Source organism: Bradyrhizobium sp. AZCC 1721, assembly GCF_036924715.1.
Classification (GTDB): Bacteria; Pseudomonadota; Alphaproteobacteria; order Rhizobiales; family Xanthobacteraceae; genus Bradyrhizobium.
Genome location: NZ_JAZHSB010000001.1, coordinates 2,066,467 through 2,179,733 on the forward strand (window position 1 = coordinate 2,066,467; position 113,267 = coordinate 2,179,733).

General features: G+C 59.2%; 109 protein-coding genes and 2 pseudogenes (2 of these 111 only partly in view). 66 read left to right on the forward strand and 45 right to left on the reverse strand.

The window, feature by feature from the left end:
• Positions 1-1,973 carry the 5' portion of a xanthine dehydrogenase family protein molybdopterin-binding subunit gene (locus tag V1273_RS10015; protein WP_334409464.1) on the reverse strand. The gene continues 277 nt to the left of window position 1, outside the view, so the window shows 1,973 of its 2,250 coding nt (coding positions 1-1,973); the start codon lies at positions 1,971-1,973; its stop codon lies beyond the left edge, outside the window.
• 1 nt (position 1,974) lies between these two features.
• Positions 1,975-2,433, reverse strand: a complete 459-nt coding sequence (locus V1273_RS10020) for a (2Fe-2S)-binding protein (protein WP_334364340.1) — start codon at positions 2,431-2,433, stop codon at positions 1,975-1,977.
• Positions 2,434-2,667: 234 nt separating this feature from the next.
• Between V1273_RS10020 and V1273_RS10025 the strand changes: the two genes are divergently transcribed.
• The 4 genes from V1273_RS10025 to V1273_RS10040 all read left to right on the forward strand — a co-directional run bounded on the left by V1273_RS10025 (position 2,668) and on the right by V1273_RS10040 (position 6,815).
• Positions 2,668-4,008, forward strand: coding sequence for an SCP2 sterol-binding domain-containing protein (locus V1273_RS10025; protein WP_334409465.1), 1,341 nt, complete (start codon positions 2,668-2,670; stop codon positions 4,006-4,008).
• Positions 4,009-4,119: 111 nt separating this feature from the next.
• Positions 4,120-5,037, forward strand: a complete 918-nt coding sequence (locus tag V1273_RS10030) for an NmrA family NAD(P)-binding protein (protein WP_334409466.1) — start codon at positions 4,120-4,122, stop codon at positions 5,035-5,037.
• Positions 5,034-5,366: a hypothetical protein gene (locus V1273_RS10035; RefSeq protein WP_334409467.1), complete on the forward strand. Its 333-nt coding sequence runs from the start codon at positions 5,034-5,036 to the stop codon at positions 5,364-5,366. The genes V1273_RS10030 and V1273_RS10035 overlap by 4 nt, the downstream gene beginning before the upstream one ends.
• A 393-nt stretch (positions 5,367-5,759) precedes the next feature.
• The gene (locus V1273_RS10040; protein WP_334409469.1) at positions 5,760-6,815 is read left to right on the forward strand and encodes a LysR family transcriptional regulator; all 1,056 of its coding nucleotides are present in this window, start codon (positions 5,760-5,762) and stop codon (positions 6,813-6,815) included.
• 114 nt (positions 6,816-6,929) lie between these two features.
• Here V1273_RS10040 and V1273_RS10045 read toward each other — a convergent pair whose 3' ends face one another.
• The gene (locus V1273_RS10045) at positions 6,930-7,715 is read right to left on the reverse strand and encodes a TetR/AcrR family transcriptional regulator (protein WP_334409471.1); all 786 of its coding nucleotides are present in this window, start codon (positions 7,713-7,715) and stop codon (positions 6,930-6,932) included.
• Between the two features lie 33 nt (positions 7,716-7,748).
• Here V1273_RS10045 and V1273_RS10050 point away from each other — a divergent pair, with 33 nt between their 5' ends.
• The 9 genes from V1273_RS10050 (at position 7,749) to V1273_RS10090 (ending at position 18,287) form a co-directional block, all read left to right on the forward strand.
• The gene (locus V1273_RS10050) at positions 7,749-7,886 is read left to right on the forward strand and encodes a hypothetical protein (RefSeq protein ID WP_334409473.1); all 138 of its coding nucleotides are present in this window, start codon (positions 7,749-7,751) and stop codon (positions 7,884-7,886) included.
• Between the two features lie 234 nt (positions 7,887-8,120).
• Positions 8,121-8,912, forward strand: a complete 792-nt coding sequence (locus V1273_RS10055) for a crotonase/enoyl-CoA hydratase family protein (protein WP_334364334.1) — start codon at positions 8,121-8,123, stop codon at positions 8,910-8,912.
• 195 nt (positions 8,913-9,107) lie between these two features.
• On the forward strand, positions 9,108-10,004 hold the full coding sequence (locus tag V1273_RS10060) for an alpha/beta fold hydrolase (RefSeq protein ID WP_334409474.1): 897 nt from the start codon (positions 9,108-9,110) through the stop codon (positions 10,002-10,004).
• Between the two features lie 83 nt (positions 10,005-10,087).
• The gene (locus V1273_RS10065; protein ID WP_334409475.1) at positions 10,088-10,867 is read left to right on the forward strand and encodes an SDR family oxidoreductase; all 780 of its coding nucleotides are present in this window, start codon (positions 10,088-10,090) and stop codon (positions 10,865-10,867) included.
• Positions 10,868-11,042: 175 nt separating this feature from the next.
• Positions 11,043-13,121 carry a 3-hydroxyacyl-CoA dehydrogenase NAD-binding domain-containing protein gene (locus tag V1273_RS10070; protein WP_334409476.1) on the forward strand — a complete coding sequence of 693 codons (2,079 nt, stop codon included), beginning with the start codon at positions 11,043-11,045 and terminating at the stop codon, positions 13,119-13,121.
• Between the two features lie 47 nt (positions 13,122-13,168).
• Positions 13,169-13,468, forward strand: a complete 300-nt coding sequence (locus V1273_RS10075) for a putative quinol monooxygenase (protein ID WP_334409477.1) — start codon at positions 13,169-13,171, stop codon at positions 13,466-13,468.
• Positions 13,469-13,835: 367 nt separating this feature from the next.
• Positions 13,836-15,038 (forward strand): ABC transporter substrate-binding protein, encoded by a 1,203-nt coding sequence (locus V1273_RS10080; RefSeq protein ID WP_334412188.1) that lies wholly within the window; start codon positions 13,836-13,838, stop codon positions 15,036-15,038.
• Between the two features lie 70 nt (positions 15,039-15,108).
• The gene (locus V1273_RS10085) at positions 15,109-16,308 is read left to right on the forward strand and encodes an ABC transporter substrate-binding protein (RefSeq protein ID WP_334409478.1); all 1,200 of its coding nucleotides are present in this window, start codon (positions 15,109-15,111) and stop codon (positions 16,306-16,308) included.
• Positions 16,309-16,484: 176 nt separating this feature from the next.
• Complete coding sequence (locus tag V1273_RS10090) at positions 16,485-18,287, forward strand: AMP-binding protein (protein WP_334409479.1); 1,803 nt, start codon at positions 16,485-16,487, stop codon at positions 18,285-18,287.
• Between the two features lie 124 nt (positions 18,288-18,411).
• Here the strand turns inward: V1273_RS10090 and V1273_RS10095 are convergent, their stop codons facing one another.
• Complete coding sequence (locus V1273_RS10095; protein WP_334364327.1) at positions 18,412-18,927, reverse strand: winged helix-turn-helix transcriptional regulator; 516 nt, start codon at positions 18,925-18,927, stop codon at positions 18,412-18,414.
• Between the two features lie 244 nt (positions 18,928-19,171).
• Here V1273_RS10095 and V1273_RS10100 point away from each other — a divergent pair, with 244 nt between their 5' ends.
• On the forward strand, positions 19,172-19,804 hold the full coding sequence (locus V1273_RS10100; RefSeq protein WP_334409480.1) for a 2-hydroxychromene-2-carboxylate isomerase: 633 nt from the start codon (positions 19,172-19,174) through the stop codon (positions 19,802-19,804).
• 95 nt (positions 19,805-19,899) lie between these two features.
• Positions 19,900-21,099, forward strand: coding sequence for a CaiB/BaiF CoA transferase family protein (locus V1273_RS10105; protein ID WP_334364325.1), 1,200 nt, complete (start codon positions 19,900-19,902; stop codon positions 21,097-21,099).
• Positions 21,100-21,128: 29 nt separating this feature from the next.
• Here the strand turns inward: V1273_RS10105 and V1273_RS10110 are convergent, their stop codons facing one another.
• Positions 21,129-21,806 carry a glutathione S-transferase family protein gene (locus V1273_RS10110; protein WP_334409481.1) on the reverse strand — a complete coding sequence of 226 codons (678 nt, stop codon included), beginning with the start codon at positions 21,804-21,806 and terminating at the stop codon, positions 21,129-21,131.
• Positions 21,806-22,549 carry an SDR family NAD(P)-dependent oxidoreductase gene (locus V1273_RS10115; RefSeq protein ID WP_334409482.1) on the reverse strand — a complete coding sequence of 248 codons (744 nt, stop codon included), beginning with the start codon at positions 22,547-22,549 and terminating at the stop codon, positions 21,806-21,808. Before V1273_RS10115 ends, V1273_RS10110 begins: the two co-directional genes overlap by 1 nt.
• Before the next feature lie 222 nt (positions 22,550-22,771).
• On the opposite strand from V1273_RS10115, the gene V1273_RS10120 reads away from it, so the two are divergent.
• The 12 genes from V1273_RS10120 (at position 22,772) to V1273_RS10175 (ending at position 35,219) form a co-directional block, all read left to right on the forward strand.
• Positions 22,772-24,361 carry a class I adenylate-forming enzyme family protein gene (locus V1273_RS10120; RefSeq protein WP_334409483.1) on the forward strand — a complete coding sequence of 530 codons (1,590 nt, stop codon included), beginning with the start codon at positions 22,772-22,774 and terminating at the stop codon, positions 24,359-24,361.
• 14 nt (positions 24,362-24,375) lie between these two features.
• Entirely contained in the window at positions 24,376-25,113 is a 738-nt protein-coding gene (locus V1273_RS10125) for an SDR family oxidoreductase (protein WP_334409484.1), read from the forward strand.
• Between the two features lie 14 nt (positions 25,114-25,127).
• Positions 25,128-26,309: an acyl-CoA dehydrogenase family protein gene (locus V1273_RS10130; protein ID WP_334409485.1), complete on the forward strand. Its 1,182-nt coding sequence runs from the start codon at positions 25,128-25,130 to the stop codon at positions 26,307-26,309.
• A 21-nt stretch (positions 26,310-26,330) separates the two neighbouring features.
• Positions 26,331-27,461: an acyl-CoA dehydrogenase family protein gene (locus V1273_RS10135; protein WP_334383266.1), complete on the forward strand. Its 1,131-nt coding sequence runs from the start codon at positions 26,331-26,333 to the stop codon at positions 27,459-27,461.
• Between the two features lie 51 nt (positions 27,462-27,512).
• The gene (locus tag V1273_RS10140) at positions 27,513-28,700 is read left to right on the forward strand and encodes an acetyl-CoA C-acyltransferase (RefSeq protein ID WP_334409486.1); all 1,188 of its coding nucleotides are present in this window, start codon (positions 27,513-27,515) and stop codon (positions 28,698-28,700) included.
• Positions 28,701-28,753: 53 nt separating this feature from the next.
• A complete protein-coding gene (locus tag V1273_RS10145; protein ID WP_334383264.1) occupies positions 28,754-29,758 on the forward strand; it encodes an NAD(P)H-dependent flavin oxidoreductase in 1,005 nt (334 codons plus the stop codon).
• 25 nt (positions 29,759-29,783) lie between these two features.
• Positions 29,784-30,611, forward strand: a complete 828-nt coding sequence (locus V1273_RS10150) for an enoyl-CoA hydratase-related protein (RefSeq protein ID WP_334409487.1) — start codon at positions 29,784-29,786, stop codon at positions 30,609-30,611.
• Between the two features lie 147 nt (positions 30,612-30,758).
• Positions 30,759-31,355: a TetR/AcrR family transcriptional regulator gene (locus V1273_RS10155; protein ID WP_334409488.1), complete on the forward strand. Its 597-nt coding sequence runs from the start codon at positions 30,759-30,761 to the stop codon at positions 31,353-31,355.
• An 81-nt stretch (positions 31,356-31,436) separates the two neighbouring features.
• Positions 31,437-32,426: a fumarylacetoacetate hydrolase family protein gene (locus V1273_RS10160; protein ID WP_334409489.1), complete on the forward strand. Its 990-nt coding sequence runs from the start codon at positions 31,437-31,439 to the stop codon at positions 32,424-32,426.
• A 97-nt stretch (positions 32,427-32,523) separates the two neighbouring features.
• On the forward strand, positions 32,524-33,321 hold the full coding sequence (locus tag V1273_RS10165) for an enoyl-CoA hydratase/isomerase family protein (RefSeq protein WP_334409490.1): 798 nt from the start codon (positions 32,524-32,526) through the stop codon (positions 33,319-33,321).
• 13 nt (positions 33,322-33,334) lie between these two features.
• A complete protein-coding gene (locus V1273_RS10170; RefSeq protein WP_334409491.1) occupies positions 33,335-34,588 on the forward strand; it encodes a CaiB/BaiF CoA transferase family protein in 1,254 nt (417 codons plus the stop codon).
• Between the two features lie 127 nt (positions 34,589-34,715).
• Positions 34,716-35,219, forward strand: a complete 504-nt coding sequence (locus V1273_RS10175) for a winged helix-turn-helix transcriptional regulator (RefSeq protein WP_334409492.1) — start codon at positions 34,716-34,718, stop codon at positions 35,217-35,219.
• On the opposite strand, the gene V1273_RS10180 is transcribed toward V1273_RS10175, so the two are convergent.
• The 3 genes from V1273_RS10180 to V1273_RS10190 are packed head-to-tail and all read right to left on the reverse strand — an operon-like array spanning position 35,199 to position 38,910.
• Positions 35,199-36,053, reverse strand: coding sequence for an FAD binding domain-containing protein (locus V1273_RS10180; protein WP_334409493.1), 855 nt, complete (start codon positions 36,051-36,053; stop codon positions 35,199-35,201). The two genes, V1273_RS10175 and V1273_RS10180, sit on opposite strands and share 21 nt — an antisense overlap.
• On the reverse strand, positions 36,050-38,422 hold the full coding sequence (locus V1273_RS10185) for a xanthine dehydrogenase family protein molybdopterin-binding subunit (RefSeq protein ID WP_334409494.1): 2,373 nt from the start codon (positions 38,420-38,422) through the stop codon (positions 36,050-36,052). Before V1273_RS10185 ends, V1273_RS10180 begins: the two co-directional genes overlap by 4 nt.
• Entirely contained in the window at positions 38,419-38,910 is a 492-nt protein-coding gene (locus V1273_RS10190) for a (2Fe-2S)-binding protein (RefSeq protein ID WP_334409495.1), read from the reverse strand. The genes V1273_RS10185 and V1273_RS10190 overlap by 4 nt, the downstream gene beginning before the upstream one ends.
• A gap of 171 nt (positions 38,911-39,081) precedes the next feature.
• Between V1273_RS10190 and V1273_RS10195 the strand changes: the two genes are divergently transcribed.
• Positions 39,082-39,576 (forward strand): winged helix-turn-helix transcriptional regulator, encoded by a 495-nt coding sequence (locus tag V1273_RS10195; RefSeq protein WP_334383251.1) that lies wholly within the window; start codon positions 39,082-39,084, stop codon positions 39,574-39,576.
• A 13-nt stretch (positions 39,577-39,589) separates the two neighbouring features.
• On the opposite strand, the gene V1273_RS10200 is transcribed toward V1273_RS10195, so the two are convergent.
• Positions 39,590-39,895: a hypothetical protein gene (locus V1273_RS10200; protein ID WP_334409496.1), complete on the reverse strand. Its 306-nt coding sequence runs from the start codon at positions 39,893-39,895 to the stop codon at positions 39,590-39,592.
• Positions 39,896-40,216: 321 nt separating this feature from the next.
• On the opposite strand from V1273_RS10200, the gene V1273_RS10205 reads away from it, so the two are divergent.
• The gene (locus V1273_RS10205) at positions 40,217-41,440 is read left to right on the forward strand and encodes an ABC transporter substrate-binding protein (RefSeq protein WP_334409497.1); all 1,224 of its coding nucleotides are present in this window, start codon (positions 40,217-40,219) and stop codon (positions 41,438-41,440) included.
• A gap of 286 nt (positions 41,441-41,726) precedes the next feature.
• On the opposite strand, the gene V1273_RS10210 is transcribed toward V1273_RS10205, so the two are convergent.
• Together V1273_RS10210 and V1273_RS10215 are read right to left on the reverse strand one after the other, a co-directional pair.
• On the reverse strand, positions 41,727-42,956 hold the full coding sequence (locus V1273_RS10210) for a multidrug effflux MFS transporter (RefSeq protein WP_334409498.1): 1,230 nt from the start codon (positions 42,954-42,956) through the stop codon (positions 41,727-41,729).
• Between the two features lie 86 nt (positions 42,957-43,042).
• Complete coding sequence (locus tag V1273_RS10215) at positions 43,043-44,239, reverse strand: acetyl-CoA C-acyltransferase (RefSeq protein WP_334409499.1); 1,197 nt, start codon at positions 44,237-44,239, stop codon at positions 43,043-43,045.
• A gap of 418 nt (positions 44,240-44,657) precedes the next feature.
• Between V1273_RS10215 and grxD the strand changes: the two genes are divergently transcribed.
• The 3 genes from grxD (at position 44,658) to V1273_RS10230 (ending at position 46,605) form a co-directional block, all read left to right on the forward strand.
• Complete coding sequence (gene grxD, locus V1273_RS10220) at positions 44,658-44,984, forward strand: Grx4 family monothiol glutaredoxin (protein ID WP_334383245.1); 327 nt, start codon at positions 44,658-44,660, stop codon at positions 44,982-44,984.
• A gap of 226 nt (positions 44,985-45,210) precedes the next feature.
• Positions 45,211-46,386, forward strand: a complete 1,176-nt coding sequence (locus tag V1273_RS10225) for a saccharopine dehydrogenase family protein (protein ID WP_442894074.1) — start codon at positions 45,211-45,213, stop codon at positions 46,384-46,386.
• A gap of 36 nt (positions 46,387-46,422) precedes the next feature.
• Positions 46,423-46,605 (forward strand): hypothetical protein, encoded by a 183-nt coding sequence (locus tag V1273_RS10230; protein ID WP_334409500.1) that lies wholly within the window; start codon positions 46,423-46,425, stop codon positions 46,603-46,605.
• A 17-nt stretch (positions 46,606-46,622) separates the two neighbouring features.
• Here the strand turns inward: V1273_RS10230 and V1273_RS10235 are convergent, their stop codons facing one another.
• From V1273_RS10235 to V1273_RS10245, 3 genes are all read right to left on the reverse strand, one after another.
• Complete coding sequence (locus tag V1273_RS10235; RefSeq protein WP_334409502.1) at positions 46,623-47,687, reverse strand: YeiH family protein; 1,065 nt, start codon at positions 47,685-47,687, stop codon at positions 46,623-46,625.
• Between the two features lie 169 nt (positions 47,688-47,856).
• Complete coding sequence (locus V1273_RS10240; RefSeq protein ID WP_334383241.1) at positions 47,857-48,558, reverse strand: SDR family NAD(P)-dependent oxidoreductase; 702 nt, start codon at positions 48,556-48,558, stop codon at positions 47,857-47,859.
• Positions 48,559-48,560: 2 nt separating this feature from the next.
• Positions 48,561-49,160, reverse strand: a complete 600-nt coding sequence (locus tag V1273_RS10245; RefSeq protein ID WP_334409503.1) for a 2-hydroxychromene-2-carboxylate isomerase — start codon at positions 49,158-49,160, stop codon at positions 48,561-48,563.
• Positions 49,161-49,522: 362 nt separating this feature from the next.
• On the opposite strand from V1273_RS10245, the gene V1273_RS10250 reads away from it, so the two are divergent.
• The 11 genes and pseudogenes from V1273_RS10250 (at position 49,523) to V1273_RS10295 (ending at position 60,524) form a co-directional block, all read left to right on the forward strand.
• Positions 49,523-50,230 carry a TetR/AcrR family transcriptional regulator gene (locus V1273_RS10250; RefSeq protein WP_334364298.1) on the forward strand — a complete coding sequence of 236 codons (708 nt, stop codon included), beginning with the start codon at positions 49,523-49,525 and terminating at the stop codon, positions 50,228-50,230.
• Positions 50,231-50,264: 34 nt separating this feature from the next.
• On the forward strand, positions 50,265-51,221 hold the full coding sequence (locus tag V1273_RS10255) for a 1,2-phenylacetyl-CoA epoxidase subunit PaaC (protein ID WP_334364297.1): 957 nt from the start codon (positions 50,265-50,267) through the stop codon (positions 51,219-51,221).
• Positions 51,218-51,529: a metal-sulfur cluster assembly factor gene (locus V1273_RS10260; RefSeq protein ID WP_334364296.1), complete on the forward strand. Its 312-nt coding sequence runs from the start codon at positions 51,218-51,220 to the stop codon at positions 51,527-51,529. The genes V1273_RS10255 and V1273_RS10260 overlap by 4 nt, the downstream gene beginning before the upstream one ends.
• Positions 51,530-51,543: 14 nt before the next feature.
• Positions 51,544-51,798, forward strand: coding sequence for a phenylacetic acid degradation b (locus V1273_RS10265; RefSeq protein WP_334364295.1), 255 nt, complete (start codon positions 51,544-51,546; stop codon positions 51,796-51,798).
• Positions 51,798-52,568 carry a Phenylacetic acid catabolic protein gene (locus V1273_RS10270; protein ID WP_334383237.1) on the forward strand — a complete coding sequence of 257 codons (771 nt, stop codon included), beginning with the start codon at positions 51,798-51,800 and terminating at the stop codon, positions 52,566-52,568. The genes V1273_RS10265 and V1273_RS10270 overlap by 1 nt, the downstream gene beginning before the upstream one ends.
• Positions 52,565-52,756: a PaaD-like zinc ribbon domain-containing protein gene (locus V1273_RS34010; protein ID WP_442894075.1), complete on the forward strand. Its 192-nt coding sequence runs from the start codon at positions 52,565-52,567 to the stop codon at positions 52,754-52,756. The genes V1273_RS10270 and V1273_RS34010 overlap by 4 nt, the downstream gene beginning before the upstream one ends.
• Positions 52,757-52,817: 61 nt before the next feature.
• A complete protein-coding gene (locus V1273_RS10275; protein ID WP_334409504.1) occupies positions 52,818-54,401 on the forward strand; it encodes a class I adenylate-forming enzyme family protein in 1,584 nt (527 codons plus the stop codon).
• 74 nt (positions 54,402-54,475) lie between these two features.
• Entirely contained in the window at positions 54,476-55,678 is a 1,203-nt protein-coding gene (locus V1273_RS10280) for an ABC transporter substrate-binding protein (protein ID WP_334409505.1), read from the forward strand.
• A gap of 394 nt (positions 55,679-56,072) precedes the next feature.
• Positions 56,073-57,281: an acetyl-CoA C-acetyltransferase gene (locus V1273_RS10285; RefSeq protein WP_334409506.1), complete on the forward strand. Its 1,209-nt coding sequence runs from the start codon at positions 56,073-56,075 to the stop codon at positions 57,279-57,281.
• A gap of 120 nt (positions 57,282-57,401) precedes the next feature.
• Positions 57,402-59,618 (forward strand): 3-hydroxyacyl-CoA dehydrogenase NAD-binding domain-containing protein, encoded by a 2,217-nt coding sequence (locus tag V1273_RS10290; RefSeq protein ID WP_334409507.1) that lies wholly within the window; start codon positions 57,402-57,404, stop codon positions 59,616-59,618.
• Positions 59,619-59,911: 293 nt separating this feature from the next.
• Positions 59,912-60,524, forward strand: a pseudogene (locus V1273_RS10295) (TetR/AcrR family transcriptional regulator).
• Positions 60,525-60,672: 148 nt separating this feature from the next.
• On the opposite strand, the gene V1273_RS10300 reads toward V1273_RS10295, so the two are convergent.
• Positions 60,673-61,695: a fumarylacetoacetate hydrolase family protein gene (locus V1273_RS10300; protein WP_334364289.1), complete on the reverse strand. Its 1,023-nt coding sequence runs from the start codon at positions 61,693-61,695 to the stop codon at positions 60,673-60,675.
• A 390-nt stretch (positions 61,696-62,085) separates the two neighbouring features.
• Between V1273_RS10300 and V1273_RS10305 the strand changes: the two genes are divergently transcribed.
• From V1273_RS10305 to V1273_RS10320, 4 genes are all read left to right on the forward strand, one after another.
• Positions 62,086-62,988: a LysR substrate-binding domain-containing protein gene (locus V1273_RS10305; protein ID WP_334409508.1), complete on the forward strand. Its 903-nt coding sequence runs from the start codon at positions 62,086-62,088 to the stop codon at positions 62,986-62,988.
• Positions 62,989-63,110: 122 nt separating this feature from the next.
• Positions 63,111-64,376 (forward strand): Rieske 2Fe-2S domain-containing protein, encoded by a 1,266-nt coding sequence (locus V1273_RS10310; protein WP_334409509.1) that lies wholly within the window; start codon positions 63,111-63,113, stop codon positions 64,374-64,376.
• 10 nt (positions 64,377-64,386) lie between these two features.
• Positions 64,387-64,893, forward strand: a complete 507-nt coding sequence (locus V1273_RS10315; protein WP_334409510.1) for an aromatic-ring-hydroxylating dioxygenase subunit beta — start codon at positions 64,387-64,389, stop codon at positions 64,891-64,893.
• Between the two features lie 155 nt (positions 64,894-65,048).
• On the forward strand, positions 65,049-66,020 hold the full coding sequence (locus V1273_RS10320) for a Bug family tripartite tricarboxylate transporter substrate binding protein (RefSeq protein WP_334409511.1): 972 nt from the start codon (positions 65,049-65,051) through the stop codon (positions 66,018-66,020).
• Positions 66,021-66,377: 357 nt separating this feature from the next.
• Here the strand turns inward: V1273_RS10320 and V1273_RS10325 are convergent, their stop codons facing one another.
• From V1273_RS10325 to V1273_RS10345, 5 genes are all read right to left on the reverse strand, one after another.
• A complete protein-coding gene (locus V1273_RS10325) occupies positions 66,378-67,523 on the reverse strand; it encodes a mandelate racemase/muconate lactonizing enzyme family protein (RefSeq protein WP_334383227.1) in 1,146 nt (381 codons plus the stop codon).
• A 33-nt stretch (positions 67,524-67,556) separates the two neighbouring features.
• On the reverse strand, positions 67,557-68,480 hold the full coding sequence (locus tag V1273_RS10330) for a tripartite tricarboxylate transporter substrate binding protein (protein WP_334409512.1): 924 nt from the start codon (positions 68,478-68,480) through the stop codon (positions 67,557-67,559).
• Between the two features lie 88 nt (positions 68,481-68,568).
• Entirely contained in the window at positions 68,569-69,846 is a 1,278-nt protein-coding gene (locus V1273_RS10335) for a lipase family protein (protein WP_334383224.1), read from the reverse strand.
• 99 nt (positions 69,847-69,945) lie between these two features.
• A complete protein-coding gene (locus tag V1273_RS10340) occupies positions 69,946-70,929 on the reverse strand; it encodes a Bug family tripartite tricarboxylate transporter substrate binding protein (RefSeq protein WP_334364281.1) in 984 nt (327 codons plus the stop codon).
• Entirely contained in the window at positions 70,895-71,611 is a 717-nt protein-coding gene (locus V1273_RS10345) for an HD domain-containing protein (RefSeq protein WP_334383222.1), read from the reverse strand. Before V1273_RS10345 ends, V1273_RS10340 begins: the two co-directional genes overlap by 35 nt.
• A gap of 94 nt (positions 71,612-71,705) precedes the next feature.
• Between V1273_RS10345 and V1273_RS10350 the strand changes: the two genes are divergently transcribed.
• From V1273_RS10350 to V1273_RS10360, 3 genes are all read left to right on the forward strand, one after another.
• On the forward strand, positions 71,706-72,602 hold the full coding sequence (locus V1273_RS10350; protein WP_334409513.1) for a LysR substrate-binding domain-containing protein: 897 nt from the start codon (positions 71,706-71,708) through the stop codon (positions 72,600-72,602).
• A 122-nt stretch (positions 72,603-72,724) separates the two neighbouring features.
• Positions 72,725-73,078: a YybH family protein gene (locus V1273_RS10355; RefSeq protein WP_334409514.1), complete on the forward strand. Its 354-nt coding sequence runs from the start codon at positions 72,725-72,727 to the stop codon at positions 73,076-73,078.
• Positions 73,079-73,422: 344 nt separating this feature from the next.
• Positions 73,423-73,650, forward strand: a complete 228-nt coding sequence (locus tag V1273_RS10360) for a hypothetical protein (RefSeq protein WP_334409516.1) — start codon at positions 73,423-73,425, stop codon at positions 73,648-73,650.
• A 94-nt stretch (positions 73,651-73,744) separates the two neighbouring features.
• Here the strand turns inward: V1273_RS10360 and V1273_RS10365 are convergent, their stop codons facing one another.
• The 11 genes from V1273_RS10365 to V1273_RS10415 form a co-directional block, all read right to left on the reverse strand.
• Positions 73,745-74,716, reverse strand: a complete 972-nt coding sequence (locus V1273_RS10365) for a tripartite tricarboxylate transporter substrate-binding protein (protein ID WP_334383218.1) — start codon at positions 74,714-74,716, stop codon at positions 73,745-73,747.
• A 51-nt stretch (positions 74,717-74,767) separates the two neighbouring features.
• Positions 74,768-75,484 (reverse strand): GntR family transcriptional regulator, encoded by a 717-nt coding sequence (locus tag V1273_RS10370; protein ID WP_334367594.1) that lies wholly within the window; start codon positions 75,482-75,484, stop codon positions 74,768-74,770.
• 80 nt (positions 75,485-75,564) lie between these two features.
• On the reverse strand, positions 75,565-76,356 hold the full coding sequence (locus V1273_RS10375) for an SDR family oxidoreductase (RefSeq protein ID WP_334383217.1): 792 nt from the start codon (positions 76,354-76,356) through the stop codon (positions 75,565-75,567).
• Entirely contained in the window at positions 76,353-76,736 is a 384-nt protein-coding gene (gene pcaC / locus V1273_RS10380; RefSeq protein WP_334383216.1) for a 4-carboxymuconolactone decarboxylase, read from the reverse strand. The genes V1273_RS10375 and pcaC overlap by 4 nt, the downstream gene beginning before the upstream one ends.
• A gap of 32 nt (positions 76,737-76,768) precedes the next feature.
• Positions 76,769-77,989, reverse strand: coding sequence for an ABC transporter substrate-binding protein (locus V1273_RS10385; RefSeq protein WP_334409517.1), 1,221 nt, complete (start codon positions 77,987-77,989; stop codon positions 76,769-76,771).
• 40 nt (positions 77,990-78,029) lie between these two features.
• Positions 78,030-79,289, reverse strand: coding sequence for an ABC transporter substrate-binding protein (locus V1273_RS10390; protein WP_334383214.1), 1,260 nt, complete (start codon positions 79,287-79,289; stop codon positions 78,030-78,032).
• 29 nt (positions 79,290-79,318) lie between these two features.
• Positions 79,319-80,026: an ABC transporter ATP-binding protein gene (locus tag V1273_RS10395; RefSeq protein WP_065727639.1), complete on the reverse strand. Its 708-nt coding sequence runs from the start codon at positions 80,024-80,026 to the stop codon at positions 79,319-79,321.
• Complete coding sequence (locus V1273_RS10400; protein WP_334383213.1) at positions 80,013-81,785, reverse strand: branched-chain amino acid ABC transporter ATP-binding protein/permease; 1,773 nt, start codon at positions 81,783-81,785, stop codon at positions 80,013-80,015. The genes V1273_RS10395 and V1273_RS10400 overlap by 14 nt, the downstream gene beginning before the upstream one ends.
• Positions 81,786-81,787: 2 nt before the next feature.
• Positions 81,788-82,726 carry a branched-chain amino acid ABC transporter permease gene (locus tag V1273_RS10405; protein ID WP_442893809.1) on the reverse strand — a complete coding sequence of 313 codons (939 nt, stop codon included), beginning with the start codon at positions 82,724-82,726 and terminating at the stop codon, positions 81,788-81,790.
• 114 nt (positions 82,727-82,840) lie between these two features.
• A complete protein-coding gene (locus V1273_RS10410; RefSeq protein ID WP_334383212.1) occupies positions 82,841-84,238 on the reverse strand; it encodes an MmgE/PrpD family protein in 1,398 nt (465 codons plus the stop codon).
• 32 nt (positions 84,239-84,270) lie between these two features.
• Positions 84,271-85,164, reverse strand: coding sequence for an NAD(P)-dependent oxidoreductase (locus V1273_RS10415; protein ID WP_334367602.1), 894 nt, complete (start codon positions 85,162-85,164; stop codon positions 84,271-84,273).
• 183 nt (positions 85,165-85,347) lie between these two features.
• On the opposite strand from V1273_RS10415, the gene V1273_RS10420 reads away from it, so the two are divergent.
• From V1273_RS10420 to V1273_RS10435, 4 genes are all read left to right on the forward strand, one after another.
• Complete coding sequence (locus tag V1273_RS10420) at positions 85,348-86,691, forward strand: MmgE/PrpD family protein (RefSeq protein WP_334409518.1); 1,344 nt, start codon at positions 85,348-85,350, stop codon at positions 86,689-86,691.
• A gap of 44 nt (positions 86,692-86,735) precedes the next feature.
• Positions 86,736-87,119 carry a carboxymuconolactone decarboxylase family protein gene (locus V1273_RS10425; RefSeq protein ID WP_171582870.1) on the forward strand — a complete coding sequence of 128 codons (384 nt, stop codon included), beginning with the start codon at positions 86,736-86,738 and terminating at the stop codon, positions 87,117-87,119.
• Positions 87,120-87,121: 2 nt separating this feature from the next.
• Positions 87,122-87,955: an N-acyl homoserine lactonase family protein gene (locus tag V1273_RS10430; protein ID WP_334367604.1), complete on the forward strand. Its 834-nt coding sequence runs from the start codon at positions 87,122-87,124 to the stop codon at positions 87,953-87,955.
• Positions 87,956-88,203: 248 nt separating this feature from the next.
• Entirely contained in the window at positions 88,204-88,401 is a 198-nt protein-coding gene (locus tag V1273_RS10435; RefSeq protein ID WP_065749664.1) for a hypothetical protein, read from the forward strand.
• A gap of 204 nt (positions 88,402-88,605) precedes the next feature.
• On the opposite strand, the gene V1273_RS10440 is transcribed toward V1273_RS10435, so the two are convergent.
• Positions 88,606-88,887 (reverse strand): hypothetical protein, encoded by a 282-nt coding sequence (locus V1273_RS10440; protein WP_334383209.1) that lies wholly within the window; start codon positions 88,885-88,887, stop codon positions 88,606-88,608.
• 96 nt (positions 88,888-88,983) lie between these two features.
• Here V1273_RS10440 and V1273_RS10445 point away from each other — a divergent pair.
• A pseudogene (locus V1273_RS10445) lies at positions 88,984-89,420 on the forward strand (nitric oxide reductase activation protein NorD); the annotation flags it as partial.
• 1,456 nt (positions 89,421-90,876) lie between these two features.
• Complete coding sequence (locus V1273_RS10450; RefSeq protein ID WP_334367606.1) at positions 90,877-91,185, forward strand: H-NS histone family protein; 309 nt, start codon at positions 90,877-90,879, stop codon at positions 91,183-91,185.
• On the opposite strand, the gene V1273_RS10455 is transcribed toward V1273_RS10450, so the two are convergent.
• The gene (locus tag V1273_RS10455) at positions 91,172-91,351 is read right to left on the reverse strand and encodes a hypothetical protein (protein WP_334409519.1); all 180 of its coding nucleotides are present in this window, start codon (positions 91,349-91,351) and stop codon (positions 91,172-91,174) included. The two genes, V1273_RS10450 and V1273_RS10455, sit on opposite strands and share 14 nt — an antisense overlap.
• A gap of 695 nt (positions 91,352-92,046) precedes the next feature.
• Between V1273_RS10455 and V1273_RS10460 the strand changes: the two genes are divergently transcribed.
• Entirely contained in the window at positions 92,047-92,220 is a 174-nt protein-coding gene (locus tag V1273_RS10460) for a hypothetical protein (RefSeq protein WP_334367608.1), read from the forward strand.
• A gap of 307 nt (positions 92,221-92,527) precedes the next feature.
• Here the strand turns inward: V1273_RS10460 and V1273_RS10465 are convergent, their stop codons facing one another.
• From V1273_RS10465 to rfbA, 3 genes are all read right to left on the reverse strand, one after another.
• Positions 92,528-92,722 (reverse strand): hypothetical protein, encoded by a 195-nt coding sequence (locus tag V1273_RS10465; RefSeq protein WP_334384347.1) that lies wholly within the window; start codon positions 92,720-92,722, stop codon positions 92,528-92,530.
• A 1,147-nt stretch (positions 92,723-93,869) separates the two neighbouring features.
• Positions 93,870-94,937 (reverse strand): dTDP-glucose 4,6-dehydratase, encoded by a 1,068-nt coding sequence (rfbB, locus tag V1273_RS10470; protein ID WP_334383188.1) that lies wholly within the window; start codon positions 94,935-94,937, stop codon positions 93,870-93,872.
• Positions 94,938-94,963: 26 nt separating this feature from the next.
• Positions 94,964-95,839: a glucose-1-phosphate thymidylyltransferase RfbA gene (rfbA, locus tag V1273_RS10475; RefSeq protein ID WP_334409521.1), complete on the reverse strand. Its 876-nt coding sequence runs from the start codon at positions 95,837-95,839 to the stop codon at positions 94,964-94,966.
• A gap of 126 nt (positions 95,840-95,965) precedes the next feature.
• Here rfbA and rfbC point away from each other — a divergent pair, with 126 nt between their 5' ends.
• Together rfbC and rfbD are read left to right on the forward strand one after the other, a co-directional pair.
• Entirely contained in the window at positions 95,966-96,520 is a 555-nt protein-coding gene (gene rfbC / locus V1273_RS10480) for a dTDP-4-dehydrorhamnose 3,5-epimerase (RefSeq protein ID WP_334367611.1), read from the forward strand.
• Positions 96,520-97,416, forward strand: a complete 897-nt coding sequence (gene rfbD, locus V1273_RS10485) for a dTDP-4-dehydrorhamnose reductase (RefSeq protein WP_334409522.1) — start codon at positions 96,520-96,522, stop codon at positions 97,414-97,416. The genes rfbC and rfbD overlap by 1 nt, the downstream gene beginning before the upstream one ends.
• A 96-nt stretch (positions 97,417-97,512) precedes the next feature.
• Here the strand turns inward: rfbD and V1273_RS10490 are convergent, their stop codons facing one another.
• Both V1273_RS10490 and V1273_RS10495 read right to left on the reverse strand, forming a co-directional pair.
• Positions 97,513-98,589 (reverse strand): nucleotidyltransferase family protein, encoded by a 1,077-nt coding sequence (locus V1273_RS10490; RefSeq protein WP_334409523.1) that lies wholly within the window; start codon positions 98,587-98,589, stop codon positions 97,513-97,515.
• Positions 98,576-99,715 carry a PqqD family peptide modification chaperone gene (locus V1273_RS10495; protein WP_334409525.1) on the reverse strand — a complete coding sequence of 380 codons (1,140 nt, stop codon included), beginning with the start codon at positions 99,713-99,715 and terminating at the stop codon, positions 98,576-98,578. The genes V1273_RS10490 and V1273_RS10495 overlap by 14 nt, the downstream gene beginning before the upstream one ends.
• Positions 99,716-99,853: 138 nt before the next feature.
• On the opposite strand from V1273_RS10495, the gene V1273_RS10500 reads away from it, so the two are divergent.
• A complete protein-coding gene (locus V1273_RS10500; RefSeq protein WP_334367615.1) occupies positions 99,854-100,099 on the forward strand; it encodes a hypothetical protein in 246 nt (81 codons plus the stop codon).
• A 457-nt stretch (positions 100,100-100,556) separates the two neighbouring features.
• On the opposite strand, the gene V1273_RS10505 is transcribed toward V1273_RS10500, so the two are convergent.
• A complete protein-coding gene (locus tag V1273_RS10505) occupies positions 100,557-100,856 on the reverse strand; it encodes a hypothetical protein (RefSeq protein WP_334409527.1) in 300 nt (99 codons plus the stop codon).
• Positions 100,857-102,473: 1,617 nt separating this feature from the next.
• Here V1273_RS10505 and V1273_RS10510 point away from each other — a divergent pair.
• The 5 genes from V1273_RS10510 (at position 102,474) to V1273_RS10530 (ending at position 105,381) form a co-directional block, all read left to right on the forward strand.
• Positions 102,474-102,905 (forward strand): NUDIX domain-containing protein, encoded by a 432-nt coding sequence (locus V1273_RS10510; RefSeq protein ID WP_334409528.1) that lies wholly within the window; start codon positions 102,474-102,476, stop codon positions 102,903-102,905.
• A 404-nt stretch (positions 102,906-103,309) separates the two neighbouring features.
• On the forward strand, positions 103,310-103,684 hold the full coding sequence (locus V1273_RS10515) for a hypothetical protein (protein ID WP_334367617.1): 375 nt from the start codon (positions 103,310-103,312) through the stop codon (positions 103,682-103,684).
• A 358-nt stretch (positions 103,685-104,042) separates the two neighbouring features.
• Positions 104,043-104,243: a hypothetical protein gene (locus V1273_RS10520; protein WP_334367618.1), complete on the forward strand. Its 201-nt coding sequence runs from the start codon at positions 104,043-104,045 to the stop codon at positions 104,241-104,243.
• 229 nt (positions 104,244-104,472) lie between these two features.
• A complete protein-coding gene (locus V1273_RS10525) occupies positions 104,473-104,865 on the forward strand; it encodes a hypothetical protein (protein ID WP_334367619.1) in 393 nt (130 codons plus the stop codon).
• 186 nt (positions 104,866-105,051) lie between these two features.
• Complete coding sequence (locus V1273_RS10530; protein ID WP_334367620.1) at positions 105,052-105,381, forward strand: hypothetical protein; 330 nt, start codon at positions 105,052-105,054, stop codon at positions 105,379-105,381.
• Positions 105,382-105,767: 386 nt separating this feature from the next.
• On the opposite strand, the gene V1273_RS10535 is transcribed toward V1273_RS10530, so the two are convergent.
• The 4 genes from V1273_RS10535 to V1273_RS10550 all read right to left on the reverse strand — a co-directional run bounded on the left by V1273_RS10535 (position 105,768) and on the right by V1273_RS10550 (position 110,497).
• A complete protein-coding gene (locus V1273_RS10535; protein ID WP_141686950.1) occupies positions 105,768-106,292 on the reverse strand; it encodes a DsrE family protein in 525 nt (174 codons plus the stop codon).
• A 26-nt stretch (positions 106,293-106,318) separates the two neighbouring features.
• Positions 106,319-106,801 carry a hypothetical protein gene (locus tag V1273_RS10540; RefSeq protein WP_334367622.1) on the reverse strand — a complete coding sequence of 161 codons (483 nt, stop codon included), beginning with the start codon at positions 106,799-106,801 and terminating at the stop codon, positions 106,319-106,321.
• Positions 106,802-106,941: 140 nt separating this feature from the next.
• Positions 106,942-107,928 (reverse strand): TAXI family TRAP transporter solute-binding subunit, encoded by a 987-nt coding sequence (locus V1273_RS10545; RefSeq protein ID WP_442894145.1) that lies wholly within the window; start codon positions 107,926-107,928, stop codon positions 106,942-106,944.
• 82 nt (positions 107,929-108,010) lie between these two features.
• Positions 108,011-110,497 carry a hypothetical protein gene (locus V1273_RS10550; protein ID WP_334409530.1) on the reverse strand — a complete coding sequence of 829 codons (2,487 nt, stop codon included), beginning with the start codon at positions 110,495-110,497 and terminating at the stop codon, positions 108,011-108,013.
• A gap of 497 nt (positions 110,498-110,994) precedes the next feature.
• Between V1273_RS10550 and V1273_RS10555 the strand changes: the two genes are divergently transcribed.
• The gene (locus V1273_RS10555) at positions 110,995-111,408 is read left to right on the forward strand and encodes a hypothetical protein (protein WP_334409531.1); all 414 of its coding nucleotides are present in this window, start codon (positions 110,995-110,997) and stop codon (positions 111,406-111,408) included.
• Between the two features lie 337 nt (positions 111,409-111,745).
• Here the strand turns inward: V1273_RS10555 and V1273_RS10560 are convergent, their stop codons facing one another.
• Positions 111,746-113,267 carry the 3' portion of a calcium-binding protein gene (locus V1273_RS10560; protein ID WP_334409533.1) on the reverse strand. 164 nt of this gene lie beyond the right edge of the window, so only the last 1,522 of its 1,686 coding nucleotides appear in the window; its start codon lies off the right edge, out of view; the stop codon is at positions 111,746-111,748.

Below are 113,267 nucleotides of genomic sequence, written 5' to 3' on the forward strand. Positions count from 1 at the left end.
TGGATTTGCGCCTCGAAATTGATCGGGTCGAGAACCCGCCCCACCTCGCAAACGGCGTATACCCTGTCGATTCTGATGCCTTGAGCCGTATCGCTCACTTCAACGACTTGGGCCATCGGTACGCCAAATGATAAGGTCAGGGCGACCCCACGAGCGCGCCTGCTGTCTATTCGCGGCCCTTTCCATTCAGAAATATCTCGCAAGGTCTCCAGGACCGCCTTCGAGGTCTTATGATTGCATAGACGAATAAGTTCCGACATCGGATCAGCGCCGGCGGCATGGATCAATTCGTCCAGGAAGGAAGCGTGATGAAACCCATTCGCCGAGGCTCCAACCGATCGCCAGGGGCTGACGGGCACCATTTCTTTCGCGCGGTAACCTGTCACCCGGTAGTTCGGTATTGCGAAAGGTTGATCCCAAACACCATTGACACTCGTAGTGTCGGGACCGGGAGGAACGGGCGCCTGCAGACGGTTAAACCAAGAGGCTCCCATCGATTGGCCCGCGATATCGATACTCATGCTCTCAACCTTGCCATCGCGAACCGTTCCCCTTGCGCGCGAGAGCTGGATCGGGCGCGGATAGTCGTGCGCCATGTTCTCTTCTCGGCTCCAAGTCATTTTGACCGGAACGCCTTCCATCGCAATCGCAAGCTCGATGGCCTGCAACGCATAGGTGTCGTCGAGTCGCGCTCCGAAGCTTCCGCCGATTGGCTGAGCGTGCACATGAACCTTGTCTTCCGGCAGTTGGGCCAGCTTCGCAGCATGCATCTGGAGAAATAGCGGGATCTGCGTTCCCGTCCAGATGTCGAGCCGTTCCTTCGTATAGAGCACAACCGCATTCATGGGCTCGAGGGGCGCGTGAGCCAGATATGGCGTTCGATACTCCGCCTCAATCGACTTGGATGCGCCGGCCAATGCCTTCTCGACGTCTCCGTCGTTGCGAAGTCGGCTGTCCTGCAGGTCTTTGGAGAACGAATTCTCCAATACCTTCCACATTCCAGCAGAGTTGGCCGGATAGGGAGGATCGTTCCATTCGATCTTGATCGCGGCCGCGGCCTGAAAGGCTCTCCACGTGTTATCGGCGATGACGCCTACACCGTCTTTGACCGGGACGATCTTTTTCACGCCCCTCATCTTTTCCGCGCCAGAAGCATCATATCGTTTGATCGTGCCTCCCATGCTGGGATTGGCACGCACGGTTGCGTACAGCATCCGGTCCAAACGAACATCAATCCCATACTGCTGTGTACCGGTAGACTTCGCAACGATATCGATCCTGCGCATGCTCTTGCCGATGTAACGCCACTCCTGTTCCGATCGGAGCGTGACATCAGTAATGGGCTCAAGCTGCGCTGCCTCGACGGCTAGTTCCGCGTAGGTAACGGACTTGCCATCGGGGAAGATGACCTGGCCGTCCTTGGTTTTCAGTTGCGATCTGGACACTCCCGATCTCCTGGCGGCCGCCTCCTTCAGAGTCTCGCGCGCAACCGCCCCCGCCACGCGAAGTTTATGATATCCATCGGGTACAGTGGAGGAACCACCGGTGATCTGCATACCTAGCAGACGGCTTAACACTTCGCCGCCACCACGCGCGCTCCGGGCCAAGAAGCCATCATCGATTGTAGCAAAGGGCAGGCTATCGTCCATGATCCGGCTGTTGAAGTATGCCGGACTGGGCGGACCAGGATCGATGCGAACCTTATGCGGATCCACATCGAGCTCTTCAGCAATGAGATGAGCTTGGATGGAATAGGAGCCTTGGCCTTTATCGGCCCGCGGAGTAATAAGCGTGACGCCCTTCGCATCGACGCGGACGTAGGGCGTGATCGCGGCTTCGCCCGGCGGGAGGCCTTTGAGCAACGGATTGAGAGGTTCCTTGCGCAAGTTGTAATAGCCGAACGCTACGCCACCGGCGATCGCAGCAGATCCGATCAGAAACGTGCGTCGTGCAATTTTTCCAAGCCGAGCCACGCTATTTCCCTTTCATCATCTGGGCTGCAGTTTTGACGGCGCTGTGGATGCGAGGATAAGTTCCGCATCGGCAAAGATTTCCGCTCATAGCGTCGGCAATATCGGTCTCAGACGGATCGGGGGTTCTCGACAGGAAGGCTGCTGCAGTCATCATTTGGCCGGACTGACAATAGCCGCACTGCGCAACTTGGTGCTCGATCCAAGCCTGCTGAACCACGTGTGGGTTTGCCGGCGTTCCGAGACCCTCGATCGTCGTGACGCTGCCGCGAACCTCGCCAGCACTGATCGAGCAGGAACGAACCGCCGCACCGTCGACATGCACGGTGCACGCACCGCAAAGCCCGGCGCCGCAGCCATACTTCGGTCCCGTAATGCCGAGTTCATCCCGAAGCACCCAAAGAAGCGGAATTTCCGGTTCGATGTCCAAGTCGTGCCGCTTGCCATTGACGGTCAATTGCATTGCGAATGCTCCAGCGATTGAGAAAACGACGATGGCGCCCGTCTGCTCTTCAGGAGCTCCCAACACTATTGGCAGAGTTGAGGTCCCGCGGACAACGCGCGGTCATTCCCTATGAGTCGTTCCTCGTCTATTACCAGACTTGACTAGTTTTTTGCAAGTGACTAAGTTTGTTCAGACATTTTGATTTGAGCGAGATCGGAGCCGATTTGGACCTGCTGATGAGGGAGCTGGTGTGTGGTCGATTTAGCGAGTCATCCAACCGTTGTAGCGCATCGAGCTGAGACAAAAGCGTCGCGGCCGCACACATTGGACGCCGATCGGCTCCGGTCATTGTGTTTGGAGGCTGGGGCGGACGACGTAGGCTTCGTCGAAGTCGATCGCGAAGATATCGCCGCGCACCGCGCAGATATCATCGGCGTGTTTCCCCGCACGAAGTCGATCATCAGCATTGTGTGCCGGATGAATCGCGAGAACATCCGAACTCCAATGCGGTCCATCGCAAACATCGAGTTTCACCACGTTGTTCACAAGACCGACGACGTCGTTCGAGAGATCGTCAGTAGGTTGGAGGCCATCGGCGTTCGAGCGATCAATGCGGCTGCCGTTGGTTTTCCCATGGAAATGGACCGCTTCGGCGCGGGCAAGCAATGGCTGGTATCGCACAAGCCGATTGCCGAAGCGGCCGGCCTTGGTAGGATGGGCATTCATCGCAACGTCATCCATCCTAGGTTCGGCAACTTTGTTCTTCTCGGGACCGTTTTGCTGGACGCTGAGATCAGTGCTTATTCGCGACCACTCGACTACAGCCCTTGTCTGGAATGCAAGCTGTGCGTTTCCGCCTGTCCCACCGGTGCGATCGCACCGGACGGGAATTTTGATTTCGCGGCCTGCTACACGCACAACTATCGCGAATTCGCAGGCGGTTTCACCGATTGGGTGAATGGGATCGCCGACAGTCGGGATTCGCGTGCCTATCGGGACAGGTTCACGCCGGCAGAAACGGCTTCAATGTGGCAAAGCCTTTCCTTTGGTGCGAACTACAAAGCCGCTTACTGTATGGCGGTGTGTCCTGCAGGCGAAGATGTGATTGGTCCCTATCTCGCCGACCGAAAGCAATACATGGAGGAGGTAGCCAAACCCCTAAGCGAAAAGGTTGAGACAGTCTATGTCGTCGCCGGATCGGACGCCGAAGCCTACGTGCCCCGCCGCTTCCCGCACAAGCCGATCAAGCGCGTCCGCAACGGACTCTCGAACATACGTTCGATTCTTGCCTTTCTGAGATCGCTTACATTAGTCTTTCAGCGAGGACGTTCTGCCGGCCTTAATGCGACGTTTCATTTCACGTTCGTGGGCCGCGAACCCGCGGAAGTGACCGTTGAAATCAGGAACAAGACGATAAAGGTCACCAACGGTCGTCAGGGTGCGGCGGATTTCGCCATGACAGCCGATAGTGACGCTTGGCTGAGCTTCCTGCGCAAAGAGGTGAAGTTGCCCTGGCTGCTGCTGCGCAGAAAGCTTCGCTTCCGCGGTTCACCGAGGCTCCTGCAGGCCTTCGGTCGATGTTTTCCGTCTTGATTTCTCGAATGTAGGCGGACCGCAGGTGGCCTGCCCCAATATTCGATCAGTGGCGCTGGGTTCGTCCCAGCGTGCCCAAGCACAGCTCGCGGGGCGTCCGAGGAGGAAAAGATGGAATCTCCGATCTTAATCACTGGTGCCGCAGGAACGGTTGGTCACGCCGTGTGCGAGCTACTGATCGGACGAGGATCCAAGGTGAGGGCGCTAGTGCGCAATGAGGATGTTCGGTCGGCCAAACTAGCCGAACGCGGTGTTGAGGTTGTCGTCGGGGATCTTCTCGATCTGCATGCGATGCATCGCGCCATTGAGGGTTGCGAGCGAATTTACTTCGGTATGACTGTGTCGGCTCAGTATCTCGAGGCGACCGTTAATGCCGCCGCCGTCGCGAAACATCACAACGTGAGTGCATTCGTGAACATCTCACAAATGACAGTCTCGCAAATGGGAATCAATTCGACCACAGACAGCCCACAGCAGAAGCTGCACTGGCTCGCGGAGCAGGCGCTGAATTGGTCTGGGGTGCCTGTCGTGCATGTCCGTCCGACCTCATTCCTGGATACCTTCTTCCTCAGGTTATCGGCGAATTCAATCCGCGAGCATCAGCAAATTCGACTGCCCTTCGGGAATGGAAAGACCTCGCCGATCGCCAGTGAAGATGTTGCGCGGGTGATCGCTGCGATCATCGAAGACCCGGCCCGGCACATCGGCAAGATATACGAACTGACTGGCCCGCGTTCCCAGGATATGAACGGGGTTGCTGAAGAGTTCTCCAAGGCTCTCGGACGTCCAATCACTTATGTGAACGTACCCTGGGAACCTTGGCGCAAGCAGCTGGAGGATAGCGGCAGGTTGTCTCCGCATGCGCTTGCCCATCTCGCAACAATGGCTCTTCTTAAACAGCAGAATCGATATAACCGCTTGACGTCGGATGTGGAGAAGGTCACTGGCACGCCGCCGCTCAGCGTTTACGACTTTGTCCTGCGCCACGCCAATGTGTATACGGCGGCAGACGAGGAATTCCTGCCATGAAGCGCGCCGCGTGGCTGACCCTGATCATGCTGACTACATCCGCACCGGCGCGTGATGATGGACGCTACGCCAATTCACCGTTGAAAGGATGGTTCGACCACAGCGAATTCGGGCCATGCTGCTCGGACGCGGATGGATACGTTGTTGCCGACGTCGATTGGGAATCACATCACGGGCACTATCGTGTGCGCATCGACCATGAGTGGGTGATGGTGCCTGACGGCGCCGTTGTCACTCAGCCGAACAAGATCGGGCGGACCATGGTGTGGAAGTATTATATCGACGGTCGCCCGCGGGTCCGCTGCTTCATGCCGGGCAGCATGATGTGACATGTAGCTCGGTCCGCGACTGGGCCGATCTTGTTGGCCGATACCCTTTCCCGTTGTGCCGGCCGGACAGCTGTGCCTCGCGATGAAAGAATTTCTCGAAGGCCCGCGCTTCTCCGTCGACACCAGCTTTGTCGCTGATCACGGTAACGGCGTTAAGAGCGCCGCCACCAGGCTACGCGATAGTGAGCGCCCCGTTCAGCCGCTTCGCTCAGCGAAATCCTCGATGTAGCCCACCGAACTCATGAAATTGGTCTTGACGTTTTGCATGATGAACAGCATTCTTATTCTGGATGATACGTGTCATGCAGAATGGCGCCGTGGTCCGGCAACTACGGTAACCAACATTGCCCATATGGCATGGAGCAGATGTGCGCTGCGTTCCAGGGAATGGCGATGACGGCCGAGGTTTTGACGGAATCTTCCGCAGACAACGCTTGCCTGAACCTCGAGGCGGCTACCGAACATGGAAGCCGTCAGAACCAGCAGTCGTCGCGGAGGGGACGCGTAGCGGAGGCAAACTGGGATCTCTTCCGATTATTCTCTTCCGTCGCGAGGTTCGGCAGTGTCAATCGCGCCGCTCGCGAATTGGGTATGAGCCAGCCGACGCTCAGTCGCCGGTTGAAGGAGCTGGAACGCCATATCGGAGCTCCGCTCTTCTTTCGAGTGTCCTCCGGTGTCAAGCTGACACAGGAAGGCGAACAACTCCGTCTGTCGGCGGCTGCTATCGTACGGTCGTTCGAGTTGTTTCAACGGGATCTGTCATCGCGTGCCGGCGACAGGTCCTTTTCCATCAAGATCTCTGCTACCGAAGGCCTGACCAAGCACTGGTTGTTGCCTCGCGTGAACAAGCTGCGCGCACTCAACGACAAGATCAGCCTCGAGATATTCTCCACTGTTCTCAAGCAAAATCTTGCCGCAAGCGACCTCGATTTTGTCATCCGGATGGGGCATCCGGGCGACAACGAGCTAGTAGGTCGGCGGGTAGCGACGGTAGCGTTCGGCTTGTTCGCATCCGAAGCATATCTGGCCGAGCATCCGGCGCCGCGATCCATTGCGGACCTCGACAAGCATGAAATTATCGGAAGTTCGGCTGACTTTGCCGGCCTTCAGGGCGAGCGTTCCGGACAAATGCTTCTTCTCACGCAGTTCAAGGCTGCGGGAGATGCCCGTGCCTCATTGAAAGTGTCGATAGCAAACCATCTTTCTGCCGCTACGGCGGGACTGGGGCTGGCATTCCTGGCGGTGCCGTTCGCTCTTGCAGAGGGATTGGTGCGTGTTCTCCCTCAGGAATCATCGTTAATGGATCTCTGGCTGTTGCGCCGGCGCGAGAGCGATCTGCGCAAGTTGACAGGGCAGGTCCGCCGGCTTCTCGAAACAGAGTTTGCAGCGTCTCGTGCATGGTTTCTGGGGCAGCAACGGCCTCGAAGGCCTTTGCAGCGCATTGCGTGACCGCATTAAGCTGTCCTTATCAGGAGCGTGCGCGATTCTCCACGCCACGGAACTCCGGCTGCGTTGAGCGCAATCAGCTCCTGTGCAAGGACCCGATGAATGGGCCAGCACCGGTTACGGGCGGGAAGAACGGCGTATTTCAGCGTAGTCGAGGATCGACCTTCGCGCTGCCAGCAAAATCTTCTTCGATGTTTCCTTTTCCCTCATCACGCGGGAAAGAGTCATCGAGCCAACGATCGTGCACATCACCGAAATTGCGAACTCGGTCGCGTCCTCGTCGCCGATAAGCATAGCGATGTTGTCGAGGGATTTTTCGAGATAGGCCGTCATGATGTCCCGCGTCCGCGAATCGGCGCGGGCGACGTCGCCGGCGAGAGCAGCAACGGCGCATCCGGATGCCGGATCATCGCGATGTGTCTTGCTAAGGTAGGCGTTTAGGAAAGACTTGAGCGTACGCGGCCCTTTGGCGCTCGCGGCGTTGATTGCCGATGCGTCGCCGTCAGCGAGAGCCCGATCGAGCGCTTGGGCGATCAGATCATCACGCGACTCGAAATGTCCGTAGAAGCCACCATGGGTTAGTCTCGCGGACTTCATGAGTTCGCTAATACTGATGCCCGCCAATCCTAGTTCCCTGAGCTGCAGGGCCGCCGCATCCAGGATCCGCTCCCGGCTTCTTGCCTTCTCCGCCTGTGAGTGTCCCACCTGTGTCGCTCCAGGAAATTGCAATTGACGATCTGGATGTCGGCCGCCAGACCTGAATTCTGGATGATGGCCTTCATTCAGGAGAATCTCGCGCGAGGATAAGCAGCCTTCGGGTGAATTTCCATATGTTTCCGCGCGATGGCCTTCGCCGGCTTGCCCGAGATCAAGTGGCAAATTCGTTTCGCGACGCCAGTGCATTCGGAAAGCCAGGGACGGGCGAGGTTCAAGCTGATGCAAGTGACCGCCCGCGGCACAAACGAATTCATGACAAAGTCGGAGGTCGTCGTCGAGATCGGGAGCTCCGACGAGCCTGGCCTTGTCGCGGAATGGCTTAGTGTTTCCTATCTCGCGGAGTGGGTCACCGCCTAGTGCCTCGATAGCTGTGCAGTCAATGCCTAACCTGTCTCAGTTGCTAGAGCTGTTCTTAATCAAGAGCGGGTCCGGATCAAGCGTCGGCATCTCCATCGTGAAATTCATTCCTGAATAAGGCAGGCACAAGAATGCTGTAGCCGGCGTCGAGCACAAATTGTCATGTGACCAGGTCGAGCGCGCCGCGGTGAGCCATTATCCCCTCAGGTGTCGAGCGCTGCGTGGAGGAAGCAAATGAGCGAGCAGAAGCCCGCGCTGGGTCGGATCCGCACTGAGGTTCACGGGCGGGTGCTGAAAATCATCATCGACAATCCAGCGAAGAAAAATTCGTTCACCCCTCAGATGATGGTGCAGATCTCCGATGCGATGACCTTGCTGGACCGCAATGACGATTATTGGGCCGGCGTGGTCTGCGCCGAGGGCAGCGACTTTACCTCCGGCCTCGACATGCCCAAATTCTTCGGCCCGAAGGCCGAAAGGATCGATATCCCGGCTGACAACATCGACGTGTTCGCCCTCAAGGGGCGTTGCCGCAAGCCGGTTATCACCGCGGTGCAGGGCATCGTCTACACCATCGGCATCGAAATGATGCTTGCCGGAGACATTGTCGTCGCTGCCTCAAATAGTCGATTCTGCCAGATGGAGTCGAAGAGGGGTATTGCGCCGCTCGGCGGTGCGCACTTCCGCTTTCTGACCCGGGCCGGTTGGGGGGATGCAATGTACCACCTGTTCCTGTGCGACGAGTTCGATGCTGCGCAGGCCCACAAGATCGGCCTCGTGCAGGAAGTGGTCGATCCGGGAAAGCAAATCGAGCGTGCGATGGAGCTGGCGCAAACCATTGCCAAGAACGCGCCGATCGGAATCCAGGTCACCAAAGAAGCTGCGTTGAAGTACATCGAGGCCGCTGAACGAGCTGCGATCGACTACATCCCCAAAATCAAGGACCGTGTCTTCAACAGTCAGGACATGATGGAAGGCATCCAGTCCTTCGTCGAACGCCGTGCCGCGGTCTTCGAGGGACGTTAGTCGCTTGCGCCGTGACCAGTTCGGCAAGGAAAAGGAGTCACTCATGGGCAGCACGCAAGGCGTCCGATCTTACGAAGATCGCACCGCTCGCGTTGGATTGGTCGCCACATTGCCGAGGCACTGAGCGCGCCAAAGGTGGTTTTGCCATCGCGGAATAGGTGCGTTCGAGCAGATGCGAAGGAGCGATGACTTGTCATGATTGCCGCCAGCGAGACCTTTGGTGGAACTTGGCCTTTCGAACCCTGCTTTTTTGAGGGAGCCGGCTTTCGGATGCATTACGTCGACGAGGGGACCGGCGATCCCATCGTTTGTTTGCATGGGGAGCCCACCTGGGGTTACCTCTATCGACGTTTCATCCCTCCGCTTTCCGCCACGCACAGAGTCGTCGTTCCTGACCACATGGGTTTCGGCAAGAGCGAAACTCCTCGGGGTCGAGAATATTCGCTGAGGACTCATGTCGACAACCTGACCAAGCTGATCGAAGCGCTCGATCTCAAGAACAATACGTTCGTTTTGCAGGATTGGGGTGGGCTGATCGGCTCAGCGTTCACGCTACGACATCCGCACCGCGTCAGGCGCCTGTTTCTCCTCAACACGTTGGCCGGCTATGGAAAGACCTCCGCGGGGTCGACGCCCTGGTTCCAGCTCATCCTGAAGCATCACAAAGCCGGCACGCTCGGGGAGGTGTTGGGGCACCTGGACGTGAATATCCTCAGCATCATGAAGACGCAGGGTTTGGAGAATTTGTCGGCGGTGGATTCCAATTGGCTTGCAGCCTTCGGCTCGGCCTTTCCGACGAAGGAGGACTGCGTCGGGGCAATTGAGTTTCCGCTCGACGCTTTGCTTGGTCGGATCATTCCATACCTCGAGGAGGGCGTTCCGCTTCTCCAAAAGCTGAAGTCGAAACCCGCGATGCTTGCGGTCGGCATGAAGGATCGAGCGATTGCGCCGGAGAACCAGATCTCTGATTTCAAAGCAATATGGCCTGACGCGCCGGTCATTAAGCTCCCGCATGCGGGACACTTTAGCCAGGAAGACGCACCGGACACCATCATTGCATTGATTGAGCTGTTCATCCAAAGCGCCAGGTGATTGTGCAAGCAAACCTGGCTGGTCTTGCGGGAACAGCGGTGCGTGTCCGGCTATGAAGAGGAACTCTATGAAAGGGATCGCTCATGGGCAGCGTGAAGAAGGCGTTCGATCTTACGGGAAAAATCGCGCTCGTAACGGGCGGCTCGCGTGGATTGGGCTTGCAGATCGCCGAGGCATTGGGCGAGCAAGGCGCCAAGGTGATTTTGTCGTCGCGGAAAGCCGCCGATCTCGAGCAGGCGTGTTCACATCTTTCAAAGCTCGGATATCAGGCGGACGCTATCGCGGCCGACAATTCCAAGGATGACGATATCATGCGGTTGGTCGACCAAGCCTTGGGCAAGTTTGGCAGGATCGATATTCTCTTGAACAATGCCGGCGCCACCTGGGGAGCTCCGACAGAGGATCATCCTGTCGAAGCATGGGACAAGGTGATGAATCTCAATATTCGTTCCCTGTTCGTGTTGAGCCAGCAGGTCGCGAAGCGGTCGATGATTCCGAACAAGTACGGGCGCGTCATCAACATGGCGTCGATTGCCGGATTGCGGGGTCACGTTGGCGAGCCGCAGATGATTGCCTACAACACGAGTAAGGGGGCGGTTGTCAATTTCACCCGCGCATTGGCGGGCAGTTGGGGTCAGTACGGCATTACGGTCAATGCGCTCGCTCCCGGTTTCTTCCCGTCCAAAATGACGGCCGGAACCATTAAGGCGGTTGGCCTCGAAAAGCTGACTGAGGGTGTTCCGCTGCGTTGCATCGGTGATGAAGACGATCTGAAGGGGGCGATCATCCTGTTCGCCAGCGACGCCGGCAAGCACATTACCGGTCAGATATTGGCAGTGGACGGCGGCATCATGGCTGTCTGACAGCTCGCCCACCGGCCCTTGCTGGCGCGCACTCAATTCAATGTTGAATAGCCGCTCGCCAGATGCGCTGTGGCCAGCACTGACCAAGCCGAACTACCAAGCTGCCAACCAGCCGGTGCCGCGCAAGCGGTTTGGGCGGATCCGAGCGCACCGCCCATCCTAAAGGAGATAGCCGATGACAAGCCCTGTTATTATCGAGAAACACGGCACTGTGGCCGTTCTTCTGGTCGACAACCCGCCAGTGAACGCACTCGGTTCGCTGGTGCGCCAAGGTCTGCGCGACGCCATGCGGGAGGTGCTGGACAATCCGCAGTATGCGGCCGTCGTGCTTGCCTGCGCCGGCCGCACGTTCATTAGCGGGGCCGACATTCGCGAGTTCGACCAGAAGATCGAGGGACCCAGTCTCGACGAAATCAATCGCCTGTTCGAGAACCGGTCCAAACCTGTCGTCGCCGCAATTCATGGCGTCGCGTTCGGCGGCGGGCTCGAAGTTGCGATGGGCTGCCATTTCCGTATTGCGGCGAGCGACGCCAAGCTCGGGCAACCGGAAGTCAAACTTGGATTGATCCCGGGTGGTGGCGGTACGCAACGTCTGCCGCGTGCCATCGGACCGGCGAGAGCTGTGCAAATGATCGTGACCGGCGATCCGATCGGCGCGGAAGAGGCGCTGCAGCTTGGGCTGGTCCACCAAATATTCGAAGGGGAACCAGTGGCGGCGGGTGTTGCCTTTGCGCAGAAAGTTCTGTCCGAACGCCGTCCCCTGCGTTCGCTGCGCGATGACGATTCCATGCTGCAAGCGGCGCGCGCTGACAGAAGCATCCTGACGAAGGCGGCGGCTGAAGCGATGAAGCGCAATCGCGGGCTCGAAGCCCCGGCGGCCTGCGTGGAAGCCGTTGCGTGGTGCCTGGACGTACCGTTCGATGAAGCGATCCGGCGGGAATGGACGCTGTTCACCCGGTTGAGAAGCGGCGATCAGTCTAAAGCACTGCGTCACGTGTTCTTCGCGGAACGCAGCAGCAACAAGATCGCTGGTCTCGAGGCCGGCACACGCCCGCGGAAAGTCAACTCGGTCGCGATCATCGGCGCAGGCACGATGGGTGGCGGCATCGCCATGTCCTTTGCCAACGCCGGCATCCCGGTGAAGCTGATCGAAATCGCAAAGGATGCGCTCGACCGTGGCCTTGGTACCATACGGAAAACCTACGAGGCGACCGCAGCACGCTCGGCGATGTCTTCGGACACCGTCGCCAAGCGCTTGGGACTGATAACCGGTGCCGTGGGCCTGGAGCACGCTGCGGAGGCCGACCTCGTCATCGAGGCGGCATTCGAGACCATGCAGATAAAGAAGGAGATCTTCTCCGAACTTGATACCGCTGCAAAGCCGGGGGCGATTCTCGCAACAAATACTTCCTTTCTCGACGTCAACGCGATTGCAGCGGTCACGAAGCGGCCCCAAGACGTACTCGGGATGCACTTCTTCAGCCCGGCGAATGTCATGAAGCTGTGCGAGATGGTGCGTGGCGAAAAGTCGTCGCCGGACGTGCTGGCCACGGCCGCTGCAGTCGCGCGGCGCATCGGGAAGATTCCCGTCGTCGTGGGCGTCTGCCACGGCTTTGTCGGCAATCGAATGCTCGTGGTCCGCCTGCTCCAGGCCCGCAAGATGTTGCTTGACGGGGCGCTGCCGCAGCAGGTTGACGCTGTCGCGACGCGGTTCGGAATGATGGGGCCTTTTGCCATGGGGGATATGGCAGGTCTCGATATCGGCTGGCGATCGCGCAAGGATAGTGGCGAGACATCTCCGATCGAGGATGCGTTGTGCGAAGCGGGAAGATTCGGTCAGAAGACCGGAGCGGGGTACTACCGGTACGATGCTGGATCCAGAACGCCGATTCCGGATGCCGACGTAGAGGCCTTGATCGTGGATACCAGTCGCAAGCTAGGCATCACGCGACGCCAGATCAGCGACGCCGAGATTCATGAACGACTGATCTACCCGATGATTAATGAGGGCGCACGAATTCTCGAGGAAGGGATCGCGGAGCGGGCGAGCGACATCGATCTGGTCTGGCTCTATGGATACGGCTGGCCGCCCCAGACCGGCGGTCCGATCTTTCTTGCGGACCAGATAGGCCTCCCCGTCGTGGCTGAGCGGTTGGCGTTTATGGCCGCACTGGACAAGGACGAAACACTGCGGCCGGTGCCGCTGTTACATCGCCTCGCTACCTCGGGCGGAACCTTCGCGGCTTTCAAGTAGATGAAGGAGGTGCGGGATCTCCGCGTCAAGAGAGGACTATAGACGAGATGGTCTACGTGATAGCAACGCTCACGGTGAAGCCAGAAATGAAGGCGGAGTTGTTTTCCGCCGCGAAGGATTGCATCGCCGCCACCCACAAGGAAGACGGATGTATTTCCTATGAGCTGTTCGAAAGTACCACCGATCCGAACAAGCTCGTGTTCGTCGAACAGTGGCAGTCGGCCGACTGCCTCCCTCTGCATTCCAAGAGCGACCACATGAGAGCATTTGGCCGCATGGCGGTGAAGTGCTTTGCAGCCCCTGTACAGGTCCAGATCATCACTCCCGAAAAGGTCGAGAAGCGGTAGCTCTATCGTCCTCAGACGGCCGCGGATAGCGGGTTCCATATAAGAACGATTTCAAGGCTGCACGGACTTCCCGTCCCCTTTGACGAGTCATTCAGTAACGACCCGGTCCACCCCCATGCCGATAGCAGCGTAAGCCGGTCGCGCTTCAAAGGTCAATTGGGATTCTTGCGCGAGCTCAACCGGAGACGCCAGTCTCCCTACTGGCTTGCTTCCGTACGGATACGCGGGACAATTCTTCTCGAAGCCGGCTTGACGAGTTCTAAAAAAGAACTGTAGATTAACGGAAAGACGGCTGAACAATGGCCGCGGTTTGCAGGATCGCGGGCCCCGCCGGGGCGCGCACTCCGCTGTTCACAGGGAGGACGCTATGCTCAAATTGTTCAAAGCTGCTTTCGCACTGATGCTTTTGGCGCTGGGATCATCCGCATTTGCCGCTGACGCGCCGGGGTTAACACAGACTGAGATCAAGATTGGCGGGGTCTTTCCTTTCAGCGGACCCGCTTCGTCGATCGGCTTGGTCGGCCGAGGGATTCTCGCTTATGTCCAGTCGATCAACGACCGCGGCGGCATCAACGGACGGAAGATCAATTACATTGCCTATGATGACGCCTACAGCCCGCCCAAGGCCGTAGAGCATGTTCGCAAGCTCGTCGAAAGCGATGAGGTTGCCTTCATCTTCAGCCAACTCGGCACGCCCGGTAATACGGCGGTGGCAAAATATCTGATGTCGAAGCGAGTGCCGGCTATCGGCATCGTCTCGGGGTCGAACAAGTTCACGAACGTGACGGACTTTCCGCTGACGACGACCAGCCTGGTCAGCTTCGACACGGAGGGAAAGATCTACGCCAAATTCCTGACCAAGACGCTGCCGAATGCGAAATATGCCATCCTCTATCAGAACGATGACCTCGGCAAAGATTACGTCAACGCTTTCAAGGCGAGTCTGAAGGGCGATTTCGACAAGAAAGTAACTGCCATCGCTTATGAAATCAGCGATCCGACAGTGGATTCTCAGGTCGTGAATTTGAAGAGCTCAGGCGCCGAAGCATTGCTGGTGGCGGGAACGCCAAAGTTTGCTGCGCAAGCAATCCGAAAGGCGGCCGAGATCGACTGGAAGCCAACAATCCTGCTGAACTACCCCTCCAGTTCGGTTGGCGCGACCCTTAAGCCGGCAGGCCTTGAAAGGTCGGTGGGGGTGATAGTCGGGACCATCCTGATGGATCCGACGGATGCGCAGTGGGATAGCACCGCAGGGATGAAGAATTATCGGGCATTCATCGACAGGTACATGCCGGGCGTCGATATCGCCGACGGCAATTACCTCTTCGGTTATACGCAGGCCATGCTGCTCGAACAGCTGATCAAGCAGTGCGGCAACGATCTGTCCCGCGAGAACATCATCAGGCAGGCGAAGAGCCTGAAGAATGTGGCGTTGCCGACACTGCTGCCCGGCGTCAGCGTCAATACGAGTGACAAGATCAACATGAACTACACGCAGATGAGGCTTCAGCGCTGGACCGGCACGCGCTGGGACCTTTTCAGCGAAGTACTCGATGCCTCCTCGGAGTGATGAGGGGCGACTAATGGCACGCGACAAAAGAGAACTCGTACCGGCAGGGGTACGGGTATGGAGAGATCAAATGTCGATGAAATGGAAGATTGTGGCGGCTTTGGCTTTGCTTTTGAGCGGCCCGGCATTCGCGGCCGAAGAGCCCGGAATTACAGCGACCGAGATCAAGATCGGCGGCGTTTTTCCCTTTAGCGGACCGGCGTCGTCGATCGGTCTCGTGGGCAGGGGAGTTATGGCCTATATCCAGTCGGTCAACGACCGCGGCGGCATCAACGGTCGCAAGATTAACTACATCGCATATGACGATGCATATAGCCCTCCTAAGGCGGTGGAGCATGTCCGCAAACTCGTTGAGAGCGACGAAGTGTCGTTCATGTTCGGCCAGCTCGGCACTCCCGGTATCTCCGCTACGGCTAAATACCTGAGGTCGAAAGGGGTGCCCAGCATCGCAATTATGAGCGGGTCATCCAAGTTCACGGATATTGCCAACTACCCGCTGACCACGACAGGTCTTGTCAGCTACGACACCGAAGGAAAGATCTACGCCAAATATTTGACGAGGGCATTGCCAAACGCAAAGTATGCCATCCTCTATCAGAACGACGACCTTGGCAAAGACTATGTCAACGCCTTCAGGGCGTTTCTCGGTAAGGATTTCGACCGAAAGGTCGTAACTGCGTCCTATGAGGTTACCGAACCGACGATTGATTCACAGGTGGTCAATCTGAAGAGCTCCGGTGCGGATGCCCTCGTGATCGCCGGCACGCCGAAGTTCGCCGCTCAGGCCATCCGGCAAGCCGCGGTGATCGGCTGGAAGGCGACCGTAATCCTCAATTTTCCATCCAGCTCGGTCGGAGGCACGCTCGCACCGGCCGGTCTCGACAAATCGGTCGGCGTGATCGTCGGCACGACCAACAAGGACATTCTGGATCCGGCATGGAAAGACGACCCGGGTATGCAGGCCTACAGGGCATTCTTTGACAAGTATTTGCCGGGCGCCGACATCACCAATGGCAGCTATCTGACCGGCTATCAGCAAGGCATCGTGCTCGAGCAGATTCTAAAACAATGCGGGAGCGACTTGTCCCGCAAGAATATTCTTGCGCAGGCCAAGAACCTGAAGGACTTCGTCATTCCAACTGCGCTGCCCGGCATCAAGGTCAACACCTCCAGCGCCGAGAACATGATCTGGACGCAGATGCGGTTGCAGCGATGGGCCGGCACGAGCTGGCAAGCCTTCGGGGAAGTACTGGACGCCAGGTCCGAGTGATCTGACCAGCGAAGCCACGAGTGCGGCAGTTCGATGCGAACTGCCCACCGTTCTGGCCCGAAGCTCGGTTGACGGATCACGCACCCAGGCGGTGGACCAGAGGCTATGGCCATCAGGGGGCAAGCGCGTGCAGTGCGCGCGATTGGCTCCACGCGTAATTAAGGAGATCAATCTCGATGTCGACGAAGGCACTGACGTTTGCGCCAAAAGAGGTTTCGATAGCGCGTCGAACCGACGGCACGCTCGTATTGAGCTCGCCTATTCAGTTGGGCGAGTGCGATTGGCGCATCACAGACTTCCTTCCGACCTGGGCAAATTCTGTTCCGGATCGAATTTTTCTCGCGCAGCGCAACGCGAGGGGAGGATGGGACGAGATTACCTATAGCGAGGCCTGGTTGCAGGTTCAGGCGGTCGGCCAAAGCCTGATCGATATGGGTGCAAAGCCGGCTGACAAGCTGGCGGTGCTTTCAGGAAACTCGATCGAGAACGCGGTGATCTCGTTCGCAGCGATGTCAATCGGGGTAATCCTGGCGCCAATATCGCCAAACTACACGCTGATGCCCGGCGGCCTGGCCCGCCTCAAGGACGTTGCGGAAGCGCTGCGTCCGAATTTCGTTTTCGTTCAGAGCGGACGCGACTATTCCGCCGGTCGGTCCATTGCCGAATTGGCAGCCGCGACCTGGATCAGCGTCGATGGCGCGCCGGACACGGTGCCTTTCCAGACTCTGACCGCCCGAAGCTTGAGCGACGGATTCGAGCGTGCATCAAGTGCGGTGTCTTGCGATGCCGTCGCAAAGATTCTCTTCACGTCCGGTTCGACCGGTTTCCCGAAAGGCGTGCTCAACACCCACCGCATGATGGCGAGCTCACTGCAAATGGGCAGCCTGCTGGTGTCTCCTCCGGATACGCCTGTCCAGGTCGAGTGGCTGCCATGGCACCACACAATGGGCAGCAACGTGATCCTTCATAGCATCCTCAAGAATGGCGGAACGCTCTACATCGACGACGGTCGGCCGCTGCCTCAGCTGTTCCACAAGACCATCGCCAACCTCAGGGAAATTTCCCCGACCGCCATGTTCAACGTGCCTGCCGGCTATAACCTGTTGTGTGATGCGATCGAGAACGACCGCGAGCTTGGCGCCAGCGTGTTCAAGCGGATGGATAGAATGAGCTATGCCGGGGCTGCAATTTCGGAAGGCACGCTCGAAAAGCTCTATCGATTGACGTCCTCGATCACCGGTCGGCGCATCCCGGTCATGTCGGGCTATGGCACCACCGAAACGGCCCCGACCATTAGTACGACCCATTGGGCCACCGACCAGCCGGGAGAGATTGGTCTTCCCGCGCCGGGTCTGCAATTGAAGCTGATCCCGGTTTCAGATACTTACGAGGCAAGGGTCAAGGGACCCAACGTTACCCCAGGTTATCTCGGAAGGCCGGATTTGACGGAAAAGGCCTTTGATGAGGAAGGCTTCTATCGCATCGGCGACACTGTTTCGTTTCTGGATCCCGCGAAGCCGGAGCTTGGGCTGCGTTTTACGGGCAGAATTTCCGAAAACTTCAAACTCGCGAACGGCACGTGGGTCTCGATCGGCAATGTACGCGCGGCAATCCTGGCAGCCACGCGCGGCGTATTGCTGGACATTGTCGTTGCCGGGGAAAATCGTGAAGCGTGCGCGCTGCTCTGCTGGTTGAATCCGACCGAGGCAGCGCGGATTTCGAAGAGTCCAGGCTCAGATTTGACCTGCGATGCCGATGTGGTCGAATTTTTGAAGGAACGTTTTTGGGAATATAATGAAACCGTTGGAAGCAGCGAAAGAATCTGTTCGTTCTCTCTGTTGAAGGAGCCGCCGTCAATGGCAGCAGGGGAAATCACCGACAAGGCCTACGTCAATCAACGTGCTGTGCTGAAGCATCGTTCTGAACAGGTCGAGCGCCTCTACTGCAACGAAACAAGTCGAGATGTGATGCGGGTCTAAATGCGAGTTCAGCCGTTCGCGACCTTGCCGCATGTCGTGTCCGCCAGATGGCGCCTGCGGATATTCCCAGGCTGCAAATTGCTAGAGCGAGGCCTACGACGTCATATCCCAGCTGCGCGCGACCTCAAGCAGCTGCTTTGCGGCGCGCTTTTGCCTTCGGGCTCTCTGGCGCCTTTACCGCTGGCGTGCTTCGGGCGCCGGGGCCGGGGTGGGTATGAACCTCCTTAGCCGAAAGCGGCTCGCCGCACTCAGAGCACACCATGACCGGATCGAAGTTCTTGCCGCATTTGCGGTGCTGGTGCAGCAACGGCCGCCCGCGTTCGTCGACCATGTGCGTGTCGCCCCAATGTACAATCGCCATCATGATCGGATAGAGATCGAGTCCCTTCTGGGTAAGGATGTATTCATGCCGCTTGGGCGACTCCTGATAGGGAATGCGGCGCAGGACACCAAGCCGGACCAGTTTCTTCAGCCGCTCCGCGAGCAAATGCCGTGTGATCCCAAGCGCGGACTGAAATCCTTCGAAGCGGCGGGTGCGAAGGAAGCATTCGCGCAGGATAAGAAGGGTCCAGCGGTCACCGATCACGCCGATGGTGCGGGCCATCGAACACGGCTCTTCTTCAAGGGCATCCCATCGCATTTTCCTGCTCTCCAGTCATCCGACGACCCGATTCCGCTCGAATCGTCCAGGGAACCTCAGCTTTACCTACCATTCTAGATAGGTACTCAGCTCCAAACAATCCCCTATTGGCGGTGCGCAAATCAGCAGAAAATCGTATGAGTTTGACAGTTCGTTTTTAGAACTGTAAAGATGGGTGGTAGCCGGAATTCGGCTATTGAACATCACACCTGATCATTCGATGCACGCTCCGGGAGAAGCCGACATGCCCCTGAAGGTAGAATTCCAGTTCGATTTCGGCAGCCCCAACGCATATCTGGCGGAAGTTGCCATTCCGGGAATCGAGCGGCGTACCGGCGTGAAGTTCGAGTATGTCCCGGTTTTGCTCGGCGGCATCTACAAGGCGACCGGCAACATGTCGCCGTTCGACTCGCTTCGCGGCATCAAGAACAAGCCGGAATACCAGGCGCTCGAGACCCAGCGGTTCATCCGGCGCCACAACATCACGAAATTCCGCCAGAATCCGTTCTTTCCGGTCAACACGCTGATGCTGATGCGCGGTGCCGTCGCCGCCCAATTTGAAGGCGTATTCGAGCCCTATTTCCGTGCCGCCTACCATCATATGTGGGAAGAGCCGAAGAAGATGGACGACCTCGAAATCTTCCGGAATGCGTTTGTTTCGTCGGGAATCGATATCGACAGGTTGATCGCCCGCGCACAACAGGATGACGTCAAGAAGAGGCTGATCGATCTGACCAACGACGCGGTCAGCCGGGGAGCATTTGGCTCGCCGACTTTCTTCGTTGGAAAGGAAATGTTCTTCGGCAAGGACCAGCTTCGTGACGTGGAGGAGTCCATTGTCGAACAGACCCGTCAGCCTGTTCCCAAGACGGCGTAGAACCGAGCCTCGAGGTCCGCGAATATCTTAATCCAGGGCCGGGCGATAAGCTAAGTTCGGCTTAGGCCCAGAATAACAAAGTACAGGGGAGTGCCATGCCTGGTCCGCTCAATGGTGTTCGTGTCCTCGACCTGACCGGCGTGGTGTCGGGCCCGTTCGCGACCATGTTTCTGGCGGACCAGGGCGCCGACGTGCTGAAGATCGAGCCGATCGGCGGCGATATTACGCGCCGCAGCCGGGCCACGATCGACAAGGACGGCGAGTTCTCCGCGCTGTTCATCTCTTCCAACCGCGGCAAGCGTTCGCTGTCGATCGACGTCAAGAGCACGGGTGGCCGTGAGGTGCTCACCAGGCTGGTCGCGCAGGCCGATGTGTTGGTGCAGAACTTCCGGCCCGGCACCATGGAGCGCCTCGGTCTAGGCGTGGAAGAATTGCGGCAGCGCCATCCGCGCCTGATCTACGTTTCGATCAGCGGCGTTGGTGATACCGGCCCGTATGTAAAGAAGCGCGTCTATGACCCGATCATTCAGGGCTTGTCGGGCTTCGCCGATATCCAGTCGCAGCCGATAACGAACCGTCCGCAAATGATCCGCACGATCGTATGCGACAAGACCACTGCAGTGTTCACTGCACAGGCGGTGGCGGCAGCGCTCTATGCCCGCGAGAAAACTGGGCAGGGCGATCATATCCAGGTCGCGATGCTGGATGCGATGATTTCCTACCTGTGGCCCGAAGGCATGATGCAGTATACGGTTGTGGGGGCCGAGGCCGCCGCAGCCGATCCCAACGATCGGCCGGATCTCGTGTTCAAAACCAGTGATGGCTACATCACCGCCGGCACGATTTCGGATTCCGAATGGCAGGGTTTCTGCCGGGCATCCGGCGATCCCGAGCTTGCCAACGATCCACGCTTTGCGACGCCATCGGCGCGTTCGGTCAACGCCACCGCGCGCATCAACAAGATGGCTGAGTATATCAGCCAGCATACCACCGCGGAATGGCTGGACCGGCTGGACGCCGCCGACGTGCCTTGTGCGCCGATCCTGCGGCGGAGCGAAATCATCCACAATGAGCAGGTGGTGGCGCGCGGTATCATCGCGGAATTCGATCAGCCGAAAGTCGGCCGAGTGCGGCAGCCGAAGCCCGCGGCTCGCTTCGAAATCAATGAGGCGGTAATTGGTGGACCGGCGCCCCGGGTCGGCGAGCACTCGCGCGAGGTGTTGCGCGAACTGGGTTATGACGACAGCGCCATCGAGAAGATGATCGCCGAACGTGCCGTGCGTGTGGCCGTCTAGGTCAGGCTATCGCGATCGGCGAAGGGTTCTCAGATCTTCGCCGCTGCCGGCGTGATCGGTGCCACCGGGACATTCGCCGCGACCGCTCGCTGATAGGCCTCCCGCTTCTGGATGCGTTCAAGGTAGGGTTGCGCATTGTCGCAAATACCGACGCCGTAAGCGATAGCCCAATCGAGGCACGTCGTAAGCAGGATGTCGGCGCTGGTGAACCGGTCACCCATCAGGAATGTCCGCCCGTCTGCCAGGGCGACCTCCACGTGTCGTAACTGTTGCCGGAAATACTCACCCGCCTGCGCGACGACGTCGGGCGCAATTCCATAGATATGTCCCAACGCATCCGCGCGATGGCGGCGCATGACGTAAAGGCTGGTGGAATCGAGTTCGGCCACGATAAAGAAGCACCATTCGAGCCATGCGGCGAACTCGCGCTGGGTTTCGGGAATCAGCGAACGTTCCGGCGTCGAATAGGTTCGCGACAGATAGGCGACAATCGCGGCGCTTTCACCGATGCAGAAGTCGCCGTCCTGCAGCAAGGGGATTTTCTGGCGGGGATTGAGCTTGGTGTATTCGGCCGTCTTGGTCTCGCCGGTCCGCGGCCCGATCGGCCTGACTCTGTAGGACAAGCCAAGCTCGTGCATGGCCCAGTGTGGACGGATGGTGCGGCTTGTCCCAACGCCCCACAGGGTTAGATCGGGTGTTGCGTTCATCACCATTTCTCCACGGACGGACGAAGATCGAGTTCGTGGGTCCAGCCGTCTCGGCTTTGCTGATGGGCGAACCAATAGGCCTCGGCGATGGAAGAGGTCTTCGTCAGGCTGTCCTGGGGAATCTCGCTTGCCTCGATTCCCTTCGCCGCTTTCATCCGCTGATGAATGGCTTCGCTATCCACGCCGGCGTCAATGATGAGATGGACCACGTGAATGTTCTTCGGTCCCAGCTCGCGCGCCATGGCTTGGGCGACCGCGCGAAGTCCGAACTTCGCCGATGAAAATGCCGCAAAGCCCTGGCCGCCACGGACACTGGCGGTCGCACCGGTAAAGAAGATGGTGCCGCGCCCACGTGGCAGCATGACGCGCGCGGCCTCGCGTCCGACCAGGAATCCGGCATAGCAGGCCAGTTCCCAGGCCTTGAAGAACAGCTTTTCCGTGGTCTCCGCGAGGGGCTTGTTGACATTCGATCCGGCATTGAAAAGGCAGACCTCGATCGGCCCGATATTGGTCTCGACGTCGGAAAAAAGCTTTTGAACTTCGGCTTCCTGACGAGCATCGACGCTGAAAGCGTGGATACGGTGACCCGCAGCGCTGAGTTCATCCACCAGTCCCTGGGATTTGGCTGCGTCACGCCGGCAGATACAAACCGTATAGCCGCCCTTGGCAAAACGTCGCGCGACGGCCGCACCGATCGCGTCGCCCGCGCCCACCAGTATTGCTACGCCGCGACTTTCCGCCATTCTCGCTTCCCCGTAAGTTCTTATTTGGGACTGATAGCTAACGCCAATCGGCTGAATTGTAAACGAACTTTCTGAACATCTTCAAAAATGGCAGCAACACTGCCTCTTCGCCGATTCGCACGGATCCGCGAAATAGCAATTGACGAGTTCTAAAAAAGAACGTTAAATCTGGATTGAGCTCGTGCGGCAAAAGGCGACGTTCGTTGTTCGGGGAGGTTGGTGGTGGCGGGTCCGTCAGGGGCGATCGATATCGATGAGATTGCTGCAGGGCTGCCTCGCCGCATCCACGAAGTCACGGCTGACCATGTCGCCGATGCCCCAGGCCGAATCGCCTTGATCGAAGACGGCTCCGCTTGGAGCTATCGTGAGCTGAATAGGCGAGTCACCGAGATTGCCGCCGTTCTTTCCTCGCTCGGGGTGCGAGCGGGCGATCGTATGGTTATTGTCAGCGAAAATTGCATTTCGCTGGCGGCCTTGCTGCTGGCGGCGAGCCGACTCGACGCCTGGGCGATCGTCGCCAGTCCACGATTATCGGCGCGCGAACTAGACCAGATTCGCGATCATAGCGGCGCTCGTCGAATGTTCTTTACGTCGAGCGTCTCGAAAGAAGCTGCTGCCCATGCGTTGCGCCTTGGAGCGGAGAACCGGCAGTTGGGACCTCTGCAGGAGATCGGCGTTGCGCCGCTCGACGAAGGTGCAACCGTCGAACCGGTGGAAGCCGATCCGTCAAAACAAGTCGCGGTTCTGATCTACACCTCGGGAACGACCGGAACGCCGAAGGGGGTGATGCTCTCCCACGATAACCTGCTGATCAGCGCCAAGGCCACCGCGCATTTCCGCAACATGGATCATAATGACAAGATCTATCTGGTGCTACCGATCTCGCATATCGTCGGCATCTCGCTCCTGACCATGACCTTAATGGTCGGCGGCACCGTGCGCTTGGCCAGCCGATACGATCCTGCCACGCTTGCCAAGGCACTGGTCGATGAAGGTATCACGATGCTTGATGGCGGGCCGGCCACCTATCAAGGCCTTCTCGAATACAAGAATGTCCCAGGTCTGAAGCAGGTTGACTGCGGCGTACTGCGTTTGATCGCCGTTTCTGGCTCATCCCTCGATCTCAATCTGAAAACTCGCGTAGAGAAGGAATTTGGTTTGCCTCTGCTGAACGGCTATGGGACCACCGAATGTTCGTTAGGGGTATCTGCCGTGCGCTTCGATGCGCCACGTTCCGATGATGCGGTCGGTGCGCTGCTGCCGGGAGTTGAAGCCCGCGTCAGAACGCTGGATGGTATACCGCTGTCAAAAGGCGAAGTTGGCGAGCTTCACGTGCGCGGACGCAACGTGATGCGCGGCTACTATCGTGCGCCAGACCTGACGGCGAAGGTGATGGATACCGAACGCTGGTTCAACACTGGCGATCTCGCGCGCTTCGAAGGCGATTGCCTCCACATTGTCGGCCGTAGCAAGGAAATGACCGGCGCGATCTCAGCCGAGATTGAGGCGATCCTCAATTCACATAAGGATGTGCAATCCGCCGTCGTTGGCCAAGCCCTCAACGGCAATGGGGAGATTGTCGCATTCGTGCAGCCGTTCCCAGGATCGCGCGTCAAGCCGACCGATCTGATGGATTCCATCAAACCTCGACTCGCCTCCTATATTCGGCCGCCGAAAATCATTGTCGTCGACATCCTACCGGGAAGCTCAACCGGCAAGATCCGCGAACATGAGCTCGCCCGCCGCTTTCGTTGCGACCAAGCTGCCGCCAAGCAGGCGGCGAAACTCCAACGACGAACTCACTTGACCTGACCGGGAGAAGACCTTTGCAAAAGAGAAACGCAACCGTGGCCGTGATCGGCGCCGGGGACTACATCGGCGGCGAGATCGCCAAAAAGTTTGCCTCAGAGGGCTTCACGGTGTTTGCCGGGCGCCGTAACGGGGCCAAACTTGAACCGCTCGTCGGGGAGATCGAGAAGGCCGGCGGCGAAATTCACGCACGCTCGCTCGACGCACGCAAGGAAGAGGAGATCATCTCCTTTCTCGGCGACGCCGACAAGCACGCGCCGCTCGAGGTCTGCATCTTCAACATCGGCGCCAACGTCAACTTTCCGATTCTGGAGACCACCGAGCGCGTGTTCCGCAAGGTATGGGAAATGGCCTGCTATTCTGGCTTCCTCGCCGGCCGCGAAGCAGCGCGACTGATGCTGCCCCGCGGCAAAGGCAATATCTTCTTCACTGGAGCGACGGCGAGTCTCCGTGGTGGATCCGGCTATGCCGCCTTTGCCAGTGCCAAGTTCGGCCTGCGAGCTGTCGCGCAGGCGGCGGCGCGTGAGTTGGGGCCCAAGAACATCCACGTCGCGCATCTCATCATTGATTCCGGCGTCGACACCGAGTGGGTGCGCCAGCGACGGATCGAGGCACTCGGTCCGAACGCGCTAGATAACCCCGATGCTTTGATGCCGCCATCATCAGTCGCGGAATCCTATTGGTTGCTCTATCAGCAGCCCAAGAGCGCCTGGACCTTCGAGCTGGAGATCCGTCCCTTCGGCGAGAAGTGGTAACGGGGCCTCGCACGATGGAGCTCGAACTTTCCAGCGAGGACGCAGCGTTTCGTGACGAGGTGCGCGCTTTCATTGCGGAGAACTATCCGCAGGAAATGCGCGTTCCAAATCCCGAGACCGATTTGACGAAGGAGCAGTCGCTGCTCTGGCACCGGATCCTCTACAAGAAGGGGTGGATTGCTCCGCTCTGGCCCAAGGAGTATGGCGGCCCAGGCTGGTCGATCACGCAGCGCTTCATCTTTGAACAGGAAACCTCACGCGCCGGGACGTTGCCGCCGCTCGCATTCAGCGTCACCATGGTCGGCCCGGTCATCTACACCTTCGGCAACGACGCGCAGAAGAAGAAGTTTCTGCCGCGGATTCTCTCGGGGGAGGATTGGTGGTGCCAGGGTTATTCGGAGCCGGGCTCCGGCTCAGACCTCGCCTCGGTCCGCACTAAGGCGGTACGCGACGGCGACCACTACATCGTCAACGGCCACAAGACATGGACGACGCTGGCCCAGCATGCCGACTGGATCTTCTGCCTGGTGCGGACCGATCCTTCGGCAAAGCCCCAGGCCGGCATCTCCTTTCTGTTGATCGACATGAAATCCCCCGGCGTCACCGTGCGGCCGATCATCACCATCGACGGTTCGCATGAAGTCAACGACGTGTTCCTTGAAGATGTACGAGTGCCGGCCGAGAATCTGATCGGCGAGGAAAACAAGGGCTGGACCTACGCGAAGTTTCTGCTCGGCAACGAGCGTACCAGCATGGCCGGGATCGGCCGGTCCACTCGGTATCTCGGCCGTCTGAAGCAGATCGTGAGAACTGAAGTTGGCGAGGACGATCCGGCGTTCGGGGAGTTCATCAGGGAGATCGCGCGCGTTGAGCTTGATGTGCTGGCGCTGGAGGCAACCGAACTGCGCATCGTCGCGCAGATGTCGCGCGGCATCGACCCGGGACCGGCCGCGTCGTTGTTCAAGATCAGGGGCACCGAGATATTCCAGCGCATCACCGATCTGACGCACCAGGCGATCGGCAATTACGGTCTGGCCATCCGTGAGCACCCGGTAAGCGCTAACCACTTCATGCCGGGACCCGACTATGGGCACACGGCGACTGAGAAGTATCTGAACTCCCGAAAGCTCAGCATTTACGGGGGATCGAATGAAATTCAGCGCAACATCATCGCGAAAGCGGTGCTGGGTCTCTGACTGCATCGCACGAGGCATCCGATGGACATTCAGTTGACGGAAGAACAGGAACTGCTCCGTTCCAGCATTCAACGCTTCCTGCGCGAGCAATACGATTTCGACGAGCGCCGCAAGATCGTCGCGACCGATGAAGGCTGGAGCCGCAGGCACTGGAAATCCTTTGCCGAACTGGGGCTCTGCGCCGCGCCGTTCCAGGAAAGCTCCGGCGGCCTTGGTGGCGGCTCGCTTGCGACGATGATCGTGATGCAGGAGTTCGGCCGCAACCTGGTCGTCGAGCCCTATTTTGAGACGGTTGTCCTCGCCGGTGGCCTGATCGAGGACGTCGGCTCGCCCGAGCAGCGCCAGGCGTTCCTGCCGAAGATCATGGAGGGCGAGGCGATCTGGGCCTTGGCGTGGGCGGAGGGACGGTCACGTTATGATTTCCACAACGTCACCACCACGGCACGCCGCCAAGGGGACAAGTTTGTTCTGAGCGGAACCAAAGCCGCGGTGGTCGGTGCGCCCTGGGCCGACAAGCTGATCGTTTCGGCGCGCACCTCGGGCCAGCAACGCGATCGCGACGGCGTCAGTCTGTTTGTCGTAGATCGCCATGCGGCCAATCTTCACCTGCAGAGCTTCAAGACCATCGACGGCCGGCGCGCCGCTGAACTCACGCTGATGAAAGTCGAGGTGCCGGCCAGCCAGATGCTGGGGAGCGAAGGCGAGGGCGTCGCTGCCCTGGAGGCGGCTCGCGATCGCGCCATCGCGGCCCTTTGCGCGGAAGCCGTCGGTGCCATGACGGAGCTGAATTCGGCGACGCTCGAATACAGCAAGACGCGCAAGCAGTTCGGGGTTGCGCTGGGAACGTTTCAGGTGCTGCAGCACCGCATGGTCGACATGTTCATCGCGCTTGAGGAATCGATTTCGCTCACTCAGCATTTGAATCTGACCCTGGCGTCGAAGGAACCGAACGGATCGAAACTGGCGTCCGGCGCCAAGACCAAGGTCGGCTACGCCGCACGCTTTGTCGCAGAGCAGGCCGTGCAACTGCACGGCGGCATGGGCATGAGCGACGAGTTGAACGTCGGCCACTACTTCAAGCGAATAAGCTCCATCAACGTCCAGTTCGGCGATCCCGCCTATCATCTGATGCGGTACGCGCAGCAGAGCTGAATCCCCTCCAACACAGCTAGTCGACTTCCGCACCCCGACCAGAGGTAAACAATGACCGAAGCCGTAATCGTCTCGACCGCTCGCACCCCAATTGGCAAGGCTTACAAGGGCGCCCTCAACAATACCGAAGGCGCGACGTTGCTGGGTCATGCCATTTCCGCTGCGTTGTCACGCGCTAACGTGGAGGGCTCCGAGGTCGAGGATGTCGTGATGGGTTGCGCCATGCAACAGGGCACCACGGGTATGAACATTGCGCGCAAGGCGCTGCTCCGGGCTGGACTTCCGGTCAGCGTGGCAGGAACAACCATCGACCGCCAGTGCGCGTCTGGCTTGCAGGCGATTGCTTTGGCTGCGCGCTCGGTCATCTTCGATGGCGTGGAGGTTGCCATCGGCGGCGGCGGTGAATCCATCAGCCTGGTCCAGAACAACCAGATGAACAATTTTCATGCCGTCGATCCTGAACTTCTCGCGATGAAGGGAGACGCCTACATCGCGATGCTGGATACTGCCGAGATCGTGGCGAAGCGCTACGACATCTCGCGCGAACGCCAGGACGAATATAGCCTCGAGAGCCAGCGCCGGACAGCGGCTGCCCAGCAGGGCGGCCGGTTCAGCGACGAACTCGCACCGATCAAGACGACCATGGCGGTGACTGACAAGGCGAGCGGCGCCGTGTCCTATCAGCAGGTGACGCTGTCGGCCGACGAGGGGCCGCGTCCCGATACCACGGCCGAGGGACTTGCCGGCGTCAAGCCGGCCAAGGGGCCGGGCTTCACTGTTACCGGCGGCAATGCCAGTCAGCTTTCGGACGGCGCCAGTGCCGCCGTCATCATGAGCGACAAGCTCGCGGCGCAGAAGGGTCTGAAGCCGCTCGGCGTCTTCCGTGGCTTTGTCAGCGCCGGGTGCGAACCGGACGAGATGGGCGTGGGTCCGGTCTATGCCGTGCCCCGGCTGCTCAAGCGCCACGGCCTCAAGGTAGATGATATCGATCTGTGGGAATTGAACGAGGCATTTGCGGTGCAGGTGATCTATTGCCGCGACAAGCTTGGGATCGATCCCGAAAAGCTCAACGTCAACGGGGGCTCGATTGCGGTTGGCCATCCCTACGGCATGACCGGCGCGCGGCTGACTGGCCACGCCTTGATCGAGGGTCGCCGGCGCAAGGCGAAATACGCCGTTGTTACGATGTGCGTCGGCGGCGGCATGGGCGCCGCAGGCCTCCTCGAAATTGTCCACTGACGACCAACAAACCGGCTAGACCAGAGATCTGTAAAAACACATCGGAGGCACGCGTGAAGACAGCAATTACCGAGATGTTCGGCATCGAACATCCGATCATCCAGGGTGGAATGCACTATGTCGGGTTTGCCGAGCTGGCGGCCGCAGTGTCGAACGCGGGCGGACTCGGAATCATCACCGGCCTGACGCAAAGGACGCCGGAACTGTTGGCCAAAGAAATCGCGCGCTGCCGCGACATGACCGACAAGCCGTTCGGCGTGAACCTGACCTTCCTGCCGAGTTTCACTGCGCCGCCTTATCCAGAGTACATCGCTGCGATCAAGGAAGGTGGCGTCAAGGCAGTGGAAACCGCGGGCCGCAGCCCCGAGCAATACATGCCGGCGCTGAAGGCGGCCGGCATCAAGGTGATCCATAAATGCACCTCGGTGCGGCATTCGCTCAAAGCCGAGAAGATCGGCTGCGACGCTGTCAGCGTTGATGGCTTCGAATGCGGCGGCCATCCCGGCGAGGACGACATCCCGAACATGATCCTGCTGCCGCGTGCGGCGGACGAGCTGAAGATTCCGTTTGTGGCGTCGGGCGGCATGGCCGACGCGCGGAGCCTCGTCGCGGCGCTGTCGATGGGGGCCGCCGGCATGAACATGGGCACCCGCTTCATCGCCACGAAGGAAGCGCCAGTCCACGACAATGTAAAGCAGGCCTTGGTCAAGGCGACCGAACTCGACACCGTGCTGGTCATGCGCGCGCTGCGCAATACGGAGCGTGTCTTGAAGAACAAGGGCGTCGACGAGCTGCTCGAGATCGAGCGCGAAAGGGGCGCAAGCCTGAAGATCGACGACATCCACGAGCAGGTGGCGGGCGTCTATCCGAGGATAATGATCGATGGCGACATGGACGCTGGCGCCTGGAGCTGCGGCATGGTCGTCGGACTCATCAACGACATTCCGACGGTGAAGGAGTTGATCGACCGTATCATGGCAGATGCCGAGCGGTTGATCAGGGAACGGCTTACGGGATTCCTCGACGCCGACAGCAAGGAAGCCTTAATGGTCGCCTGAAGCCTAGCAACGGGAACCAGGGCGGATGGCAGAAGATCGGATCGAGCTCGACACCGGCACAGGTGAGTTGCTGTGTGAAATCCGCCATCGCGTGGCGCTCATCACGCTGAACCGGCCCGAGGCCCGCAATGCCTTGTCCGACCAACTGACCCCTGCGCTGCGGCGCATGATAAGGCAGTGCGGCGATGATTCCGGCGTCGGCGCACTGCTCATCACGGGCGCTGGAGCCGCCTTTTGCGCCGGCGGCGACGTCAAGGGTATGGGGAGCAATTCTGCGAAGGCCGATACGCCGATCCATGAGTGGATCGCCGACTTGCGCATCAAGCAGCGCACCCTCACGGGTGCGTTGGTGGGACTGCGAAAGCCGACGCTCGCGGCGCTTCCCGGGCCTGCCGCGGGGGCAGGGCTTGCGCTCGCACTCGCCTGCGACATTCGAATCGCCGCTGAATCGGCTGTGATGACCACGGGATATGCCCGAATCGGGCTGACGGGGGACTACGGCATCGCCTGGCTGCTGACGCGGCTGGTGGGAACGTCCCGGGCACGCGAGTTGATGTTTCTGTCGGAGCGGATCGACGCACGCCGCTGCGAGACCCTGGGGCTCGTCAACCGGGTGGTGGCCGACGCCGAGCTTCGCGATGTTGCATTTGCGCTTGCAAGGTCCTTGGCCGAGGGCCCCTCGCAAGCATTCGCCGGCATGAAGGACAACCTTGACCATGCCTTGGCCACGGACCTTCTGGATTCGATGGACCAGGAAGCGGCATACATGGTCCGTTCTGCGCGCACGTCGGATCACAAGGAAGCGGTCCGCGCCTTCATCGAGAAGCGCAACCCCGTATTCGCCGGGAACTAGCGTGCGTTCAATCTGAAGGTCCGCATCGCTGACCGGCTTTTCCTAGTAGAGGCGCAGATCAAAAAGCCATTCTGAGGAATTCGGTTGTTATATATGATGATAATCATCTAATGTGGCTCTCTATCTTAGTTCATCCGGGAGCATGCGATGCGTTATCCGAAAGACCATGGGCAGCAGACCCGCAGGCGGATCGTCGAAAATGCTTCCTACGGCCTGCGTCAGAACGGCGCCGACGGCCTGAGTGTGGTCGACCTGATGAAGCTCGCTGACCTGACGCATGGCAGCTTCTACGCCTACTTCAAGTCACGTGACGCTTTGGTCGTTGAAGCGATCGCTTTGGCCATGGATCAAACCATCGCCCATTGGCTGGATCTCACGCAGGGATTGCCTCCCGAGAAAGGATACGACGCAGTCGTCGAGTCCTATCTGAGCCCTCGCCATCGCAATAATCCGGCTCGCGGTTGTGCGCTTCCGGCTTTAGCCGCGGATATCGGACGGTCAGGCCCGGAGGCGCGGCGTACCTTTGCAGGCAGGTTCGAGAAAATGATCGATGTCATCGCCCGTTTGATCCCGAGAGGATCGTCATCGGATGCGCGGCAGGCCGCAGCCGGCGCAATTGCGACCATGGTCGGCTCCATCGTGCTCGCGCGTGCGGCCGGCGACAGGCGGCTGTCTGACGCTCTTCTGGAGGCCGGTCGGCAGGCCTTGCGCAATCAGGACGCTAATGTCTTTCCGAGTCCATAAGCCTCCGGTGCCCATAACTTGCAAAATGCAAGTTATGATCTATGCTGCCGTCAATTGCTCATTTGGCTTGGGAGGTGCGCCTTGAAACTAGCTACCTATCGATCCGCAGGTCAAAATAGGCTCGCGCTCGTCCAAGCCGGCGGCCGCTTGTTGTTTGATCTCGCTGCCGCCTCGCAGCGGGCTGGTAAGCAAAATCCAGCATTCAACTCAATGCTTGACCTTGTGGATTATGGCGACGCCGCGCTGGACGAAGCATCCAACCTTTTCGACCGCTATAGGAAAGATCAGGACTTATGGTCTGCGGTTGCGGAATCCGAACTTCTTGCCCCGTTGCCGGAGCCGCGCCAGATGCGCGACGGCATGTCGTTCCCGGTGCATATCGTTCAAGGCCCGATCGGGCATCTCAAACTAAAGGCGCGGAAGGCAGGCGATACGGCTGAGCTCGCACGTCTGCAGGCTGCGCCGCTGCCCGAGCTGCCCGAGGTGTATCGCAAGCAACCAATCTACTACATTACCAACCGCTTTAGCGTGAAGGGCCCCAACACGACGGTCAAATGGCCGCGTTACAGCCAGGTCATGGACTACGAATTGGAATTCGGAATCGTCACCAAGAACAGGGGCGCGAACATTCCGGCAGCGAAGGCGCGCGACCACATATTCGGCTACACGATCTTCAACGATTTTTCCGCGCGCGATGCCCAGCGGGTGGAGATGGAAGGCCGATTGGGACCCGCCAAAGGCAAGAGCTTCGATGGCGGCAACGTGCTTGGGCCCTGGATCGTGACACCCGACGAAATCGGCGACCCCTACAACCTCAAGATGGAAGCCCGCGTCAACGGCGAGATTCGTTCGCAGGGCACGAGTGAAGGCATGCTGTTTTCGTTCGAGGAAATCATCGCCCACATCAGCCGGGATGAGACGTTGATGCCCGGTGAGTTCATCGGCTCCGGTACCGTGGGCAATGGCTGCGGCCTCGAACTTGGCTGGTATCTCGAGCACGGGGATAGCATCGAGCTCGAGGTCGAGAATATCGGCGTCTTGAAGAATCGGGTCGAGCGTCAAAATATCTAACGAAACTATGGCTTGCAAAATGCAAGCCGCGGTGTAGCCTGCATTTCGCAGATCAAACGATGCGGTCGCAAGAGCCGCCGGCAAACAGGAGGCAGCTTTGTCCGAGGATGCATTGGTGACGCGCGAGCAGCGCGGCAATATCTCCGTTTTGACCATGGTTTATCGGCCGCACAACCTGCTCGGCCCCAAGCTCCTCAACGCGATTGTGGATCAGGTGGGGGCAGCGCAGAAGGCAGGCAGCCGCGCCATCGTCATCCGTAGCGGACTGCGGCATTTCTCCGCCGGCGCCGATCTGGATATCTTCGAGAAGCGGGTAGAGGCAGGCAGCGGAGATCAGGCCGGTGAAAATCGGCAGCTGAACGGCGTCGAATTCCTGCGTTTCATGGAGCTGCTGCCAATCCCGCTAATCGCCAGTGTTCACGGCGTTTGCCTGGGTGGCGGTCTCGAGCTTGCGCTATCATGCGATTACATCATCGCGGCCTCTTCGGCGAAGATCGGCTCGGTCGAGGCGACGCTTGGGCTGCATCCCTTGCTGGGAGGAATCCAGCGTCAGGTGCAGCGGATTGGTGCCCAGCGCGCCAAGGAAATGTCGATGCTGGCGCGACGCTATGATGCGCCGACGCTGGAGAAGTGGGGATTGATCAATCTCACAGTTCCGGAAGAGTCGCTGGAGACGGCGACGATGGCAATCGCGGAGGAGTTTGCGCAGGGACCGACGGTGGCGCATGCCGCGACCAAGGAACTCGCGCATATCGCGGTCAACCAGGGCGTGGTGGCCGCCGACGAGGCGATGGCAAGAGTACAGGCGCCGATCTGGGCGTCGGAAGACCTCAAGACCGGTCTCACGTCATTCCGCAAGAACGGCCCGGGTCTTGCAAAGTTCGCGGGGCGCTAACATGAGTGGCCCCTTGAGTGGAATCCGTGTCGTCGATTTCTCCCGCGTGCTGGCTGGTCCGCTGTGCGCGCGGACGCTGCAGGATCTTGGCGCCGAGGTCATCAAGATCGAACCGCCAAGCCCCGACGTTTCCCGGTTTGCATTTCCATCGACCGACGGCATGTCGGGCTATTACGCCCAGCAAAATGCCGGAAAACGCAATGTCAGCATCAATCTCAATATGCCGGGCGCCTATGAGTTGGTGCTGAAACTCTGCGACACCGCCGATATCGTCGTCGAAAATTTCCGTGCCGGGACTCTGGCTTTCTTCGGCCTTGACTACGAAACACTGTCCAAACGCAACCCGCGCCTGATCTACGCGTCGATAACCGGCTATGGCCAGGGCGGTCCGTGGCGCAGCCGGATGGCGTATGCGCCAACGGTGCAGGCCGAGGCCGGCTTTACCGACAACAGCGTTCGTCACTATGGCAACACGCTGGCGGAGCCGCGTACCGACAGCCTGTCGCATGCAGACGTCTATGCCGGATTGCAGACCGTGATTGCGATTCTCGCAGCGCTCAACAGCCGCCAGAAGACAGGGCAGGGCCAGTATATCGACGTTGCAATGGCGGCGACGCTGCTCGCCGTCAATGAACGAGCGCATGTCGATCTCTCCGACGACGATATCGGGGCGGAGCCCGCGATACTAGGGGCCACCGATTGCCCATTTTTCACGGGACCGCAAGGCGAGCACTTCACGGTTGCGACCAGCATCATCGGCAGCCTGACCTTTCCGTCGTGGCTGCGCGCCATGCGCCGCGTCGATCTGATGGACGATCCCCGGTTCTCCACTGCTGCCGCGCGCCGCTTGAATTTCGGCGTGCTGCACCAGATCATCCAGTCCTGGATCCTGACCTTTCCGGATATGGCGACCCTCGACGCCCAGTTCGACGAGGCCAAGATCGCCATGGGCGAGATCCGTTCGATCAAGGAGCTCACGGCCTCGGAATGGAGCGATTACTGGGGCGCCGTGCAACACGTTCCTGACCGCAGCGGTGGCGAGTATCGACTGCCGGGTCGGCCGTGGCGCTTTTCGGCCGAAGAGTTGACACCGATCGGGGCACCCGCTTTCCAAGGCGAGCATAATTTCGCGGTCTTCAGCGAGCTCGGAGTCAGCGAGGCGGAATTAAAACGCTTAAGCGAAGCGGGCGTGCTTGTTTCGCATCGGCGTGCGCTGCAGCCCGAGATCGTTGCCAAGCCCGAAGCCGAGCCGGGGCAGGCCGCCTGATCAGCCAAACGCCGAAGGGCGCACTGGACATACACGAATCCCGCTCAATATGGTATGAGCTGAATTCGGAGTTGAAAGAGCTATGTCCAGTGTGAAGCGAAGCCGTCTTGCAAACAAGGAATGTTCCATGGCGCGCGCCATGGAAGTTGTCGGCGACCGCTGGTCCATCCTGATCCTGCGCGAGGCCTATTACGGCGTGAAGCGCTTCGACGAGTTCGAATACTATATCGGGATCGCTCCCAATATCTTGAGCACCCGGCTGAAGAAATTCGTTGATGCCGGCGTCATGACGCGGGTGCCGCTACCCGAACACGCCGGTCGATATGAGTACGTTCTGACCGAGAAGGGACGTGATTTCTTTCCGGCCTATCTCGCACTGAAGAAATGGGGCGACGACTGGCTGGCGGAGCCGGCCGGACCGCAGGTCGTGTTCCGCGACCGCGCCGCCGGGCGCCCGATCGAATATCCGGAATTGCGGACAACGAGCGGCAAGCCGTTGCGGCTTGAGGACGTAGAGGTCGTTGCTGGCGCAGGTGCTGTTCCGTTCAATCGCAAGCGATTTGGTGGCGATATCGCCGATCGTGCAGCGGCCGGTACGAAAGCTCCCGCCTCACGACGAAAGCGCAAGTAGCGCTCGCCTGATCTCGACCCGGATCAGATTCGCGCGGTAGTCCGCCGACGCGTAGCGGTCCGAGAGGCACTCTGTGGCCTCACTCAGCAATTTTGCCGCTTGGTCGATATTGTCCCGCGAAAGCGGCTTGCCGGTCAGGAAATCGGCAGCGTGCTGGCCGCCGAACGCATGATTCGCCGCACCGGTGACGCCGATGGAAATCTCGGCGACGACGTCGTCCTGCAGCCGTACTCCGACCGCGATTCCCACGACGGCAAAGCCGCTCGCGGGGTGCCGGATCTTTCGGTAGATGAAGCGCGTACCGGGCTTCGGCCGCGGGATATGGATGCTGGCGAGAATTTCGTCCGGTTCCAGGACGGTGGAAAAGATATCCACGAAGAAGTCCCGTGCCGCCACCCTTCTCAGGCCATTCGGGCCTGCGATCTCGACCTCTGCCTGCAACGCCACCACAACCGCCGGCCAGTCAGCCGCGGGATCGGCGTTCGCGAGCGAGCCGCCGATCGTGCCGCGGTTACGTACCTGGGGATCGGCAATGAGGCTGGCCGCCTGGCGAAAAACCGGCAGCTCCTTGTTCAGCGGCTCGGAAGCAAAGAGTTCGGTATGCGTCGTCAGTGCGCCGATCCTGATGCCGGTCTCGCTGATCTCGATTCCCTTGAGCTCGGCGAGGCCTCCAATATCGATCAGGAGCGCGGGCGATGCCAGCCGCAGCTTCAGCGCCGGCAGCAAGGTATGGCCACCGGCCAAAAGCTTCGTTCCGTCGGGATCGTCGCGCAACAGATCGATCGCCTGGGCGAGCGAAGACGCGCGGACATAATCGAAGGCTGTGGGGATCATTGGGAGGCTCCCGTGCGTGCCTTTTGTACCGCCGTCCAGATTCGGGGTGGCGTCAGCGGCATGTCGAGATGGGTGATACCGAACGGTGACAAGGCATCGAGCACGGCGTGAACCATGCAGGGTGGGGCGGCGATAGAGCCGCTCTCGCCGATACCCTTGACGCCGATCGGATTGGTCGGCGACGGCGTTTCCTGGAACAGCGATCGGATATTCGGCACATGCTCGGCGCGCGGAACGGCATAGTCGAGCAGCGAGCCGGTCAGAAGTTGCCCATTGTCGGGATCGTAGCTGACCTCTTCATAGAGCGCCTGCGCGATGCCCTGCACGACGCCGCCATGGATCTGGCCGGCCGCGAGGCGAGGGTTGATCAGCGTGCCGACGTCGTCGACGGCGACATAGTCGAGAATGTCGACGATCCCGGTCTCCGGATCGACTTCGACATAAGCGAGGTGGATGCCTGACGGCGAACCCATGCCGGTCGGATCATAAAACACCGTCTCATCCAGGCCCGGTGCGACGTCATCCGGCAGTTTGTGCCCGAGATAAGCCATGCGGGCCACCTTGGAGAAGGTAACCGGCGCAATATCGGTGCCGGGCACGCTGAACGCGCCCGCCGAATAGGAAACATCCTTCTCGTCCACTTCCAGCATGCCTGCTGCAATCTTCTTGGCCTTGGCCACAATGCGCTGCGACGACACGTGCACGCTGGATCCGCCGACAGCCATCGAACGGGAATTGAAGGTGCCGTGGCCGGCCTGCACCTGGCGGGTGTCGCCTTGCACGATGTCGATGTTTTCAATCGGAATCTGCAGCACGTCAGCGGCGATCTGCGACAACGACGTGATATGGCCTTGACCCTGGCTCATCGAGCCCGAATAGATCGTGGCCCGTCCGCTGGAATCGATGCTGACCCGTGCGCTTTCCCATCCGCCGCGGTCAAATCCGCCTGGGGCCAGCCGACGCGAAGGTGCCATGCCGCACATATGTGTATAGGCGGCGACGCCAATGCCGCGATAGATGCCGCTGCCGCGCAGGGCTTCGCATTCGCTGCGGCGTCCGTCATAGTCGAAAGCCGCGAGCGCCTTGTCGAGAAGTCCCTGATAGTTGCCGCTGTCATACATCACCCCCATGCTGCCGTAGGGCCGATAGGGAAATTCCGCCGGTTGAACGAAATTCTTCCGCCGCACCTCGACCTGGTCGAGTTTGAGATGGCGCGCCACCGCATCGATCGCGCGCTCGGCGATGTAAGCGCCCTCGGGCCGGCCATAACCGCGATAGGCATCAACCGGTACGGTATTGGTGACGACTACGCGAGAAATGGCTTCGTAATTGTCGATCTTGTAGGTGCCAGTGCCGAAATTGATGGTGTTTACCGTTGGACCGCCGCTCGCCATGTTGGAGAGATAGGCGCCGACATTGCCGAGCGTTGCCACCTTAAGGCCGAGGATGGTGCCATCGTTCTTGAAAGCGATTTCAATGTTCTCGGTATGAGCACGACCATGGCTGGTCGATTGATGACTTTCGGAGCGGCTTTCCCACCATTTGACCGGTGCGTTGAGTTCGCGCGCCAGATAGGGGCAGAGCAGGTCCTCCGGATACAGATGCATCTTGGCGCCGAAGCCGCCCCCGATATCAGGCGCAACCACCCGCAATTGATGCTCGGGAATGCCCACCGTCTCGGCGATCCAACGCCGGTGCATGTGGGGGACTTGGCTGCCGATATAGACTGTCAGTGTGCCGTCCGGCTCTGGCGAGGCAACGATCGCGCGCGTTTCCATGCAGGTCGGGATCAGTCGGTTGTTGACGACGCGTAGTCCGATGACCTGATCGGCTTCGCGGGTGGCTTGCTGGTAGTCGCCTCCGCGCACCTTATAGATCGTGGTGATGTTGCCGGGAACGTTGTCATGGAGTTGCGTCGCGTCTTCACGGATCGCGGCCTCTTCGTCGGTCACCGCGGGCAGCACCTCGTAATCGACCTCGATCAGACCGATCGCGTCGTAGGCTTCGGCCAGCGTTTCCGCCACCACCAGCGCCACGCACTCGCCGACAAAGCGAACGCGATCGGTCGCGAGAACGGGACGGAACGGCACCTTGCTGCCGGGGATGATCCAGTTCGGCACGATCGGGCCCATTTTGCCCTCGAGCACCTTGCCGGACAGGACGAGGCGAACACCCGGTGAGATTTTGGCGGCGGACAGGTCGACGCTTCTGACCTCGGCGTGGGCGTGCGGTGACCGCAGTAACGCCATATGCAGCATACCTGGCAACCTGACATCATCGACGTAGCGGCCCTTGCCGACGAGTAGTTTGAAATCCTCGCGTCGCCTGAGCGGCTGGCCGATATGGCGGATAGCGGTCGTGTCGTTCATGGCTGGTCGCCCTTCGATGCGAGACTTTCGACGGCGCGGACGATGTTGTGATAGCCGGTGCAGCGGCAGATGTTGCCGGCAAGGCCGTGGCGGATGTCGGCCTCGCTCGGATCGGGCTGATCCTTCAATAGCTGGCGCACGCTCATCACCATGCCCGGCGTGCAGAAGCCGCATTGCAGCGCGTGATGCTCGTGGAATGCCGCCTGAACAGGGCTGAGTTCGGCGCCTATGCCGGTCACGCCCTCGATCGTCGTGATCGACGCACCGTCTGCCATAACGGCCAGCACGGTGCAGGATTTTACCGCTTGTCCGTCGATCTCGACGGTACAGGCGCCGCACTGCGAAGTATCGCAGCCGACATGCGTGCCGGTGAGGCCAAGATCCTCCCTGATCAGATGGACCAGCAACCTTCGCGCCTCGACGACGACGGTCTTGCGCGTGCCGTTGATCTCCAGCGTCACGACGTGACGGTTGTCGGGCTCTGGCATGCATCCTCCTGATTGCGGCAGGTTTGGCCGTCCCCTTTTTCTTTACTCGTAGTTACTCTAATAATAAGAGTGACTGGCGGCAAGCGATTTTTTTGGAGCCGGAGACGAGTACTTGGATCCCACTGCCGATCCTATTACTCTGGTAATAAGAGTTGTTTGGAGTCGACGTGGATGCGCTCGAAGAGCTTTGAGGGAATGGCCTGCTCGATTGCCGGCGTGCTCGACGCGGTCGGTGACCGCTGGGCCATTCTGATCCTGCGCGATCTGTCGCTCGGGTTGAGCAAATACGAGGATCTGAGGAAGTCGACTGGCGTTACTCACGCCACGCTGTCCGACCGGCTCAAGCATTTAGAGCAAAACGAACTCATCGAACGGCGGCTGTATCAGAGCGGGCCCGATCGTTACGAGTACCTCCTTACCCGCAAGGGCAGGGAAGTCATCCTGGTCATCCAGGCGCTTGCCCAGGTGGGGGACAAGTGGGCGATCACGGGAAATGCCGGGCCGCCGCTCAAATTCATCAATAAGAACAGTGGCCGTCCGGTGAAGCTCGCGCTGGTCGATGACAAGTCGGGCGAATTGGTACGCTTACGGGACGTCCGGCCGCAGGCCGGCCCAGGCGCCGACGACCTGGTGAGGTGGCGACTGGCCAAGTTCGACCAAGGATGATTTCGGTTTGTCGCTAACCAGCGCCCGGCTTCAGCGCGTACAGGCCAAGAGCAGCCAGCGAAAAGATCGTCAACATCGCGCCTAGCGCAAACATGGCTTCATGCGACAGGGTAGCGGCCAACCATACGCCGGCCGCGGCGTTCATCATTTGCCAGAAACCGAGCAGCGCTGAAGCCGCGCCGGCTTTCTCGCCGAACGGAGAGAGCGCCTGCGCGGTGCCGAGCGGACTGACAATGGCCATACCAAAGAGGAACACGCACATCGCGCAGAGAAATGGCAGGAAAGTCGGGCTGAACAGCGAGACGAGCAAGATCGCCACGCTGCTCGTGGCCGTTGTCAACAAACCGGCGCGGATCGAGAGTTCGAGACCGTAGCAGAGGAGGTTCAGCTCCTCGCGTTGACGTTGGGCTGCCTTGTGCGGTCGTGGCACAACTTGTTCTTCTTGCGCTCTGACGCGCGCGCGCGGACTTCGCGAGCTTAGGCGGCAGTGCCGCTAATCACACGTGAATAGCGCTATCTCGATTTTTTGATCTAGCGCAGCGCGCGGGTTACGGTGACCATGTTGGAACTGACCTCCGTCACGAGCCACAAAATAAAAGGCCAGGCGAACATCGACATCTGCCCCTAGGGAGGGACACCAATGGACTATCGCCTCTTGAAGGCTGCGGGTTCGTTACTGGCCGCCAGTCTGCTCGGCGCAGCGACCGCGACCGGCGCGATCGCCCAGAAGGCTTATGACGCTGGCGCGAGCGATACCGAAATCAAAATCGGCAACATCATGCCATACAGCGGACCGGCGTCCGCCTACTCCGTGATCGGCAAGACGTTCTCCGCATATTTCAAAATGGTAAACGAACAGGGCGGCATCAACGGCCGCAAAGTCAACTTCATCAGCTACGACGACGGCTACAGTCCACCGAAAACCGTCGAGCAGACGCGCAAGCTCGTCGAGAACGACGAAGTGCTGTTGCTGTTTGGCATACTCGGAACGCCGGGCAACTCCGCGATCCACAAGTACGTCAACACGAAGAAGATCCCGCACCTCTTCCTCGCGACGGGCGCTTCGAAGTGGGTTGATCCGCAGAACTTTCCCTGGACGATTGCCTTCATTCCCAACTACCAGAACGAAGCCCGCATCTACGCGCAATACATCATGAAGAACCATCCGAACGCGAAGATCGGAGTTCTTTATCAGAACGATGACTTCGGCAAAGACTACCTCATCGGCTTGCGCGACGGTCTGGGGGCCAAGGCCTCGATGATCGTATCGGAGGCTCCATTCGAGGTGACCGCGCCGACGGTCGATTCCCAGATCGTTCAGATCAAATCCGCGAATGCCGATGTTCTGCTGACGATCGCAACGCCGAAATTTGCGGCGCAGAGCATCAGGAAGGTCGCCGAGGTGGGATGGAGACCCGTTCACATCGTTAGCAACGTTTCGTCGTCGGTGAACAGCGTGATGAAGCCGGCCGGCTTCGAAAACGCTCTGGGTGTGTTGAGTGCCGTTTATCTCAAAGACGCAAACGATCCGAAGTGGAAGAACGACCCCGGCATGAACGAGTGGTCGGGCTTCATGGACAAGTATTTTCCTGAGGGCGACAAAGGCGACGGCTTCACGGTGTACGGCTACGCCGTCGGAAAGACCATGGTCGAAGTACTCAAAAAGTGCGGCGACAATCTCACCCGCGAGAACGTGCTCAAGCAGGCGACCAGTCTCGATATCGAGGTCGGACCGTTACTTCCCGGCATCCGCCTTAAAAGCAGCCCGACCGACTACAACTTGATCAAACAGCTTCAGATGCAGCGATTCCAGGGTGGCAGCTGGGAACTGTTCGGGCCGCTCCTCAGCTCCGAACGCAGCTGACTCGCTCTTCTGTTCAGACAAAGAAGACCTATGCACCGCACAGGCCTTCCCTCTGCGGGCTCCTCGACCGGCTCCCTTCAACGCCGCACTCGCACGCTCTTGTTCAAGCGTTACGTCAGATGCGCCTTCAGGGCGGGCCATCCCGAAGGAAGGGGCAGAACAACAGCGTCCGCTACCCGACTCGAAGCTGATCAAGGTCGAATACGACCGCATCTTCCTTCCGAAGGCAGGCTGGGCACGCGTGCCGCTCCAGCCGCTCTGATGGCCGCTTGTTCCCTGTCCCGAGCTAGTCAAGATGCGGCTTCAGCGCGTACAGGCCAAGAGCAGCCAGCGAAAAGATCGTCAACACCGCGCCTAGCGCAAACATTGCTTCATGCGACAGGGTAGCGGCCAACCATACGCCGGCCGCGGCGTTCATCATTTGCCAGAAACCGAGCAGCGCTGAAGCCGCGCCGGCTTTCTCGCCGAACGGAGAGAGCGCCTGCGCGGTGCCGAGCGGACTGACTATGGCCATACCAAAGAGGAACACGCACATCGCGCAGAGAAATGGCAAGAAAGTCGGGCTGAACAGCGAGACGAGCAAGATCGCCACGCTGCCCGTGGCCGTTGTCAACAAACCGGCGCGGATCGAGAGTTCGAGCCCGTAGCGTGATGCAAATTTCGTCGCCATCATGCCGGCAACGAATACGATCAGGACGGTGCCGGCGAAGAACAGACCGAGCTGGATCGGGGTGAATTGAAGTGCTTCGATGAATAAGCGGGGAGCAGCCGAAAACGTCGAGAACAAGCCGCCTATGGTCAGGCTGACGGTTGCTGCGGGGACCGCGAAACGGCGATCGCCGATCAGACTGAGATAGGTTCTGGTGATGGCGACCGGATCGAGCGGAATTCGGATCGAGTTGTGGGTTTCGCCAAGCACGATGCCATGGGCAATGGCACCAATCACCGCAAAAATGGCGACGAGGGCGAACTCGGAGCGCCAACCAAAGATGTGATCGAGCGCGCCGCCAAGCAGCGGTGAGAAGCCAGGAGCGACCGACATCGCAATCATGATGAGCGCCATCGCGCGTGCCAGCGCCGCGCCACTGAACAAGTCGCGGGCGATGGCACGCGATAGTACCGATGTCGCGCAAGCGCCCGAAGCTTGCAAGACGCGGCCGATCAGAAGATTCGGCAGGTCGCTTGCCAAGCCGCACCAGACGCTGCCTGCGAAAAACACCGCAAAGCCGGCCAAAACTGGCCAGCGCCTCCCGTAGCGATCTGAAAGCGGTCCGACCAGGAGCTGACCGAATGCGAACGCCGCAAGATAAACTGTGATGGCGGACGTGACTGCCGCGCTCGTGACATTCAACGATGCCGCCATTTGTGGCAGCGACGGTAGCAGGATGTTGGTCGAGAGTGTTCCCATTGACGCCAGAGCGGCAAGTACGGCGATCTGCAAGGCGCCGGAAACGGGGGCGCGTGGCGGTGCAGTCGCGACCGCTTCGCTCTGGTCGGCCATGAGAACTTTCGTCACGTTGAGCTTCCAGCTTCTGGGTGCGCTACAAGACGTCGGGCGACACCACTCGTGCCGCTCGCCGAGTATGTTCCGCCTGGTCGCCCTCAGCGGACGAGGCGCTCGACCGCGACGGCGGTGGCCTCACCACCGCCGATGCAGAGCGCCGCCACGCCGCGCTTCAGATTTTGCGCTTCGAGCGCGTGCAGCAGCGTCACGATGAGGCGCGCGCCGGTGGCGCCGATCGGGTGGCCGAGCGCGCAGGCGCCGCCATTGACGTTGATCTTTTCGCGGGGAATGCTGAGATCCTTCTGCGCGGCCATTGCCACCACCGCAAAGGCTTCGTTGATCTCGAACAGGTCGACGTCGGAGACGGTCCAGCCGACCTTGTCGAGCAGCTTCCGGATCGCCGGGATCGGTGCCGTGGTGAACCATTGCGGCTCCTGGCTGTGGGTGGCGTGACCCTTGATTTCGGCGAGCACCGGCAGCCCGTCGCGATCGGCGAGCGAGCGCTTGGCCAGAACCAGCGCGGCGGCGCCGTCGGCATTCGCGGAAGAGGCGGCCGGCGTGATGGTGCCGTTACCGCGGAACGCGGGCTTCAATCCGGGAATCTTGGCCGGATCCACCTTGAGCGGATGCTCGTCATTGGCGATGACGCGCGGACCCGCCTTCTCGGACAATGTGATCGGCGCGATCTCGGCCCTGAACGCGCCGCCCTCGACCGCCTTGCGGGCGCGGGTCAAGGTCTCCATCGCGTAGGCGTCCTGGTCGTTGCGGGTGAACTGATAGGCCTCCGCGGTAGCCTCGCCGAAGTCGCCCATCGAGCGGCCGGTTTCGTAGGCGTCTTCCAGCCCGTCCATCAGCATGTGATCGATGATCCGGTTGTGCCCGGCGCGATAGCCGCCGCGCGCCTTGGCGAGCAGATAGGGGGCGTTGCTCATGCTCTCCATGCCGCCGGATATCACGATGCTGGCGGAGCCCGCATGAATGATGTCGTGAGCCAGCATAGTGGCCTTCATGCCGGAGCCGCAGACCTTGTTGATAGTGGTGGCGCCGGTGGCGTCAGGCAGTTTGGCGCCGCGTGCGGCCTGGCGCGCCGGCGCCTGACCCTGTCCGGCCGGCAGCACGTTGCCCATGAACACCTCATCGATCCGCTCCGGCGCAAGGTTCGCTCTCTCCAATGCGGCGCCGATCACATGCGAACCCAGCCTGTGAGCGCTGAAGGGGGACAGTTCGCCCATGAACCGGCCGAGCGGCGTGCGGGCGGCGGAAAGGATGACGACGGGATCGTTGGCAGCGGCCATGACGGGTTCTCCTGTTTGGTCGCGACTATTGTATGACGATAATCATCTATGGGACTGGAATGCAATGCAATGGTGATGGTTCCACCCAAGAAGGCGCCTTCCCGAGCTACAGCCAGCCTGAACTAACGCCAGTAAATTCCATTTTAGAATTGACAATTTTGGAAATTAATCGTTTGGTTGCGAATGAGAAATCTCCCCGAGGCAAGCGGTATCGCTACCGCTCAACTTGGACTTAGGCCAGCTGCAACGCAGCTGGCCCTTTTCATGAGAACGACAGAGCAGCGTATTGACAGTAAGCTGTTTCCGTCGGGAGAGATTGGGCTTGCGTAATTTTGTAAGTTCTAAAAATGTACTTTAATCTTGTTGGGTTGAGTGGTAAGTGAAGGTAAGCTCTCGCGATCAGATGGAGAGAAAGATTATGAGTGTTGCTGATTTCATCCGCAGCGAAGTGAATGCCAACGATGTTCTCCTATTCATGAAAGGCACGCCGGCCGCGCCGGCTTGCGGATTCTCGGCGCAGGTGGTCCGAATACTCGACCATCTCGGCGTACCCTTCAAAGCGCACGACATTTACGAGTCCGAAGAACTGCGGCAAGGCATCAAGGATTACTCGGATTGGCCGACCATCCCGCAGCTGTACGTGCGCGGCGAATTCGTGGGCGGCTGTGACATCGTGACGGAGATGTTCCGGTCAGGGGAATTGCAGCAGCTTCTTCTGAAACAGCCGGAAGCTATGCAATCCTGAGCGGCCGCTGTCGCCGCCACATCGAAATCCCCGCTGCCGTCTGCTCGCTGTAGATGATGAAGGGAGCTTGCATGGCTACAATCGATTTGTATTTCGATTTCCGCCGTCCCTACTCGTATCTCGCATCATTGGATACGAAATGCGCGGCGAGATGAAATGATAGATATCCAGGTTGGCGATCATCCTTCGGCAGCCCAGTCTTGCTTGTGACTGACGGGATCTAAACATGGTGCGTGATAGAGAGTGCGATCTGGTTGTGTTTGGCGCCAGCGGCTTCACCGGGCAGCTCGTGGCCGAGTATGTCGCCACGAAATACGGAAACAAAATCAAATGGGGAATGGCGGGCCGCGATCTCGACAAGCTCGCGGCCGTCCGCGACAGGGTGGGCGCGCCCGACAATATCTTGCTGATCAAGGCTGACTCAGACGATCGAACTTCCTTGCAGGCGTTGGTCCGGACGACGCGCGCCGTCATTTCGACAGTGGGTCCGTTCCAGCTTTACGGATCGGAACTGGTGGCGGCGTGCGCTCGTGCGGGTACGGACTATCTCGACTTGAGCGGCGAGACGGTCTGGATGAGGAACATGATCGACGCCCATGAGAACGACGCCCGATCGAGTGGGGCGCGCATCGTTTTCTCGTGCGGCTTCGATTCTGTGCCATTCGAGCTTGGTGTGTTCTTCCTGCAGAGCGCCGCGAAGAAAGCATGGGGTGAGGCGGCCGAGCACGTGAAAGGCCGTGTCCGCGTAATGAAAGGCACCTTCTCGGGCGGAACTGCGGCCAGTTCGCGGGCGACGATGGCCGCGGCGACGAGCAATCCGCAGGTGCTCGCCCAGCTCAAGGACCCGTTCTTGCTGACGCCCGGTTTCGCCGGCCCAAAGCAGCCGCATGGAATGAAGATTGAGTTCGACGAGGATCTCGGCGCCTGGGTGGCCCCCTTCATCATGTCGCCGATCAACACGCGCAACATCCATCGATCCAACGCGCTGATGGGGCATCCCTATGGGACCGGCTTCGTTTACGACGAGATGATCGTAGCAGGGCCCGGCAAGCAGGGCGAGGTTACGGCCGCCAGGATTTTGGAAGAAAACAGATCGTTTGGCGATGAAAGCAGTCCGAAGCCGGGCGAGGGGCCATCCAGGGCCGAGCGCGAGGCCGGTTCTTACGACATCCTGTTCATCGGGCGCAGCAAGGACCACGGCAGGATTTCCGTCGCGGTTCGCGGCGACAAGGACCCCGGCTATGCATCGACGTCGAAGATGATCACGGAATGCGCGATCTGTCTCTTGCAGGACGCGACTGACGTTGCTGCCGGCATTTGGACGCCTGGTGCGGCGATGGGCGAGAAGCTGATATCCCGGCTTGTTCGGAACGCCGGGCTCACCTTCAAAGTCGAGGGCTGAAACAGCTCGAGTTGCGGGTGATTTTTTAGCCAGAGAATGAAGCGTATGCCGGCCGGCGGAATCGGGGGTCTCATGGAATGTGGTCTGACGCTGCTGCTCGCTGCCGAACTCCTTCCCGATCTGAACGCCGATGAAGTAAAAGAAGGTCAGCTCCTCGCGCTGACGTTGGGGCTGCCTTGTGCAGTCGTCCTGCAAGTTGTTCTTTGGCTTGCGCTGTGACGCGTCGCCGGAAGTCCTCAATCGAGCAGCTTGATGCAGGCCAGGCTAAAGATGCCGATAAACAGGGAGGCAAGAGCAGCCAGGAGGGCAGGGCGAAAGCCTCTTCTTCGCAGTTTCGTCAAGTCGGTATGCATTCCCATTGCGGCAAGCGCGACCGTCAGCAGGAAGGTCGTCAGCCACATTAGATTCGATTTCAGTCCCACGGGGATGGTGACGATGCTGTTGATGCAGGTAGCGGCGATGAAGCCGAGGACAAACCAGGGTACCCCAGGCGCGCGCCTTGACGCTTCTGCCGCTTCTTGGCCCGTCCCGCCACGCGCATCTCTTCGGGACAGCAGATCGATCGCAAGCACCAGCGGGGCGAGCATCATGACGCGCGACAGTTTTGCGATCGTGCCCATCTCGCCCGCGACCTGCCCGTGTTGAAACGACGCTGCAACTACCTGGGCAATTTCGTGAACGGAAGAGCCGGTCCAAAGTCCGAACTCGCCGGCATTCAGATGCAGAAGCCCGGGCAGAAACGGAAAAAGGAACATGGCGATGGTCCCGAAGATGGTGACGCATGCAACAGCATAGGTCACGTCCTCTTCCTTTCCGCCCACAACAGCGTTCGCTGCGACCACCGCCGAGGCGCCGCACACAGAGGTTCCGGCGGCTATGAGCTTCGCGAGTTTTTCCTCCACGCGCAACAATCGTCCGGCGTGCACCGTGAAGACGAAGGTGGACGCCAGCGCTGCGGCCAGAATGACCACACCCATCGCACCCAACGTCGCGACCTCGGCAAAGGTGAGCTGAAGGCCGAGCAGGACGATGGCGAGCCGGAGTAATCGTCGCTGGCTGAACAGAATGCCGTCGTTCATCCAGCCCGGCTGACCCGCGACATTGGTGAGGGTCATCCCGATCAGCATTGCCAGCATCATCGGACTGATGACGGACAGGAGCGGTAAGGTTCGCAAGAAGCCAGCCAGGACTGCAATCAGGGAGGCGGCAATCAAGCCTGGCGCCAGAACGGCGATGCGATCGGCCCATAACTTGATGGCCGAAGATTTGATCGCCGGCTTCGCGCGGCTTCCCCAAATCATTCGTGCGCCTTGTGTCCAGCAAAAGCGGCCCCTGGGTGTCCCGCAAGAGCGGCCCCTGGTTTGGATGCAAGACGAAAATGTTGGAGAATCGGGGCCACCCGCCAGGATAGCGTGGCGGCCCGGTTGGCTTGGCTTGGGGCAGGTCGAGGATCCGATGATCCGGGCAACCTCACCACTTCTCCGCGTAGGGGCGAAGCTCGTAGTTGAAAGACCATGCCGACCGCGGTTGATGCGCGATGTGCCAGATTTCATCGGCAATCGTTGCCGGCTGAGCAAAAAACTCTTCCGGCTTGTCATGAAACATCTTGCGAGCCCATGGCACGTTGATGACTGCGTCGATCATCAGAAAGGCGACATGGACGCCCTTTGGGCCTAGATGTCGCGCCATCGATTCGGCAAGGATGCGTTCCGCTGCCTTCGTCGGCGCGAACGCGGCGTAGCTCTCGACTCCGCGATAGGCCGAGGTATTGCCTGTCGCGACGATGGCACCTTTTTGCGCCTTGATCATCGCAGGAGCGACCGCTTTGGCAAGATAAAGCAGCCCCATCGCGTTGACTTTGAAGTTCGTCTCAAGAGCCGCGGGATCCACTTCCAGGAAATTTCCAAACGTTCCGCCCACAGCATTGTGGATGGCGATCTCGGGCGCGCCGTGATCGCGAGTGATTTTGGCGACGGTTTCGCTGACCTGGTCCTCCTGCGTGACATCGCAGATATGGGCGGAGGCGTCCGGCAGCTCAGCTTGCAGCTTCGGAATGCGCTTCTCCGAGCGCGCCAGGAGAGCGACATGGTAGTCGCCGCGAGAGAAGCGGCGTGCGAGTGCGCTGCCCGTGCCGGGACCAACGCCGGTAATAATACAAACTGGCTTTGTCATGATCATGCCTGCGCCTTTGCTGCCGCTTCAACGAATGGGAGCCGATCGTTCCCGAAATAAATTTCCTCTCCAATCCGAAACGTAGGCGTACCGAACAGGCCGGCTTCTTCGGCTGCCTTGTTGCGGGCCTTGAGTTCATCGAAAATATCTTGCCGAGCCATCAGCTCAATGATGTCGTCCGCAGGAAGCTCGTTCTTCTTCAAAAAATCCTTGAGGATTTCGACGTCGCCAAGATCGAGCACCTGAGCGTAGAGGCCAGTGAACACCTTCGATACGAAATCGGCACCCACCCCGAGCTTGATCGCGGCGATGGCCCCGCGAAGCAGGAAGTTGAGGTCTATGTGCCGGAAGTTCTGGTTGGCCTCCCAACCGACGCCGTATTTTTTGACCCAACGTTGCAGATCGCTCTTCGCGTATTTCCTCTTCGACTTGCACTCGATCGTCGTCGGGGTGTTGCCGGTTGCCTTCATCAAATCCAACACGTTTATCGGCATGTAGACGATGGTGGCCTGCGTGTCTGCCGCCAGCTTCTTGAGCTGCGTCTGTGCGAGGTAGCTGTAGGGGCTACCGAAGTCGAAATAGAATTCAATCTGCCTAGTCATCTTTGGTCCTTTTTCGCTTTCCGATCGCTCGCGATCGCTCGATATCGTGTCGAAAGGCTTCCGAGCTGCGCTTTTACTTTCTTGTATCTAATTGGTTTCCAATACAAAAATCGGCTTCCCTCTTGACTCATAAGAAAGTTATTGACTGGTAAGTAAGTTAAATGTAGATGACTATCAATGTCAACTGATAGCCGCGTCGAACAAGACTTCGCTGGGCCATGAGCATGAGTATTTCAGCCGGATTGTCAGGGGTTGGCGACGCGAACCATGGCTCTGGAGAAAGGAGCGATTGTGCGTCTAGCGGTGCATTGGGATTGCACGAGGCTTTACCTTGCGAGTCGACTGATAATACTTTCGAGCGCATGAAAAAGCGCAAGAAGCGACTGACAAATTCTGAACATCGCGAGTTGAGCATGGCGGCAGTGTTGGCTGCTGCCGAATTTCTCTTCGTCACTCAGGGCTACACCGGCACAACGACCGAGAGAATCGGAGAGCTCGCTGGCCTGACCAAGGGTAGCGTGTATTTCTATTATGGCACCAAGGAGGGGGTTCTCCTTGAGTTGCTCAACCGGGTGCGGGCCAACGTTCTGATTCCCTACGTCCAGCTGTTGAGGGACGACAGCCGCTCTCCGGTCGAGCGCATGACGGGACTCCTGGAAAGGACTGGCAAGATCGCCCTTGAACATCCGGGCTCGATGCTGCTGCCGATCGTCGTCTCAATCGAGCTTGCCGGGACCGAATCCGAGGCGGCGCGCAGAGTAAGTGCTGGCTATAACCGCGTCGCAGAAGAAATCCGGAAGGTTCTGGAGCTTGGGCAGGCTTCCGGAGCGTTCCGCTCCGATTTGAGCAGTGCTGATATGGCCCGGCTCCTGATCGCGGCCGCCGACGGTATGATGCTTGAGTGCCTCCGCCAGAATCTCCGCGTTCACGTTCACCGTCTCACTCGTGCGCTGCAGGCGGTCGTGCTTTCCGGTCTCCAACACGCATCGGGGGCGCCACGAGACATTGATGTCGCGGACGGTCCCTCCGTTATCGATGTCTTGCGCGGTAATCTTCAGGACTACGAATAACCAGTCAGCAATTGTAACGACGGAGGTTTGCATCGTGGCTCAAGCAGCGTTAGCGCGTGAAATCACGGAAGAGGCAACTGAGATCGCCCTGCAGACCCGAGTTAAGGCTGGCGCCACGCTAGAAGATATCAGCGAGATGACGCCCCGCTATCGTGACGTGCTGGTCGCGACCATGGCGATCGCCGCCGATCTCGAAATCATGACGTTGCCTCTCGACTTCGATGCAATAGCGTTTGCACCCGGTATCAACGATCGAATTGCCATCGCGTCTGCACTGCAGGACGAGATGGGCCATGCCCAGGTTATGTTCCGGATGCTCGAGGATTTCGGCTTCGACTCCTATCACCAGGTGTTCGAGCGCGATCCCAAAAATTTCAAGACTTTCTTCCTGCTTGAGTTTGGCAACTTGAGTCCGATCGATGTGGGGCTAGGCCACCTTGTCGGCGATCAGGCGGGATATATCACGACGTGCGATCTCGAGGAAAATTGTTCGTTCGGTCCGTACAGCCGATCGCTGCGGAAGGTGAACTTCGAAGAAAACTTTCACGTCAAGCGCGGCGAGTACATGGTCCGCCACTACATGCAGCAGGGCCCCGAGATACGGAAGCGTGTCCAGGAACGCATGGATTTCTGGTTTCCCCTGGGTGCCGAGTGGTTCGGCGCCACGGACGATGTCAAGTCAAGGACCGACCAACTCCATTATAAGATACGCGGCAGCAGCAACGATCAGCTCAGGCAGATTTGGCTGCAACGCCTCGTTCCCTTCTGCGAGCAGGTTGGTTTGAAGGTGCCGGCTCACTTCGATAACGAAAAAGGCATTTACGTCCTCGATTATCAAATGCCGATCCTGCTGAATATGGAAACCATGAAGTGGGATTTTCGTACGGTAACGTGGCCCGAAAAGTTGGCGCAGTGGAAGAAGGGCGGCCCATTGAAGCTGCCGGGCCTGAGCCGGATGCAGACAGAGCTGTGGGGGCAAGACCTGTGGTGACTGAGCAGGCGGTCCGGGAGGCGCTCCTCGCGGTGAATGACCCGCATATACCGGTCAGCATCGAGAGTATGGGAATGTTGCGGGGAGTCACGATATCGGAAACCGGCGTGGTCGATGTCGAACTCGCAATTCCGTGCCTGGCCTGTCCTGGCGTCTCGATGTTGAAACAATCGGTTAAGGACGCCGTGGGCGGCCTGGAAGGGGTCAGCGAGGTCAACGTTCTCGAAGGCTGGCATCACGATTGGACCACTCAATCCATTGAGTCCAATGCACGACAGCTGATGCGCCGCTTTGGAATACAGGTTTAGTTAGAGGTGCGATGATGAAAAAGGTTATCGACAGACGATTGGAGTTGGGCGGAGACAAGCCCGAATTCTACGAGGTATTTGCGCGCCGAGATTCCGCAGAACCGCTCACTCATATCGGTTCGGTCGAAGCCCCCAACGAAGAACTGGCGGAGGCGCGCGCCTGGTTTGTCTACGACCACCATACCTGGCGGGAGATGTGCATCGTTCCGCTGTCGGCAATCGTTACGATTACCGAACGCGGCAGCAAATCAAAGGTGAAGGTGGTGTGATGGCCGACGTCAATTTAATCGGAAACCTCTCGGAAACCGACCGGTGCCTGCGGGACGAGTTGTATTGCATTGCAGATGCCAAACTGGTGCTCGCTGGCTGGTATATGTTGGTGTTGCAGAACGGCCGCTCCATCGCGGACTTCACCTCCATTTGCGCGATGATGCAGGGGCAGTATGGGCATGCCCGCGCGCTTTATCAGCATCTGGGTCGTTTCGGCGTCACGCGCGAGGAGGTGGAGTGGACGCGTGGTGCGAAGGACATTCGCTCGCCGAAGCTGCTCGATCGGCCGCCGCAGTCGTGGTCCGACTTTATCGCGGCGATATTCATGGCCGAGCAGGCCATTTCCACGCAACTGAGCGCCTACAGAACGATCCTGGCCGACAGAACCTTGGCACGTCTCGCTGACAAGATACTGAAGGAATCGCGCTTCCATCTCAGCTATTCCGTGGGTTGGATCAAGGCGCTACGCAAAGATCCGGCGTCCACGGTTGATGAAGACGCGCGTCGCCGCCTGGTCGATGCTTTGGATTGGTGGGGCGACGCGGACCAGCCTGATATAGTTTACTCGGGCGGCTATCGGGATAGGCCGGACTCAGACCTCCGCGATCGCTTCCTCGAAGCGGTCAGCGCAACCTTCGATGTTCCGGACGGAATTGCGAGCCCTGCAAAGTCGTGGCAGCGGTCCATCCGCCGCAATGGCAACCCGGGAATCCCGGAGAATCTGTTTGAGAAAATTCGTTTCAAGAATCGCGAACTGGCGCTTCCGTGAACCGGGGCGAGCCAAGCTTCGAGTTGCCGCTCGATGTTAGCAAGGTCATTTGCCCGCACTGTGAGAGTAGTGCGGTCGAGATCGAATCGCCATTCGGCGGCAGCGTTTCGGAAGTGTTGTTCCGATGCCTGAAATGCAAGTCATTCTTTCACTGGGTGAAGTGGCAGCCAGGGCGGCCACCTGAATGAAAGCTAAAAAATCCAAGAGCAGCAGGAGCTGCCATGAACCGAACAGACAGGGAGGGTCGTCGTGCTCGATCGAGCTATTTCCGTGTCCGACATTCTTCGCACGACGTCGCGTGCGTTGCCACAAAGGATCGCGATTGTCGATGAGGTCGGCTCCCTGAGCTATTTCGAATTTGACGCGACCGTGGATCGTCTTGCTGCCTGCCTGCAGAGGCGCGGAATCACAGCGGGCGACAGAGTGGCTTATTTGCTCTGGAATCAGCGCGAGCTACTTCTATCTTACTTCGCGATCGCGCGGCTCGGTGCGCTGACCGTTTCTCTGAATTTCCGTCTGACTCCCGAGGAACTGTCGTATCAGCTTGCAGCGGCGGAGTGCAAAGCGATCGTCGTCGACCGGGATCTCGCCGAGCTGGCATCGAAAGCGATTTCGATCTCCAACCTCTCGATCCTTCAAATCGTGGCCGGGGCAGAGGCTCGGCCTGGCCAGCTTGCTTTCACCGACGCGTTGCGTGGCGATGCTGATTACATCCTACAGTTCCCGACCGTTAGCGCCGACGCCGATAGCGGCATCTGGTTCACCTCGGGCACGACAGGTCGGCCAAAGGGTGCAGTGGTAAAGCATCGATCTGCGGTTGCCTCCGCGATGCTCTCCGCCATTACATGCGGCTTCCCCGAAGAAGTGAGATCGCTGGCGGTCGCTCCTCTCTTTCATCGCGGAGCGATGGAAAACTTTGCATTGCCGGTTGTCATGTGCGGTGGAACAAATTTTCTGTTCAAGAGGTTCGACGCGGCTCAAACCTTGGAGAACTTGGAGAAGTACAGGATCCAGCTCGCTTTCATCGTTCCCACGATGGCCTGGCAGCTTGTCCATGAGTCATCCGTCGAGAACAAGACCTTACCACACCTCACGCACTGGATCTCTGCTTCGGCGCCTCTGCCGCCGGTGCTTGCGGAACGCATCCAGGAACGATTCAAGCTGCCAAATGCGGTGACAAACGCCTACGGCATTACGGAGATGTTGTTCGTTTCAAAATGCCCGCCAGCGATGCTGACCAAGAAGCCCGGCACTGCCGGGCTGCCAGCGCCGGGTACGCAGATAGTCATTCATGATGAGAAGCGCGGGATTCTTCCGAATGGTGAAGTAGGGGAAATTCTTATCAGCGGACCGACGGGGTTCTCTCATTATTTGAATGATGAGCAGGCGACGCGCGAAGCGATCATCAGTTTGAACGGAACTGCCTGGTATCGAAGCGGTGACGTTGGCGTTATCGACACTGACGGATACCTTGCGATCAAGGACCGCAAGAAGGACATGATAATTTCCGGCGGCGAGAACATTTATTGCGCCGAGGTTGAGTTGGTATTGATCGACCATCCCTCGATCCGGGAAGTCGCGGTTGTCGGGGCCCCCGACGAAAAGTGGGGCGAGATTGTTGTTGCCGCGATCGTCACGGCTACGGATGCCGTCGTCGACCTTGATGAGATCGTAAAAAGCTGCTCCTCGCTGGCAAGCTACAAGCGGCCGCGTGAAGTCATCTGCCTCGAGACGCTGCCCCGCAACAGCTTCGGCAAGGTACGTAAAGATCTGGTTCGAGCGATGGTTCGCGAGCGGCTTGAGTTGTCGAGGCGGGCACTTCGCGCTTCCTAGTCAAGCTTGTCGGCCCGCATGCACCAGCGCGAGGTTTCAGAAGAAAGGTAGTTTCACTTCAGGGGAATGACGCCATGTTCAAAGTTGTCAAGCCTGCTTTCGCACTGATGCTGTTGGCGCTGGGGTCAACCGCGTATGCCGCTGATGCTCCGGGGGTGACGCCGTCTGAGATCAAGGTTGGGGGAGTCTTTCCTTTCAGCGGACCTGCCTCGCCGTACGGAGTCATCGGTCAAGCCATTCTTGCTTATGTCCAGTCGGTCAACGACCGCGGCGGAATAAACGGCCGGAAAATAAACTACATTGCCTACGACGATGCTTACAGTCCGCCCAAGACCGTGGAGCAGGTGCGCAAGCTCGTCGAAGGTGATGAGGTCGCCTTCATCTTTGGTCAGCTTGGTACCCCGGGCAACACGGCGGTGGCAAAGTATCTGATGTCGAAACGCGTGCCGACCATAGCTATCGCCAGCGGGTCGAACAAGTTCACGAATGTGGCGGATTTTCCGCTGACGACGACCAGCCTGATCAGTTTCGATACCGAGGGAAAGATCTACGCCAAATTCCTGACCAAGACGCTGCCAAATGCCAAGTATGCCATCCTCTATCAGAACGATGATCTCGGCAAAGATTACGTCAACGCCTTCAAGGCGATGCTTAAAGGCGATTTCGACAAGAAGGTCACCGCCATCTCCTATGAGATCAGCGATCCGACAGTGGATTCTCACATCGTGAACTTGAAGAGTTCAGGGGCCGAGGCCCTGCTGCTGGCGGGAACACCGAAATTCGCGGCGCAAGCCATTCGCAGGGCTGCCGAGATTGGCTGGAAGCCGGCGATCTTGCTGAACTACCCATCGTTCTCGGTTGGCGCGACCCTGAGGCCGGCAGGCCTTGAAAGGGCGACCGGGGTGATGGTCGGCACGAACATGATGGATCCGACCGACACGCAGTGGGCCAACACCGAGGGGATGAAGAGCTATCGGACCTTCATCGACAAGTACATGCCCGGCGTCGATATCGCCGACACCAATATCCTGTTCGGTTATACGCAAGCCATGCTGCTCGAACATCTGATCAAACAGTGCGGGAACGATCTCTCCCGCGAGAACATCATCAAGCAGGCGAAGAGCCTGAGGAATGTGGCACTGCCAACGCTGCTGCCTGGCGTCAGCATCAATACGAGCGACAAGATCAACATGAACTACACGCAAATGAGGCTACAGCGCTGGACCGGCACGCGTTGGGACCTTTTCAGCGCGGTGCTCGATGCCTCATCGGAGTGAGCAGGGACGGGAAGCCGGGTTTAGCCAACGGGTGCAATACAGTGGCGCCTCCTGGCACAACTGCGCGCCGAACATAGCCGAAATGCGCCAGCGCAAAACCAAAGCGTACCGCTGAACGCCGACTGGCATCAAACCAGCTGCATCGCTTGTCCAATTCTACTGGTGGATCTCTCAACTGAAATCGTTTCACGATAGACTTGTAAATTCATAGGCTCTAGACAAATGTAATTGATATGAACCGTATCGGGTTTGAAGCGCGTCCACTTGGAACTGATGAGCAACGAAGAGTCTACGTCGGCCGCATGCATCAAAGAAGTGGCGTGGGAAGAACCGGCTCACGTACCACGATATGGCTAATGCCGAATGTTCTGAGAGCGATCGAAGGAGAGACCAAATGGCTGATGCATTTATCTACGATCACGTGCGCACGCCGCGCGGGCGCGGCAAGGCCGACGGCTCGCTGCACGAAGTGACAGCGCTCGCGCTTGCGAGCGCGCCGCTGAAGGCGCTGAAAGAGCGCAACAACCTTGAAGCTAACGGCATCGACGATGTGGTGTTCGGCGTAGTCGATCCCGTTGGTGAGGCTGGTGGCGATATAACACGCTTTGCTGTCCTGAATGCCGGTTTCGATACGTCCGTACCCGGTATTCAGATCAATCGCTTCTGCGCATCTGGTCTCGATGCCGTGAATTTCGCCGCTGCGCAGGTCATGTCCGGGCAGCACGAACTCACCATCGGCGGGGGTGCGGAATCCATGAGCCGTGTCGGCATCTTGTCATCTGGTGCCGCGTGGCCGATGGATCCGTCCATGGCGGTACCGACTTATTCGATGCCGCAGGGCGTGGCGGCGGACTTGATCGCAACGAAGTATGGCTTTTCGCGCGAGGACGTCGACGCCTACGCCGTGCAGAGCCAGCAGCGCGCCGCCAAGGCCTGGGACGAAGGCCGCTTCAAGAATTCCGTGATTCCGGTGAAGGACATCAACGGCATCACCATTCTCGACAAGGACGAGCATATGCGTCCTTCGACAACGATGCAGTCGCTCGGGCAGTTGCAGCCATCGTTCGCTGCCATGGGCGCGATGGGTGGCTTCGATGCGGTGGCCGTGCAGTCACATCCTGAAATCGAGGCCGTGAACTACGTCCACCACGCCGGAAACTCGTCGGGCATTGTCGACGGGGCGAGCGCTGTTCTGGTCGGCAGTGCGAAAGCCGGAAAGAAGCGCGGCCTCAAGCCGCGTGCGAAGATCCGGGCTTTCGCCAACATCGGTTCCGAGCCTGCAATGATGCTGACAGGTCCGGTCGACGTCACAAGGAAAGTGCTGGAGCGTTCCGGCATGAAGCTCAAGGATATCGATCTATTCGAACTTAACGAGGCATTCGCCTCGGTGGTCCTGCGCTACATCCAGGCGTTCGAGATCGACAACGACAAGATCAACGTCAACGGCGGCGCGATCGCGATGGGCCATCCGCTCGGCGCGACCGGCGCGATGATCCTCGGCACCGTGCTCGACGAACTGGAGCGTACCGGCAAATCGACCGCCCTTGTCACGCTGTGCATCGGTGGCGGCATGGGCACTGCAACCATTATCGAACGGGTTTGAGTTGTAACGCACTCCGCAAGGGGAGGGGGACGCAAGCGAAAAATCTTATCATGCCATCCTTAGAGTGCCTCGCGAGCAGCGAGGTAATTGGGATGGACGGCGAGGAATTGGAACGATCACATGGCCTACGAGAACTTCAATGTTGAAACCGATGCCGACGGCATCGCACTGGTGACGTGGGATATCCCTGGCAAATCGATGAACGTTATCGATGAGACGTCTGGAGCCGAGCTTGCCGCCATCATCGAGCAGATGACGTCGGACGCCGCCGTCAAAGGTGTCGTCATCACATCGGGCAAGGACGCGTTCTGCGCGGGCGCGGATTTGACGATGCTCGAGCGCATGAATCGGACCTACGCGGAGATGCTGAGTTCGCAAGGCGAGGAAGTGGCGAACAAATATGTATTCGACGAGGCCCGCAAGCTGTCCCAATCGTTCCGGAACATCGAGGTGGGCGGCAAGCCGTGGGTTGCTGCGATCAACGGTACGGCGCTCGGCGGCGGTTTCGAGCTGACGCTTGCCTGTCACTACCGCATCGCGTCCGATAACCCGAAAACCCGTGTTGGCCTGCCTGAGGTCAAGGTTGGAATTTTCCCCGGCGGCGGCGGCACGCAGCGGCTGCCGCGCATGATGCCGACGATGGATGCTGTTCAGATGCTGTTCAAGGGTGAGGCCATCGATCTCAAGAAGGCCCAGGATCGGGGTATAATCGGCGAGGTGGTGCCGGCGGCGGATCTGATTCAGAGAGCTAAAGACTGGATCAAGGTCGGCGGCAAAGCGGTCGCGCCCTGGGATGAGAAGGGTTTCAAGCTGCCTGGCGGTCCGGTCTACTCGAAAGAGGGCGCACAGTTCTTCCAGCCGGCGGCCGCGATGCTGCGCCGCGAGACTTACGATAACTATCCGGGCGCGCGAGCTATCTTGCAATGCGTCTATGAAGGCCTGCAGTTGCCGATGGATACGGCGTTGCGCGTCGAGTCGCGCTACTTCTCGAAGATCCTGCGGTCGAACGAAGCGGCGGCGATGATCCGCTCTCTCTTCATGTCGATGCAGGAGCTCAACAAGGGCGCGCGCCGTCCGCCGAATGTGCCGCCTATCAAGGTCAAGAAGATCGCCGTCATCGGCGCGGGCTTCATGGGCGCGAGCGTCGGTTTCGTGTCGGCGCAAGCCGGCATTGACGTGGTGCTGATCGATCGCGACCAGGATGCCGCCGACAAGGGCAAGGGCCACTCCAAGGCTAACATCGATGCGGCGGTCTCCAAGGGCCGCATGAAACGGGCCGACGGTGAAGCGATCCTGTCGCGCATTACCGCCACCGCCGATTACAATGCGATTAGCGATTGCGACCTCGTGATCGAGGCAGTGTTCGAGGATCGCAAGGTCAAGGCAGAGACTTACGCTAAAGCGCAGCCGCTTTTGAAGGAAGGCGCGATCTTTGCGACCAACACCTCAACGCTGCCGATCAATTCGCTGGCCGAGGAGTGGAAGGATCAGTCGAAGTTCATCGGCATTCACTTTTTCTCGCCGGTCGAGAAGATGATGCTCTCAGAAATCATTGTCGGCAAGAACACCGGCGACGTGGCGCTGGCCACCGCGCTCGACTACGTCCGCCAGATCAAGAAAACGCCGATAGTCGTCAACGACTCGCGCGGCTTCTTCGCCAACCGCTGCGTGATGCTCTTCCTCTTCGAAGGTTACGAGATGCTGCTGGAAGGCGTGCCGCCAGCGATGATCGAGAACACCGCGAAGATGGCCGGCATGCCAGTCGGGCCGCTCTCGCTCAATGATGAAACCGCCCTCGATTTGGGGCTGAAGATTTTGAGGGCCACCGAAGCCGATATCGGTGCGCAGGCGATCAATCAGGATCATAACAAGCTGCTGGTCGAACTGGTGGAAAAGCGTGGACGTCTCGGCCGCAAGAACGGCAAGGGCTTTTATGATTATCCCGAGAAAGGCAAGGGGCAGAAGAAGCTATGGCCGGAGCTGACCACGCTGCAGCCGAAGCATCTCGATCCGGATACGCTCGACGTCGAGGAATTGAAGCAGCGGTTTCTCGTGGTTCAGGCGGTGGAAGCCGCGCGCACCGTGGAGGATGATGTCATCACCGATCCGCGGGAGGCCGATGTCGGCTCGATCCTCGGATTCGGCTTCCCGCCATTCACCGGCGGCACGCTGTCCTACATCGACTTTATGGGTACGAAGAAGTTCGTCGAACAGTGCCTGAAGCTGGAGAAGAAGTACGGTTCGCGGTTCACGCCACCGAAGCTCTTGATCGACATGGCCGCTAAGAACGAGACGTTTTACGGCCGCTTCCCGCCGAAGAAGGCGGCTGCGGCATAACGAGGCGTCCGCGACCTGACCTTTCCCCGCTTGCGGCCGGGCAACCGCGAAAACGGTTTTCCCTCCGGCGCCCGGTCCATGGAATTTCCATTCCATGGACTTGACCGAATCTACCTGTTGTCCCGCGTCGGCTCTGGGCCAGGCCGCAACGAGGACCATCAGCGGGTGCCCCGCAGCTCGGCCACGATCGCCGCTTCCGCCATCGCTATTTTCCTGAGATTAGTAAAGTACTAAATCAGAACTGATAGTCAGATTTCGGCAAAGGCTTTGATCTTATAGTTCTGGAGACGTGCATGAATCGTCCGGTCCGAACGGGAACTGAACCACACGAGGCGCGTGCGCGCATCCTGGAGGTGGCAGAGGAGCACTTTCGCCTCATCGGTTACCACAAGACGTCGATGGCCGACATCGCCTCTGAACTCGGCATGAGTCCGGCGAATGTCTACCGTTTCTTTCCCTCCAGGGATGCGATCAACGAGTCGATCTGCGGGCGTGTCTTGAACGAGGTTGCTGACATTGCCTTCGCGATCGCACGCACAACGTGCCGGCCATGGAGAAATTCGACCGGCTGCTGACCGCCGTTCACCGCCACAACAAGATGACGCTGGTCGAGGAAAAGCACATGCACGACCTCATTGTCGCCGCCATGCAGGAGAACTGGGCGATCATTCGGACGCACACCGAACGGATCGTGGCCATCTTCGAGACGATCATACGCGAGGGCATCGAAGCGGGCGAGTTCGAGGTCGAAGATGCCGCGAGAGCCGCGCGAGCGGTCAAGTCCGCGTCATGCCGTTCTTCCATCCGATTCTGATCGAGCACTGCGTTCAACACGGCGAAGATACCGAAGCAGGCCTGCGCGACCAGATTCGCTTTATCCTGAAAGCTCTCGGCAAGTCTGACTAAGCAGCCTATCGTCTTCAGGCCTGTGGTTCCGGACTGAGTCGATTGTTGATGCGCATGCATGAGGACTCGACGGAGGAACTGGAAATGCGAATTGATGGTGCGGCACCATGCAATTGCCTGGCTCTTTGCGTGCGCTGCGGTTTACGCTTCAAGCGAGATCGAAGGAGAGTGTCCCAAGTCCTTGAATCGTGCTTTCGATCCTATCGCCTGCCTTCAACCAAACCTGCTTCTCTTTGGGATACCCTATGATGCAGCCGGCTGGCGTGCCGGTGAAGATGATGTCGCCGGGTTCGAGAGCGAAGAGCCGCGACGTGTAGGCGATAACCTTCTGGGGATTGAAAATGAATTTGCTCGTATTGGACAATTGGCGTACCTCACCGTTCACGCGGGTCTCGAGATCTAAATTGTTGGGATCGATCTGGTCGGCGGAAACAAAATAGGGGCCAATCGGGGCGAAGCCGTCGAGCGTTTTGCCGAGCATCCACTGACCGCCAGCTTTCTCAAGCTGCAGATCTCTCGACGTAAAATCGTGACCGACAGCGTATCCTGCGACATAGGAGAGGGCTTCGTCGACAGAGACATTGCTTGCCCTTCGGCCCATCACCACCACCAGCTCGGTTTCGTAGTCGAACTTGTAGCAGACGTCGCGGGGATAAAGCTTGATCGTCGTCATATGCGGTGCGAGCGTATTGTTGTATTTGTTGAAGAGGATAGGTTCGGAAGGCAGTTTCTGACCCGTTTCCTCCACGTGTTCCCGGTAGTTCAGACCCAGGCAGATAATTTTTCCCGGATTGGTGAGTAGACGCCCGAATTTGATCTTCGACTCGTCTTTGAAGGCGCTTTTTGCCTCTGGCGACTTGAGGGCGGCTTCCACCAGAGCCTTTAGCTCCGCATTTCCGCCGTTAGTGAGGAGGTCCTCAAGAGTGAGAGGTGGCGAAAACCCGAGGAGCTTCGACGCGGCGGCCACGTCGAGCACGCCAGCCTGGGTCTTCACTCCAATGGTCTCTTGCCCATCCTCCTGGCGGATCGATAACACAGTGAGCTGGCGAGGTAGTTCGCCGCTCGCGCTACTGCGCGACTTCTTGTCCTGCGCGCCGTGCACCGTGACGTTAGTGGCGGCCAAGGCGGCCGCGGCAAGGCCGGCCTTCATCAGTTTCCGACGTGACTGCATGTTATTTCTCCTAAGGGGCGTGGTTGTTCGTGATGCGATTTGTAATTTCGGCGTCGGCCGTTTGGGGCCTCATAAATCCGCAGAAGCGAAGGATCGGCAGTAGTTGCCTTGCCGCCCGGAACAAGGTCGAGCCCGCCATTAGCCCTGGAATTCCCCCGTCATTTGTTTCCCTGCAGCCACCCTGTTGTTGACCCGAACTGCCGCCGCAATGGTCTAGAGTCATCATAGGACGGGAGGTCGGCGCGGCTCCAATAAGCCCGCCAAGAGAATAAATAAGATAGACTTATCACGATGCCCTGCGGCTAATTCGATTATGGGTTATTCAGCAACGAATGGGCATGGTCGGGTCGACGCTGCATCCGGGCGTCGAGGCTGCCATGGAGGCTGAGAATGGAATTGCGTCGCTTGAAGTACATGTCCGTTCTGGCGGAGGAATTGCACTTTGGAAAGGCCGCCGAGCGTCTCGGGATCGCGCAGCCGGCACTCACGCAGCAAATTCGGGCACTCGAGCGCGAACTCGGCGTCGAACTCTTCCACCGGACGAAAAGGTCGGTCAAACTCACGGTCGCTGGCCGGGTCACGCTGAACGAGGCGATCAGGACCCTTCAGCAAGCTGAAAAGACCGCGCTGGTGGCGCGTCAGGCAGGGCGCGGCGAACTAGGGCACATCGAAATTGGATATGTGGGTTCTGCCATCTTCACCGGTGTTTTATCGAAAGCAATTTCCCGGTTTCGCGAAGACAATCCTCTCGTGGAGTTTCGTCTGAACGAGATCGGGATTGTCCAGCAATTGGACGACGTCAGCAGTGGCCGGCTTGATCTCGGCATCCTGCGTCTTCCGGTGAAATCACTGCCGCCCGACATCGCGATCGTGTCGCTGCACCGTGAGCCGATCATATTGGCGATACCGCGCGGACACCGGCTCGCGCGGCAAAAGACGGTGACGCTGGAAGCGTTGAAGTCCGAGCCGTTCGTTGCGGTCCAGATCCAGGAGGGAAGCGGCTTCAACGCGCAGGTTGCCCAGATATGTGCCGCTGGCGGATTGTCGCCGCAAATAACGCAGCGCGCGGGACAATTCACCGCTTTAGCAGGGCTCGTCGCCGGCGGTCTCGGCGTGGCGTTCGTGCCGGACTCGCTTCGGCATCTGCAAATTGCCGACGTGGTCTACCGGCCATTGGCAAAGATCAATCAGCACTCCGATCTGGCGATGGTCTATCGCAAGTCAGAGCGGGCGCCGGCGGTCATCGCGTTTGTCGATCAGTTGAAGAGGCCGGCGCGTCCAGCGCCGCCGTGAACCGCCACTGATACGATTTACTTATTTATTTAGCCCAAATGATTATTGGCGATTATGTCGCGCGGCTCGGTAGTCTCTTTTGAGAGCCTCTAAAATCCGGCGAGACAAGGGAGAATAACGAGATGCTGTCGACACCCCACCCGAGTTCTGCTGCCGCCAAAGCACCGGATTTCAAGTGGCCCGCCGAAGGCATCGCGCGCGCGCCCTATCGTCTCTTTACCGATCCGGAAATCTACAAGCTGGAGCAGGAGAGGATTTTCAGGGGGCGTTGCTGGAATTATCTTTGTCTCGACGTCGAAATCCCGAAGGCGGGCGACTATCGCACAACAGTGATCGGCGAAACGCCTGTCATCGTGACGAGGGATCATGACGGCAAAGTCCACGCGATGGTCAACCGCTGCGCCCACAAGGGCGCGCTGGTGTGCCTCAAGAAGCAGGACAATGTCGCGAGCCTTACCTGCGTCTATCATGCCTGGAATTACGGCCTCGATGGCAAGTTAAAGGGCGTCGCGTTTCGTAACGGGATACGCGGGCAGGGCGGGATGCCGAGCGATTTCGACGTCGCCAAACATCGCCTTCGGCCGATCCGCATCGAAAACTTCTGCGGAATCATCTTCGGAACATTTTCCGACGAGGTCGAGGACGTCGAAACCTATCTCGGTCCCGATATGGCGCAGTTCATCAAGCGAAATCTTGATCGCCCGCTTCGTGTCCTCGGCACGCACAGCCAGACGATTCACAATAACTGGAAGCTATATGCCGAAAATCTGCGGGACTCATATCACGCAACCCTGCTCCACACCTTCTATACGACCTTCAAGGTGAACCGTCTGGACATGGACGGCGGTATCATCCTGTCCGATGAGAAGTGGCACCATTTGAGCTTCGCGCGCCGCGCCAAGCTGCAAGAGGCGGCCGAGTATTCCGAGGCCAAGGTCCATTCGGCCAATTATGAATCCGCCCTCGAGGGGCCGGGCCTGCTGGAGGCTTGGGAGGAATTCGACGATGGCATCACCCACAGCATCCAGACCGTCTTTCCCAACATGTGCATTCAGTTCACACTGAATTCGCTTGCCATCCGCTTCTTTGCGCCGAAGGGGGTCGACAAGACTGAACTGTTCTGGATTTACCTCGGCTATGACCGCGATACCGAAGAACAATCGCAAATGCGCATCATGCAGAGCAACCTGACAGGTGCGGCAGGTCTGGTCTCGCTCGAGGACGGTTGCATCAACGAATTCGTCCAGCGCGGCACCCGCAACGATCCGGAATGCTCATCTTTCATGGAAATGGGGGGCCGGGTCGCCGAATCCGAGAAGAACTCTCGTGCGACTGAAACTGCCGTTCGCGGTTTCTGGCAGGGTTACCGCGGCATCATGGGATTCTGAGGAGCAAGCCATGCCCAGCGTCATCGAAAAGCCGGTCGCGCAATCCGGCGGTGACCAATACCGTGAAGCTGCGGAACTGATTGCCTCATACGGCCATGCCATGGACGATGGCGACATCGATCTTTGGCCGCAGTTCTTCACGCCGAACGGCATCTATCTCATCACGACCAAAGAAAATCACGAGGCTGGCCTGCCGATCGGAATCATGCGGTGTGTCGGTCGCGGAATGATGATCGATCGGGTCAAGGCGTTCCATACCGCCAATATCTTCGAACCGCATACCTACAATCACATCATCGGTTATCCGACCATGTCGTACGACAAGGCGACCGGTTGCGTGACGGCGCGTTCCAACTTCCAGGTCATTCGCGTCATGGAGACCGGCCGGATGGATCTGTATGCCACCGGAAAGTATCTCGATGTGATTCAAAAGGAAGGCAGTTCGCTCAAGTTCAAGGAGCGCGTCGTTGTCCTGGATTCGCGAAATGTCGATATCCTGCTCGTTGTACCACTATAGGCATTGTTGTTTTCGGCGATGTCACGCGTTGGACACTGCGGAAGTGTGAAGGTTTGCCCTGGCGGCTGACTTGAAGATGCGAAGTCGCGTTCTCGGAAAGAGCCCGGCGGGTTCAACTCGCGGAGCAAATCGACCAGGCAACGGGAGGAATGGCCGTGAGAAGACTGGTTCTGTGTTTGCTTGGCGTTGCCCTCGTGCTTCAGGTGAGCGCCGCCCGAGCCGAGATGTTTCCGACGCGGACTGTCCGACTCATCGTTCCGAATCCTGCGGGCGGTTCGAACGACGCGGCAGCGCGCATCCTGGCGCAAGCACTTGCTGAGATATGGCAACAACCCGTCGTTATAGAGAACAAACCTGGCGGGGGCGGAAATATCGGAACCCAGGCGGCAGCGACCGAGCTGGCAGATGGATACACCTATCTCATCAGTTCGCCCGGTCCAATTGTCATAAATCCATCGCTCTACAAGAAGCTGCCGTTTGATCCGGCGAGGGACTTCACACCTGTCGCCCTGCTGGCCACCGTTCCAATCGTTTTGATAGTCAATCCGAAATTGCCGGCTTCAACGCTGAGCGAGCTTTTGGAGCTGGCGAAACACGGAACCGCAGAGCTCAATTACGCTTCGTCTGGAATCGGATCGACGCACCATCTGTCAGCCGAATTATTCAAGAAGATGACAGGCGTCAAACTAAGACATGTGCCGTATCGTGGCGCGGCGCCGGCCATGAATGATCTTGTCGCAGGCCACGTCCCCATTCTGTTCGACAACTTGCCCACCGTCATCCCACAGGTTCAGGCCGGTACCGTGCGCGCGTTGGCCGTTGCGAGCCCTAAGCGATTGAACTCACTTCCGGATGTGCCGACATTTGAGGAGGCGGGATTGGTTGGTTTCGAGGCATCTTCCTGGTTCGGGGTGTTGGCGCCGGCGAGGACGCCAACCGATATCGTATCCAAAGTGACCGCTGACATTGAGCGGGTCATGTCGAGCCCGAGCTTGCGAAAGAGCTTCGAAGTGACGGGCGCGGAAGTAGGTACAGTGTTCGGTCCGGATTTCGGACGGTTCATGAAACAAGAAAATGAAAAATGGGGAGACGTTATCAAGAGCTCTGGCACGCAGATCATAGAGTAGGCGCCGCAGGTTCACCGTACCCGATGTCGATGTTTTCGGCCAAAAGTGTTTTACGCTCCACACGAATGGACTGAGGTCTGTCGAAGCTGCTAAAGAACGAGAGGCGGTCTATGCAGCTCGAATGACATAATCAGCCATTGGCATCATGCGGCCAATCTTCACGATTGTCCTGCCAGAGAATGAATAGCCTGGTCTTCCCCCAGTTCTGTGGGGCAAGTTCTGCAAAATTGATCATGGGGTCCGGTTGAGCCGTCCCCTCGGAGCCGCCGCCGCTCGCCTCACCCAATCTTGGATGCGAGCAGTTCCCGGGAGTTGCTCGCAATTGTGCGCATAGAGGTCCAGGTCGATCATCGTTTCCTAAAGATGCTCTGACCAACAGCCTGTGATCCATGGCTCGAGCCGTTCGGGCTGCAAGTCCAGTCCCGTCCCAGAGCCTTCCGGTATCGCGAGCATCCCATGCCGGCTGACGGACGGTGTGCCGGCAAGGCGCAGAAGCGGGTTGTCCATCATGTCGCACTCCACAAATGGATACGCGGCGCAAGCTCCGCCGCGGCGCGGTTCAAGCACCGCCGACATTTGAAGCGAGGCGTGGAAGTTCACAGTCGTGCCGAACACGTGGGGCATGATGGGCAGGTCATAGGCTTGCGCGAGCGCCCAAATTTGGCGAAAGCCGCTGTAGCCTCCGCATATCGAAAGGTCGGGTTGAAGAATATCGAAGGTGCCTGCAGCGAGAAAATCGCGAAAGGCACGCACGCTTCCGAGCGCTTCTCCTCCAGCCGTTGCGACCGCAGTGGCGCGCGCAAAGGATTGATAGCCCGGGATGTCTTCCGGCTGAACCGGCTCTTCAATCCAGAGCAGGTCGGCACCTTCCATGAACTTTGCCGCGCGGATGGCGGCCGCTGCCGTATAGCCCTGGTTGATGTCGACCATGATGCCGATGTCGGGGCCCACCTGCCTCCGGAGCGCATTTGCCATGATGCCATCGGCTCTCGGCTCAACACCGCCCCGGGGTTTGATGGCCTTGAAGTTCAGCGAAAGATATTGGTCGACATCGCGCTGATATTCCCGGTAGGGATCGGGCTGCGTTCGCACAAATGGTCCGCTTGCATAAGCAAACACCTCGTCGCGTATCGCGCCGCCCAACAGCGTCGCTACACTGATTCCATGCATTTGCGCGACAAGGTCGTGCAAGGCGATGTCGATCGCCGATATCGCCATCATCGCTGCGCCACGCCGATCGTACCCGACGGAAGCGCACATCGATTGAAAGTGGCGGCCATACTCGGCGGGCGATTTCCCCAGGATGAGTCCGGCCAGCCGGGCGCGGATAAAGGCGCCGGCGGCGTGAGGGGAATTGCCAGCCTCGCCCCAGCCGGAGAGGCCGCTATCGGTGCATATCTGGACAAGCAACGCGTCCCGCTTCCGGAACAGGTTGAGCGCGTTTCCCATCGGCTCGGCTAGCGGGAAGCTAAGATTGAAGCCACGGATTTCGGTGATTTTCATGACAGCTCACTGGGGGCATGTGAGGGGCAGAGGTCAGCCCGGCTGAATATTTCCCTTCTCGACGATACGGGTCCATTTTGCGACTTCGTCATCGATGCGCGCTGCAAACTCCGACGGCGAACTGCCAACAGAAACAAAACCAAGTTCCGTCACTTTGGACCGGAGTGGCTCGCCCCTGAAGGCCTTGCCGGCGACCTCGCCAAGTTTATCGATGATGGGGGGCGGCAGCGCCGCCGGACCGACCATGCCAAAGATCGGCATGGCGTCGACGGCCGGCAAACCGGCCTCTGCCATTGTGGGTACGTCGGGCAACTGTGCGACGCGGTCGCCTCCCGTAACTGCCAGCGCGCGAACCAGGCCCTGACGCACCTGCTGTGCAATTGCTGCGACGGTGGCGAACGTCATTTGTACCTGGCCACCAATCAGATCGGTGATGGCCGGACCGCCTCCGCGATACGGCACATGAAGAATGTCGATCTCGGTGGCTTGTCGCAGTTGTTCTCCGGCCAGATGAATGGCGGTTCCAAGCCCGGCCGAGGCGAAGTTGATCTTGCCCGGTTGAGCTTTGGCGAGCGCGATAAATTCCTGCAGGCTGTTCGCGGCCACAGAAGGATGCACGACGAGAACGAGAGGGGAGGTCGCCAGGAGCGAGATCGGCGCAAAGTCCTTTTTGGTGTTGTAGGGAAGCTTGGTGCGAAACAGGCCGGGATTGATGACGAACGCGCTATCGACAACACCGATGGTCTCGCCCTCGGCAGAGGCGGCCGCGATCGCCTGCGTGCCCACCATGCTCGCGCCACCGCCACGATTATCGACGATGAAGGGCTGGCCCAAGGCACGCTCGAGTTCCGGTGCAATCAGGCGCGCAATGATGTCGGAGGCGCCTCCCGCAGCATAGGGAACGATGATCTTTACGGGCCGTTGCGGGTAACTTTGTGCTTCGGCTCGCCGCAGCAACGGCGAAACAGAGAGCGCAGCCGCTAGTCCTGAGCCGACGATGGTTCTTCGCGTCAATGAGCGCATTGTTCTTCTCCGTGGCCGGGCATCAATCGTTGAACTTGAAACCGGGTGAGGGCTCTCCCGCCGATCCCGGATCGGAAATCGAATCGCAATTGGACTGGATCGGGCTTCCAGCCAGGGCGGCCTGAACGAATGCAAGTTCGTCGGAGTAGGCTGCATGGACCGTTCCGTTGTGGGTCACGCCGGCATAGGTCTTCCAAACCACATTGCTGTTGGCAGCGCAGAGTGCTGCAACCGCAGCATATTGGCGTTGCGGCGGGATCAGCTTGTCGGCCAGACCTGTAGCGAGAAAGACCGGCACCGGCATGCGAACCGGACTCATTTCTATGACAGCGCCTAGACGATCCGCGATCTCTGGATCTTTCAGGCTGTTCGCTATGGTCAGACTGTTGCTGCGAACGATTTGTCCAAGCTCTGCAGTACATCCCTCTCGGGCCGCCTGCAGCAACGGCTTCGCCATTTCAGTGACGAGGTCGTCCGGTTTTATGGTGTCGTCGCCGAGAGCACCTGCGACCATCATGAGAATGGTGTATTGCGGCGGAGATGAACGCGCCAAAGTCTGTTCGCTTGAAGCCTTCTTGGTCGCGTCGGGAAACCGGGAAACGATGCCGGTCGCGATCGATGCCTTGATATTGAGGTCGGGCGCATAGGAAGGCGCGAGACGTGTTGCGCCGAGCGAGGCGCCGGAGCCCTGCGACTGACCCGTAATGATGATGGCGTTGGCGATCTGCCCGTTCGAATGATCGAGCGCCGCTCTTGCGGCATCGAGCACAGAACGTCCTTCTGCTTCCCAATTGAGATAGGGATGCGGACCGGGGCCGCCGAGACCCTGGTAGTCGGTAGCGACGACAGCAAAGCCCTGTTCCAGCCAATTGTTGATGTACGCGCCGTCGCGGGGCCGATGCCTGCTCCAGGAGGGGGCGCATCTGTCGGAGACGCCGAGCGTGCCGTGCGCCCAGGCGACGAGCGGCCATCCACCTTGGGGCGCGGTCCGCTTCGGAAGATAGAGCGTGCCGCTGACCGGAATGATGCCGGACCGCCATCTTGCATCCGTCGAAGTGTAGAGGATTCTCCTGGCCGTCGCGGCCGCAACGATCTCAGGCTGATCGGGTATCGGCTCTTCGCGCAGCATGAGACCCGGCTTCTCGGGCAAAGTGCCGGTCCAGCGGTAGAACGGCGACAAGTCCTGGTCACCAACGATAGGCCCCTGGGGAAGTGAGCCGGCTGTGGCGTACAACGCGCCCGGATGAGGCGAGGCGCAGACAGCTAGTGCCATGACGCCGATTCTTGCGAGTGCTTTCATTGCCTGCTTTCTCCTTTTGGCGCAGCTCGTGAGGCTGCACTCCTTTTGTGCGCCGTCGCGTTGCTCGCTGCGGCGCCAAACACTGCTGTCGATTGGGAGCTACTCCACCTGTAGTCCGATCCGGCGGACGACATCTCCCCACTTGTCCGATTCCGTCTTGAGCAGCGCAGCGGCTTGAGCCGGGCTCGTCGGACGCGGGTCGAGGCCGACTTTGGTGAACTGGCCGACCGCGTCGGGCTCCTGCAGCACGGCATTGAGTGCGGCGTTGATCTTGGCGACGACGCCGTCCGGCATGGCTGCCGGGCCGTAGAGCGCGAACCACGTCTCGACCTGATAGTTGGGCAAGCCTGCCTCGGCCGAACTCGGCACGTCCGGCAGCAGCGGCGTACGCTGCCGCGACGGGACGACGAGGGGCCGCAATTTTCCGTCGGCGATGTAGGGTGCCGAGTTGCTGACGGCGTCGACCATCACCTGCAGCCGTCCGCCGAGCACATCGGTCAGCGCCGGTCCGTTGCCGCTATAGGGAACGTGCAGCATCTCGAAGCCCGCCATGTTCTTCAACAGCTCGCCGGCGAGATGCAGAATGACGCCCGTTGCCGAACCGTAGGCGAGCTTGGTCGGGTTCGCCTTGCCGTAGGCGATGAGTTCCTGCAGGTTGTTGACCGGGACGCCCGGATTGACCGAGACCACCAGAGGTCCGGTGCCGATCAGCCCCAGCGAAGTGAACTCGTTGATCCCGTCGTAGGGCGCGAGCTTGCGCAGATGCGGGTTCACCGCATGGGTGGATACGCCGCCGAGCAGCAGCGTGTAGCCGTCGGATGCTGACTTCGCGACGAATTGCGATCCAACAATCGCGCCCGCGCCCGGCCGGTTCTCGATGACGATCGGCTGCCCCAGCCGGTCGCGCATGCGCTCCGCGATGAAGCGCGCGACAACGTCGCTGCTCCCGCCGGCTGCATAGGGCACGATCAGCTTGATGATGCGGTTGGGGTAATCGCTCTGAGCGCGGGCCAGCCACGGGGTTGCGAGTGCGCCGAGCAGGCCAAGGCTAGCTCGCCGCGTCAGCCCTTTCGCCGTTGTCATCCTGTCCCTCCCTGTTCTTCGCCGTTCGCAAGCCGCGCGGCGTTATTTTTCGGCTTTCGAGCATGCCCGCCGTTTCCGCCCTTAGCAGGCCGAAACCGCCCGCAATCGACCACCACATGTGGTCGGCACGATGGACGATCACGCACTCGAGGCTGCGCTGCATCAGGTCGCCCTCGTAGGAATGGCCGAGCGCGATGTGCGCGATCTCCTCGGGCAGCCCGACTGCGATGCAAACGTGGGCGCCGTAGACTGGATGGCGCAGCGCGGGCGAACCGGCCTGCGATTTGTCCGCTTCCCATCGCCTGCGGTTCGTGGGATCGAATTCCCAGGCCTTGCCGACATCGTGCAGCAACGCACCTGCCAGCACGATGTCGCGGTCGACCCTGGCTTCAGGGAATTCCTGCGCAAACTCGTCGGCGATCGCTATCGCGATCCGGGCCACGCTGCGCAGATGTACCGCCTGGCTGCCGCGCTTCAGCGCGAAGACGCCGGGCGTCGCCTCTCCCGGAATGGCGGTGACGCGCGGAAAATCCGTTTCCGCCAGCGCATAGGCCCAGGCTTCGATCGCCTTGCGGCGCAGTTCGTCGCTACGAATCTGCGCAAGTTCCGGGAGATCCTCGAGCACCGTTGCGCGCAGCGCGTCGGTGACGGGGCGGGGTCGGCGTCGGTCAAGGAAATACATGGGCAACCATCATTCGTCTCACCCGGATGTTGCCGTCGCCCGAAACATAGTTTCAAATGCCAATTTGGTCATAGTTCATGCTCTGGGGTTATATATGCCGATCAGCGTGCGGGAGATGGACGTGTTCCGATGCGTGATGCAGTCGGGCTCGGTGACGAACGCGGCCGCCGCCCTGAACATTTCCCAACCGGCGGTCAGCCGCATACTGCAGCAAGCGGAGGAACGTCTCGGATTCAGGTTGTTCGAGCGCGAGAAGAAACGGCTGAAGCCGACGACCGAGGCGCAGACGCTTTTCGCGGAAGTCGTGAACGTGTTCGCAGCGATCGAGCACACCCAGCGGCTGGCGGTCGAGCTTCGCGATGGCCAGGCGGGGCTCCTGACGGTCGCGACCGTGACCGGGTTCGGTCACACCATTGTGCCGCAAGCGGTCCAGCGCTTCCGCGCCGAGCGGCCGGACGTCTCTGTTATCATTCAAACACTGACGGGGCCGGAGGTCGTTACCCGTGTCGCCCAGGGGCGCGCCGATCTTGGCCTGACCGTCGGCCCGATCGGGCATCCGTCCCTCGACAGCACCATTCTCTGCACGACCGAACTCGGCTGCGTGCTGCCAGCCGGTCACCGGCTTGCGGCCAAGGCTGCCCTGAGCGCGCTCGATCTGGCCGACGAGCCGGTGATCTGTCCGGGCCCGCATCTGTCGATCGGAGCCGCGATTGTGATTGCCTTTGCCGAGGCCAATTTTCGCTTGCGCATCGCCATTGAGGCCTCGCAGTCGAATATCGCCTGCGAATTGGTGCGTGCCGGCGCCGGGATCGCGATCCTGGACGGCCTCGGCTTGCTCAGTGCGCGAGCCCATGATCTCATCACGCGTCCATTCGCACCGAGCCTGCAAAGCGTCGCGCGCCTGCTGAAAGGCACAAAGCGGCCGGCTTCACGTCTGGTGGAGGAGTTTGCCAGCGTCGTTCAGAAGGTGACAGCCGAGAGCGGCTTGTAACGAAGCAGAGTCTCATCTGGTTGACGGAAGTGATTGCATCGCTGGCCTCTGCTTGGCGTAGCACAGCAGCAGGCCGCAGCGCTCGATGATTTCGCACACAGATGAGGGAGAAATCGTCAATCATGCAGCAACAGACGCAAGCCCTCGTCGATGAGTGGGCTCACACATTCAACTCAGGCAAGGTCGCCGATCTGGCCCGCTTCTACACCCCGGACGCCCGGATCGTGCCGCCCGGACGATCGACCGTCGTCGGCGCGGAGGCGATCTGCGCGTTCTTCGCCGATATCCGTGCGCAAGGCTTTCGCGACTATGTCGTCGATCTTGGTGACGTGTTCGCGAAGGATGCCTCTCTGGTCGCGTCGGGCCGCTGGGCACTTCGGGGACTCGGCGGCGGCGGTCCCTACAAGGGCAACTGGCTGAACATATTCGCGCGCGAACGCACGGACTGGCTTATCGCCGTCCATATGTGGAACTGATTCAGCTCCGATTTGAGAAATGGGGCGAACCTGCACATCAGGAATGCGGGAGATGCCAAGATGACTTTGGTACGGTGCGCGGATTGTGGCCGGGAGATCAGCGAACAGGCGACGGCCTGTCCCGAATGCGGCAGGCCTTTGCAGGAACGAAGTTCCGCGGCGAGCGGTGCGTGGGCAGGACGGCCGCCGTACTTCTATGAATACAAGTCACAGACAATTCTGCTCGGTCTGCCGCTCATCCACGTCATGCTCGGCCCGACGTGGCTTGTCGGCTTCAGGCCTGCCCGCGGCATCATTGCGGTGGGTATATCGCGGTCGGTTTCGCCGCATTTGGTGGGGTGGCGATGGGCTTGGTGGCGTTCGGCGGCATCAGCCTCGGCATCGTGTGCGTTGGTGGAATGGCGCTGGCGCTGGGCCTCGGGGCCGGCGGAATCGCCACGGGATATTGGGCCGTCGGCGGGATTGCAATCGGCGTCTACGCGCTCGGGGGCCTCGGGATTGGCGCTCACACCCTGCAGAACGATCCCAATTTGCTTCGCATCCTCGGCGCCCCGCCCAGTAGTTCTAGATGACGCGCGATAGGGCGCCAATGTCTTTGCGATGCGGCCTAGCCGTTTTGCGTGATGAGCCGGCCTACTCTGCGATTGAAGGCTGAAGGGAGTTGGGTCATTGGGGCTCAATACCTGCTTGCTTGATGATGCGCGACCATTTGGCAGTTTCTGCCCGAAGGAAGGCATCGAGCGCCGCCGGCGTGGCCTGCTCCTGCTCGACCGGCGTCATGCTCAGCTCGGCGAAGCGGTTGACCAGCGGCGGATCCTTGAGCGCCTTTTGCAAGGCGGCGACCAGCGCATCCACGATGGGCTTGGGCGTGTTGCGCGGCGCATACATTCCGTACCAGGTGGTAACGTCGAACGCCGGTACACCGGCCTCTGCCGAGGTCGGCACGTTCGGCAGGGTCGCCGCCCGTTTCTTGCTGGTAATCGCATAACCCGGAATGGTGCCGGCCTGGATATGGGGCGTCGGTCCGGTTGCAGGATCGCAATAGACGTCGATGTGACCGGCGATGATGTCGTTGAGCGCCGGTCCGCCGCCCTTGTAGTAGATCGGGGTGAGCTTTGCATCGATCGCGTTCATGAACATCAGCCCGCAAAGATGCGAGGCGGAGCCGAGGCCCACATTGCCATAGGTGACTTTGTCGCCTTGGGCACGCACATAGGCAACAAGTTCCTTCAGGTCCTTTGCTGGAAAATTCGCTCGCGCCACCAGAAGCATCGGAACATCAGTGACGAGACCGATCGGCGCGAAATCGCCAATCGGATCGAACGGCAGCTTGGCATAGAGCGCCGGTGCGGTGGCCTGGCCGACATGCATCAGCAGCAGCGTGTATCCGTCCGGCGCTGCCTTGGCCACGCGATTGGTGCCGAGCGTGCCGCCGGCGCCCACGACGTTCTCGATGACAATCGACTGCTTCAGCGTCGCGCTCATCGATGTTCCAAGCAGTCGCGCGATCACGTCGCCGGGTCCGCCGGCCGAGAACGGAACGACAAGGGTGATCGGCCGGTTCGGGTATTCCTGTGCGAAAGCCGGCGGCGCCTGCAACGACAACAGCAACAGCAACATCGTTTTGAAGAACTTCATTGCAATTTCCTATCTGCCGTCCGTCTGTCGAGAAGCCTTGGCCGGGACCGGCTATTCCTCCGCCACTGCTTTTTCCTTTGGAGCGGATGATTGCTCGATCATGCTGAGCGCGGCCACCGCTGCCGCCTTGACGTGGTCGACGCAACACTGCTCGGCGAGATCCGGATCGCCATTCTGGATCGCGCGCCAGATCGCGGTGACCTCGCGCAAGCTCTTGTTGATACGTTTCGGATGCGACATCGAAGTAATTCGCAGCAGCGTAATGCGGTCGTGCAGCGGTCTGAGCATTCGCTCGATGAAGGCGTTCTGGCAGCCGCCAATCATTGCCGCATAAAAATCCGTCTTGGCTTCCAGGGCGGCGGTCAAGTCGCCCTCGGCGAATGCCGCCTTCAGCCGCGCCAGCGCTTCCCCGATTCTGCGTACCACGTCCGGATCGCGGAGACGGGCGCATTCACGGCCGGCAAATCCTTCGAGCACGGCGCGCGCCGCGTATAACTGCTTTGCTTCCTCGAGACTGATGGTGCTGACCACCGGACCGCGGTGAGGGACCGTCCTGACGAGACCATCCGCCTCCAACACCCGGAGCGCCTCGCGGATGGACGGCCGGCTCACGCCCATCATTTCGCAAAGCTCCCGTTCGACCAGGCGCTGGCCCGGCTTCAGCCTTCCCGACATGATCGCTTCGCGCAGCTTTTGCGCGACCATCGAGCGAACGGTCGGAACGTCCTCGATTCGAAGCGTGAATTGCAATTCACCGCGTTTGTTCATCGTCTAGCGCCCTGGTACCGGTATTGGTTCAATAGCGATTTACGGGCAGAATCATCATCTCCGCAATCGGACGTTTGTGCTCATGCGGCGGCCCAGCCTCCATCGATCGGCAGGGTCGCGCCGGTGATGTCCTGTCCAGCCGGGCTGGAGAGGAAAACAACCATCGCTCCGACGCTTTCCATGCCGACGAACCGTCCGCTCGGCTGGCGCGCCGCCAGATAGTCCCGCGTCGTCTCGTCAACGGCCCGGCCTTCATCGGCTGCAATAGATGCAATCTTTCGTTGGATCGCCGGCGTTGGCAGGGTGCCTGGGCTGATCGCGTTGCAGGTGATTCCGCTCGTTGCCGTCTCGATCGCGACGGCCCGGGTCATGCCGAGGATGGCGGTCTTGGTCGTCACGTAGTCGATGCGATCGGCAACGGCGCGGGTCGAGTAGATCGAGGCCATGTTTATGATGCGGCCCCAATTGCGTGCCTTCATCGCAGGTAATGCCAGACGGATCAGGTGAAACGGCGCCGACAGATTGACGGCCAGCGCTTCGTCCCATCGCTCCGGCGCGAAATTCTCGACCAGTGCGAAATGCCGGACCACGGCGTTGTTCACCAGGATGTCGATCGCGCCCAGGCCGAGCAAATCGGCCATCATGGCTTCGATGGATGCGCGCTGCGACAGGTCCGCGGCAACGCTCGTCACCTCGACATCAAGGCGAGACCGCAGCTGGTCTGCGGTCGCTTTCGGTTCGACCAGATCATGAAGGATGATGTTGGCGCCCGCACTGGCAAGGCTTTCCGCCACGGCAAGTCCCAGTCCTGCCGTCGCGCCGGTCACGAGTGCCCGCTTTCCCTTCAGCATCGCGGTTGCGGCTCCGGTCACTTCTTCTGATCCAGCTCGGCGAAGACTTCCCGCGCATTGCGAAAGGCATCGACGCCAGCGGGCACGCCGCAATAGATTGCGACCTGCATGAACACTTCGCGTATTTCCTTGCGGGTGGCGCCGTTGGTCAGCGCGCCCCGAACGTGAGTCTTGAGCTCGTGCGGGCGATTGAGCGCGCACAGCATTGCGAGGTTGAGGAAACTGCGGGTCTTGTGCGAAAGGCCGTCACGGCCCCACACATAACCCCAGCAGTATTCCGTCGTGAGGTCCTGCATCGGACGATTGAAGTCATCGGTCGTCGCAATGGCTTTGTCGACGAATTCATCACCGAGAACGCTTTTGCGAATTTTGAGTCCGCGGTCGTAGGTTGCTTTGTCCATGACGATTTCCAGATCATTGCGATTTGGGTGGGCTAATTCTTGGGCCAGAACGGCTGGGCCAAGGCAAGTTGCGGCGGAAAGACGGTGACGGGTACGCCGGATTGCCACTGCACGATGGTCATGCCGGCGCCGACACGGCGACCCTTTTCGTCGAACTTGATCTCGCCGAGCGGATAATATTTCGAGGGGCCGCCGTCCATGGAGCGTAACGCGTCGGCGACCGCGACCCGGTCGGCCTTGCCGGCTTTCTCGAGCGCGTCTTTGATGATCCACATGTCGCCATAGGTGGAGATCGCGTTCTGCGTCATCCACGGTTCCTTGTAGCGGGATTTGAGCTCGGCGATCAACGCCTCGTGCCCCTTGGCGCCCCAGCTCGCGACGCAGGTGAGCACGCCCTGCAGCAGTTCCGGGCTGACAGTCTGCAGCATGTCAGGCTCGGCGATGGCGATGCCGAACGAAATGGTCGGGATCTTGCCTTGTCCCAGGCCAAACTCGTTCATCTTCTCGAGCAGCAGTTTTGCGTCGGAAATCACGGTCGGCAGGAAGAAGAGCAGGTCGGGCCTTGCCGCTCGGACCTTTTGAACCAGCGAGGTGGCGTCGGCGAGCGGCGGGGTGAAGGTTTCGTCGACGATCAGTTGCAGCCCGTTTTCGGCGAGCAGGCCTTCCCGCATCGACTTCGCCGAGGCGACCGATGCGCCGGTGTTGTCGGTGACGATCGCAACCGTCTTGGGCTTCTTGCCAGAAGCGGCCTCCGCAAGCTTCACGATTTGCGGCAGGGCCTGCTTGGCCTGGGAGCCGGCGGTCGCGGACGTCTGGAAGACGTATTTGAAGCCGCGATCGGTGATCAGGTCGGAGTAGGAGAGGGTGAGGACCGGTAGATTGGCGCGCTCCGTCACTTCGGTGACCGCGAGCGTAAACGAGCTCAGGTAAGCGCCGCTCGCCGCCACCAGATCTGGCTCCTGCGCGACCATGCGCTGCGCCGCATTCTTCGCCTTTTCCGTGGTGTCGCCGGAATCGAGAACGACTAGCTTGAGCCTGGCGCCGCCGAGCGACTTCACGCCGCCCTGCGCATTGATGTGGTCCACGGCCATCTCGGCCCCATGGCGCATCACGAGTCCCGGCCGTGCATAGAGACCGGAGACCGGCACCAGCAATCCAACTTTCACTTCAGATGGTGCTTGCGCCCACGCACGGGGTGCCATTAGTCCGATCGAGGCGCCGGCAAGCAGCGTTCGTCGCGTAATCTTGCTCATGACAATGACTCCTTGAAAATCTCGGAGAAGCTTGTTCAGATCAGGAAGACTTCCTCGGCCAGAAAGGCGCCGCCTGCGCGAGATCGGGCGGATAGACGGTCACGGGTACACCCGACTGCCACTGCACGACCACCACGCCGGCGCCGACGCGACGGCCCTTTTCGTCGAACTTCAACTGGCCGCCGGGATAGTGTTTCGAAGGACCGCCATCCATTGTCCGGAACGCTTCCGCAACCGCGCGTCGATCGGCCTTGGCGGCCTTCTCGAGCGCCAGCTTCATCAGCCACATGTCGCCATAGGTCGAGATGACGTTCTGCGTCATCCAGGGCTCCTTGTACTTGGCCTTGAGCTCGGCGATCAGGTCCTCATGGCCCTTCGAACCCCAGTTCGCGACGACCGTCATGATGCCTTGGACGACTTCGGGGCTGACGCTTTGCAGCATGTCGGGCTCGGCAATCGTGATCGAGAACGAGACCGTCGGTATCTTGCCCTGGCCCAGTCCGAACTCGTTGATCTTCTCGAGACCGAGTTTGGCGTCGGATACCGCATTGGGCATGAAGAGCAGCAGGTCGGGACGGGCCGACCTGACCTTCTGGATCAGCGGCGTGGCGTCGGAAAGCGGCGGCGTCCAGACTTCCTCCAGGATCAACTGAAGGCCTTCCTGCGCGAATATCTTCTCCTTCAGCGCCTTCGCGGTCGCAACCGACGTCGCCGTATTGTCCATCAGCATCGCGACCTTCTTCGGACGCTTGCCCGATGCGTTCTCGGCGAGCTTCATCAGCTCGGGTAGGCCAAGTTCCGACTGCCGGCTCGCGGGTGCCGCGGTCTGGAAGATGTATTTGAAGCCACGCTCGGTGAGCAGATCCGAATAAGAGAGCGTGAGCATCGGCAGTTCGGCGCGCTCGGTGACTTCGGTCACCGCCAGCGTGAAGGAACTGAGATACGATCCGGTCGCGGCGACCAGATCGGCCTCCTGCGCCACCATGCGCTGCGCGGCGTTCTTGGCTTTCTCGGTGGTATCGCCGCAATCGATCACGACCAGCTTGAGCTTGGCGCCGCCGAGCGACTTGATGCCGCCCTGTGCATTGATGTGCTCGACGCCCATCTCCGCGCCCATGCGCATGACTTGGCCGGGGCGGGTATAGATGCCGGAAAGCGGCACGATCAGGCCGACCTTGACCTCGGCCGGCGCTTGCGCCCGCGCGATGGTCGATAGTCCCATGGCGGCCGCGCCGGAAAGCACGGTGCGGCGCGTGAGCGACTTTTTGGATGCCTTGTTGGCTTCTCTTTGCTGGCTCATTTTTCCTCCCAATGGATTGTCGATCGTTGTCACATGCCGAGATAGGCCTTGCGCACGCGGTCGTCCGCTCGCAAGGTTTCATTGTTGCCTTCGAGCGCGACGCGGCCGGCTTCGAGGACGTAGCCGTGATCGGCGGATTCCAGTGCCTCCGCCACGCGCTGTTCGACTAGAAGAATTGTCAGCTTCGACTGCCGGCGAATCTCGATCAGCCGTTCGAAAATGAAATCGGCCACCGTGGGCGCGAGCCCCATCGAAGGTTCATCCAGCATCAGAAGCTTTGGCGAAGACGCCAATCCCCGGCCGATCGCCAGCATCTGCTGCTGTCCGCCTGACAACGTTCCCGCGAACTGGTCGCGGCGCTCGGCGAGCACGGGCAGCCATTCGAAGATGCGCTCGATGTTGCGCTTCCAGTCGCGGTGGCCGGCTTCGGTCATCGCGCCCATCTCGAGATTCTCCATCACGGTGAGCGAGGGAAAAACCTGGCGGCCTTCGGGAACATGGGCGATGCCGAGATGGGGCCGTCGCGCGGGATGAACCGACAACAGGTCGGTCCCCTCGAACGTGATCGTGCCGGCGCTTGGCCGTACGATTCCGGAGATCGTCTTGAACAGCGTGGTCTTGCCGGCGCCGTTCGGGCCGACAATGGCGACGAACTGACCCTGTTCAACCTTGATCGAGACGCCATTCAGAACTGGAATTGCCGAGTAGCCGGCCGTCAGCCCTTCAATGTGGAGCATGGGCCACCCATTTCTTGCCGAGATAGGCCTCGATGACGCGGCTGTCGCGCGTGACGGCTTCCGGCTCGCCCTCCACAATGACGGCGCCATGGTCGAGAACGAGGAAACTGTCGACCAGGCGGACCATGGCCTGCATCGTGTGCTCGATGATCGCGATCGTCATGCCGTCGCGGGCGAGACGCTGGATCACCGCCACGACCTCGTTGGCTTCGTCATGCCCGAGGCCCGCCAGTGTTTCGTCGAGCAACAGGATTTGAGGCTGTCCGGCGAGCGCGCGGGCCAATTCCATCAACCGCAGCTCCTTGGTCGTGAGCTCGCCGGCAATGCGGTCGGCAATGTCGGACAGACCGACACGCGCGATCGCCTCGGTCGCCAGCCGCCTCGCTTCGGCGTCCGTCCTGGCGCGGACATAGGCGCCCACCACGACATTGTCCGAGATCGACATACGCAAGAACGGACGCATGATCTGGAAGGTCCGGCCGATACCGGCCTCGCAGAGCTCGTGCGGCTTGCGGCTTGACATGTCGCGCCCGTCGAGGAGAATCTCGCCGGTGCCGGGTCGCAGGAATCCGTTCAGCAGGTTGAACAGTGTGGTCTTTCCGGCGCCGTTCGGACCGATGATTCCAAGGATCTCGTTGCGCCGCAGTTTGAAGCTGACGTTCTGGACGGCTTTCAGCCCGCCAAAGGAGCGCGACAGGTTGCGGACTTCGAGCACCACTTCGCCCGCGCCCCTGGATCGTTCCGGACGGGACGGATTGGCCATGGCGGCAGCAGGCTGAACTGGCGCGCTCGGGGTCGCTACAGCAGCTGAGATCACTCGCTTCCGCAGGAAATCGCGTAGTTTCCAGAACAGTCCTTCTGGCGCAACCAGGATGACGGATATGATCGCAAGGCCGAAGATCACGCCTTGAATGCCGGGAAAGCGCGAGCCCGCCTCGGCGTTGAGCGTTTCGGCAAGCGGGATCAGGATCACGGAGCCGATCACCGGTCCCCAGACCGTTCCGACCCCACCGAACATGGCGACCGTCAGCGCCTGCGCTGATACCAGCATGCCGAACACCGATTGCGGGGTCACCACCAGCAGCACGACGGCATAGAACCCGCCGATCGCCCCGGCAATCGCTCCGCTCAGGGCGATGGCGCGCAGCTTCCAGGCCAGCGTGTTGATGCCGGCTGCTTCGGCCGCGGCTTCGTTCTGCTTGATCGCCAGCAGCGCCATGCCGAACCGCGATTTCTCGATGAGCCGCGTGAGCAGGATCGTCCCGAGCATCATGGCGAGCGCCAGCAACGTGTAGAGACGGGGATCGGCAAATTGCATGTAGGCGATCGGATTGTCGCGCTTGATCGGCAACGTGACTTCCTGGAAGCCGAGCCATTCGAACACGTAGAGAATGGCGAGCGGATAGGCGAGCATCGCCAGCGCGAAGTAGTGTCCCGACAGCCGGAATGTCGGAAATCCGATCAGGAACCCGGCGATGCCGCCGAGCATGGCTGCAATCGGGATCAGCATCCACGGCGAAAGATCGAAATAGATCTGACCGAGCGCAGTGGTGTAGGCGCCAATTCCGAAGAACGCGGCGTGGCCGAACGAGATCAGGCCGGTGTAGCCGCTGAGCAGATTCCACGACAGGCCGAACACCGCCCACACCGGCACGAGTGTCATCACCAGTTGGTAGTACGAATTGGTGACGCTCAACGACAGCACGCCATAGAGCGCGGTGAAGGCCAGAATGGGGAGGAGCGATCGCAGGTTTTGCATCATCACGTCCTCTCGACCATGCGTCCGAAGAAGCCTTGCGGACGGAAGAAGATGATCAGGAGGAAGACGACGAAGATCGCGGCGTTCTGCAGTTGCGTCGGCAGCACCAGCGTCGACATCTGCTGCACCAGGCCGATGGTCATGCCGCCCCAGAAGGCGCCGATGATGCTGCCCATGCCGCCGAGCACGACGCCGGCATACATGACGATGACGTATTCGACGCCGACAAAGGGATGAAAGGGATAATTGGTGGCGAGCAGGCCACCGGCAATCGCGGTAATGCCCGTGCCGAGCGCGAAGGCAACGCGGTGCGCGCGATCGACGTCGATCCCCATATAGGTTGCCGCCGTCGGATTGTCGGCTGCGGCCCGCAGCGACTTCCCGAGCCGAGATCGCGTGATCAATAGGGTCAGCAGCATCATCGTTACCAGCGAGACCACGGCATCGATGCCGCGCGCCTTGTTGACGAAGACACTGATGTCATTGAACAGCGGCCCGAGCTCCCAGGCCGAGCTCGATAGCGGCGTGCGGATCGATGCCAGCACCGAACCGAACACGATCAGGCCGCCGTTCTGCAGGATCAGCGCGATCCCAAGCGTCAGAATGAGCTGGGCGTAGTGACCTTCACCCTCGAGGGAGGTGGTACGCGTGCCCGATACGCGCGAAATCAGGACGAGATGAATCGCGTAACCGAACACCGCGAGCACTGGACCGGCAAGGAGAATCGCCACGAACGGCCCAAAGGCGTTGCCGAACGTGGCCTGCACGCCGAGCGCGGTGAAGAAATAAAACGCCGCATACATGCCGAGCATCATGAAATCGCCCTGGGCGAAGTTGATGACCCGCATGACGCCGAAAATCAGGCCGAGCCCGACACACATCAGGCCATAGACCGCACCGATCAGAAGTCCGGCGGTCAAGGCCTGCAGAAAGCCTTCCAGCGCTGCGGTCACCGCTCACCTCTCATCACAGGGGAGTAGGTTTGCCCTGGCCTTGCTGCCGGCATCGTCGGCTCTGGTTTGTTCATTGCATCCCCATTTTCTTGTTCTCAATCGTCATGATGCTGGCCGGAGCAGCCGCTCCGCTGGCTCAAGCCGGCACTGCTTGGCGATGACGCCGCTGTCTGGGAGCCGTTCGCAGCTGTCGACAAGCTCCTCCAGACCACGTGCGCGATTGCCGCCGATGGCGTCAGCGGCGGCCTGCCGAAAGCGGGTGCGGATTTCCTGCGATGTGGCCGCTATGACATTGTCGAGGCGTTGCCGGATCGTCTTTCCATTACGCAGGCCGATTGAGACTTCAGCGCCCTGCTGCGCCGGGAAGGCGGCCGTGAAACTGGAATCGCGTTGCAGATCGGTGCGCTCGACCAGACGCAGGATTCTGGGATCAGTGATCTCTGCGTAATTGTTCTCTTCGATGGCGCCGCGGGCAAGTACCGCGGCGACGCTGAAGGGAATGCTCATCTTGGCTTGCAGCGCATTCCGGTAAGGCCCTCGGCAATCGCAGCCGGGATAGCGCGACGCGGCTTCGGGAACGAGGATCGAAACCGCCTCGATCTCTTCCGGATTCTCAAGCTCACGAGCCGCTCGCAACGCTGCCTGCGCGGCGGTTTGCGCAAAATTGCAGGCAGGCACCGGTTTGTTGTAGACCGCCATGATTTCCGGCTCCGAGCCTGCAAACAACCGAATGCCGGCAGGCGCGGCTTGGCGTCGGTAGGCCGCAAACAGTCCAGCTTCGCCTTCGAGGATGGTTTCCGAGGCACAGGCGCCGGCTTCCGCCAGTTCAATCGCCGTGATGGCGTTGCGGGCGGCAAAGCCCGGATGGAAATACATCTCCGAGCCGCCGGCATGCGGCCACTCGTTCAGGCCGGACGATGTATTGGCGGCAATCGAGACCGCGCTCGTCGCAGCATCTTCGGTGAGACCCAGCGTGCGGCTTCCCGCGAGGGCTGCTCCCAGCGGTGCGACCAGGCCGGTCGGCCGATAGAGGCGTGCCAGATCGGCGTTGAAGAGGGCGCGCCCGATCTGCGCGCCGGCCTCATAGCCGACGATCGCAGCGGCGAGCAGGGCGACGCCAGACACCAGCGTTCGTTCCGACAGGGCGAGCAGCGTCGGCCAGATCACGACGCCATGATGGCATATGCTGGCAGCGTGCATGTCTTCGCGCACCAAGCCATGGCCGAGCGTCGCGTTGGCAAAGGCCGCGTCGCCCGGCGTCGCAAGTTTGCTTGTCCCGATGATGGTTGCGCCGTTCTCGCTGTGGCGTGCGATGCCGATCGCCTGACGGCCCCACGGATGATGACGCGCCTCGAATGCGCAGGAAAGAAAGTCCAGAAGGCAAATCTTGGCCTTGGCGACGACGCTTTCCTCGAATCGGACGAGATCGACGGCGAGCGAGGCGCGGGCCAATTGCCGCGCCAGAGGTGTCTCGTTCGATCCGCTCGACCCGATCGTCATTGCAATCGTTCCTCGCTCGGCTTTGCCGGATCCTAGCCGCGCATCTCCACACCGGCCCACTCTTCAAGGACCTTCGCGATCGACGTGAAATCGGACGACGCGCCATATTTGGCGTTGGTGATGGCAAGCATCTGCCGAACCACGGATCCGCACACCATCGGCACGCCCATGGCCTCGGCCTCATCGATGCAAAGCCGCACGTCCTTGTAAGATAGGCCGGTGGTAAAACCGAAATCGAACGTGCCGGGAAGCACGGCGCGCGGGAACTTGTCTTCGGATGCGCTGTTACGGCCGCTGCTGGCGTTGATGATGTCGATCAGCACCTTGGCGTCGACACCGCCCTTGACGCCCATCGCAACCGCTTCCGACGTGATCACCAGGGCCGCCGCCGCCATCAGATTGTTGGCGAGCTTTGCGGTCTGCGCCGTGCCCGGCTTGTCGCCGGTATAAAACAGCTTTCCGAAGTGTTTTAAGATCGGCTGCACCGTCTCATAGGTGTCCTTGGGGCATGACACCATGACCGCAAGGGTGCCGTTCACCGCGCCCTTGATGCCGCCGCTGACCGGAGCATCCACCAGCGTCAGGTTTCTGGGTTTGAATCCTTCAGCGATCAGCTTGGCCGCACCGGGGCCACTGGTGGACAGGTCGATCACGATGCGGGCGCGGTTTCCCGCGATGATTCCGTCAGGCCCCAGCGCGACGGCCTTGACGATGTCGGGGGTCGGCAGGCTCGCCAGCACGATATCTGCCGATGAGGCAACCTCGGCAGGCGATTTTGCAAGGCGCGCCCCGCGCTCGACGAGCGGCTTGGTGGCCTCGCTCTGCGTGTCGTAGACGCACAGGGCGTAGCCGGCATCCATCAGTCGCCCGGCCATCGGCCCGCCCATGCGGCCCGTTCCCACGAAGCCGATCGTCTCTCCCGCCATCGTCTCGCTCCCTGTCGCACCGCCTTAGGGCGGGTGTTCATTGTTCTTGTTGCGGCAGGGCTCACCGGCCGCGTTTCGTCGAATGTCCGGATTGTCAGTCAATCTGTCAAGCATAAGATTCCTATCGACACGCCACGGTGCGCCGGAATAGGGTCGGAAAAACGAGTCCGAGGAATTCGCTCCGTGCGGCAAGATGAAGCGCAAGGCGCCAGCACAACGCTCGCCGATTTCGTTGCCAGCATCGCGTGGACGGATGTCGCGGCGCAAAGTCACGAGGCGAAGCGCTCGATCCTGAATTTCTTCGCGACCGCGCTAGGGTCGGCGAATGATCCTGCCGTTATCGGCGCGGTGCGGACGCTATTGCCATTCAGCGGTGCCGCGACATCCACGGTGATCGGTCGTCCGGAACGACTCGATGCGATGGGCGCGGCGTTCGTCAACGCCATTTCGGCCAATCTGCTCGATTTCGACGATACCCATCTCGATACAATCATTCATCCAGCGGCGCCGGTCGCAGCGCCCGTGCTGGCGTTGGCGCAAGCGCGAGGATTTTCGGGGCAAGCCGTTCTCACCGCATTCATTCTCGGCGTGGAAGTCGAATGCCGCGTCGGCAACGCGGTATCCCCGGGACATTATGCGCGTGGCTGGCATATCACATCGACCTGCGGGGTGTTTGGCGCCGCCGCAGCCTGTGCCTGGCTGCTCGGGCTCTCGGCGGGCCAGATCGCAGATGCGATCGGAATTGCGGCCAGTCAGTCCGCGGGGATTGTCGAAAATCTTCCGACCGCGGCCAAGAATGTCAGTGTCGGCAGTGCGGCGCGCAATGGCCTGTTCGCGGCGTTGCTCGCGGCTGAGGGCTATTCCGCTTCGCCGCGGGCCATTGAAGGGCGGCTCGGCTGGGCTCGCGCCATGGGAGACGAACCCGATGTTGGGCGTCTGACGGCCGGTCTCGGCAAGACTTGGGAGATCGCGAAGAACACCTACAAGCCCTATCCGGCGGGAATCGTATTCCATGCCGTGATCGATGCCTGCTTCAAGTTGCGGGCAGAATTGCACCGGCGTGTCGATGATATCGGCTTCATCACGGTGCAGGGCTCTGCGCTCCTGCTGGCGCGCGGCGACCGTCCGGTTCGCAACGAACGAGACGCACGCGTCAGCATTCACCATTGCGCCGCCTGCGCGCTCTTGCTGGGTGCCGCTGGTGTCGCCGAGTTCTCGGACGCGATCGTATTTCGGCCCGACATCGCGGCCTCGCGTCAAAAGGTAGCAGCGGTGCTTGACGCTTCGCTTCCGGATGGCGCCGCGCGCGTCACGATCCAACTGACGTCCGGAGAGACGTTCAGCGAGGTTGTGATGGCTGCAAAGGGAAGTCTTGCCGACCCGTTGTCGGATGGCGACATCGAAGCGAAGTTGCGCGATTGCGCGCGGCTGGGTCGAAGCGATTGGGATATCGATCGCATTATCGACGACGTTTGGCGTCTCGACACGCTTGCCGACGTCTCGAGCCTGATGAGGACTCATGGCTGATCCGCGCTGCTTGAAAAACCGTACTCAGACAATGGAAGGAACCGATGATGACTGAGTTGTTCGACAAGGGATTGAAGGTCCGCAAGGAAGTGCTTGGCGAAGAGTACGTCAACAAATCTATCGCAGGCGCCGACGAATTCACCCGGACAATGGCGGAGTGGTCGACCGAGTTTTGCTGGGGGGCGTTGTGGACGCGGCCCGGACTCGACCGCCGCACCCGCAGTATCGTTAATCTGGCTATGCTGGGAGCGCTAAACCGGCCCCATGAACTGAAGCTGCACGTCAAGGGAGCGCTGAAGAACGGCCTCACCAAGGACGAGATCAAGGAAATTCTGCTTCAGGTCGCCGTGTATTGCGGCATCCCCTCGGGCATCGATGCGTTCCGAAACGCGCGGGAAGCGTTCAACGAAGTTGAAACGAAATCCTGACCATGGCCGAGCAGGAATACGAACTCTTTGCCATCCGCTATGCTACTCGCGATGCGCAGCGGAGTGAGCATTTCATCGGTGGCGATCCGCATGATGGGCCTATGCCAATGGACTATTTCATGTGGGTGGCGAGGGGCGGACGTCGTACCTTCGTCATCGATACCGGATTCAACGCGGAGGTATCGAAGAAGCGAAACAGGACGTTCCTGCGCTGCCCGGTGGAGACGCTCGGCGCGTTCGGCATCAATGCGACCGAGGTCGAGGATGTCATCCTGACACATTTGCACTACGACCATGTCGGTAATTTCGACCGCTTCCCCAACGCGCGATTCCATCTGCAGGAGCGCGAACTGACGTACGCCACGGGACGCTTTATGCAATATCCGAGGTTATCGCATTCATTCGAGGTCGATGACATCTGCGGGATTGTACGGCTGAACTATGCGCGGCGCGTCTTGTTCTATGATGGCGATGCCGAGCTCGCTCCCGGTCTTACGGTACACGCAGCCGGCGGCCATTCCGCCGGGCTTCAATTCGTTCGGGTCAAGACCCGCCGAGGATTTGTCGTGCTCGCCTCCGATGTCAGCCATTTTTACGAGAACATGGCTGCCGAACGTCCGTTTACGACCGCGCTCCATATCGGCGAAATGCTGGAGGGCTTCGACCGCCTGCTGGCACTTGCGCCGGACGAAAGCCATATCGTTCCGGGGCACGATCCGCTCGTGATGAAGCTTTATCCGTCCCCGAGCCCGCAGCTTGAGGGCGTCGCCGTGCGGCTTGATGTGCCGCCATCAGCCGCCGCGCCCGTTCGCGCCGACTTTCTTTCGCGGCATTAGGCTGGCATCGACCGATGGCTCAGCCTTGCGACTGTCAAGGAGCGCTCAGCCGTTCGGGGGCAGCGGCCATGCGACTTGAAGCCGCCAAGACAGAATGGAACCAACGGGTTCGTCAGGCGTCGAATCCCTGCCTCTGGCACCTACACCCCCCTAAAATTCAAGCCGGAGGAAAATCTACCACTTGGGTTGGCGATCCTGATGCGCGCACCACTTGGCGCCAGGACCGTTTGCGACCGAAGGAGGAGCAAATGAGCGATCGCATATCCGAGCGGAGGACGCCCACCGCGGCCGAACGGGAAGCTCGAAAGGTTTTCAGAGACGCGGACGCCAAAGTAGCACTTTCCGAGTATCAACGCGCCCAACAGGCGCTCCATGCAAACCGGGAGCGATTGAAAGCAGAGCGACTGGCCCGCGAGGCGGCCTCGGATCAGAAGGCCAAGACTTGATCGGAGAGGACATCGCCCCGCAGCGAGGGCCCTGTTCTCGAACGCGCCCTACGGGGCTCGTTGGGGCAACAATGTCAATGATTTGGTTGCTAAACGGAATTCGCCGATCGCCGGCCACGAGGTGATGGCGACGCAAGCGTCATCGCTCGGTGCCCGCTCCGAGTTGAGCTATGGTCAGAGGCCGGACGTCAGCTCCGCCGCTTTTTAGTCGCAGCGGCGCTCCTTGCGCTTGATCATGCGGCCATCGTCTCTTTCAACTGTGGTGGTCACGGTACGACAGCGTCGTCCTGGACCGATGGTGACACCGCCTGGGCCGACACCTACTGTGGTGTCGGAGTTGTACCGTCGACGATGGTCCCTATCGTAATCGTAGTCGCGGTCCCGCCCGACCTGGACATCGACGCCTTGGGCCTTAACCGGAGTGACAAGCGGAGCAGTCGTCAGCACCGCTGCGGCAGCCGCCACCGTAATAGCGATTTTCATCATGTGACAGTTCCTTCCTCTTTGTAATTGAAGAGAACGGGCCGGGGCGCGGAGTGTTCCACCGAGGCAGCCGAGCGCGTGTTGGCGATGGCGCGGCGGATGCTCTTCACATCGCGGCGGCGCTCCTGGGTGCGTGTCGAGACGGTCAAGTCGTTCGAGGAGCCGATGGGAGTTGCCGTCGAGCGGCGTATCGGTGCGCTCAAGCCGGGCTACTACACGCGGATCGGCGCGGCGGTGCGCCATGCCGCTCTGCCGAGCTCGCCCGTCAACCCCAGCGTAAGAAGCTGCTGTTGGTGCTGACCGATGGAAAGCCCAACGACGTCGACCATTATGAAGGCCGCTTTGCGGTCGAAGACACCCGCCAGGCCGTGCGGGAGGCCCGACGTTCCGGAGTTGCGGTGTTCGGCGTCACGGTCGACGCAAACGCCCAGTCCTACTTTCCCACCTTGTTCGGGCGCGGCGGCTACGCCATCGTCGGCAACATCAGCCGATTGCCGGCGGCGCTTCCATCGATCTACCGGCAGCTTGCCCGTTAATGCTCGACCACCTATTTCAGACTTCCGCAGCGGGCTGCCGCAGGCGGTCAAAGGACGGCGCGCACCGAGCGCCGTGAAGCCTCAAGTGACAACGGCCGCGGGCGATCAACGCAAGTACAAAGCGATGTAGGGCTGCCGAAGTCTCGCAATCCCTTGTCACTTATTCAGACGCGCAGCTCATTGCCGACGGGAGGCAGGACGGCTGCTGGATGGACCGGCTCCTGGCCGCGCTTTGCCGCCTCCGCTGACCGCACCATTTCTCTGAGTTTCTGAACCTCAGCCATTCGGTTGTGAAGATCGGTCGAGATTTGCAGAAGACGATGTGTCCGTACTTCAGCCGGCTGTTTCATGTTGTACCCCTACCCCACACACAACTGACAGTATCAGGAAAATATCAGGCTATTCTTTCTTGGTCGTGACAGTCTGCATTCAGGTTCACATAAGGCGGAAAATACCTCGAAGAACGTTTCTCGTCGCCTCCGGACAAGAACGCGCCGCTGCTCTGTCAAAAAAGCCGCCGGTATCAAAATACTTGTCCGGCGGCATCTTCGTCCTAAACTGAACCGATTAAATCCCCAGCGGCACCTAAACAGCAGAAGCCGTGCCAGTCGGCGGTGTTCACAGCACAACTACGGAGCCCGATACTGGATGCCGCTTTGCCGCATCTCGCTAGCAAGGATTCGTGCTTGGACGGGCGCGAAAGAGATGACCCAGCCCTACTCAGATCGTCCTTTCCAGACGGCAGGCGAAGGCTAACTGGCTGGCCCGAGTAGCGTGTTAACACGACCACGACTGTCGCGATCTCCGGCATGAACGGCACGCCCCGCTAATGGCGGAGGCCGAATTAGGCGTCAGCGTGAAGCCGAATGGGCGGCTTCAATGCCCCAGGGCTGACTGCAGGGCCGTATGCGACGCAATAGCAGCCGACGGGGCGCCGGAGCGGAGGCCTTCACGAATGACCATGGCATAATGCGGTCTATGTGGCATTACGCCCCGGCATTAGTAGCAGGATGGGTGCGCAGGACGCTGGCCGCTTGCTTCGCTGTACTACTCGTGCTGCCGACCGATTGCTGCGGCTAATCCTAAGCCTGCGAGGCAGCGATCTTTTCAAAGGAAAGAGCAAGCCGGCGACTGCCGCTCGCAACCGAATTAGCTCTTCATATTGTGCTCTTAGATCATTACTTTGACAAAGTAATTCTATGTCGCGGCTGCGCTTTGGCATAACTCAACCCCTACACAACTAAAAACAAATGCACCAATAACTAAACAAAATTCTGGCTACAGCGTTGGTTCCGCAACCGGAACCAGTTGTGAACATTTTGGCCGCGATTTTACTTTACAAAACGCTCACTACGCTTTTTACCCCACTTTAATCCGAAAGCAAGCGTTGGTTTATTATTCAAATAACGGAGAAATAACGGAAGCCTGTGCATGAGAAATGATGATGGAGTTAGTCATGAAACGAATCGATCTCGAACGGATGAGTACCGACGACCTTTGGTCGCTGCATGTTGAAGTCACTCAATTGTTGCAGCAAAGAATCCAGGCGGAAAAACTGCAGTTGGAAGAGCGTCTGAAGCTGCTGGAAGCCCCAGTGTCAGGGCGCAGGGCCTACCCTGCGGTACCCCCGAAATATCGCAATCCTGATCAGCCGACCGAGACTTGGGCCGGACGTGGCAAGCAGCCGCTTTGGCTGGTAGCGCAATTGCGCTCGGGGAGGCGTATCGAGGATTTCAGAATTAAGAAGGCGGTCAATCGACGATAAGCCGCCGCCCGATAAAGTTAACTCTAAAGCCTAATGCAAACGCAACGCCTTCTGGGTTGTACCGTTCGAACCACGCTTTCGCTACCTCCGCGTTTGCGAACAGCTTGAGATGTACCTTGTTCCCCGACAGCGGCTTGCGAGTGTCGACGTAGATCCACAGTGTCATTGGATTATATCCAGTTCGCGTTTGAAGCTGCGACAGATCACAAACAACACGGGATTCAGACTGCCGGCTGCAAACCCTGCCGAAGCCGCCGATCAGTTGTGCTTGCATGGGGGGCACATGGACGGTCAGGCGTCGCGCAAAAAACTTTGAGGCTCATCCGCTGGCGGGTGACCAGCCAATATCTTCCCTACTTTGTCTGCCAATGTTTAGCATATGATCGCAGCGGGAGTTTGCTCATCTGCAGATCGCAGCGCCCGCGCGACTTGCGAGCGACGCATCTCGCCAATGTGATTTTCCGTTCGCGCTGCATTGCACACACACAATCACGAGGAAAGCACAATCACGAGGAAAGTCGCACCAAGTGGCCAACTGTTCGCACCGCATAAATGCCTTGATATCGGCATCGGCACGTCAAGATTTGAGCTGTCAACTACAATTTAATTACGAGCAGTTAGGTTCGTGAGTGGGGAATTGGGAGCGATCCATGACCACTTTGCAAGCCGTAGCATTTGGAGCCACGCTCGCGTGGATGCCATCTCTTATCATCCTGGCAGTTTCGCTATGGAACGTTCGCGAGCTCGATGGAATGGAATAGTCGGGCAGTTGCCGAATACCGGGCATTGGCCCTCTATCGAATCATAGAACTCCTCATTACAATCGATAGTCGTTTCGACTCATGATTGTGGGGGCGCGTCATGAACAGCGAATGGGAATCTATGACGATCGATGAGCTGTTTAAGCTCCGCGAGCTGATGCAAGATGTCCTCAGCTTGAAGTTAAAGGCCAAAAAGGCCGAGCTCGAGCGTAGATTGCAGATTCTCAATCAGCCGTCGAGCGATGTAGGGCCGACGAAGTCTCACAATCCCTAGTCGCTTGTTCAGACGCGCAGCTCATTGGATGCGATGAGGCATAGCCTTTAATTTTCGAAAGCGATGCCGAGCAATTCGCCATTCCGCCAAACTAGGCGGCACCTTCGGATAGTCTCAAAATTGTCGAAGGTCAGCTCGAAGGTGCTCGGCAGTACCGATAGATTGTGTGTCCGAAGTTTTGCGCCACAGTCCGAGATGTCAATGACCTTGCAGCCGCGCGCGCCGGGCTGCCCCTTGAAGAACAGCAGCGCGCCTCTCCCGATACCTGCCCTGCAAACTGCTCGTCGATCGTTGCGAGGACTCGGCATCATTCTCCATCCTCATCGTACTCGATGAATTTCTTGTATTGCCAATGGCGGCCGTCATGTCGGCGCCACACGCGTCCGTGTACGAGACGGCCGGTGATGGATCGCCTGGGAAAGATCACGGTCCAAAGATGCCAGAATTCCGCGCCTGCTGGCTTTAAGCTTTGCATTTCAGGAGGGTCAATTGCGGTGAACATGGAGCCGTCTCCGCGCAGTTTCGTTAGCGGCCTCATACGCTAGCGAAGTCGCCGAGCGGCGGGCGAACTGACTGTAAGCCGCCCGACGGCTTCGTCACGTTGAGCCGGACGGGGGCAATTGTCCGGCGTCGTGTACGCTATCCGCACGAAGATCGAGAGCAACAGAATTCGCTCGTTAAGCTTGATATGGGCGGTAAGAGTTAAATCGGGAACAGCGGCGATTGGGGATCCGGATCATTGCGCAGCTTTCGTTCGCCATCGCTTCCGTAATGTTCATTCTGGGCTGAAGCAAACCTCTTTTCGAGAACGCTCGCAAAATCGGTTCAGTTGCAAACAACACGCGATTCGTATTGTCTGGTTGCGGGATTCAAGACCTGACGCTGCGAGCATTGGGAGCGGCCAACGGGTGGCACCTGCATCGGCGGCGAAATGGATGGCGGTGTCATTTCACAGACCGACAAGGGGCAGGCGGGCGGAATGTCGGTGCTGGTTGTGCATCGCGGTAGCAAGCGACCCTCAACGCATTGGCAAACGCATCTGGCCTGAGCGGCGAGGGTGAAAAAAGAGCTCGCGACAACGAGCAAAGTTAGCCGGATTCCTGTCATTGATCCCTCTTTTCTTCGCGTCTATCCAACTTTCGCGCATGCCGGCGGTTCAACGTACGCAAGACGCTAACGCGAGCCAGCAGCGTGGGTCCGTCTACTTCGACCACCGGCATTGGAGCCTCCATCGAGGCCTGATCGATCTCCTTCGGGCCCTCCGATCAGGAGGGTCAACGAGCCGATGCAGGCTCTCTGATCACCAAAGCGACCTCCCCCAAAGTTGAAAGGGCCACTTAATTCGGGCGGGATGCCCGGCCCCTCCGTGGGATCGAAGAACGGTCAACAACCAAGAAATGCCGAACGCGCGCTGAAAGAATGTCTAATGCATCAAATCTAACGTGGTTCGAGGGCGGGTTCTATGTCTAGTCGAACTGGAGCGAAAACTGGTGGCATACCAAGGGGGAGTCGGATTTGTTGGCGTCGAGCCCTGCCAACTCAGACGACTTTACTCTCCTCTCGAGCCACTTGCGTCGTCGTTGGTTGGACGAGCGAGGCATCTTACGTTCTAGTGCGAGCGGATGCTGTCGCCGGCTGGTGTACTCTGCTCACCTATTCAATCCGATCCGCTTCGCCGTGTATCCCCGGTTCGCAATCGCTCGCCACCATGGTTGGTGGTCGACGTACCAGCGCACTGTCTTGTAGATTCCAGTTTCGAAATCCTCTTCCGCTCGCCATCCTAGCTCTCGCTCGAGCTTGGAGGCATCAATTGCATAGCGGCGATCGTGCCCAGGGCGGTCGGGAACAAAATTTATGAGATTTCGGTGGGAGCCGCTCGGGTTCGGGCTGATCTCGTCGAGCAGGTCGCAGATTCGTTCGACCACGTACAGATTGGTGCGCTCGTTACGGCCACCGACGTTGTAGGTCTCGCCTATACTTCCCCGCTCCAGGACCAGACTTAACGCCTTGGCGTGATCCTCGACATAGAGCCAATCGCGGATGTTCTTTCCGTCGCCATATACGGGCAGGGACTCGCCCGCCAATCCCCTGATGATCATGTGCGGGATTAGTTTTTCCGGGAAATGGTAGGGTCCATAGTTGTTCGAGCAGTTTGTGACCAGCGTCGGAAGTTCGTACGTGTGATGCCACGCGCGTACCAGATGGTCGGAGGATGCCTTGCTGGCGGAGTAAGGAGAGTTCGGCGCGTAGGCCGTTGTCTCCATGAAGAACCCCTCGTCCCCAAGTGAGCCGAACACCTCATCCGTAGAGATGTGCAAAAAGCGGAATCGTTTGCGCTTTTCGCCCGAGAGCGAGCGCCAGTGGCGCAAAGCTTCCTGCAAGATTGTGAAAGTACCGACTACGTTGGTCTGAATGAATTCGGCGGGCCCATCGATCGATCGGTCAACATGACTCTCGGCGGCGAGATTCATCACTGCATCTGGCTGATACTTCTCGAACAGGCGACGGAGGCCAAGCCCATCGCAAATGCACTGTTTCTCAAAGAAGTAATTCATGTTTCCGGCCGTGCCGGGTAGCGATTCAAGGTTCGCCGCGTAAGTCAGCTTATCAATATTAACGACCTTTGCGTGGGTGCCTTGCAGCAGATGCCGTACGACTGCGGATCCGATGAACCCTGCGCCTCCCGTAACGAAGATTGTCCAGCCTCCAAACCGCATGATCAGTTTGCCCCTATGTCCCGAATCTACCGTTTGAAGGAAGCGGCTACAGATTTCAGATATTCGCCATAGCTGCTTTTGGCGGTCCTCTCGGCCAAAGCCTCAAAAGCTTCGAGCGAGATGTAGCCCTGCCGCAGCGCGATTTCTTCCGGGCATGCAATGCGCAGGCCCTGGCGTTGCTCGAGGACCTGGACGAAGTTGCTGGCCTCTACGAGAGAGGAATGCGTCCCGGTGTCGAGCCACGCAAAGCCACGACCTAGCGCCTGCACATAGAGATCGCCGCGTTCCATATAAGTCTTGTTGACGTCGGTGATCTCGAGCTCGCCGCGCGCCGATGGCTTGAGCCCGGCAGCAATCTTCAGAACGTCATTGTCGTAAAAATATAGTCCTGTGACGGCCAAGTTTGACTTTGGCTGCTTCGGCTTTTCCTCGATGGAGAGCGCGCGGCCGCTGCCATCGAGTTCAATGACGCCATATTGCTCGGGTGTCTTGACGACATAACCGAAGACGGTCGCGCCCTTCCTACGGGCAGTCGCATTCAAGAGCAGCTCAGCCAGGCCGTTGCCATAGAAGATGTTGTCGCCAAGCACCAGCGCAACCGGATCATTGCCGACGAAATCGCGACCGACGATAAAGGCATCCGCTATCCCTCGCGGAAACGCCTGTGTAAGGTAGGAAAAACGCACCCCGATCTGTGAGCCGTCACCCAAAAGGCGCTCGAATAGCGGCTTGTCCTGGGGGGTAGAGATGATCAGGATGTCCTGGATTCCGCCCAGCATGAGGGTCGAGAGCGGATAGTAGATCATCGGCTTGTCGAAGACCGGAAGCAGTTGTTTCGAAACAACTGTCGTCACCGGATAGAGGCGTGAACCCGTGCCTCCGGCGAGAATAATGCCCTTCATAGGCCCCTCACACATTCAATTAACTGAATTATATTAAATATAACACATTTAATGTAGCATATTAAATGGTGCTTGTTAGATAAATTTGGTATTTGGCTAACGCGAAATGTTGCTCGGTCGGACAAGATGAACGTTATTGCGACAGCGCTTCCCGAAGTCCTAATCCTGGAGCCGAGGCTGTTTGGCGACCAACGCGGTTTCTTCCTGGAAACCTACCAATTGCCGCGCTATGCAGAGCACGGCATTAGCCTTCCATTTGTGCAGGACAACATGTCCCGCTCCGGCCATGGAGTGTTGCGTGGGCTACACCTGCAAAACCCCTTCACCCAAGGTAAGCTCGTTACCGCATTGCGCGGCCGGGTTCTGGATGTGGCGGTGGATGTGCGGGTTGGGAGCCCGCGTTTCGGACGCCACGTTGCCGTAGAATTAAGCGAGGAGAACCGACGGCAATTGTGGGTTCCTCGTGGCTTCGCACATGGCTTTGTCGTCCTATCTGAGACCGCAGACTTCTTCTACAAGTGTGACGATCTTTACAGCCCCAAGGATGAAGTCTCCATCCGCTGGAACGACCCCGCGATCGGTATAAATTGGGGTATTGAAGCTCCCTCGCTTTCAGCCAAAGATGCCGATGCCCCGCTACTGAAAGACGTCAAGAATCTGCCGATGTATGGGCAAACCTGATGCGGATCTTGTTGACGGGAGTGAGCGGCCAGGTCGGCGGCGCATTGCGCCCCTTGTTAACTGGCCAAGGCACAATTATAGACCCTTCGTCTTCCGAATTTGATCTGTCGAAACCGGAAACGTTAACGGACCGGCTCGAGCATTTCAGACCCGATCTCATCGTAAATCCGGCCGCCTATACCGCCGTTGATCGCGCCGAGGAGCAGCGCGAGCTTGCGTTCCTCGTTAATGCCAAAGGGCCCGAGGTCATCGCGCAATGGGCGGCCAAGCACCGCGTGCCGCTCGTTCACTTCTCAACAGACTACGTTTTTGACGGCTCCGGTGATGCGCCGCGTCGCGAGGACAGCCCCACGGGCCCAATCTCGGTCTATGGCGCGAGCAAGCTTGCAGGGGACATGGCAATCATGGCGGCCGGTGGACCGCATCTGATCGCGCGCACGTCTTGGGTATACGCCGCCAAGGGTACCAATTTCCTCCGTACCATCGCGCGCCTGGCCTGCGAGCGCAAGGAGCTGCGCGTCGTCGCAGATCAAATCGGAGCGCCAACGACGGCTCGCGCGATTGGTAATGCGGTTGCCGACATCGTGCTGCCGAACCTCGCGAACCTGAACGATCTGCTCGCGCGGAAAGGTGGCGTGGTTAATCTCGTTTGTGCTGGGGAAACTAGCTGGCACGAATTTGCAAGCGCCATTGTCGAAGGTCTGAGATACCGCGGCGTTAAACTCGAAGTCGAAACCGTTGTTCCAATCGCAACTGCCGATTTTCCGACGAAGGCCAAACGGCCAAGCAATTCGCGCCTCGACCTGTCTCGCCTCAAGGACGAGTTCGGTGTGGTAATGCCGAATTGGCGAGATGCATTGGCGCCGGAACTTGACGGTTTCGTTTGGAGCAGATGACGTTTCAACCTCTCGATAAACGGCGCGTCAGGCTCGGCCTGCCTTTTCTTGGTCGTCCAGGCAGTTCGAATACGAGGCCAAGTCGAGCGTCCCGCCTTACACTTTCCCGATGCGGTGATTGCCAACGAGTCCGAAGAAATGCCGCAGCGTATCGGCTCGTGGCAAGGTCAATGTTACGTTTCTTCGGCTATCAGTCTGATATTCTGCTCCAAGCTCCTTCCTGTAATTTCCGTAGTCAAGAATCGCAACCGCGAGGAGGGGCCAACGTGCAAGAGGGAAACGGGACTGCAGCAATAGCCTTCTAAACTGAAGCTGTGGAATGAACCGTTTGCGAAGTTCAGCAGGGACGTCGACGTCAAAAAATTCTGCCAAGGCGATTAGCTGTTTTGCGATGGCGTTTCGTGCCAGGCGGCCCGGAGCAAATGACATCAGGCGGTTCCAGTCTATTCCTTGCGCCGCGTTAGCCAAGTCTCTCAGTTCGACTAGATGTCGCACATCTACTTCGCCGACCCAGTAATCATGATCCTGAAATTGGTCGTGAATGATTAGCATGAAAGCTTGAAAGGTTGGTGTCGGAACATAAGCGGCCCCGCGGCCAACCGACACGGGCATGCAATGTTCAAGCAATTTTCCAGAAGAACGATAGAAATAATCTGGACCTGGCGCTGCTTGATGTAGGTCTATCATACCGACGTCGCGCGGTCGCTTTAGGTCCGTGTATTGCTTTCTGCTCTGCGGCGGGGTTCGAAAATGGGCCTGATAATCGAGGTCGGAGAGCGCGCGCAGGGCCGTCTCCATCTGATCGGGCTCGACCAATATGTCGAGATCAGCCATGATTCGGGTTGCGCGGCGTTCAGGAGCAGATGTTGCGAGGATTGCTGAGCCCTTTAGCAGCACCGGTATCACGTCCCGTTCATTAAGCGCCGCGACCGCCTCTTCCAATTGAGCCCTCAAGAGGTCGTTCCGAAGCGCGTTTCGCCGGTAGATTTCCCGAACGAAAGCCTTAACATCCTCGGGAACTGATCGATCAGGTCGATCAACCAGATCGATCAAGGAGGGGGTAGTTAGCGTATTGTTGGCTAGTTCCAACACGGCCACCCAATCCAGGTTGCTGGGCGCTTCGCCTCCGAGACATTGGCAGAGCTTGACCAGGGTGCTGCTAGGAAAAGCCATGACGAAGACCTCTCAGCTTACGTCCTGCGTCAGCAGCCTCCGCATAGGTCAGCTCAAATAATCCGGCCCCACCGATTATTTTCTTTAGCGCTGCAAACCCCGCTAGAGATAGTTTGCCGTTGGCAGCGAAAGACCCGTTGATCACTCGCTGCATGGATTCGATTTGTCCAAGGGGCGTCAGTTCTGCCGACGTCCCGTCAACTCTCTTGAGAAAGATAATCCACTCGACCTGAAAGCTTCCCTTATGCACATCTGCTACAGGTAGATACCGGACGCGTATGCCGTCTGTGCGGTCATGGGCAGTGGCATGACTTAAATCGTCGCGAGCTTTCGAAATCGTCTCCCAAGTGCCCGGCTTGATGGTGGGCGCGAAGAGAAGCCCTTGCGCAAGACCGTTTGGAGAAATCATAACGACGTCATCACCGCAATATCGGTACTCGTCACTGACTAACTGAAGCGCGAGGGTCGATTTACCGGTGCCCGGCTGCCCGCATAAGAGCAGCCCTTTATCGCCAAACACCAGCGAAGCAGCATGCAGAGCGAAATCAGGCTGATCCTGTAGAATGATGCGCTCAGTGAGGTCGGCCTTGATCGCAGGAGCCAAACTCGTGATGGGACATCGAGTGATGCTCTTTCTGCAGTTGCGGAAGAGAACCTCGTCCCCGACTTCTACAACTTCGATTGTGATATCCGCTTGATCGCGTCCCGGGTTCAAGTCGCAAAAGAGCGGTTCAAGAGACTTGATCAATGCTTCGTTGGAAGCTCTGATGCTGATTGCTCGCTGCGCTAATCGGGTCTGGAGCGCGCTGGCAAATGGAAGCCTCCATTCCACTTCTACAAGTTCCAAATCAAGCCATTGTTGCAGGGCTTGACGCAGAACATTGCGCGCCTGCTCGCGGCCGAGCCCAAGTTCGCTTAGTTCATCAGCGATCGTTTCGAGTTTATTCTGGTCAAGAAGTTTGCACCACAGGAAAGCGCTGATCTGATTTAGCTCATAGACCTGCTGGTTTTTCTCGCTGAACAGGACCGGTCGATCATCAATCAACGCGAACGACGCGTCTGCGGCTGGACGCAGTTGAATCGGGCTTTCAGGTCCGAGTTCCGTCAGATCTGGGCCGAATATCACGCCGGGCTCCACAAGGGTGCGTCAAAATAATCTTCACGATGAAGTTGACATTATTTAAGCCGAAAATTTAAATCGAGTAAATTAGAAGTAGAGCGGGAACTTGACGCGGTCCGCTCAAAGCAAGATGGAGCCCAAGCCATGAACAAGAATACTGATGGGCCAGTCCTCAACGCGGAGCTTGAACTCGATGCTGACAGACGGAAGTTTCTGGCGGCATGCGGCAGATTTGCCGTTGTGACGCCTCCCGCCGTGACCCTGTTACTGTCAACTTCACTGAATTCCGATGCGATTGCACGCTCCGGCAGCGGTGGGGAAGGTGGAAGACCGCGTCACCGCCCCGATCTGCCCAACTGGCTTGAGCGGCTTCTTGACTGGTTGTTCTAGGCGCTCCGATCGATCCAGACCAAGCTGCTGAACGCACGCTTCTCGACAACCCGTGAGTTGAGGTAGCCGCGATATACTGATGACGTTCCGCGGCTCGCCAGCGCTTGCTTAAACGCGTAACAAGCCACTTCAGTCAGGAGGCCGCCAAATGTGTGCACGCCGTTTCACCAAATTCTGGTGTGATGGCAACGGACGGCAGCACTGGCATTCGAAATAGAGCCAACCCTCGGACTGGAAGAAACGGATTTTGCGCCGACGACCAGTGCAAGGCTCAAGCGGTCTCTTATCTCGATGATTGTTACATTTGGGCGGTGATCATCGCCGGCGCTGCGGCGGCAACCGTTTTCCTGAGCGCGCAATTGCATCTGGTGTCAGCGATTCAAGGGGGCGCAGCGCAATTGCTAGTTACGTCTGACCTTTTGTTTTCATGTCCCCGACAGGACTTCCATAGTCGGCGCTATGCTTCAGCGAGCCTGCTGGAAGGAAACGCTGTTGCCCGCAACGAGGACGACGTCCAACACCTCCACCTATTGGGGCCTGCTGCCTCTCCGCCATTTATCGTCTTCACCGCCACCATGGAGCGCGCTTGAGCCGCCACCGCCGCGAGAGCCGCCCGAACTTCCGCCTTTCGAGGCATTAGCTCCTGAACCACCACCGCCACCACCACCGCCACCACCACCGCCACCACCACCACCACCACCACCTCCGCCGCCGAGGGAGGCGTGATTGCCGTCTCCGTGCCTCGCTTGTTCCTCACGCGGGCTCTTGTTGTCGGAGACTTTCTTGTCGCCGGGTGGGTCGGGATCATTGTCGAAAAAGGAATGTTCCGGCCGGCCGTGATTGCCAGAATGGCCAGACCGGGCAATCGCCGTTGATGTTAGTGAGGTGGAGAGAAGTAAAGTCATAGCCGGCGGAGTTACAGCGGCGAATCTCCCGCAAGAAATCAGAAATTTCCGGCGATCCTCGATCTCGATGTCGTTCGGCATGGCGCAATTCCCACTCAATTAATTCAGAGCATATTAAATCATAATCCTAAAGCATACAATTTAAATGTGCGGTACCGATTTGCCACCCGCGGGTGGAACGGCGCGAGCAGGCGGAGGTATTTTTATACCTAAGAAGCTGGGGCAGAAAACGCTGCTTGATTACAAGAAGCTTCCGTCCCGTCCATGGCCCTTCAATAACGGGCTTAATTGCGGGCAGAGAGGCGGTACTGCTGAATTAACGTTCAGCGGTAGGGTTAAACGTGAGCGCTGATCGACACGTAATTCGCGATTCGGTAAGGCTCACACTTCCTTAAGGAGTTTGCCCGTGACAGTAGAATCGCGTCCATCGTTAGAAAAACTGAGGGCGGCAGCTGTTATTACGCACGCGCTCGCCGTTCAGATGACCGAATTGCTGAAGTTGCGAGAAGCGGTCCAAAGGGCCGAACAGGCAACGGCGGTCAAGAGGCCCGCGCGAAGTCAGCGCGGAAATCAGCCTTTTTCCAGATCGGTAGCTTGGCGGCCCGATTCAATTTCACTGGAACATTTTCACCAAACGCGCATTCGAAGCGGCACAAAGAAAACAAAAGCTCTCCCTGGCAGATTATTCATGCAATCGCAGTGGCGATGAAAAAGATTGCGGTCGCTTTCTGGCGGCCGGGCTGTTCTCAAATGATCGCAAATACCCGCCCAAGCTTGTGGAGGCGCGCCAAAGCCAATAAAAATGTGGGGTTTTGAGTAATTTTATTGGGGTGAGGATGCGTATTGCTGGAGCAACTCTTCTTATCCTCGGTTTCGTACTATGTTTTGCGATAGACGACTGGGAGTTCATCGGCCTACTTCCTATGGTTATCGGCCTCATACTCCTAGCCATCGCAGAGAGGAAGGCATCAGCTCTCGCGTTGGCGCAAGCCGCATCGCGAGCGCAGATGGAAAAGCAGGCGCCGCGTCCCTCCCAGAAGCAATTACCGACAGCAGACACAATTGAGGTGAGCTCAGAGGTGCTGCAACTGCTCGAAAAATTAAATCGAAGCTCAAAGCCTCGATGAATGCACTGTCGAACGGGGGAGCGTGCGTGTCTGTCCAGCTGATAGAGCGAAGTGAGTAAGCGAGATCACGGCTGCGGCATCAATTGATGCTCATCCTTGATGGTCATCACATCATCGCGGAAATCGCTATCGGCCTATGCGAAGCGGGTCTTGTTTGCTAAGGGGCCGTCGCAAGGCATGGGTCGCTGCGAGGCCATCACGATTTTCGGTCACGACAAACTGCGATGCATGGGCGGGGCAGGCGACATCGAGCAGAATAATTTGATCACCCCTGGAAGTGCCGCATGAGCGAGAGCGCAAATCGGAGGGGATCAAAGAGCGGTGGTGGCAAGGGATTGCGAAATGAAGGACAAGCAGTTGCGGTACCGCGAAACTACCGGTGCGATCGTCATTGATACTTTTGGGCGTTACCTGTTTCAATTGCGCGACAATGTTGTCGGCATCACCAACCCGGGCAAGATTGGTCTATTTGGTGGTCACCGCGAGGGCGACGAAACTTTCTTGGAATGCATGGTTCGCGAGCTACACGAGGAGATCGGATATTTTGTCCCAGCGGATCGCTTTGAGCATCTTGGAAGCTTTGAGGGTGCGGACATCGACAGCGAGGGAGGAACGATCCACGGATATCTTTTCGTCGTGCGCGATATTCCAGTGGATGCGCTGGCCATCACCGAAGGATCTCTCCTTATCGTAGAACCGGTGGAGCTTGCCGAGATAGAGCCCAGGCTTGTACCGACTACTCGTCTTGCATTGAAAGCTTACCTGAATACTTGACGGAACACTTTGGTGTGTTTTTGAGCCGCCTCTCTAACCATGGCGACCGGCAGCGACCAACAAAATTGCGGAAAGCGGGAAGCGTCCCTCTTCGCGCCACGGTAGCCCGAATTTGGGCGGCTTCATTGTGGCCTTGATGCACCAGTCAGGCAAAACCTTCTCTTTATGAAGTCGAATCTTTTTGACTGATCAGAAGAAGCGGCCTTCGCTTATTGCCATGTTTGATGCCGTAATCGCATTTCTGTTGGTTCTAGGTCTCGGAATTTTCGTGGCCCACGGCATCGACTCATTACGGTCGTAACTCTCCTAAGTCCGTTCCGTCTAACTGAAATCCCGCGCCGCAATCAGGAGCGTATAAATAGCTTGAGTACGAAGCTTCGACTTTCTTTGTAGGAGTATTGGAAATGGAGACATTCTTCAAAGTCGTTGGCTGGACTACTGCCGCAGTTCTGGGTGCTGCGGTCTGGAACGTATTTCCTGAATACCGAACAATCATAAGTAGCATTTTAATCGCACTATTTATCTGCTACGTGTTCTCTGTGCTTGTGGGGGTAACGGTTAGGCGGCTCATCGGCGATGAATTGCTGGAGCTTCGTCTTCAAACCAATGCAACTGCCGACCGCCTCGAGCTCATAGACCGTAAGGTAACCGCAGTTTTAAGGGATGCACTTGAGCAGCGCCAAGCGCGAACTCAAACACTGCCTTTCCGACCGATCGTGTCAGCGCGTACTCCTGAGGCGGTCCGGCCGCGGGATTCAATTGGCTCAGTTCGCAATTAGATCACGGAAACGGTCAATCAATGAGTATATCGCGAGCCGCTTGGTCAGCACTGACGCCGGGACGCAACAGTCTGGACGATACAAGCAATATGAAGGCGGGTAACGTAAATTGCGGGCTTGGCGGAGGGGCGGGCGGGTCCTTGGATAGGCGCCCTGCAGCCGGCGGCACGGTGGGCCCAGCGGGTAAAGTGTCAGAAGTCAAATGCTAGACCATCGCCAGGACGCCGCCGCTTAACCACCACTCCGTTTGTTATTGACAGCTTACTCGCCGACGATAAGCTCGAGCGGGCGAGTTCCTTTTTTAAGCCAAATACATTGACATATCTTTTAATGATGCATCGATTGAGGGTAACGACCCATGATTGAAGAGAGTTTTGTTCGATTACGAACGCATCGCAATAACGTGCAGCGCTACCGGCAATTGCTGAAGACGATGCTAACGGACGCTGAGCGCCAGTTTATTGAACGTCGTCTGTTAGAAGAAGAGTCGGCCATCGAGTCCTTGGCCACTCTTCAAGGGAGACCCGGTGTGCGGGGCTGGGAATTGCCCAAGCACTGAGGCCCGTTCTCAATCATGTTTTGAGGTCGATTCGTCGAGTTGGAACGGCGTGTATTGGTGGTCTAAGACAAGTGTACGGCGATAGCTTCATCGTCGGGCGCCTGCCAGCTTTTGCCGCGCGAGACCGGGGCAATTCCCCCGGGGCGATCCCGGGGGTCCCGCCGCATGGCCGCCGCATTTTCCGCGTTTCTACTTGGTTGTTAATCAGGGAAGCCGGTCGGGAGGGGGAATGAAATTTCTGAACCTCTGGCACGAAGCGCGGGCCAATGTTCTCCGCAAGCGATACGAAGATTTGAAACCGCGGATTGATGCGGCAGATCCTGCTGCAAAATCGGCGTGCTTTGGTGTTGTAAAGTCGAGTTTCGAGTTTCTACGTAGGCGCTACGCGAGCGCCTCCAGCGCAGAACGAAGGGAAGTTTTGAAGCACGCTTCAAAAACTATACATCAACTATCGGATGCAGGCGATTGGCCGCGCGCGCTGGGACTAACCATTATCATGTTCAATCTGGAAGCGTGTTACTTGCCGGGCGATGACGCGGCTGTCTTGAAGGGGGCCACCGATGCCTTGTTAAAAGAGGCCTGCACATATCCTGAACCCCGGCCCTTAAGAGAGGCGGGTTGAAAGATTTTCGAGTTGCAGAACGTTGAATTGAATACTGCCGGGGTAGGGGCCTCGGCGGCCCGTCTGCATCCCCCTGGGGTGATTTCTGTTGACGCTGCATTCAATTGGCGATCAAGATTGACCATCCGTGATCGCGATGCAAAATTCTCCGCTTTTTAATAGACAGTTTCTAAGGGCATAGGAAAATTGGAGCAGCCGGAACGCAAAATCTTCACGCTCGATATCAATGGAACGCCGACGCTTGCTCTTCAGGCGCAAGACATCGAGTTTGCACGCGGTATGTGCGCGGTGCCAGAGTTCCGTTTGGATTTGCATGGGATCAGCTCGGACGGCGTCCCCGTTTGCCCAGTGGATTCTGTGTTCGGGCTTCGGCCGGCTACAGAGAAAGAGGTAGCCGCCTTCGAGCGTGCTGTTGGATTGGCGCCGGCTGCAGATGATTTCACGTTTGTTATGCTGATTGAGGTAGACAGAGTGGAGGTTGTGGCAATTACCCGCCAGGCTAACGACGCTGCTTAGACTTCCTTTCGCCGAGTCGGGCGAATTGCTCGGCGTAGGTGGCGTAAAGCTACTGCCTCGTCGGTTACGGAGTTACTCTTGTCCTGAGTGAAGGTTGCGAACCCCTCATCTCAAGACAGGACGCCATGCTGCGCTATCCTCTTGGCTGTGCGCCGGCCACAGCGTCCTACCGCGCGAGCGGTTTAATCCTTTGGTTCGGCGGCGGCGTAGGGCACGGCAGGCCGCCGAATCCTGCCGCCAGACCCGTGTAGCACAGGTTATGAACCTAGCTGGCGCTTTGGCAGCATCAACTGGACCGCGGCGCCAGGATTGCCGCATCCGCTGGGCCTGGTCCGGCGCAACGATTGGTTGGACCAGATTCTTTGCCCATGGCAGCAGTGGGCGCGTCACGGCTTGACGTAGGTCCAGCCCTGCTCCTGCAGTTCCATCACACGCACCACGCCCGACTTCACGACCTTTGCTTCCGAGATCAGCGGGATCTCCTTGCCCTCGTTCCTGCCCATGTTTTCGCGGGTATTGCTGCAGGCCTCGAAGGAAATCGAAGGCTGGCTTTCCGAGAGCGCCTTGATCCTCGCTTTGACCGGCGAAGTGTCGTCGCGCAGCATATGCAGGCCGGGACCGAACGTGACGATGTCGATATTCACCTTCTCGCCGAGGTCCTGATAATACTGAGCTACGTTGCTCGCATTGTTAAGCGCCAGATTCATCATCGCCGGCTCGTTGCTGTTCACCTGCAGAATAAGGCGGTGCGGCTTCGTGGCATCCTGAGTGGGCGTCATTTTGGTAACGGCCGTGAGCTTGGTCGCCTGCGTAGACTGCTTCTTGTTCACCTGCGCTTCCGACGGCGGTGCGACCAAGAGCAGTGCTGCAATTGCCGCGGTGGCTCCAGCCATTTTTCCAAGTCTTGTCATGTGAGTTCCTTCCTGTCCCATGACCATTAGTTGCGTGGCCTGGCAACGGCATGTGGCCATTTGCATGCCGTCGCCAGCTTCTCGCGGACAGTCTTCAGGCCGCCAAGCAAGAAATGTCCCTCGGACGCCACACCTATTCGCGAGGAAAGGCGCACAGCGAATTCCCCCTCATCGGGGAGCGACTGTAACATGCGCACCACGTCGCCCCTGGGCGCGGCGCCAACTCCGAATGATGGGCGGGCAGCGGGAAGCTGCACTGGGAGATCGTCATTGACGCGGTAGGAGATCAGGTATTCCTCGGCGCTGCGCGAGACCCCAGGTCCCGTGATCACGAGTTCGGTCCGACCGCCGCGGCAGTGGATCGAGAGCTGCATCGTGGCGCTATCAGAGCCGCCGCGAGACGACGTGGTCGCCACAACGACCGGTGAATAGTCCACGGGCGAGGTGGTCTCGCTGACAAGCCAGTTGTCAGTGTCTGCCGCGGCCGCCTGTGTGATATTGCGCGGCATTGTTTCCAAACATTCCTGCCGCGCGGTAAGCTCCACATTAGAGCACGCGCGAAGATGCGCCATTGCTTCGCTGGCACCTTGCGCGAAAGTCATGCTGTATGCTGCGTCTAACAGCACAGCGAGCGGGAGCGCGGCTCTCTTCACGGCCGCGCCTGTGCACTGCGCGCCGCGCGATCCAGCCATTCCTGCGCGGCCGAGAAGCGGTCTAGCCCGGGGACGGTTGCGGCGAGATTGATCGACTTCCATTTCGGATCGAATCCCGGGGCCTGCAGCCGGTCGATCCGCGAGAACAGATGATCCACGAAACGGGCGACACGCGGGTAACGGTTCGATCGCCGCGACCAGTTGAACGCAACCAAGGCGGTCGGCACCGCGATCGTTGAGATGCGTTCGCCCTGCTTGATCAAATTGGGATATTCGCTCGCCTCAAGCGTTGCCGGCAAGTAGTAATCCTCGAACTTGCTGTCGAAATTGACGGACAGAAATTTATAGCCTTCGTCCCAGCGTCTGCGCACAAAAGCGTCAACCGGTTTCGAGGTGATGAAGAGGACGGCGGCAATCTCGCCTTTGCGCATCTGCTCCAGAGCGATCGGGTGCGGAATGAAGGTCTTTTCGACATTGATGCCTAGACGGCTGAAGATCAGCGGTCCTGAATAGGCAGCGGCCGTGCCCTGGGTGTTGAAATTCACTTTCTTGCCGGCGAGGTCTTGCAAGGTTGTGATTTCAGGTCGCACGAAAATATGCAGCTCCGACGGGAATAGGTTGAGGAGATAGGTTATGCGGCTTCGGATCTGCGGTATCTGGATTTTGTACTCTTCGAGCGCGTCGGAATTGATGATCGCTGTGTCGACGCCACGCAGGTAGAGCAGCGAATTCACATTTTCGGTGGCGCCCCGGGTGACGATCGGCAGAACATGTAGATTCGGACCGTCATCGACGATTCGGGCCATCTCTGCCGCTAGGCGAATGGGCGCGCCTTCCAGCAAACCGCCGGCGAGGCCGACAGTCCAGGCGTTGATCTTTTCTCTTTGGTCATGCGCAGAGGCGCGGCTGATGACTGGCGCTTCGCTCTTGGCCGGCTGCGCGTACACGTCAACCGATTGAAGCATCCAGGTAGCAGGCGCCATCGCCGCGAGGAGCAAAAACAACCATGGTTTCGGCAGCGTGTTCATCTCTATCTCCACTTGTCCTTGTGCGGGTCTGATCCCCTCACTCACGCAATGCGTCGAGCCGCTCCTTTGCCTCTCGAATGCCGCCGCTGTGCGCCTTCGCGTAGAGTTCGCGTGCTTTCGCCGACTCGCCACGCGTTCCATAGGTGCCCCATGCGGACAAAACGACAGGATCATATGTCTGTGCGAGCATGAAACTTGCACGGGCGTCGCCGCTCTCGACGGCGCGCTCGAGTACGATACGCGCCGCGCCGATATTGCCTTGACTGAGCAGCGCACTGGCGCGCGCGATCAATCGTGCTGCCTCTGCCTTGTCCTGCGCATCGAAGGCCATCGGCTGTTTCGCTACGGCCGCGTCTGCAGTCTGCGTCGCCCGGACGATCGGGTTGATCGGACTGTCTTGCGTGCGCCCGAGGGGCTCGCGCTGGTCCGCGGGGCGCCGCGCGGGCGTAAGATCGCGTGCCATTGCTCCGATCTTGTTGCGCTCCTGCTGCAGCGATTGCCGCAGTTCCGCGATGGTGCGCTCCGACGCTTGTCTTTGTCGCGCGACGGCATCCTCCGCCGTTTTCGATCGCACAGATTGAGTCTTTATCTCGCGACGCGTTCCATCAAGCTCGCTCGCGAGTGTTGCGGCACGCGCCTGCGCCTCGTCGAGCGCGCGGCGTTGCTGCTCGGCGCTCGCCGCCATCGCCTGGCGCGCCGCGCCGACCTCCTGGATGAGGCCGCCGATCTTCTCTTGCTCCTGCCGCAGGGAGCCTTGCAATTTCGCAATGGTAACCTCTGCCGCCTGTTTCTGCTGCAAGGCTTCATCGATCGCTCTTTGCGCTTGCGCGGCCTGCATCTCGATCTCGCGCCGCGCTCCAGCAAGCTCGCCCGCGAGTGCTGAGGCACGCGCCTGTGTCTCCTCGAGCGCGCGGCGTTGCTGTTCGGCGGCTGCCGTCATCGCCTGGCGCGCAGCGTCGAACTCCTGGGTGAGCGCAGCCGTCTTCGCTTGCTCCTGCCGTAGGGACTCTCTCAGTTCTTCGATAGTCGCTTCCGCCGGCTGTCTTTGTTGCGTGTCCTCACCCTCCGCCGCTTGCGACTGCGCGACCCGTGTCTCGATCTCGCGACGCGTTTCAGCGAGCTCGCTCACGAGTGCCGCAGCGCGCGCCTGAGTTTCCTCGAGCGCGCCGCGTTGTTGCTCGGTGGCTGCTGTCAATGCCTGGCGCGCGGCGTCGACCTCCTGGGTGAGAGCGGCAGTTTTGCTTTGCTCCTGCTGCAGGGATTCTCGCAATTCGGCAGCGGCGACCTCGGCCGCCCGCTTCTGCCGCACGGCTTCATCAATAGCCGTTTGTGACTGCACGGCCTGCGTTTCGATATCGTGCTGCGCTCCAGCAAGCTGGCTCCAGAGTGTTGCTGCACGCACCTGTGCTTCGTCGAACGCGCGGCGTTGTTGTTCGGCTGTTGCCTTCATCGCCTGGCGCGCAGCGTCGACCTCCTTGGTGAGAGCGGCCGTCTTCTTTTGCTCTTGCCGCACGGATTCCTGCAGCCCGGCAGTGATGGCTTCCGCGGCCCGCTTCTGCTGTACAGCTTCATCGACCGCCTTTTGCCACTGTGCGGCCTGCGTTTCGATCTCGCGCCGTGTCTTGGTAAGGTTGGTCTCGAGTGCCGCGGCACGCGCCTGCGCCTCGTCGAGCGCGTGGCGTTGCTCGGCGCTTGCCGTCACCGCCTGGCGCGTTTCGTCGATCTCCTGGGTGAGGGCGGCCGTCTTCATTTGCTCCTGCCGCAGGGCTTCTCGCAATTCGGAAGCGGTGGCCTCGGCCGTCTGCCTGTGCTGCACCGCTTCATCGACGGCTTTCTGCAATTGCATGGCTTGCGCATCAATTTCGCGGCGGGCTCCCAAAAGCTCGTCTGCGAGTGCCGTGGCGCCGGCTTGCTCCTGTTGAAGGGACCGCCGCAGTTCCTCCGCCCTGACTTCCGCCGCTTGGCGGCGTCGCGCTGCCTCGTCAAGCGACGTGCTCGACAATGTTACCGCCGTCTCAAGGTCGATACGGATTTGAGCCAGTTCACTCGTCAAGGCGGCAGTTCTTGCGCGTTCTTTGTCCAGAGACTGCTGCAAATCCGCCGTTGCAGCTTCCGCCGCCCAGCTCAGCGGAGCTTCCTCGCCCGACTTGCTTGACGAATTCACCTTGATACCGAGATCGGCAATGTCTCGCAGATAAAAGTGTCTCGCCGCAAAGATGACCATCTCCGTGCGGAAATGCACGCCGATCAACGCAGATGCAAACAGAGTTGCGGCGATCAACGAAGCGATAAACCATCGACGTACGCGATCGTTCTGGAGCGGGCCGTTCGACTGATCGTCTTCCTGATACTGAGGCTCCGCTATTGGAGACCAATGTGTCGGCGTGATCCTGATCGGTCTTCCGTTTTTCCAGACCCATTCCTTCGTCTCAGACGACCAATGCGCGACGTCATAAGCCGATTGATCGTCCTCGACCCAGATTTCCTGTCCGTCCCTCGGAGCGGTTTCGATGGGCTGGCGCAAATGTTACGCCTTTTCAGATGGTGTTATGGGTCACTTCACAATTTACTTCGCAAGTACGTGCTAAACTCAATGTGCGTTTTATAATATTAAATATAAATTAAATCAAATTAATAATGCCAGGCGGCTTTTTTGGGTTCCGGCCGCTCTCGCCGCGTGTGGTTTTTTCAAGGATCACGCACAGGCTGAACAAGCCAATACCCAAGCGGCGCCACATTCGAACGGCTGAAACTGATTGAGCCTCAGGTTTTGTTGACTAGAGCATCTGGTACGGCATCGACCCCGCGGATGGAGCGCAGTTTTCAAGGCTGGCGCGATGAAACTGCCTCATAAGGGTGGGCGGTCGCATTGGATGCCTTGATTGGTGAGCATCGGCTATTTGCTCATGGACTGGGATCGTCCGCACAGAAGCGATTTTGCGCCGAACGTTCGCATTCGTGATAATTTGGTTGTGACGACTCAGCGTCCACCTCGACCAACCATCCTGGAGGAGCCGGAAGATGTTCCAACGATTTCTAAAGGCGCGCAGCGTTGTGAATTTCAAGGCACGATCGGCCAGCCGAGATACCGAAACGGATCGTGCCCGCGCCACATCCATTTTTCGGTCGATAGAGGATGCGCTGGAAGGCGCAAGAGTAGAACAAGCTGGCCTAAAATCACGTATTGATGACGTGTTAGCGCGATCAGCAGTAACCTTGGGCAATGATTCCGATGAGTATCTGACGCGCGATCCGGAGGATAACCATTATCAGAATTTGCTAGGCAGCGAGATAGCGGAAGGGCAGCGGCGGTTAAATGAGCTGGAAGCGACTATCAGGCATATCCAGTTCTTGAAGACGGCGCTCATCACAAGGTTCCCTGACTTCGACCTTGGACACAACACCTCCCACGCAAAAGATAGTGGAGTGACCTAGAAATGGTCCGATGAGAACGACGCGGTCCGGAATGCGCCGCCTTCAAATGTGACGTAAGCACCCGGTCCAGAAACAGGGTACAATCAGGAGCCGGTACAATAAATTGGCCATGCCCTGCCATATCGAGAGCTACCGGTAAGTCGCCGTCGCGGATCGCATTAGCGGTCTCGTCGGGTAATCAAATTAGGCGCCCATTTGTGATAACGAGGCATGGCGTGGTTGCAGATCCGCGCGACTTGTACCCATACTAGATTCTATTCAGTCGGCTGCAACGAACTTACGTGTGTCGCACTTGATGTCTGTCCTGGCGGAACAATCAACGTGGCTTCCGGCCCGGCTACGCGAACCAAAAGTCACCTGCGCTGAGATTCACGACGCCGGCGACGGTGAGGTCGTTATCTCCATCAAAGTGAACGATGGTGTTTCCACCGATCGCTTCAATACTCAAATCGCCAATGTCATGGATGCCCTCTGCTGCCAAAGCTGTAAGGTCGATCTTGTCTTGCCCCTTTTCGAAATCGGCCGTGTCATGCCCGTTCTCAGCGGCAAAGACGAACGTATCCGCGCCGGATCCGCCAAACATAGCGTCGTTTCCGATGCCGCTTGTGAGCGTGTCGCTGCCATCGCCCCCATCGAGAACGTTTCCTGACCCACCAAAGACGGTGAGTTGATCATTGCCCGCGCCGCCACTGAGGAAGCTTGATCCTATTGAGCCTGACACAACGGTTGCCGTCAGGACATCGTTTCCGGCGCCGCCATCCAGACGATTCTCGGCAATAGAATCGTCTGTAACCACAGGATCGGGGGTTGCCGAAAGGAATGCGGTAAGCTGGTCATCTCCGGAACCGCCATTCAGGATATTCGCGACATTGTAGAGATCCAGCCCGAGATCCGGCCCGCCGTGAGCTACAGCGTCGAGATGTGCCGTGAGGCTGTCTCTTCCATCGCCGCCCTCGAGTTGATTGAGTGCGCGAACAAATCCGCCAAGCGCGGTGGAGTTCGCAGTCAGGTTGTCATTGCCTTTCCCGCCATCGAGGTAATTCGTGACATCCGTGACGGTGTTCTCCCCGTCGGTGGAATGAGTCGCATCGAGGGTGTCGTTGCCATCATCGCCCCAAAGCTGGTTGATACCAATCGGCCTGCCGCTATTGGAGTCTGTCAGGTTGAAGGCATGCAGCACGTCGTTGCCCCGACCACCGTGAAGCTCATTTGTAACCGACTCGGTGAAATTGGATCGCCCCTCAGCAGACGCGTCCAGGACATCGTTGCCGTTGCCACCGAACAATACGTTGCTGGCTGTGCCGCGGAGCGCAGAGAATTCCGTTTCGGCATGAGCTGTGATGTGGTCGTTGCCCCAGCCGCCGTCGACCGTGTTCATCGCGATACTGGTTCCGATAACGTTACGGCCATCAGCAATGGCATGAATGGTATCATTGCCGCATCCGCCGATCACGTCGGTTCTGACGGTCACAATTCCAAAGGCAGGAAGCGTCACATTTGCCGTGGCATTGATAGTGTCGTTTCCGCTGCCGCCATCGAGTAGCACATCTGCGATTGGCTCCGTGCTCTGAGGCGTGCTCCCGCCCTGAAGGGTGACGGTCGCATCGAGGTCGTCGTCGCCTGTTCCGCCGAACTGAATGGCAAGGCCGCGCACAGGCGCATCGCCCTGGAGCGGGACAACAACGGTGGTGGTCAGCGTGTCGTTGCCGCTACCTCCGATCAATGCTGTGCGGTTGAATGCACTGCTTAAAAGGTCATTGCCTGCAAGGCCCAGGACAACATCGCCGTCAGCTTGTGCATCTAGGGCATCGTCGTCTCCGGTGCCAATGATCAAACTGTTGATGGGAAAAATAAGGGAG

What these genes read in the sequence shown, in the direction of transcription:
- V1273_RS10020 (WP_334364340.1), bottom strand. Translation starts at nt 2,433, where the DNA reads ATGCAATTGACCGTCAATGGCAAGCGGCACGACTTGGACATCGAACCG.
- V1273_RS10030 (WP_334409466.1), top strand. Translation starts at nt 4,120, where the DNA reads ATGGAATCTCCGATCTTAATCACTGGTGCCGCAGGAACGGTTGGTCAC.
- V1273_RS10035 (WP_334409467.1), top strand. Translation starts at nt 5,034, where the DNA reads ATGAAGCGCGCCGCGTGGCTGACCCTGATCATGCTGACTACATCCGCA.
- V1273_RS10040 (WP_334409469.1), top strand. Translation starts at nt 5,760, where the DNA reads ATGACGGCCGAGGTTTTGACGGAATCTTCCGCAGACAACGCTTGCCTG.
- V1273_RS10045 (WP_334409471.1), bottom strand. Translation starts at nt 7,715, where the DNA reads ATGCACTGGCGTCGCGAAACGAATTTGCCACTTGATCTCGGGCAAGCC.
- V1273_RS10050 (WP_334409473.1), top strand. Translation starts at nt 7,749, where the DNA reads ATGCAAGTGACCGCCCGCGGCACAAACGAATTCATGACAAAGTCGGAG.
- V1273_RS10055 (WP_334364334.1), top strand. Translation starts at nt 8,121, where the DNA reads ATGAGCGAGCAGAAGCCCGCGCTGGGTCGGATCCGCACTGAGGTTCAC.
- V1273_RS10060 (WP_334409474.1), top strand. Translation starts at nt 9,108, where the DNA reads ATGATTGCCGCCAGCGAGACCTTTGGTGGAACTTGGCCTTTCGAACCC.
- V1273_RS10065 (WP_334409475.1), top strand. Translation starts at nt 10,088, where the DNA reads ATGGGCAGCGTGAAGAAGGCGTTCGATCTTACGGGAAAAATCGCGCTC.
- V1273_RS10070 (WP_334409476.1), top strand. Translation starts at nt 11,043, where the DNA reads ATGACAAGCCCTGTTATTATCGAGAAACACGGCACTGTGGCCGTTCTT.
- V1273_RS10075 (WP_334409477.1), top strand. Translation starts at nt 13,169, where the DNA reads ATGGTCTACGTGATAGCAACGCTCACGGTGAAGCCAGAAATGAAGGCG.
- V1273_RS10080 (WP_334412188.1), top strand. Translation starts at nt 13,836, where the DNA reads ATGCTCAAATTGTTCAAAGCTGCTTTCGCACTGATGCTTTTGGCGCTG.
- V1273_RS10085 (WP_334409478.1), top strand. Translation starts at nt 15,109, where the DNA reads ATGTCGATGAAATGGAAGATTGTGGCGGCTTTGGCTTTGCTTTTGAGC.
- V1273_RS10090 (WP_334409479.1), top strand. Translation starts at nt 16,485, where the DNA reads ATGTCGACGAAGGCACTGACGTTTGCGCCAAAAGAGGTTTCGATAGCG.
- V1273_RS10095 (WP_334364327.1), bottom strand. Translation starts at nt 18,927, where the DNA reads ATGCGATGGGATGCCCTTGAAGAAGAGCCGTGTTCGATGGCCCGCACC.
- V1273_RS10100 (WP_334409480.1), top strand. Translation starts at nt 19,172, where the DNA reads ATGCCCCTGAAGGTAGAATTCCAGTTCGATTTCGGCAGCCCCAACGCA.
- V1273_RS10105 (WP_334364325.1), top strand. Translation starts at nt 19,900, where the DNA reads ATGCCTGGTCCGCTCAATGGTGTTCGTGTCCTCGACCTGACCGGCGTG.
- V1273_RS10110 (WP_334409481.1), bottom strand. Translation starts at nt 21,806, where the DNA reads ATGAACGCAACACCCGATCTAACCCTGTGGGGCGTTGGGACAAGCCGC.
- V1273_RS10115 (WP_334409482.1), bottom strand. Translation starts at nt 22,549, where the DNA reads ATGGCGGAAAGTCGCGGCGTAGCAATACTGGTGGGCGCGGGCGACGCG.
- V1273_RS10130 (WP_334409485.1), top strand. Translation starts at nt 25,128, where the DNA reads ATGGAGCTCGAACTTTCCAGCGAGGACGCAGCGTTTCGTGACGAGGTG.
- V1273_RS10135 (WP_334383266.1), top strand. Translation starts at nt 26,331, where the DNA reads ATGGACATTCAGTTGACGGAAGAACAGGAACTGCTCCGTTCCAGCATT.
- V1273_RS10140 (WP_334409486.1), top strand. Translation starts at nt 27,513, where the DNA reads ATGACCGAAGCCGTAATCGTCTCGACCGCTCGCACCCCAATTGGCAAG.
- V1273_RS10150 (WP_334409487.1), top strand. Translation starts at nt 29,784, where the DNA reads ATGGCAGAAGATCGGATCGAGCTCGACACCGGCACAGGTGAGTTGCTG.
- V1273_RS10155 (WP_334409488.1), top strand. Translation starts at nt 30,759, where the DNA reads ATGCGTTATCCGAAAGACCATGGGCAGCAGACCCGCAGGCGGATCGTC.
- V1273_RS10175 (WP_334409492.1), top strand. Translation starts at nt 34,716, where the DNA reads ATGGCGCGCGCCATGGAAGTTGTCGGCGACCGCTGGTCCATCCTGATC.
- V1273_RS10180 (WP_334409493.1), bottom strand. Translation starts at nt 36,053, where the DNA reads ATGATCCCCACAGCCTTCGATTATGTCCGCGCGTCTTCGCTCGCCCAG.
- V1273_RS10185 (WP_334409494.1), bottom strand. Translation starts at nt 38,422, where the DNA reads ATGAACGACACGACCGCTATCCGCCATATCGGCCAGCCGCTCAGGCGA.
- V1273_RS10190 (WP_334409495.1), bottom strand. Translation starts at nt 38,910, where the DNA reads ATGCCAGAGCCCGACAACCGTCACGTCGTGACGCTGGAGATCAACGGC.
- V1273_RS10195 (WP_334383251.1), top strand. Translation starts at nt 39,082, where the DNA reads ATGCGCTCGAAGAGCTTTGAGGGAATGGCCTGCTCGATTGCCGGCGTG.
- V1273_RS10205 (WP_334409497.1), top strand. Translation starts at nt 40,217, where the DNA reads ATGGACTATCGCCTCTTGAAGGCTGCGGGTTCGTTACTGGCCGCCAGT.
- V1273_RS10215 (WP_334409499.1), bottom strand. Translation starts at nt 44,239, where the DNA reads ATGGCCGCTGCCAACGATCCCGTCGTCATCCTTTCCGCCGCCCGCACG.
- grxD (WP_334383245.1), top strand. Translation starts at nt 44,658, where the DNA reads ATGAGTGTTGCTGATTTCATCCGCAGCGAAGTGAATGCCAACGATGTT.
- V1273_RS10225 (WP_442894074.1), top strand. Translation starts at nt 45,211, where the DNA reads ATGGTGCGTGATAGAGAGTGCGATCTGGTTGTGTTTGGCGCCAGCGGC.
- V1273_RS10230 (WP_334409500.1), top strand. Translation starts at nt 46,423, where the DNA reads ATGAAGCGTATGCCGGCCGGCGGAATCGGGGGTCTCATGGAATGTGGT.
- V1273_RS10235 (WP_334409502.1), bottom strand. Translation starts at nt 47,687, where the DNA reads ATGATTTGGGGAAGCCGCGCGAAGCCGGCGATCAAATCTTCGGCCATC.
- V1273_RS10240 (WP_334383241.1), bottom strand. Translation starts at nt 48,558, where the DNA reads ATGACAAAGCCAGTTTGTATTATTACCGGCGTTGGTCCCGGCACGGGC.
- V1273_RS10245 (WP_334409503.1), bottom strand. Translation starts at nt 49,160, where the DNA reads ATGACTAGGCAGATTGAATTCTATTTCGACTTCGGTAGCCCCTACAGC.
- V1273_RS10250 (WP_334364298.1), top strand. Translation starts at nt 49,523, where the DNA reads ATGAAAAAGCGCAAGAAGCGACTGACAAATTCTGAACATCGCGAGTTG.
- V1273_RS10265 (WP_334364295.1), top strand. Translation starts at nt 51,544, where the DNA reads ATGAAAAAGGTTATCGACAGACGATTGGAGTTGGGCGGAGACAAGCCC.
- V1273_RS10270 (WP_334383237.1), top strand. Translation starts at nt 51,798, where the DNA reads ATGGCCGACGTCAATTTAATCGGAAACCTCTCGGAAACCGACCGGTGC.
- V1273_RS10280 (WP_334409505.1), top strand. Translation starts at nt 54,476, where the DNA reads ATGTTCAAAGTTGTCAAGCCTGCTTTCGCACTGATGCTGTTGGCGCTG.
- V1273_RS10285 (WP_334409506.1), top strand. Translation starts at nt 56,073, where the DNA reads ATGGCTGATGCATTTATCTACGATCACGTGCGCACGCCGCGCGGGCGC.
- V1273_RS10290 (WP_334409507.1), top strand. Translation starts at nt 57,402, where the DNA reads ATGGCCTACGAGAACTTCAATGTTGAAACCGATGCCGACGGCATCGCA.
- V1273_RS10300 (WP_334364289.1), bottom strand. Translation starts at nt 61,695, where the DNA reads ATGCAGTCACGTCGGAAACTGATGAAGGCCGGCCTTGCCGCGGCCGCC.
- V1273_RS10305 (WP_334409508.1), top strand. Translation starts at nt 62,086, where the DNA reads ATGGAATTGCGTCGCTTGAAGTACATGTCCGTTCTGGCGGAGGAATTG.
- V1273_RS10310 (WP_334409509.1), top strand. Translation starts at nt 63,111, where the DNA reads ATGCTGTCGACACCCCACCCGAGTTCTGCTGCCGCCAAAGCACCGGAT.
- V1273_RS10315 (WP_334409510.1), top strand. Translation starts at nt 64,387, where the DNA reads ATGCCCAGCGTCATCGAAAAGCCGGTCGCGCAATCCGGCGGTGACCAA.
- V1273_RS10325 (WP_334383227.1), bottom strand. Translation starts at nt 67,523, where the DNA reads ATGAAAATCACCGAAATCCGTGGCTTCAATCTTAGCTTCCCGCTAGCC.
- V1273_RS10335 (WP_334383224.1), bottom strand. Translation starts at nt 69,846, where the DNA reads ATGAAAGCACTCGCAAGAATCGGCGTCATGGCACTAGCTGTCTGCGCC.
- V1273_RS10340 (WP_334364281.1), bottom strand. Translation starts at nt 70,929, where the DNA reads ATGACAACGGCGAAAGGGCTGACGCGGCGAGCTAGCCTTGGCCTGCTC.
- V1273_RS10345 (WP_334383222.1), bottom strand. Translation starts at nt 71,611, where the DNA reads ATGTATTTCCTTGACCGACGCCGACCCCGCCCCGTCACCGACGCGCTG.
- V1273_RS10350 (WP_334409513.1), top strand. Translation starts at nt 71,706, where the DNA reads ATGCCGATCAGCGTGCGGGAGATGGACGTGTTCCGATGCGTGATGCAG.
- V1273_RS10355 (WP_334409514.1), top strand. Translation starts at nt 72,725, where the DNA reads ATGCAGCAACAGACGCAAGCCCTCGTCGATGAGTGGGCTCACACATTC.
- V1273_RS10360 (WP_334409516.1), top strand. Translation starts at nt 73,423, where the DNA reads ATGGGCTTGGTGGCGTTCGGCGGCATCAGCCTCGGCATCGTGTGCGTT.
- V1273_RS10365 (WP_334383218.1), bottom strand. Translation starts at nt 74,716, where the DNA reads ATGAAGTTCTTCAAAACGATGTTGCTGTTGCTGTTGTCGTTGCAGGCG.
- V1273_RS10370 (WP_334367594.1), bottom strand. Translation starts at nt 75,484, where the DNA reads ATGAACAAACGCGGTGAATTGCAATTCACGCTTCGAATCGAGGACGTT.
- pcaC (WP_334383216.1), bottom strand. Translation starts at nt 76,736, where the DNA reads ATGGACAAAGCAACCTACGACCGCGGACTCAAAATTCGCAAAAGCGTT.
- V1273_RS10385 (WP_334409517.1), bottom strand. Translation starts at nt 77,989, where the DNA reads ATGAGCAAGATTACGCGACGAACGCTGCTTGCCGGCGCCTCGATCGGA.
- V1273_RS10390 (WP_334383214.1), bottom strand. Translation starts at nt 79,289, where the DNA reads ATGAGCCAGCAAAGAGAAGCCAACAAGGCATCCAAAAAGTCGCTCACG.
- V1273_RS10395 (WP_065727639.1), bottom strand. Translation starts at nt 80,026, where the DNA reads ATGCTCCACATTGAAGGGCTGACGGCCGGCTACTCGGCAATTCCAGTT.
- V1273_RS10400 (WP_334383213.1), bottom strand. Translation starts at nt 81,785, where the DNA reads ATGCAAAACCTGCGATCGCTCCTCCCCATTCTGGCCTTCACCGCGCTC.
- V1273_RS10410 (WP_334383212.1), bottom strand. Translation starts at nt 84,238, where the DNA reads ATGACGATCGGGTCGAGCGGATCGAACGAGACACCTCTGGCGCGGCAA.
- V1273_RS10415 (WP_334367602.1), bottom strand. Translation starts at nt 85,164, where the DNA reads ATGGCGGGAGAGACGATCGGCTTCGTGGGAACGGGCCGCATGGGCGGG.
- V1273_RS10425 (WP_171582870.1), top strand. Translation starts at nt 86,736, where the DNA reads ATGATGACTGAGTTGTTCGACAAGGGATTGAAGGTCCGCAAGGAAGTG.
- V1273_RS10430 (WP_334367604.1), top strand. Translation starts at nt 87,122, where the DNA reads ATGGCCGAGCAGGAATACGAACTCTTTGCCATCCGCTATGCTACTCGC.
- V1273_RS10435 (WP_065749664.1), top strand. Translation starts at nt 88,204, where the DNA reads ATGAGCGATCGCATATCCGAGCGGAGGACGCCCACCGCGGCCGAACGG.
- V1273_RS10440 (WP_334383209.1), bottom strand. Translation starts at nt 88,887, where the DNA reads ATGATGAAAATCGCTATTACGGTGGCGGCTGCCGCAGCGGTGCTGACG.
- V1273_RS10450 (WP_334367606.1), top strand. Translation starts at nt 90,877, where the DNA reads ATGAAACGAATCGATCTCGAACGGATGAGTACCGACGACCTTTGGTCG.
- V1273_RS10455 (WP_334409519.1), bottom strand. Translation starts at nt 91,351, where the DNA reads ATGACACTGTGGATCTACGTCGACACTCGCAAGCCGCTGTCGGGGAAC.
- V1273_RS10460 (WP_334367608.1), top strand. Translation starts at nt 92,047, where the DNA reads ATGAACAGCGAATGGGAATCTATGACGATCGATGAGCTGTTTAAGCTC.
- V1273_RS10465 (WP_334384347.1), bottom strand. Translation starts at nt 92,722, where the DNA reads ATGTTCACCGCAATTGACCCTCCTGAAATGCAAAGCTTAAAGCCAGCA.
- rfbB (WP_334383188.1), bottom strand. Translation starts at nt 94,937, where the DNA reads ATGCGGTTTGGAGGCTGGACAATCTTCGTTACGGGAGGCGCAGGGTTC.
- rfbA (WP_334409521.1), bottom strand. Translation starts at nt 95,839, where the DNA reads ATGAAGGGCATTATTCTCGCCGGAGGCACGGGTTCACGCCTCTATCCG.
- rfbC (WP_334367611.1), top strand. Translation starts at nt 95,966, where the DNA reads ATGAACGTTATTGCGACAGCGCTTCCCGAAGTCCTAATCCTGGAGCCG.
- rfbD (WP_334409522.1), top strand. Translation starts at nt 96,520, where the DNA reads ATGCGGATCTTGTTGACGGGAGTGAGCGGCCAGGTCGGCGGCGCATTG.
- V1273_RS10490 (WP_334409523.1), bottom strand. Translation starts at nt 98,589, where the DNA reads ATGGCTTTTCCTAGCAGCACCCTGGTCAAGCTCTGCCAATGTCTCGGA.
- V1273_RS10500 (WP_334367615.1), top strand. Translation starts at nt 99,854, where the DNA reads ATGAACAAGAATACTGATGGGCCAGTCCTCAACGCGGAGCTTGAACTC.
- V1273_RS10510 (WP_334409528.1), top strand. Translation starts at nt 102,474, where the DNA reads ATGAAGGACAAGCAGTTGCGGTACCGCGAAACTACCGGTGCGATCGTC.
- V1273_RS10515 (WP_334367617.1), top strand. Translation starts at nt 103,310, where the DNA reads ATGGAGACATTCTTCAAAGTCGTTGGCTGGACTACTGCCGCAGTTCTG.
- V1273_RS10520 (WP_334367618.1), top strand. Translation starts at nt 104,043, where the DNA reads ATGATTGAAGAGAGTTTTGTTCGATTACGAACGCATCGCAATAACGTG.
- V1273_RS10525 (WP_334367619.1), top strand. Translation starts at nt 104,473, where the DNA reads ATGAAATTTCTGAACCTCTGGCACGAAGCGCGGGCCAATGTTCTCCGC.
- V1273_RS10535 (WP_141686950.1), bottom strand. Translation starts at nt 106,292, where the DNA reads ATGACAAGACTTGGAAAAATGGCTGGAGCCACCGCGGCAATTGCAGCA.
- V1273_RS10540 (WP_334367622.1), bottom strand. Translation starts at nt 106,801, where the DNA reads ATGCCGCGCAATATCACACAGGCGGCCGCGGCAGACACTGACAACTGG.
- V1273_RS10545 (WP_442894145.1), bottom strand. Translation starts at nt 107,928, where the DNA reads ATGGCGCCTGCTACCTGGATGCTTCAATCGGTTGACGTGTACGCGCAG.
- V1273_RS10555 (WP_334409531.1), top strand. Translation starts at nt 110,995, where the DNA reads ATGTTCCAACGATTTCTAAAGGCGCGCAGCGTTGTGAATTTCAAGGCA.